Genomic DNA, 112,875 nt, shown 5'->3' on the forward strand with positions numbered 1-112,875 from the left:
TCCGTGAGATGTCGACGATCACCACGCCCCCCGAGGAGCGCCACCCGGTGCTGACGGCCGGATCCACCCGAGGGTGGATCCGGCCCCTTCGCGCTCTCCCGTCGCGGTCCAACCGTCCGGCCTTCCCGAACGTCTCTCCTCTGCCCCGGCCGGCGCCGATCAGAGGAGGTACTTCCGTGCACAGACGGCTCCGTGCCGCTCTCGCCACCTCGGCAGCCGCCGCTCTCACCGGCGGACTGCTGATCGTCACGGCGAGCAGCGCCGCCGCCACGTCCTCCGGCGCGTGGGGCGATTTCAACGGCGACGGCAAGGCCGGTCTGACGGTCGGCTCCACCGCACGAGGACAACTCCGACGGCTTCACCGCCACCTTCGGTCCGAACGGCGGCAAGCCGGCCCCCACCGGCGCGGGCTACGGCCTCACCGCCACCAAGGTCTCCGCGACCGGCACCCCGCTGCTGGGCGCCGACATGACCGGCCGACACCACCTCCGAGCCCGGGGCCCTTCACCCAAGAGGGCTCCGGCCTTGCCCCCACGGCCGAGGCACGACGTCCTGAACGACGACGTCGCCCGCTCTGCCGGCTCAAGAGGTGGTTTCTGCTTTCGTGGAGAGGATCTCGCGGGCCTGCTCCGCGGCGCGGGCGAGGCTCTCGCTCACGAAGTCGAGGAAGCGGGCGACGTTCTCCAGGCGGACGGCGGCCGGAGTGCCGGGGCCGAGGACACCGACACCCTGCCGTGCGATTTCGACCTGCTGGGTGAGGGACCGGACGCTGGCGATCATGGACTGGTACCAGAGGTCGTCGTCGACGACGTAGCGCTCCCGGCGGCGTTCGTCGCGTTCCCTGCGGACCAGGGTCTGGCCCTCCAGGAAGGCGATCGATTTGGAGATGGTCGCCGGACTGACCTGAAGGCGCTGGGCGAGTTCGGACGCCGTCAGGCTGCCGGCATCGGTGGTGAGGAGGCAGACCATCACCCGCGCCATCGTCTTGGGCAGGCCCGATTGCATCATGACGGTGGTGAACAGCTCCTCGTACTCACGGACGGCCTCGGCGTCGCGTCCGTGCGGCTGGGGAGCGGGCTCCGGCCCTCGGGGCGAGGCGGACCTGCGCCGGTGGGCGCGCCGTTCCGTGGCGCGGTGGGCCAGGTCCGCGCGGTATCCGGTGGGCCCCCCGTTGCGCATGACCTCACGGGTGACCGTGGAGGTCGGACGCTCGAGAGCTCTGGCGATCTCCGCGTAAGCGAGGCCGTCGGCCAGCCCCAGCGCGATCTGCCGGCGGTCCTGCTGGGTGAGTCTGCCTCCGGGCATTGCCGTCTCCTTCGTGCTCCTCGGTGCCGTCAGTATAGCGTTCACTTTCATTCCATTGCAACGCTCACGGAGCTGGCGTTGCATTAAACATCACGACGATCGCAATGATATTGCGGCTCTCACCTGCTACTTTGCCATGCACTTGCAACGGAGCCATTGCCGTCTCTGCGAACGCAACGTAGCGTTTCCTTCATTGGAAACACAGAGTCGAAGGAGCGCACGATGCAGAAGTTCGACACCCCCGCCCCGATCTCCGCCGTCCTCGACATCCCCGCAGGGCGCGTCCAGATCATCGCCGCCGACCGGTCCGACACCGCGGTCGATGTGCGGCCCGCCCACGCCTCGAAGAGCCGCGACGCGAAGGCGGCGGAACAGACCAGGGTCGAATACGCGGACGGAGTCCTGCGGATCGAGGTCCCGGCGAAGAACCAGTACCTCGGCCCCTCCGGAGCCATCGAGGTGACGGTCCAGCTGCCCGCCGGTTCCCGCGTCGAGACCAAGGCGTCCAGCGCCGAATTCCGGGCGGTCGGCCGGCTCGGCGACATCGCCTTCGAAGGCGCGTACCAGCAGATCAAGATCGACGAGGCCGCGAGCATCCGGCTCACTGCGATCGACGGCGATGTCGAGGTCGGCCGGCTGGGCGGCTCCGCGGAGATCAGCACCGCGCGGGGAAACATCCGGATCGCCGAGGCCGTGCGCGGCAAGGTCGTGCTCCGTACCCGGTCCGGCGACGTTTCGGTCGGTGCCGCCGCCGGAGTCTCGGCCTCCCTGGACGCCGGCACCTCCCACGGCCGCATCAGCAACAACCTCAGGAACGACGGCACCGCCGAGCTCGACATCCACGCGACCACCTCCCAGGGCGACATCACCGCCCGCAGCCTCTGATCACCAGCCGCTGATCCGCAGCCTCCAGAAGGAGCAACCTCCATGACCAGCTTGGCCATCGCGGCGAACGGGCTGCGCAAGTCCTACGGCGACAAGGTCGTGCTCGACGGCATCGACCTGGCGGTTCCGTCCGGCACGGTCTTCTCCCTGCTCGGCCCGAACGGCGCCGGCAAGACCACCGTCGTCAAGATCCTCTCCACCCTCATCACCGCCGACGCCGGCGACCTGCACGTCGGTGGCCACGACCTGGCCGCCGACCGGCAGGCCGTGCGGGCCGCGATCGGCGTCACCGGACAGTTCTCCGCCGTCGACGGTCTGATCACCGGCGAGGAGAACATGCTCCTGATGGCGGACCTGCACCACCTGCCCAAGCGCCAGGGGCGGCAGGTAGCCGCCGAGCTGCTGGAGCGCTTCGACCTCACCGATGCCGCGAAGAAGCCCGCCGCCACCTACTCCGGCGGCATGAAGCGCCGCCTCGACATCGCCATGACGCTGGTCGGCAGCCCGCGGATCATCTTCCTCGACGAGCCGACCACCGGCCTCGACCCGCGCAGCCGGCACAACATGTGGGGGATCATCCGTGAGTTGGTCGCCGGCGGCACCACCGTCTTCCTCACCACTCAGTACCTGGACGAGGCCGACGAACTCGCCGACCGCATCGCGGTCCTGAGCGACGGAAGGATCGCCGCCGAGGGGACCGCCGACGAGCTGAAGCGGCTCATCCCCGGCGGGCACGTGCGGCTGCGCTTCACCGACCCGGCCGCCTACCAGTCCGCCGCCGTCGCCCTGCGTGACGTCACCCTCCCCCGAGCAGGCGGCGCCCCCAGCGACGAGGCGCTGGTACTGCAGATCCCCAGCGACGGCAGCCAGCGCGCGCTGCGCGCCGTCCTCGACCGGCTGGACTCGGCGGGCATCGAGGCGGACGAGCTGACCGTGCACACCCCCGACCTCGACGACGTGTTCTTCGCCCTGACCGGCGGAACCAACGTGCCCGCCCAGAACAACCCGCCCAAGGAGACAGTCCGATGAGCGCCCTCTCCCTCGCCGTACGCGACGCGAACACCATGCTGCGCCGTAACCTCCTGCATGCCCGGCGCTATCCGTCGCTGACCCTGAACCTGCTGCTCACGCCGGTCATGCTGCTGCTGCTCTTCGTCTACATCTTCGGTGACGTGATGAGCGCCGGCATCACCGGCGGCGGCGCCGACCGCTCCGACTACATCGCCTACGTCGTCCCCGGCGTCCTGCTGATGACCATCGGCAGCACCGTCATCGGAGCCGCGGTGTCCGTCGCCACCGACATGTCCGAGGGCATCATCGCCCGCTTCCGCACCATGGCCATCCACCGCGGGTCCGTACTCATCGGACACGTCGTCGGCAGTGTGCTGCAGTCGGTCGCCAGCGTGGTCCTCGTCGGCATCGTCGCCGTGGCCATCGGTTTCCGCTCCACGAACGCCTCGCCCCTGGAGTGGCTGGCGGCGTTCGGGCTGCTGGTGCTCTTCGCCCTGGCGGTCACCTGGATCGCCGTCGGGATGGGCATGGCAAGCCCGAACGCCGAGGCGGCCGGTAACAGCGCGATGCCACTGATCCTCCTCCCGCTCATCTCCAGCGCGTTCACCCCGATCGACGCGATGCCGGGCTGGTTCCAGCCCATCGCCGAGTACCAGCCCTTCACGCCGGCCATCGAGACCCTGCGCGGTCTGCTGCTCGGCACCGGGATCGGCCACAACGGGTGGCTCGCGGTCGCCTGGTGCCTGGTGCTCGCGGCGCTCGGTTACCGCTGGTCGACCGCCTCGTTCAAGCACGATCCGAAGTAATCGGCTATGCAGCCGCGGCCGCGTCCTGCAACGTAAGAGGGCCGGCTCAAGGAACTTGTGGCCGATGGTGACGCCCAGCAGGATGGTGACGGGCGGTGCCGCGCGCAGTGACTCAACTGGTGAGCGAATGGAGTGCCCTCTGTGTCGAACCTCGAGCCATCCGCTGTCCGCACCCCTCGCGAGGTGCTGGCCTGCTACTACCAGGCCATGCTCGACATGTCCGCCGACGATCTCGCCGATCTGTATGCCGTGGACGCGGTGCACGAGTTCCCGTTCACCTCTCCCGGTTTCCCCCCGCGTTACGAGGGACGTGAAGCCGTGCGTGCGGGATACCGGGCGGCTTGGGGCGCCGGCCCGGTCCAGGTGCAGGAGATCAGGAAGGTAGCGGCCTACGAGACCACCGATCCGGAAGTGATCATCGCCGAGCATGTCGTGGTGGGATCGCTGCCGAGCGGGAGTGCCCCCTTCACCGTCCCGGGTCTTCTGATACTCCACGTCCGCGACGGACTGCTCAGGCGGGTCCGCGACTACATGGACGGCTTCGGGGTCGCCGGCGTCAGAGAATGACGGCTGGGCCGGCGCACGTCAGGGGCGGTCCCTGGTGAACGCCCCTCGCCAGACTTGGAGGGAACCGTCGCCGAGCGCCGTGGCGTAGTTGATGGTCCGGGTGTAGCCGTCGTCGAGGAGCATCGGCAGGGCCGGTCCGGCGGGCAGGCCGTGGGCGAATGTCCGGGTGATCCAGTCCTGGGTCCAGGCCGTTTCGTCGGTCCATTCGGTGGCGGTGAAGCCGGCGTGCTCGATCGAGGCGTGCAGCTCCGCGGCGGTGACGACGAAGCTGTCGGTGCCGTCCAGCGACCAGGGCATCGGCCAGGGCAGACCGGCCTGCCGCGGCCGGCAGACTTCCCAGACGGCCAGGCGCGCGCCGGGGGCGAGACAGCGGGCGATGTGCGCGAACCAAGCGGTCTTGCCCCGAATGCTCATCTGGACGTGCATCGTGATCGCGGCCTGGAACAACGGGTCGGGCTCGAAATCGCTGATGTCGCCCACCCGGAATTCGACGAGGTCGCGCAAACCGGCCTTTGCGTTCAGGTCGCGAGCGGCGTCGACGTAGGCCGGGGTGATGTCGATGCCGGTGACGTGGTTCCCGGTACGGCCGGCGATCTGCCGCGCGGGTCCGCCGAAACCCGAGCCGATGTCCAGGACCCGGTCGCCTTCGGCGAGCGCGAGGCTGCTGATGAGCCGGTCGACCGCATCGGCGCCGCCGATGTGGAACTGGTCGAGTTGGTCCAGCGCGCCCTCGGCCGACGGGTCGAGGTCGGGATGCTCGGCCAGGAGCCGACTCACGGTCCGGCTGACGTCCGTCTCTCGGTAGGTCATCGCGCGACGCCCTTTCGGTGGCCGGCCGTGCGCCGGTGAGGCCCGGCACCACGAGACTACCGACTGTGCGGCTGCCCGTCCGGGACCGAGCCCCACTGATGCGGCCGGCAGGCGTACGGGACCGAGGCCCGTGCGCGCCTGATGAAGCTGACGCACGGCCTGATCGGACCCTGACGGGTCTCACCTAGGGGATGTCACAGCTCGGCAGCAAAGCCGGGCCCGTTCCCACCGGCCCGGCCCCCCGCCCCGCCGGACCGGGTACGTTCGATGGGTGGCTGGATTCAGGATCGGACGCGGCCGGGACAACCGCACGTCGCAACAACAACCGCAGCAGCAGCCGTACGGCAGGCAGGCACCGCCCCCGCCGTACCGCAGCGGACCTGCCCAACCGCGGCGTGCACCGCAGCAGCACCCGTGGCCGCCGCAGGCCCAGCAGCCGTACGGGGAGCCGGAGTACTTCGACGAGCCGTACCAGCAGGGCCGGCAGGGCCCGCCCGGCGGTTACGGCGGCCGACCGATATCCGACCCGTATGCCGGCAGCGCGAACAACCCGGGACACACCCAGGCCTTCCGCATCGACGAGGACCCGTACGGCGCGGGCAACACCTACCGCGCGGGGCAGACCAGCGGGCCGCCGGCGGGCCCGCGGCTGCCCTGGCGGGACCTGCTGCGCGGCATCGTGATGCGCCCGGGGCCGACCTTCTGGCAGATGCGCGACCACGCGGTCTGGGCTCCGGCGCTGACCGTCACCTTCCTCTACGGCATGCTCGCCCTCTTCGGCTTCGACCAGGCCCGCGCGGACACCGTCCACGCGACGATGTCCAGCGCCATCCCGTACGTCCTGACGACCGGTGTGGCCTTCGTCATCGGTGGTGTGCTGCTGGGCACGGTGACCCACACGCTGGCCCGGCAGCTCGGCGGTGACGGCGCCTGGCAGCCGACCGTGGGCCTGTCCATGCTGATCATGTCCATCACGGACGCCCCGCGGCTGCTCTTCGCGGTCTTCCTCGGCGGAGACAACGGCTTCGTCCAGATCCTCGGCTGGTTGACCTGGCTCGCCGCGGGCGCGCTCTTCACCTCGATGGTGAGCAAGTCGCACGACCTGGCCTGGCCCAGGGCGCTGGCGGCCTCGTCGATCCAGCTCATCGCGCTGCTCTCGCTGCTGAAGCTGGGCACGCTCTAGCTCAATACATCCAGCGCCGCTCCCGGCGCCGGCACGGGAGACGCCGTGACCGGTCGCCGGGCGTGTAGCCGGCGTGGCCGCTGACGCTCAGGCCGATCTTCCGGCCATCCTTCGCCGGCAGGGCCCTGAGCCCGTCGGTGTTCTGGTCGTCACCCGGGCGGCGTCCCGGCCGGGACGGTGAACACCCCGGAGGACCAGCCGGACTCGCCCGGTGCGCACGCGATATCGGACGCATCGCTCTCCTCAAGTGAAACCAGACACTTCTGAACGAACCGCGATATTCCGGATGTTGCTGGTATTGCAGTGGCGTCACATTGACAGAGCGACGGGCGGTAAAGGGATGATGTGCGCGGCGGGTTCGTGCCGCGACCGCTTTCCGCCACGACCGGGCGCCCGAGACCGCGGCAGGGTGGAGGGGGCCGGGGATGCTGGGAGCCATAGGCCTCGACGAGACGCAGGAGTCGGCGTACCGCGCACTCGTGGCGGTGGGAGCCGCGGAGGTGTCCGATCTCGCGCACCGGCTGGCCCTTCCCGAGTCGAACACCGAACGGGCGTTGCGCAGGCTGGAACAGCACGGGCTCGCCGCCCAGTCGTCGGCCCGCACCGGCCGTTGGGTGGCGGCGCCGCCGGGGGTGGCGTTGGGGGCGCTGCTGACGCAGCAGCGCCATGAGCTGGACCGGGCGGAGCTCGCGGCGGCGCTGCTCGCCGAGGAGTACCGGGCGGAGGCCACCGAGCCGGCGGTACACGACCTGGTCGAGGTGGTCACGGGCGCGAGCGCGGTGGCGCACCGCTTCCACCAGTTGCAGCTGGGGGCGGCCAGAGAGGTGTGCGCCCTGGTCACCGGGAAGCCGGTCGCGGTCAGTGGGCTGGAGAACGAGTCGGAGGAGCAGGCCGCATCACGCGGGGTCTCGTTCCGGGTGGTGATCGAGCGCGGGGCGCTCTCGCTGCCCTCCGGAATTCTCGAACTCTCGGCCGCACTGAGCCGCGACGAGCAGTGCCGGGTCGTCGACCGGGTGCCCACCAAGCTGGTCGTCGCCGACGCCACCCTGGCGATGGTGCCGCTGACCGGCCGCGGCGCCGAGCCCGCCGCCCTGGTGGTTCACGCCTCCGGGCTGCTGGAGTCGCTGATGGGGCTCTTCGAGGCGGTGTGGCGCGAGGCCATGCCCCTCAGGCTCGGCGAGAACGGCCGGGTGAAGGAGGAGACCACCGGGCCCGATCCGACGGACCTGGAGATCCTCTCTCTGCTGCTGGCCGGTCTGACCGATGCGAGCGCCGCGAAGCAACTGGAGCTGGGACTGCGGACGGTACAGCGGCGGGTGAAGGGTCTGATGGAGCTGACCGGGGCGACCACCCGGCTGCAACTGGGCTGGCACGCGTACGAACGGGGCTGGGTGTCCCGGGCGTCGCGCGGCTGACGTGGTGGTCGCACCCTCACCGGTCCGGCTTTCAGGAGTTCGACGCGTTGGAGCGTCCGAAGAGTTCGATCTCGGCGATGGAGACCTGGTTCTTCGACGACGCGCCGTAGGCGGAGCGGATGATGAAGCGCACCGAGGTGGCCGCGCCGACGCGGAAGGAGCGGGTCTGCGGGCCGCTGGCCTGGTCGAGGTTGAGATAGCGGGTGGTGGTGTGCCCGTCGGCGTTGGTGATCCGGGCCTCGATGCGGTGCGGGAGAGCGGCCTTGGAGAGGTCGCTGGGCTGGGTGGAGATGCCAGAGGTGATGATGACGTCCAGCAGCCGGGTGGGCTGCAGGAAGCGGGCCTCGACCCATTCGCCGTCGCCGGACTCGGTGACGCCGGGGCCCCACCAGGTGTTGTTGAGCTTGTCGAAGGCCTTGTCGGCGCCGTGTCCGCCGAAGGACCGGGACGCCCGTTCGGAGTCGGGCGCGACGGGGGCGCGCTTGGAGAAGTGGTCGCGGACGGCATGGCTCGCCGGGCCCACCTGGAACGCCGCGACGATGACGAGCGTGAGCGCGGCGGCGCCCGCCACCCAGGTGAGGACGCGGCCCAGGCCGCGGCGCAGCCGGGGCCGCTCACCGGCCCAGGGGACGTCCCGGTTGCCGATGCCGAGCCGTCGCCACCACGGGAGCCTCGCCGTGTCCTCCGGACGCCCGGCCATGGTCATAGCGCAGCGGCGGCAGAAGTGGCGGTCGGGCCGGTTGCCCGTACCGCACCAGGGGCAGGGGGCGCCGCCCTCGTCGGGTTCCTGGCCGGGCTGCTGGACCTGCGGACGCGCGGCGGCCGGGCGGCCCGGCAGCACGGGGGCGACCGACGGTGCTTCGGGGGCACGCCGCTCCGGGTCCGCGACCGGGACCAGCAGGGCTCTGGCCCTCTCCCGTTCCAGGTCAGGAGCCCGGTCCACCTCAGGAGTCCGGTCCATATCGGGAGCCCGGCCCGGGTCGGGAGCCCGACTCCCGTCGGTGACCGGAGGCAGCGGTTCCGTGTCGTCCTCCGCGCCGCTGTCGTGGTCGGCGGGCCCACCCGACCACTCGGGCCCGCCGGGCCCGTCCGTGGGCGCGGGCCCGGCGCCGCCCGGGACACCGGCGGCCGGGGCGTACGGCGTACCGGCCGGGGCGTCCGGCGCCCCGCCCGGGGCAGCGGCGCCTCGCGGAGCGACGGCATCGGCCGACGCCACGGCAGCGGCCGCCGCCGTACGTCCGCCCGGGCTCCATCGGAGCACCGCGCCGCAGCCGTCGCAGAAGGAGTGACCGGGAACGGCGGGGGTGCCGCACTCCGCGCAGGCCGAGGCCTGCGGGATCCTGCGGCCCGGCTCGGCGCCGGGGGTCTCGGTGGTCATCTGCCGGGTGTCCTTTCGGCCGCGGTCACCTGGACCGTGTAGGGCATGTGGGCGGGGCGGGCGGCCGCCACCAGGCTTTCCAGCCGGTGCTGGTCGGTGGGGCCGGGGTCGGGCAGGGCCAGGGAGACGTGCAGGTGCGGCCGCCGGTCACCGGGGACCGGGCCGAGCGGCCTGGCGTCCCAGCCGGCGGCGCCGCTCTCGGTGATCTCCGGATCCACGCCGAAGGCGAGCCGGATCGCTTCCTCGAGGCCGCGCCGGGTGCCGCGGATCCGGTGCAGATGCGCGGCCGCTGCCACCGCCGTACGGAGCACGGCGTCGCCGTCGTCGTCGAGGCCGGGCCGGTCCGCCACGTCGGTCTCCGCGCCGACCCAGTCACCGAGCCAGCGGGTGAAGTCGGCCGGTGCCAGTGACGGGGTGAAGTACGCGTCGAGGCAGTCCAGCACGTTGTGGATCGGGGCCAGGACCTCGTCGAGCCCCGCGACGAACCGCTGGGCCAGGTCGTCGTCGGCGAAGACGGCGGGCAGCATCATGCCGAGCGGCGCGGACGAGCCGAGGCCGTCGACCGAGCCCCTCATGAGCCGTCCCCGATGACCCGGACCCGGTGGTCGTAGGAGAACACCAGGGCCGGCGGTTCCAGGTCGATCCGTTCGGTCGGGTCGCCGCGTTTGCCGGTCAGCGGGTCGGCCGGGTGCAGCAGCACCTCGTCGACCAACTCCACCCCGGGCACCCGCTGCAGGACCGCGAAGACCTCACCGGACTGCACCGGCCGCCCGAACGGCCACCCCTTGCCGTGCACGCCCCCGGTCAGCGGGTCGAGGTGGCGGTAGAGGGCCTCATGGGCCTGCCGCCTGACCAGGTCGGTGTCGGCGCCGCGGAAGGCGTGCAGCGTCGCGACGACGGTGACGCCCTGATAGAACGGCGGCCCCACCGCGAGGCGGGTGCCGAGCAGCCGCCGGGCGTCGAGATACCGGGTGATCCGGTCCAGCAGGGCGTCACCGGGGACGAGTTGCTCGAAGCGCAGCCACCCGCCCGGGTCGGGCACCGCCTGCGGCACGACCAGCACCCGCACGGCGTGCGCGCCGTGCTGGTCGGGGTCGCCCTCGATGCAGGTGATGCGGGCGGTCTCCGGCGCGGCGCGGCGGGCCAGCTCCTCGTAGTCGCGCAGGGTCACCGCCCGGTCCTGGGCGCGCAGGGTGATGGGGGCGCGGGCCTTCGCCTCGGCGACCGTCTCACCGTCCACCCCGCCCCTGGCCGCCTCCCGGTTGACGACCTCCGCGACGTACGGGATCGAATTGCGCAGCACCTGGACGGCGCCCCGGGCGACGTTGCCGGCCCGGCCGCCGCCGGTGCGGTAGCGGCGGGCGCGGATGACCGCGCCCTTGGGCGGCACGGCCCCGTACTGGCGCAGGGCGCCGTCGGGTTCGCGTACGGCCGGTCCGAAGGCGATCTCGCCGGTGGCCGCGTCGAGGGTGACATGCCGGTCCTGCGGGCCGGAAGCGGCGAAGTGCGGGACGACGTCCCAGTCGGTCCAGCCGTCCCGCTCGGCGACCTGGAGGTGCAGCGGCGGCACGTCACCGACCACCGGGGCGACCGCGAGCCGCAGCCGCTGGCCGGGCAGCCCGGTCGACTCGCCGAGCGCCTCGTCGCGCACCGTTTCGGCGTGTACGACGCCGGTGGTGCCGCCGATGGTGAACGCCTCGGCCGACCGCACGGTGGGCGAGGTGGTGTAGAAGGGCTGACCGGTCTCCGGAGCGGTGACCCGGCAGCGCAGCCAGCCCGCCTCCCGGCGCCCGGTGCGCGAGCGGGTGTGGCCGCCGGGGACGTGCAGGACCACCTCGCCGGGGCGGTTGAGGCCGCCGGTGCCGTCCCGGTCGACCTCGCAGGCGCGCCAGCCGTCCTCGGTCCACGCCTCCCAGACCAGCGGCGGCTGCCTGGGGTCCACACCGACACCGTCGACCTGGCTGTCCAGGCCGAGGACGACCGCGCAGTGCGGGACGGCCGCGGTGAGCCCGAGCAGCATGCAGTCGCCCGGCTGGGGTGATTCGGCGAAGCAGAGCAGGTCCTTGCCCTCGCCGAGGTCCGCCGTCCGGTCGACGGCCGCCTCGCCGTCGCGCTGGACGACGAGATACGCCAACTCGCAGGAGACCACGGTCAGCTCCCGCTCGGTGGCGAAGACGACCGCCTCCTCGCTCTCGGTGCGCAGCGTGGAGACCTCGGTGCCGGTGGGCAGCAGCACCGCCTCGTCCATCGGCGCGGACAGCCAGAAGGTGACGTCGGTGCGTGCCGCGGACGGCGGGAAGAGGGTGATGCCGATCAGGTCGAGGAAGGCCAGGTGATTCTTCTCCGGCACCCGGTTCAGCCGGTACACGACCTGGTCGGCCATGTGCGCGACGGTCTCGACCAGGGTGACACCCGGGTCGGACACGTTGTGGTCCGTCCACTCCGGGGCGCGCTGCTGGATGTAGCGCTTGGCGTCGTCGACGAACTGCTGGAAGCGGCGGTCGTCGAGGTTGGGGGAGGGGAGTGCCATCAGTGGTCGCTTTCGGTGGCCGGCCCGGAGTTCGGGGACGGCTCGTCGTGGGAGGGGATGACGTAGAACGGGAAGACCAGGCTGCGCGGGTTGTTGGTGCCGCGGACGGAGTAGCGGACGTCGATGAAGAGCACGCCCTGCTGGTCCCCCGCGGTCACCTCCACGTCCTCCACCTCGATGCGCGGCTCCCAGCGGTCCAGGCTGACGTACACCTCGTGCTGGATCCGGCCGGCCGTCGCCTCGTTGACGGGGGCGAAGACCATGTCGTGGATGGCGCAGCCGAAGTCGGGGCGCATCGGCCGCTCCCCCGGCGCGGTGGCCAGGACAAGACGGATGGCTTCCTCGACCTCGCGCTCGCCGCTGACCATGGCGATACCGCCGGTGGGGCCGATCCGCAGCGGGAACGCCCAGCCGGTACCGACGAATTGCTCAGCCATCACACCACCGGCATTCCGTTGGCCTCGACCAGGCCGAGCAGGTCCACCTTCAGAGCCTTGATGCCGAGTTCGGCGGCGGCCTGGATCTGCGCGGTCGCGCCGGCCGAGATGCTCATGACGCCCACCGCGTTCAGCGCCATCGCACCCAGCGCGCTGAGGCTCATCGCGCCCTCGGCCTTCACCGACAGCAGGCCCATCGCGTTGATGTTGAACACGCCGCCGGTGGCTCTGGCGGTGATGGACCTGCCCTGGATGTCCAGGAGCCCGCCGCTTTTGATGGACACCTTGCCGCGGGCGCTGAGCGACAGGTCCCGGCCGGCGTCGACGGAGACCGACGTCGAACCGTGGATGCTGACACTGCCCCGGCTGTCGACCGTGATCTCGGTCTTGGCCCGGTCCATCGTGATGGTCAGCTTGTTGTCGCCGGTGCTGAGCCGCACCCCCCGCTTACCGACCCGCTGGTCGAGCAGGTCGAGCCGGTCGCCGCTGCGGTCCGCCAGCGTACGGCGCACGGTCGTCCCCCGGGTGGGGTCGGTCAGCGGGACATCCACCTTCCCGGGGACGTCCTTGCCGTTGTAGAGGCCGCCGATGACGAAGGGATGGTCCAGGGCGCCGCGGTCGAAGCCCACCAGCACCTCGTCCTTCACGTCGGGCGCGATCACCCCGCCGCCGCCCACCCCGCCGAACTGCACGGTACGGGTCCAGTCGCTGACGTACTGGTCGTCGAGCCAGGGAAACCGCAGCTTCACCCGGCCCTGCTTCTTCGGGTCGTTGATGTCCGTGACCACCGCGTTCGCCACCCCCGGCAGCCTGGCCGAGCTGCCGGCGCCGCCCGACGCCAGGCCGTACAGCGAACGCCACTGCCGTCCGCTGACGGTCAGGAACGTCTCGTAGTGCCGGCCGTCGCCGAAGGTGTGCCGGGCGGCGGTCACCGTGTACTTGCCCTCGAACGGCTCACCGACGTCCGAGAGGGCGACCGGAACGCCGGGCCGCAGCTTGGGGTTTCCGCGCACGGTCACCTCCAGCTCCGCGAAGGCCGCGGTCACGTCGTCGGCCAGCGCGGCGGCGGCCTTCTTCGCCTGCGGCGCGCTGTCGTAGGGGGTGTCGGTCTCGACGAGGGTGGCGGTGCCGAAGGCACTGACGGCCTTCGCCGGCGTGGTGCCGATCTCGAAGCCGGGGTTGTGCGCGGCCGGTGAACTCTCCTTCAGGTCCTGCTTCTTCGCCACGTCCCAGCCGCGCACATCGACCCTGCTCACCTGGTCGGCGGAGGTGACGGCGGCCCGGCAGCGCAGGATGTCGACGCCGGCCTCCAGGACCAGCGGGCTCTTCTCGCTCGGGGTGCTCACCGGCGGCGCGCCGGACGCCGGGTCGGCGGTGACGAACTGGAACTTGCCCTTCGAGTCGATGGACATCACCATCTCGTTCTCGTCGGCGAGCCGGCCGAGGAAGTCCCAGTCGGTGACGTTGGCCTGGGAGATGAAGTCGTAGACGGTCCGGGTCCGGTCGATGGTGCCGACCGGGACCTTGTCCCTGGCCGCGAGCTTCCTGGCGATGTCCGACGCGGTCACCTTGGTGTGCGCGAGGACCCGGCGCTGGCGCAGCATGCGATGCCCGAGGTCGTATCCCCGTACGACGGTGAAGGTGCCGGTGCCGTCGTAGTCGCTCTCCAGGCCGGTGACCTCACCGGTGATCAGCGGGGACTGGGCGCCCTTGCCGTCGGCGACCGGCGCCAGCACGACGTCGGCGCCGATCCTGGCGCCGGAATCGGCGAGCACCTTCCTCTTCGGGTCGCGGAAGGTCAGCTGGAACGCGCCGGGCACCCCGGCCCCGAAGTCGACCCAGCCGGCCACCAGCAGGGTGGCCAGGCTCGGCGTCAGCGGTTTGCCGGCGATGGTGACGTGCAGGACGTTGGAGTAGCCGATCTGGGTCATCAGTGGCCGACCTCTTCGGCGGCGGGAAGCATGAGTTCGGTGCCGGGGCTCAACTGGGCGGGGTCGTCGATGTCGTTGGCCTCGGCGATGCTGCGCCACACGGTGGCGTCGCCGTACTCCCGCCAGGCCAGGAACTGCAGCGAGTCACCGGCCACCACCCGGTGCACCCGGCGGGCGGTGAGCGCGCCGGACGTGGGGTTCTGCCCGGCGGTCTTGCTCGGGATCTCGTGCAGATGCACCTGGCAGGTGGCGCGGATCGGCACCCCGGTGGTCGAGAACAGGCTGTAGGTGGCGTCCACCGAGCTGACGTACGCGGTGAAGCGGGCCGTGGAGAACGCGCCCCACTGGAAGACCACCCAGGGGGTCGACGGCTGCTTGGCTGCGATGCTGGCGGAGGTCACCTCGCAGCAGGAGAAGAGCGCTTCGACGTTCTTCCGCACCACGTTGCTGTCCGGCTTGTCCGAGCAGTCGAGGAAGACCTCGACCGTCATCTCGCGGGGCTCGGGCCCCATGAACTCCGGCACCGCGCCGTCGCGCACCGCGGCGGTGGGGGTGGTCTTCCACTGGGCGCGACGGCTCAGCGCCAGCTGGGAGGGGTTGAAGTCGAAGTCGAAGGTGCGGATCAGCCCCCCGGGCGTGGTGCTGTAGCCGACCGGCGGCTGGTGGATGGCCAGCGTGGCACGCACCAGGCTCTTGCCCGCGCCCTTGCCGCCACCCTTGCCACCGCCGCCCTTTCCACCGCCCTTGATCGCCATTTACGCCGCCCCCGCGTCGGTGAAGCCGTGGTGGGTGATCTCCAGCGTCTCGACGGCCACCGCGGGGTTCTCCGGGTTCAGCGAAGGCCCGCGCCAGCTCACCGGCAGCACATCGATCAGCCCCCAGCGGGCGACCAGCGAACCGTCCGCGCGCAGCGCGGAGATCTGCGCGGTCGGCCGGGTCACTCCGGTGGTGACGGAGGAGATCCAGGCCGCGACCTTCGAGGTGTCCGGGGTGAGCGGGCGGGTCAGCGTGATGTTCGAGAAGGTGACCCGCGACGGCAGCTGCCACACGAAGCCGTTGTTGCCGCCCTCCTGGTGCTGCTCGACCTCCACCTGGGAGGAGAGCCCCTCGCAGCCGTTGAACGTGCCCAGGCTCTCGCCGTCGATGGACAGGCTGAAGAAGATGGTGGAACCGGGATCGAGGTCCTGGGGCATCGGGTGCGGCTTTCCTTCCTTGGCGGTTCGCGTGGTGCGGGTGGTGCGGGTGCTGCGGTGTGCCGTTGTCGCGGGGTTCGGCGGCGGGGTCAGCGGCGGGGGTCCCGGAGTCTGCCGATCCGTTCGCGGTCCATCCGCAGCTCGGTGCGCAGCAGCCGGGTGATCGGGCCGATCAGCCGGTGGGTCAGCTCGTCCACCTGCCCGTCGGAGAGCTCCCTCGCGTCGAACCGGCTGCCGGTGTCATCCGTCGAACCGTCGCAGCGCGGCCCGTTGTTGACGTTCGAAGCTGCCGGCCGGGCGGGCGGGGTGTACGGCGGGGGGCTCGCGGCGTACTCGGTGTACGGGGGCGGCGGCGCGCCCCCGCTCCCGCCTGCTCCCGCCGCGTGCACGGTGACCGGGGAGAGCTGCGGTGGCGCGGGCCGGGACGGTTTCGCCAGCGCGGGGGGCGGCGGCGTACCGGGTGCCCGCTGCACGGGCAGCGCGGCCGGGGCCGCGGCGGCCGGCGACCCGGCGGACCGGAGCGGCACCACCGGGGCGTCCTGGTGCCCTGCGCCACCCAGCGGCACGGCGGCGGGGGTGGTCACCGTGGCGGCTACGGCAGGGGCGGACCCGGACGCGGATGCGGATGCGGATGCGGCACGTTGCACGGGCAGCGCGGGAAATGCCTCGGCGACCCCCCGGAACCGTTGACCCTCGGTCCCGCGCCTGACCGGGTCGCCTCCGTGTGCGGCGGCGGGGGTCTGGCCGGGCACGGGCTGGGCGGCCCGCAGTTCCGGCGAAGCCTGCGGAGACAGCGGGGCCTGCGGAGACACCGGCAACGACGTCACGGCCGTACCGTGCCCAGACGTGGGCGCGGCGCGGCGCTGCACCACGGGGACGGCCGGGGCCGCCGACCGCTGCCCGTGCGGACTCGGTGGGGCCGACCGCACGTTGGCGGGGCGTGCGGGAGGACTGGCGGGCGCGACACGACGCGGCGTGACGCCCGTATCGAAGGCGGGCTCCCCCGCCCCGGACGCGACGGGGCGCAGGGCCACCGCGTCCACTGCACCCCGCGGCGGTACGGCGCCGGACGACGACGGCGGCGGCTGCACCGCTCGCGCCGAGGCCAACGGGCGTACCGGCGCCGAAGATACGGGCCCGGGCCTGCCGGGAGTGGCGGCCGTCCGCACCGCCGAGTCGACGCTCGTCGGAGCCCCCGCACCGGGCACGGCGGAGGCGGGCGCGCGTTGCACCACAGGCCCCGGCGCGGTGCCGGGAGCCGCACCGGGCACCGGAGGCCGGACCGGGACCGGGACCGGCGCGGGGGCGGGTGTGAGGGCGGGGGCGGGGGCCTCCGGCTTCGGATTCGGCTTCGGGGATCCGGCACCGGTTTCCTTGGCCGGCGCGGGCCTTGGGCCTCCCTGCTGCCCGTCAGGAGACCGCGCCCCCGGAGGTGGCTCGACCAGGGGCGCGCCGAGCAGCGGGCGTCGCCGGGAAGGGGCCGAGGGCGAGTCGGAAGTCGCCCGACGGGTCTGTACGGGGGCGGGCAGGGACGCACCGCCGGGCCGTTCGGACACGGGCCGCACGGTGCCACCGACCGCCGGACCACCGGGTACACCGGTTGCGGGGGCACGGCCCGCTGCCGGGACCGGCGGAGGCAGGCCCGGGCGAGCGGAAGCCGGCGGCACGGTGACGTCATCCGCCGCGCCGCCCGCTGCGGCGGCCGACTCCGGGGCGGAACCCTGGGCGGGCACACTCGGGCCAACGGGGCTCCCCAACCCGGAGGCAGCAGCACCAGGCCGCGCGGAGATTGGCTGCGTACTGCCGGTGGCCGCCGGACCGGCGGTTGCGGCGGCTCCGCCCGGGCCCGACGCGGCAGCACGCTGCACGGACACCGGCCGTGCGGAAGTCGGCTTCGCACTGCCACCGTCGGCCGAACCACCGGAGGCCGCCACCGCGGGTCCCAGCGCCGGTCCCCTTGCGGTCGTAGTGGTGGACGCCCCGGTTGCCGCCCCGATCGCCGTACCGTTGCCGACGGGCCGCCCCGCTCCCGTGGCAGTGCCCGGCGCGGGGTCGCTGCCGGTGCCGGTGGTCGGCCTGCCCCCGGGCAGCGGGGCGCCGAGCCCGGCCACCGACCTGCGTGGTCCCTGCGCCGCTCTCCGCTGCACCGGATCGGCACCCGGCGGTGTCACACGTCCCGGCGCACTGCTTGCGCGGGCCGCACGGCGGGGGGTGCTGTTACCCGTCGTCCCACCTGCCTGGACGCCACGTCCCGGTGCCGTGCTCATACTCGTACTCGCCGCGTCGGCTGGTGCCGCGCCGACGCTTTGCGGGCGCGGGGACGCGACCGGAAGGGATGCCGGCGTCGGGGCCGAACCGGCGGGCCCGGGCGGGTTATCGGGCAGCGGCACCGGACGCTGCGCCGGCGCGCTCTCCGGCGCGGCTCCGGGCTGCCGGTCGGCGCCGGCGGACGAGTCCGCACGGCCGGACGGCTCCGCCGTCACCGTCCGCTGGACCCGCAGGGAATCGGAACCCGTCTGCTGCCGCAGGGGCGCGGGCCGTTGGGCGGCCGGACGGCCCCCGTCGGCACTGCGTGACCCGTCAACGGCACGGGGACCGGCAGGAGGGCCGACAGGCGGACCGTCAGGTGTACCAGTGGAATCACCGGCACCACCGGAACCGGCAGCTCCACCGGAACCCGCAGCTCCACCGGGACCCGCAGAACCGGCGGCCACGGCCGCCCCCGCGGACGGCTCACCCGCCGGTGCGCGCCGTGGCGCGGCCGGCAGGAGCCGGCGCTGTACGGCGGCCGGTGCGGGCGACCTGGTCAGCGCGGGCCGGCGGGCCGAGTCCGGTCGTACGGGCGCCACCCGGGGCCCGGTCGGCCGCGCGGCAGCGACCGTCCGCTGGACCGAGAAGCCCGGCGCGCCCGACATCGAGGCGCCGGCCGGCCCCTCCGGGCTGTCCGGTTCCACGCCGTCGTCGACCACCGCGACCGGAAGCGACAGTCCGGGCAGCCCGAGCCCGCCGCCCGGAGGCGCGGCCGCCGGCGTCAGCGCGTCGCGCAGCAGGCCGGCCGGTGCGCCGTCCAGTACGGCATGCGACAGCGTCCTCCCGAAGGAGGGGTTCTGCCACGTCGCCAGCCGGGAGCCGAAGTCGGCGGTCGCCACCGCGTGCCCGGCGGCACCGGAGGCGGCGCGCTGGATCGGCGGCAGGTCCCGCCATCCGCTGTCGGACGGCCGCATCGCGGCCGGCTCGGCCGCAGCCGGAGCCGCGGAGGCGTGAGCCGGCGCCCCGGGACCCGAACCCGGAGCAGTACGCCCCCGCAAGCGATCGAGGAATCCCATGACCGTCGTCCCGCCCCTACCGATCGGCCGACGCGCGCGTCACGAGCGTGGCGATCTGGTCGGCGTACCGTCGGCGGTCGCGGTGTTCGAGGTCCAGGATGTCCTCCAGGCTCCAGTGGAAGTGGTAGGCGATGTACGCGATCTCCTCGTGGACACGGTCGGTCGCGTACGTCACGATTCCCCCAGGCGGCTCCCGCCGAGTTCGACCTCGAACGGCTGCTCGCAGTGCGGACAGGTCACCCCGGCCCTGGTGTGGCCCTCGGCATTGACCTGACGGTAGAAGTCCTGCAGGAACGCGAGGTCGGAGGCGAACATGTTCTCCACCACGCCGTCGTGCATATGCGGCACGCTGCCCAGCCGGGTGATCACCCGGCCCAGCAGCACCACCGACAGATAGGCCGGGTTCTCCTGCACCCGTACGTCCCGCAGCGGGATCAGCTCGTCCCGCGCGGTGGCCAGCCGCATCACACCGTCCCGGTGCACGGTCCCCGACTCGTCGACATAGCCGCGCGGCAGCTCGAAGGCGAACTCGGTGCGCAACTCCCGGCGTACCGGGGCCGGTTCGGCCGGGGCGGCGACCGGCGCCGGATCCGTACGATCGGCGGCGACGGCGGCGCTCCCGGCAGGCTGCTGGACAGCCGCTCCCCGGCGCATTACTCCATGATCATTTCTTCGTAGGTGATGGTGACGCTCTCGGTCAGCGCGGACGCCTCGCCGGCCTTCACCGTGCTGGCCGACACCTTGCTGCACCAGGCGTTGCGCAGGTGGTACCGCTTCACCGGGTTGTTCTGGTAGTCCATCACCAGGATGCTGGCGTTCTTGCGGGCCGAGCCCATGTCGCCGCGTACCGAGGCGTTGATCCAGTCGTTGAACGACGACGACTGGGTCATACCGCGGACGACGGTGGCCTCTCCCGCCTTCTTCACGCCGGGCAGTTTCTTGGTGACGGGCTGGCCGTTGGCGGAGACCTGCTGGAACTCGATGACGTCCTGCGTCATGTCCAGGCCGTTGACCTCCTGCAGGTACTCGACCATGACGCCGTCGATCTGCAGGCCGAAATTGTGTGAAGTGAGGGAATCGCCGGGCTGGAGACTCATGAGCTCTGTTCCTTCTGCTGAGACCGGTCGTTACGGGAAGGGCGCTGGAGCGGCACCGGCCGGACGGGCCGGTGCGGAGAAGCTGTTACTCCTCGAGCTCGCCGCCGCCGCTGGAGAACTGGGCCAGCCGGAAGATCACGAACTCGGCCGGCTTGACCGGTGAGACGCCGATCTCGCAGATGACTCGCCCGAGGTCCACCGACTCCGGCGGATTGGTCTCGGCGTCGCACTTCACGTAGTACGCGTCCTCCGGCGTGGCGCCGAAGAGCGCCCCGTTACGCCACTCGGTGACCATGAACGCGGAGATGTTCCGCCGGATCCGGGCCCACAGCGCCTGGTCGTTCGGCTCGAAGACGACCCACTGGGTGCCGGTGAGGATCGACTCCTCGAGGTAGTTGAAGTACCGGCGGACGTTGAGGTAGCGCCAGGCCGGGTCGGAGGAGAGGGTACGCGCACCCCAGACCCGGATGCCGCGGCCGGGGAAGGAGCGGATGCAGTTGATGCCCAGCGGGTTGAGCAGGTCCTGCTCGCCGCGGGTGATCTGCATCTCCAGGTCCACCGCACCGCGTACCACCTCGTTGGCCGGCGCCTTGTGCACGCCGCGCTCGAAGTCGTTGCGGGCCCAGATGCCGGAGACGTGACCGCTCGGCGGGACCAGCCTGGTCTGGCCGCCCGCCGGGTCGAAGACCTTGATCCACGGGTAGTACAGCGCCGCGTACTTCGAGTCGTAGCCCGCGGTCTCCTGGCGCCAGACCCGGATCTGCCGTGCGTTGAGACCGGGCGGCGGGTCGATGACGGCCAGCCGGTCGCCCATCAGCTCGCAGTGCGCGATCAGGCCGAGCTGGACCGCCTTGACGGCCTCCAGGTCGATCGCGCCGCGCTGGTAGGCGGCCATCAGGTCGGGGACGGCGACCATCGAGATCTCGTCCACCGCTTCGAGACCGCCGAAGCCGGTACGGTCCGCGGAGTCGCCCAGGTAGTCGCCGATGCGCACCTGCTCGCCCGGCGTCTCGACCGGCAGCGGAGCGGCGGTCGGTGCCGGCGGCGCGGCCAGCGCGACCGTCTGGTTGTCCGGCCTGGCGAGCTGCGCGGCAGCCGCCGCCTCCTGCAGGAGGATCAGCTTCGAGCGTTCCTTGACCTGGGTGACGACGTAGTTGCGGCTGCCCTTCTTGGCCGACACGTCGAAGGTCTCGGCCACCTTCTCGCCGTCCTTGACGACCAGCTTGAAGCGGTCGGCCGGGCCCTCGGTGTCGGCGACCTCGACGCTGATCGCACCGCTCTCGCCGGGGGCGACGGCCGACACCTCGAAGGTGCCGAGCTGCTTGGGCTCGCCGGGCGGCAGTGCGGCAGGCGCGGAGCCGGCGCCGACGGCCGCCGGGCCCTGCGCGGCCTCGTCCGCGACCCCGCCGGGTACTCCGCCGACCCGGACCACGTAGGCGGCCGAGCCACCGTTGTTGAAGAAGCCGTAGACCGAGTGCGCGAGGAAGTAGCCGTCGGTGAACTCACCGAACGAGGCCACGTACTGCGTCCAGTTGGTCACCAGCGTCGGCTCGTTGAGCGGGCCGACGGGCGCGAGGCCGACGAAGGCGGCCACCGAGGTGCCCACTCCCTCGATCGGACGCGAGCCGCTGGCCACCTCCTCCACGTACACGCCTGGTGACAGGTAAGACGGCATACTCAGCTCTCCTCGGGGTACAGGACAGGACTGGACCCCAGCTTTCCGGGCGAAGCCCGCCGGGGGAACGTCCCGGCGTACCTTTCCGAGGGCATGACGCCTGCCCCGAAGGGACATCGCGGTGCCCACCGCCCGGCGTCCGGTGTGCGTACCCGCACCATCCACCGGAGCAGAGCTGCCCGTTCGGGCAGCCGAGGAGGGCCCAGGTGTGCCCCTGGGCCACCTGCGGCAGTGGCGTCCACCGCCATAACGTCGTCGGGTGAGCATCTGGACCTCGCTGGAGCCCGCGTCCACCACGGTGGACCCCGGCAGCACAGCCACCGTGCGGCTCAGGCTGCGCAACACCGGTGACATCGTCGACGAGTACCGGTGCGTACCGGTCGGTGACATCGCCCCGTACGTGACCGTCGAGCCACCGAGTATCCGGCTCTTCCCGGGCACCACCGGCACGGTGGAACTCACCTTCGCGCCACCGCGCACCCCGGACGCGACCGCGGGCCCCAACCCGTACGGCGTCCAGATCATCCCCACCGAACACCCCGGGGCCACCACGGTCCCCGAGGGCAACGTCACCATCACGCCCTTCACCGAAGTACGGGCCGAACTCGTCCCGCACACCGTCAAGGGCCGCTTCCGGGGCCGCCCCCGGCTGGCCATCGACAACATCGGCAACACCAGGCTCACCGCCTCGGTCAACGGCAGCGAGAACGGCGACCAGCTCTCGTACGAGATCCACCCCGCCAACGTCCAGATCGAGCCGGGCCGCGCCGCCTTCGTCGACGCCACCGTGCGCCCCCGCCAGATCACCTGGTTCGGGCGCAAGGAGAGCCGTCCCTACCGCCTCGCCGTGCAGCGCTCGGGCGTCCAACCCCTCACGGTGGACGGGGTGTACGTGCAGAAGGGCTTCCTGCCGCGCTGGCTCGCCACCTTCCTCGCGATCGCCATGGCCCTTGCCGTGACGTTCGTGATCGCCTGGTTCGCCTACAAGCCCGCGGTCCACAGCCTCGCCGCCGAGAAGGCCGCAGACGTCGGCCACACACTGACCGACCCGACACCGACTCCGAGCGTGAGCCTGGGACCGCCGTCGCCGAGTGCGCCCACGGCGCCGGTGAGCGAATCGTCGGCCGGTGATCAGGGAGGGGCGGGCGGTGGGAAGCCCAAGACGAAGAAGAAGACGCCGCCGGATCCGTCGAACTCCAAACACGTCCTGGTCCAGAACACCGCGACCGGGCTGTGCATGGAACTGCCCGGCCGCGGCGCAGGCAAGATCGACGGCCCGATCGTGGAGAACGACTGCAACCCCACGGACCAGGACAACCAGATCTGGGACTTCGAGGTGCGTTACCCGCATGGCGGCCCGAACGGCGCCCCCCTCTTCCAGATGCGCAACGTCAAGGACCACCTCTGTGTCGACCTGGGGGAGCTCACAGGCAGGCCGAGCGGAACGCCGCTCGGCGAGTTCACCTGTGTCGGTACGACGGCCGACAATCAGCTCTGGTGGCTGGAGAAGCAGCCGAACGGCGGCTACTGGTTCCACAACTACGCCAGCAACCAGATGTGCCTGAACGTGGCGGGGTTCCTGCACCCCGGGCCCAACCAGCCCTCCGAGACCTCCCAGCTCACCATCTTCGACCCCTGCAGCAACACGGATGACCGCGAGTGGAGGATCCTCAAGGTCGAACCGAGTCAGTGACCGGACGGCAGGCTGGTGACCGGACGGTCACCAGCCTCCGCTGTCGTCGAGCACCAGGCGCCCGGCCTTGCGGTACTCGCGCCGGGCGCCGGCCAGCAGGTCCGCCGTGGTGACCGGTGACCCGCGGCCGGCCGCCGCATAGGCGGCGGTGACCACCGCGCTGCGGATGGAGCCGCCGGACAGTTCGAACTCCTTGGCGCAGCGGGCCGGTTCGACGTCATCGGCGCACGGCACATGGCTGAGGCTGTGCCGCCACAGCGCCAGCCGCTGATCGGCGTCCGGAAACGGGAAGTCGACGATCAGATCGAGCCGCCGGGTGAACGCCTCGTCGATGTTGGCCCGCAGGTTGGTGGTGAGCAGCACGATGCCGTCGAAGGACTCCAGCCGCTGCAGCAGGTAGGCGCTCTCCAGATTCGCGTAACGGTCGTTGGAGCTGGTGACCTCCGAGCGTTTGCCGAAGACGGCGTCCGCCTCGTCGAAGAGCAGCACCGCGTCGGTGCGGTCGGCCTCGGCGAAGATCCGTTCCAGATTCTTCTCGGTCTCACCGATGTACTTGTCGACGACCGACGAGAGCTGGACGACGTAGAGATCGAGGCCGAGTTCGGCCGCTACCACCTCGGCGGACAGCGTCTTGCCGGTGCCCGAATCACCCGCGAACAGCGCGAGCGCGCCCCGGCCCCGGCCGCCTCCCGCGCTCAGCCGCCAGTCCCCGAGCACCCGGTCCCGGTGCCTGGCCCGCAGGGCCAGTTCGTGCAGCTGTGCCAGCGGCTGCTCGGGCAGCACCAGGTCCTGCCAGCCGACCTCCGGTCTGATCCGCCGGGCATGCTGCTCCAAGCCCGAAGCGGACTGCTGCCGGGCGGCGAGCCGTAGGTGCCCGGCCGACAGCGGGGTCCCCTCGAACGCGGCGAGGTCCAGTGCGGCCCGTGCGGTACGGCGGATCCGCTCACCGCCCAGCCGGTAGGGAGCGACGACCCGTGCCAGGTCGAAACCGAGCGTCTCGGGTGCCTCCGGTACGCCGAGCGCCGCCGACCAGACGTCGAGATCCCCGGCCCGTTGCCGGGGGGCGTCGAGCACCAGCGGGTCGCTGTCGCACCACTGCGGATCGTACGGTCGGGCCCCGGCGAGCAGCACCGAGACGTCGTCCGCCGAGGCCAGCGCGCGCACCAGCGGCTCCGGGTGCTGCGGCAGCGGGGCCACCACCAGGGCGCAGCCGCGCAGCCGGGCCTCGCGGAGCAGCGCGGGCAGCGGGTCGGGCGCGGTGGAGCCGGCGCCGCTTCCGGCCGGCCCGCTTTCGCTGTCGCTTCCGGTGCCGGTTCCGGGCGCGAAGTGCAGCGCCTCGAGACCGGCCGCGTCCAGCGCGGCCACGGCGTACGCGAGCGCGTCCCCGTCCCGGTCCTCGCGCAGGTACGCCGTCAGCCGGCCGGCCGACAGCCGCTCGGCCAGCCGCGCCACCGGCGGCCCGGTCACCGGCAGCGCGGACCGCGCCGGGTCCGCCGGCAGCAGTCGGGTGTACGGGGCGATGCGGACGTCGGGGGTGTCGTCACCGAGCAGGTGCGCGACGACCCGGTCGGGAACGCGCAACGACCGACTGAGAAACGGGCGTTCGGCCTCCTCGACAGCCATCAGGCCCAGCACGGACAGCGGCGCGGAGGGGTGGAAGCGGGCGCGCGCCGACACGTCGTGCGGGGGCAGACCGCACAGCTCGACGGCCAGACCGACGGTGGCCCGGCGCCGGCCGACGTCGTCGTTGAGGTAGCCGTACAGCGGCTCGAAGTCACGGTCGATGTCCGGGGCGAGCGCGATCAGCAGGATCGCGAGGTCCAGCGTTCCCAGGCCGAGCCGCGCCGCGAGCAGCCCCGGCCGGTCGTCCTCGTCCCCGCTCGGCGGGTCGCTCGCGGGCGGGGCCGACCGGTCGTCATCGCGCCCGGTGCTCAGCAGATGCCGCACCGCCTCCTCGGACAGATACAGCCCGCGCAACGGGTCTCCGGCCGTCGGGTCGGTGGCGCTGCGCCGCCCGACCAGCTCGGTGACCCGGTCGCGCAGCAGCCCGAGCCGGACGAGCAGCGGATCGGCCGCGGCGGGGTCCGCGGTGCGGGGGTCGATGGCGTGAGGGTCGGCGGCGTGAGGGTCGGTGGTGTGGGGAGCCGCGGTCATTCGGGCTGCGCTCCGCTGCTCGTCGGTACGTCCCTGCCGCTCCGGCGGGCGAAGTGCCGTGGCTGGTGGTGGCGTTCCTGCGAACCGTCGAGAGTGCCGTCGGTGCCGCGCACCCGCACCCCGGCGCCCTCGGTGACCGGCGGCCCGGCCTCGTACTCGGGAAACGCCGGAAACGGCGCGGTGATCACGAGATCGAGCGACGGCTTGAGTTCGCCGCCCAGTGCGGACCAGATGTCGGCGAAGGACCGCGCGTCGGTCTGCAGCCCGGCGACCGTCATGGGCACCGTCAGCCCCAGTTCGGCCAGCGCGCCGGTCAGTTCCTCCGGCGGCAGCACCTCCCGGGGCAGCAGCGTGGCCAGTACCGCGGAAAGCATCCGGTGCTCGTCCTGCGGCTGCTTCGTCCAGGCGGTGACCAGATACGAAAGCCGGAACCAGCGCGGCGGCTGACGCCGCCTCAGCACCACACCGCGTTCGTCCTTGACCGCGATCGCGCCCCGCTCACGCCGTTTGACGTCCTCGCGGATGTCGTACAGATAGGCGTCGATCGTCGGCGCGTTGCGCCGCGCGGCCCAGTCGCGGGTCGGTGCGTCGAAGGCGATGTCGACGCCGGTCCCCGCCAGCGCACCGCCGGACAGCAGCCCCTTGAGGACCTCGTCCACCTCATGGATCACTGCCGCGCCCTTCCCCATTGCCGGTGTAACGGTTACGGAACCGGCAACCGCACGGGCCCGCACCGCCATCCTGCCTCGCCGGTCCGGACGGGCCGTAGCCGCCCGGGGACGCCGTGCGGGCAACTCCCATACAGCACAAGGACCCTACGGGATGCCCTCGGGGTACCCGGCGGCGGCCCGCAGGGTCAGATGTAGCCTTCCCGAAAGGCATAGGCGACGGCATGCGCCCGATTGCGAAGTTGCAAACGGGTGGTCAGGCCGTGCATCACGTTTTTTACGGTGCGTTCGGAGTAGGACAGTTTTCTGGCGATCTCCCCGGTGTCCATACCCTCGGCCACCAGGTGCAGGACATCGAGTTCGCGCGGTGACAGGCCCGCCGCGGGGGCGCCGGGCGGCCCGGCGGAGGCGTTCCGCTGCAGGGCGCCGACCTGGGATATCAACCGTCCCAGCAAATCGGACGGCAGGTCCCCGTCTCCCCGCGAGGCCGCGATGACGGCCTGCAGCAGCCGGTGCCCGGTCGCCTCGTGCCGCCAGACGATGGCCGCGACACCGCTCTCGATCACCTGCAGCAGCTCCGCCTCCCGGATCAGCCCTGCCACCAGCACCGCCCGGGTGCCGTCGACCCGTACGAGCCGCCGCAGCCGGGACAGCGTGGGCTCGTCCAGCGCATCAGCCAGTAGCACCGCCACGGTGCCCGGGCGCCCGTTCGCCTCGTCGACCAGTTCGATCGCCGGCTGCTGCCGCAGCTGGGTGGTGGCCCCCGCCAGGGAGAGCGGATCGGACGCATGGATGGCAACCGGGATCCTCGCGCGTATTTCTGTCGTCTCGAAAGACGTGTGCAAACCGATTCCCTACGTTCTCGTAAAACACATGTTCGCTTACAGGTGCTTCCAGAATCCTGTGATCGGCATCGCGCCCGCAATCGTGGACCACCACGAGATCACCGTGAGGGCACCACGAGAGCACTTTCGGACAGGCCGCGAAGCCACCCCCCACGCCGAACACGTACTCCGGAGGAACCGATGACAGCGCTCCGCGAGCGACGGGCGGCCCTGGAACTGCTGTCCGAGGAAGCCGCCGCGGCCCGAGCCGGATCCGGACGCCTGGTCCTGCTCAGAGGCGCCACCGGCACCGGCCGCACCGCGCTGCTCGACGCGGCGGCCGCGCTCGGCGCCGAGCAGGGGATGCGAGTCCTGCGGGCCCGCTGCGCCGCCGACGACCCGGGCACCGGCACCCCGTTCGCCGCGATACGGCAACTTCTCGATTCCCGGCCGGACGGCGGATCCGAGGACGACATACCGCGGACCACGCCGCTCCGGGAGCTGCCCGACCTGCTGTGGGAACGGCTGCTGTCGTACGCCGACGACTCCCCGCTGCTGGTGGCCGTGGACGACGCCCACCTCGCCGACGCCGACTCCCGGCGCTGGCTCACCTACGCGGCCCGCCGGCTCGACCCGTTACCGGTCCTGCTGGTGGTGACCGAACGCGGCCAGTACGACATCCGGCCCCCCGCACCCGGCCTCGCCCACGCCCTGTCCCCCTCCCTCGTCCGCGTACACGCGCTCGCCCCGTTGAGCCAGGAAGCCGCCGCCGACGTGGTGCGCGCGTCGGCCGGCCCCGACGCCCCGGACCCGTGGGTGCACGGCTGTGTGCGCGCGAGCGCCGGCAGCCCCCTGCTGCTGAGGGCACTGCTGGATGACCTCCGGGCAGTCTTCCCGGACGGCCCGGCCCCGGCCGGACTTCCGGACAGCTGCGCCGAGTTGTATCCGGGCGCGTTCGTCGCCGCGGTCACCTGGTGGCTGGAGAGCGCCGGCCCCGGCAGCATCGCCGTCGCCCGCACCCTCGCCGAACTCGAGGACCTGGCCGAGAGCCGCAAGCAGCAGGACGACGACAGCGACGGCATCGACGGCCTGCTCGGCGAGGTGACCGGCACCGACCCGGCCCGGGTGACCGGCTGGATCACCGCCATGGTCCGGCTCGGGCTGCTGCTCCGCGACCCGGCCCACGGCCGGCCCCGCTTCGCGCACCCCCTGCTGCGGGAAGCCGTACTGGACGGCTGGCCCCGCCCTGACCGGCAGGCGATGCACCGCGCCGCCGCCGAAGTACGCCGGCGCCGGGGCCACCGCGTCGAAGCGGTGGCCGCCCACCTGTTGCGGGCGCCCGCGGTCGGCGCGCAGTGGGCCACCGACGCCCTGGCGGACGCGGCCCGGAACGCGGCGCGCGACGACCGCCCCGGGGACGCCGCGGACTTCCTGCGGCGCGCCCTCGACGAACCACTGACCCGCGCGCACCGGGCGGCCGTGCTCACCGAGCTCGGCTCCGTGGAACTGTGCACCGTACGGTCGGCCGGCATCCCCCGGCTCACCGAGGCGCTGCGCCTGCAGGACCTGCCGCGGAACAAGGTCAAGGCCGCGGTGCTGCTGGGGACCGCGCTGGCCCACCGCGGCGAGGCCCACGCCGCGTTCGCCATGCTCCGCGACATCGACGACGGCCTGCCGGACGACCCGGTGCTGACCCGCAGCGTGCGGGCCGCCGCACTGCTGCTCTCCGACCACGACCGGGAGACCCGTCAACTCGCCTACACCCGCCTGCGGCAGACTACCGAGAGGTCACCCCACCTGCTCGGCCCCGCCGAGAAATCCCTGCTCCTTCGGTACGAGGTGACCGCAGGTCTGCTCTCGGCCGACCGGGCCATGCAGCGGCTCGGCGCACTGCTCGCGGCCCCCGAGGATCCGGTAATGCTGTCGTACCTGCTGCTGACCGCGGCAGCCGTCGCCCAGTGGGCCGACCGGCTGGACGAAGCGGACCGGCTCATCCAGCGCGGCCTGGACCAGCAGCGCACCTCGCACTCCCACCTCATGCGCCGGGCCCTGGTCAACACCCGGATGGACACCCTCGCCGCCCGCGGTCGGCACGCGCCGGTCCTCGCCTATCTCGACGGCCAGGGCCTGCCCGGCGACCAGCCCGGCCGCCGGGGGCCCAGCAACTTCCACGCCCATGCCCTGATGGCCCTGGTCGAAGCGGGCCACACCGCCGAGGCCCACCGCCTGGCCGCGAGCGTCTCCCTGCACGACGCCCATGACCACTGGGAGGTGAACCGCTTCCTCTACGCCCGGGGCGTGCTGCGCGCGGCGACCGGAGACCCGGCAGCGGCGCTCGACGACTTCCTGGAATGCGGGCGCCGCCAGAGTGCCCGCGAGGTCATGAGCCCCGTCGTCACCCCCTGGCGTTCAGCGGCCGCCGAATGCCGGCTGGCGCTCGGCCGACCGCAAGCGGCCCTGGCACTCGCCGAGGAGGAACACCGGCTCGCCACCGTCTGGGGCACCCCCCGGGTGCTCGGCCGCGCCCTGCGCACCCTGGGCGAGGCCACCGGCGGCCGCCGCGGACTCGAACTCACCGGCCAGGCCGTCCGAACGCTGCGCGACGGCTCCCGCGACGCTACGGGGGCCCGCGAGGGTATCGGGGCCCGCGACGGATCCTTCGACCACGAGGGCTCCGGCTCCGGCGCCACCTTCCACGGCCCCGACAGCTCGGGCGACGGACCGGGCGGCGCAGCCCTGGCCGCCGAACTCGTCCCCGCCCTGCTGGCACACGGCCGCCAGCTCATCGCCGCCGGCCGCCGCGCCCACGCCCGCCCGCTCTTCCGGGAAGCCGCCGCGACCGCCGAACGCCTGGGCGCCGTACGGTTGCGCGCCGCGGCCGACCGGGCCCTGCGCGACAGCGGCGCCCGCCCCCGCGACACCCGGCACACCGGCGCATCCGCCCTCACCGGCAGCGAGGCACGGATCGCCGCGCTGGCAGCGGACGGCAGCACCAACGCCCAGATCGCCGAGCTGCTCCACCTGGCCCGACGCACCGTCGAGACCCACCTCACCAGCGCCTACCGCAAACTCGACATCCGGCGCCGCGCCGAACTCCCCGCCGCCCTGAGCGCCGACGGCGGCCGACACGGCGAGGGGGAGTGAGACCGGGCGGACCTCAGGCGTCCAGCACCTGTCCCTCACGCCGCACCACAGGCGGCTGGACACTCCACGGGAAGTTGACCCAGGCGTCTGTGCGCTTCCACACGTACTCGCACTTCACCAGCGACTGCGCCTTCTCGTAGATCACCGCGCTGCGCACCTCGGCGACCGCCCCGACACAGAAGTCGTGCACCAGCTTCAGGGTCTTCCCGGTGTCGGCGACATCATCGGTGATGAGCACCTTCTTGTCCGAGAAGTCGATGGCGTTGGGCACCGGAGCCAGCATGACCGGCATCTCCAGCGTGGTCCCGATCCCGGTGTAGAACTCGACGTTCACCAGGTGAATATTCTTGCAGTCCAACGCATAAGCAAGCCCACCGGCGACGAAGACCCCGCCGCGCGCGATGCTGAGCACGATGTCCGGCTCATACCCGTCGTCGGCAACGGCCTGCGCCAGCTCGCGCACCGCGGTGCCGAATCCCTCGTACGTCAGGTTCTCGCGTTCGTCACTCATGCCGCATCACACCTGGGTCCGATGGAAATTCAGATACGACCGGGAGGCCGTCGGCCCCCGCTGGCCCTGGTAACGCGAGCCGTACCGTTCACTCCCGTACGGGTGCTCGGCGGGCGAGGACAGCCGGAACATGCACAGCTGCCCGATCTTCATCCCCGGCCACAGCTTTATCGGCAGCGTCGCCACATTCGACAGTTCGAGCGTCACATGCCCCGAGAACCCGGGGTCGATGAACCCGGCCGTGGAGTGCGTCACCAGACCGAGCCGCCCGAGGCTGGACTTGCCCTCCAGCCGCGAAGCGAGATCGTCGGGCAGCGAGATGACCTCGTACGTCGAAGCGAGCACGAACTCCCCGGGGTGCAGGATGAATGCCTCGTCCCCGGCCGGCTCCACCTTGCGCGTGAGGTCCACCTGCTCGACGGCGGGATCGATGTGCGGGTACCGGTGATTCTCGAACACCCGGAAGTAACGGTCGAGCCGCACATCGACGCTGGAAGGCTGCACCATGTATTCGTCGTAGGGCTCGATGCGCACGCGTCCGCTGTCGATCTCGGCCCGGATGTCCTTGTCTGAGAGAAGCACGCCCCGAGGATACGGGGAGCGCACGGCCCCGCCCCAATCGGCGGCCCGTACGCTCCGTGCTGCCGGCGACTCCCGCCGCCGCTCCGACTACGTCTGCCGCCTACTTCTGCTCGGCCCCCACCGGCACCGCATGCCGCAACCGGGCACAACGCGGACACCGGATGAGCCGCCCCGGCCCGATCCGATCAGTCCCCAGCTGCTGCATCGGGAACGAAGCGGTACTGAACACATGCCCTTCGGCACAACGGACGACGGTGTTTTCCATCGGGTGCATCAAGTCCCTTCCCCATCAAGCGTGGACGAGAGAAAACACCACATTAGGGGATATACAGAACCCGGCCTCACCCGGCACTCCGGGCCTCCACGCTACGCCCCAACTCCCACACCTCATACTCCGATCCCCGCCCCCGGACAGCACGACGGCCCCATGGCGCAGACGCCTGGGGCCGGATATGAGGTAGAGTGAACGCCGATGCGAACCCCTCGGGGGCCGCTGCGCGAGTGTAGTTTAATGGTAGAACATGAGCTTCCCAAGCTCAGAGCGCGGGTTCGATTCCCGTCACTCGCTCCAACACTTAGCCCCAGGTCAGCGGCCTGGGGCTTCCTTGTTGTCTAGACCACTTAGGCGACGTCGTGCCCTCTGCGTGCCCCAACTGCGGGAAATGCGCTGGCCAATGGCGCCCCATCGAGCTCCTCGGGCGATTTGACGACATCGCGTCTCGCATATTGATACGCATCTTCTGTGACTCGCATCACTCGACGCCAGCGAAGCCGTTCCGTTCCATCCGCAAATCGCAGCGTCGGCCGAGCCGTCGGGCCAGCACCGCAGAAGGCGGGTCGGACACATACCCGACCCGCCTTCGAGGGATCCACTACGCGTCGTGGGCGGCCTTCTCCTCGTCCGCACGTCGGCGCTGCTCACGCACCCTGACGTCGATGCCGTCGGCCACCTCCTGCTGACGTTCGTCGTCGGAGTGCTGGTAGATCATGGCGGCCTTCTCCGAGGACTGCCCCGCGCGGACCATCGTGTCCTTCAGGGTGGCTCCGGACTGCGTCGACAGGGTGTGCCCGGTGTGGCGCAGGTCGTAGAAGCGGAAGCCCTCCGGCAGACCGACCTTCGTGCGGGCCCTGGCCCACTTGCGGCCAAAGGTCGAGCGCCGGAACGGCGCTCCCTTCTCCCCGACGAACAGGAGCCCGGCGGGCTCCTTCTCCGCGAACCAGTCAAGGTGGTGCTTGACCTCGGCGTACAGGAACTCAGGGAGGTGGACGACGCGCATCCCGGCCGCCGACTTGGTGTCTCCCTCGGCCCGGCGGCCCGTGGTCAGCTCGGGTGCGGCTTCGGTGATCTTCACTGCCAGCGGGGCCAGCGAGACGGAGGTCCGGCGCAGAGCCGCCAGCTCCTCCGGGCGCATGGGTCCGTAGGCGCCGAAGTAGACCATCAGCCGCCAGCGCGGTCCCATAGCCTCCGCGAGCTCATCGACCTGGGCGACAGACGCCGTCGAGCGTTCCTTGGCCTGCTCGGTACCCGCGCCCTTGATCCTGCATGGGTTGCGGCGGATCAGCTCGTCATCGGTCGCCGTCCCCATAATGGCCTTGAGTAGCCGGTAGGACTTGGCGACCGTGGTAGCGCCCGTGGCCGACAGGCGTTCCGTCCGCCAGGTCCGCACCGCCGGCGCGGTGATCTCGTCCAGGTCCAGGCCGCCGAAGGTGGGAAGGACGTGCAGTCGCAGCAGGCGACGGTACAGCTCGTCGGTGGTGGCGGAGAGTCCGCGTTCGTCGATCCATTTCACGGCGTACGACTCGAAGTTGACCGCGCCCACGTCGGGGTCGACCCAGTGATTGCGCTGGATGTCAGCCTTGGTGAGGGTCAGCCAGTCCTGCGCGTCGGTCTTCGTCGCGAAGGTCTCCGGGGCGGTTCGGCGGCTGCCGTCCGGGGCCCAGTACCGCGCCTGCCAACGGCCCGAGGGAAGCTGGCGGGTGGTGCCGAACTCGCGCCGCCGCTGCGGCTTGCGGGCCGTCATCAGGCAGCCCGCCTGAAGTCGGAACGGACTTCGCGCAACGTGGGAACCGTGCGCTCGGCGATGTACGCGGCGATGGCACTCTCGGGGATACGAACGGGCTTGCCGAGCTTGACGTAGCGGATGCGGCGCTCGGAGATCAGGCGGCGGACGAAGCGGACGCCGGTGCCGAGGCGTTCGGCGGCCTGGTCCACGGTGAGGAGGGTGTCGGGGGTGGTCACCTCCTGTGCCGACCGGGGGCGTGAGGTGATGGCATGTGTTATCGCCGTGTGGCGCAAGTGGGGCTCCTGGTCCGGGCCAGCGAACGGGGCGGCAACCCCGGCCTGGCCGGTTGATCTCGGGATGAGTGCGGTGTTTCCCGGGCCTGGGGGTTTGCGGTCCCAGGCCGGGCGATAGGTACGACGAGCTATGCGTCAGGGGCGGCGTCCGAGTGATCGGCGTCGGCCGGCCCGCCGGGCGGGGGTCCGAAGATCGCCGCGTTCATCTGCGTAATGCTTTCGGCGATGGCGTTGGAGACCATCGCCTCCGCCTCTTCGCGGATGTCGGGGTGCTCTGCGATGTAGGCGTCGAAGCTGTCGCGAGCACGGGCGAAGGCGTGCTGAGCGCGCTGAGTCGCTTGCTGGGCTGCGACGACCTCGTCGATGAGTTCCATGGCCCGGCCCTTCGCTGCGAGCTGCGGGGGGCCGGCGAAGTTCCGGAGGCCGACGCCGCAGCCGCCCGCGCCGGCGACCGAAACGCCGTACGCGACATCCTGAGCCGGGCCGATCAGGCCGCTCAGCGTCTCGGCACGGACAGCAATGAACTCTGGACCGCGTTCGGCCCCACCAATGTCGCCATCCACACGGGTGGCAGCCGCCGGCGAGTTGGGTGACCACCAAATCGCAGCCGACCTCGGACAGCGCGTGGACACCAGCGGCCTCCCGGTCGAGCGACAGGTGCGCCACAATCTTGAAGTCGCCCGAGCCCTGGCTGCCCGCAACCGAGGTGACGAAGCTCTGGAGATCCTGCTCCAAGCGGAATCCATCGCACCCGAGCAAATCCGGCACCACACCATGAGCCGGGAACTGGTTCTCCGCTGGATACGCAACTCCCGAGGCCGGCCTCACAGCAATCTCACCGCGCTCGCCCATCGGCTCCACGTCGTGGCCTGAAGGGGACCGGAGGCGGCCGGGGACGTAATCGATAGGGTGCCCAGCATGGACCGCAGCGAATTCCTGGTCGACAAGGCCACACCCCTCATGGCGGCCGGAGCCCTGTTCTTCGACGAGGCCGGACACGTACTGCTGGTCGAGCCGACCTACAAGGACTATCGCGACATCCCCGGCGGATACGTCGAGCAAGGCGAGTCACCTCTCCAGGCGTGTGTCCGCGAACTACGCGAAGAGCTCGACATCACCCCGCCGATAGGCCGACTCCTCGCGATGGACTGGGCCCTCGGACACGGAAGGCGACAAGATCCTCTACCTGTTCGACGGCGGAGTATTGGACCAGGCCACCTTGGACCGCATCGCGTTCAGCGACGGTGAGATCCGCGCGACCGCCTTCCACCCGGTCTCCGAGATCTCAAACTTGACCATCCCGCGCCTGGCCCGCCGGATCGAGCAGGCCGTCCAAGCGAGGCAGCACGGCGAGACGGTTTACCTGGAGCATGGGCATATTCCCGGCCGGCGGTAGCACCCAGGGGGCGGCCGTCGACCACGCGACTCCAACGTCCTGTGGCAGGTCAACGTCGAGAGCAAGACGAACGGGATCACGTACTTCCAGACTCAGTTGGTCCGCAACACCGTGCGATGGCTCACCAGAACGGCATGACGACAGAGGCGTTTCACTTCACACGATGCCATGGCGAGATTTAGCCAACTTGGCAATCCACCTCATGAGCGAGGCAGATGTTTCCGCCACGCAGCGGCCCGGCCAGCCATATTACGAAACGGCTACCCGCACACACAGGCGCGCCTCCACGCATGTACGAACCCCAAAGATGATGTATGCCCCATCTGCACCGTACCGAAGTCAGTCTCACCAACTCCGGATGATCTTCACACTGGCGTGATGACGACATCAACTGGCTGCAGGCCATTGACCTGCACATGACGATCACGAAACATGCCTGCGTGTGAATCTTGCTTCACCAAACGCACACGGAGGGGTAATGTCGAGAACTTCCATAACGGCGGCAGCACTGGCGATCGCAGCACTCACAGGCGGACTCTTAAGCGCTTCGGCGCATGCCGAAGGAATTTCGCTGGACAGCGTTTCAATCAGCGACTCTGCCATACCAGGAATCCACTCCTTCGTACGTAGTCACCCGCAGTCATTCGGGGGTTCGTACCAGGACGAGAAGACACACACGGTGCATGTCCTGACTGTTCCGGGTGCGGACGCAGCAAGAGATTGGGAAGCACTCGCCGCCAACACCCGCGCACGTACGCTCGCCACCGGCGATCCGACGTGGAAGGTAGTGACCGACTCGGCACATTACCCTCTCAACACACTCAACGGCGTGCGGGACAAGATAACAACCGCCTCGTCCTCATTCGCCGTTGAGGCCGGGAGGAACCTCACGGCCTGGTACTCCGACCCTCTGACAGACAGCGTGCATGTAGGCGTCACAAAAGTGACGCCCGCCCTAAAGCGCGCCGCTGAGGCAGAATTTGGCGACAAGGTCACCCTGTTCCGAGAACCACGTCACCACTCGATGGACAAGATCACCCGGGTCGACCAGCGGCCGAGCCTCCAACACGCCACAGCTGGGGAGAAGAACAGCAAGGTCGCACGGTCTGCAGCAACGGCCCCCACCCGCCTGCTGGATTCGACGCCATACGCGGGAGGCGACCGCATTGTCTCCCAACAAGTGATCGACGGGGCCAACTACGTGGTGCAATGCACCACGAACTTCCATCTCATCATGGATAGCGGCTCATCCACCATGGGAACAGCTGGGCACTGCGGAGCCACCGGAATATCCTGGCTCCAGGGATACCTGGATTCTGCATCCAACACCGTCCACTACACGGGCACTATGGGCAAGGCGTACACCAGGTTGTGGGGCAGCGGTAAATCGGATGCGGAACTGCTCAACAGCACGGGTAATCCCAACGGATTCTGGACGCAGGTATACATCGACAGCACCACGCTGAACAACGTAGGCGGTGTAGATGCCGTGTCCGTAGGTGAACGTTCCTGTTCCGACGGGTCCTTCACCGGTCAGAACTGCAGCGGGTCCATCTCTGCTGTAGACGTGTGCGAGAACATCGACGACGACGGGTCAATCGTCAAGGTCTGCCACCTCAACATCTCCAGGTCCGGCACCCGACTTGTGCAGGCAGGCGACAGTGGCGGTCCGGTCTACAAGGCGGACGGCCTGACCGTTCACCCGCAAGGGATCATCAGCGCCGGTACCAGTAACGGCTTGGAGATGGACTTCGCCGACATGGGCTGGGTAGATGTCACGCTCGGCGGTTACCCCGAAACCACCACCTGATCACTACCTGTTTCCGCGTCCCAGAGTTGGACACCCGCCCCCCGGGACGCGGAACCGGGGCGACCGCGGCTACGTCAGAACCGTGCTGGCAGGACTTACACGGGGAGGGCAGAACAATGAGACTTCGGGCAATCGGCGTGTCCCTGGCCGTAGGGGCTTTCCTGTTCGCTGCCGGAGGTTGCAGCAACGTCACAGCACCGAGCGGGAAATCTCCATCCGGCGAGGGGAACCCCACCGTGCACACGATGCCTATCGCGCCCGTGGGTACCCAGCGCCTGCCTGTCTTGTCGGATACGGCGATACAAGGTCTCACCAGCCTGGTCTGGCGTTCCCTGCACGCTCCCGATGCGGGTCAACCGCTGAAGATGGCCGTGCACGTACCCCCCTGCGTGACCGTCCGTGGCATTCATCTGAACCGTCAAGCAGACAGCGAGCAGATCGCGGCTCTCGGAACTCCAGTCGCCCGCGGTGCACGATGCACACAGAGTGACAAGTGGCTAACAGCCACCGTTCCCTGGTCGCCTTCGCTACCAGACAAGGTGGTCCACGCTCCTGTGCCAGATACCTCGAAGTAACGAGTGGGGCCTCCCCCTTGATCACACTCCAACAGGTTGTGTTGGCCGCCGCATGCCCCAGCCGTGCCCTACCGACCGGAAAACCCCGGTCAACAGCGGTGCAATAAGACCGGATCCACTCAAGCCCATGTCTCCGCAGGTCAAGCAGCATCTCAACTCCACAGGACCCGGTGATTCCCAAGCTCAGAGCGCGGGTTCGATTCCCGTCACTCGCTCCACGACAAAGCCCCAGGCCAGCGGCCCGGGGCTTGTTTGTTGTCCAGACCACCTGCAGGTCGGCGCGCCCCTGACCTCCGGCACCTCGCGGGCCGACAACGGCGAGCTTGGCGCATACTCCAGTATGCTCGTTCCATGTCCTCAACGACTCGCATCACCGTCACGCTGCCCAGCGACCAGCTTGCGGAGCTCCGCAAGCTCACGGACAACGTCTCCGGATACGTGGCGGAAGCCGTAGCTCGCCAGATTCGGCACCAGCTGCTGGGCGAGGACCTTCGACGCCACGAGGAAGAGCACGGACGCTTCAACGATGAGGAACTCGCCGAAGCCCACTCGAAGATCTTCGGCGCCGCCGGCTCCTCCAAGGACGCGGACGCCGCATGAGCGAGCGAATCGAGACCGTTGTCCTGGACTCGGAAGGGCTCTCCGCCTGGATCGCGCAGGACCGCAAGTTCCTCGCGATGTTGCAGGTGTTCCACGACATGGGAGCCGACCTTGTCATCGGGGCGAACACCATCGTGGAAGTCACCCACTCCCCCACCAACATCCCACGCCTGAACTGGGCCCTGTCCCGCATCAAGGTGGAGCCGGTCACCGAACAGGCGGCGAAGGCTGCGGCGGAACTCGTCAAAGGCGCCGGACTGCACGGGCATAAGTACGCCATCGACGCCACTGTGGCCGAAGTCGCGCTGCGCCAGCCCAAACCGGTCGCCCTGCTGACATCCGACAGCGATGACATGACCAAGCTCTGCGGCAACCAGGTCCGCATCGTCCCTCTCTGACCTACCAGCCCGCCCAGAGCACGCATGGCGGCTTCCGTTGCGGTATCCACCCCCATGCCCCATCCGTGCCCGTCAGGGCGGACAACAGCGGTCTGATGCGACACTCCCAGAGACCGTGGTCGTACACGCCGTCCATGGGAAAAGCGCCGGCCAGGAGCTTGAGTAGGCAATCCGTCGCCGATCGCCCCCAAGGAGGAGTCCATGCACACGAAGCACCGTGCCGGCCTGCTGCTGGCACCCCCTCCTGAGCGCTTGCCTTGTCACCGGCTGCGGCGACCATCAGCGCGCCGACGACCGTCAGGCGGGTCAGCAGTCCACGCGGCAGCAGGAAGAGCGCGCCCGCCAAGTGGCCGACGCCTGGGCGGAATCCGCGACCGCCAATGCCTGGAGCCGGGGCTACTACCCGATGGCCGACGTACTCCAGAAACCGGCTTCCGGCTGGCACAACAAGGCAGACGACCGAGCCTTCGACACAAAGAACTTCGTACTGAGTGGCGATCTGCCGGCCACCGCGCCTGCACACGCGAAGGTGACCTGGGGAAACGGCAATCACCTTACCCGCCCCTTCATAGGCGCGAAGAAGGCGTACCAGTCGTTCGCTCTCGACCGCAGTGCCGGACCTCGGCTGACCGTAACGGCGGCGAAGCTCGGCACGACAACGATCGAGACGAGCCAAGGCCCGGCGACAGTCCCCGCCTGGCTGTTCACGGTGGAGGGCTACGACACCCCGCTGAAGCGAGTTGGTGTCACCCCCTCAAAGCTTCCCGACCCGCCCATCGGACCGGCTCGCCAAGGGTCTGCCGGCGGTCTCAGGAGTGTTCTGTTGGCCGGTGCGGCGATGGACCGTCGAGTCATCACGGTGAAGGCCACACACGGAGCTTGCGACGATGGCCCCACCGTCAAGGCACTGGAAACGAACGAAAACGTAGTGCTGCACGCCTCCATCGCTGGGCCGCGAAGCGGGCCCTGTTCCGCTGAGATGATCGAGCAGAGGCTGAAGGTGGAACTTCGGAAGCCGCTCGGGGACCGCGCTCTCCTGGACGCCCTCACTGGCCAACCCGTGCCCTACGGAGAGCCCAACGGGCAGTCTCCGAGCTGGGCTTAGGGCGTGAAACAGCGCCAGGATGAAGGCGGCCGGCGCAGCCGCGAGGGCGTCGGCGGGCGCCAGCGGACGTGGGTCACCGGGCGCGCGCCAGGCCGAGCGGAGGTGCTCCACGCACGCGGCGATCAGGTCATAGTGCCGGCGTCACGAACACGGAACCGGTGAAGCCGGACTAAGTGCCGGCCGCGGCTGCCCGGCGAGCCTGGGCCTGGCCCCGCCACCGCTCGCCGCCGTGTGGTTGCGCCCGGCCTGACGTGTACGCGGCGTTCTATAGTCGCCCGGGTCGACCGTGTTCATGGGGGGTTAGGAACGCATGCAGTCCAGGAGATCACTGGCCGCCGTCCTGCTGAGCGCCGTCGCCGTGCTGCTGCTCGGAGCCTGCGGGACACAGCGGGTCGGGGCGGGGGCGCCGACGACGACGGAAGCGCCGCACTGGCAGACGTTCGCGCCGTTCGGCGTGACCGCCGCCCGGCTCTCCGACGACGGGCGCGCGCTCAGCGTCGACGCAGAGGTGCCCGGCAAGGGGAAGACCTGCGCGCGCGAGCTGAAGGCGTTCGTGACCTCCGCCTCGGAGCGCACCGTGTGGGTGCAGGTCACCTTCTCCGCCCTGACCGGCGACCCGCAGGCCGACTGCTCGAAGACCGCGACCGGCACGGCGAAGGTGCGGCTGCCGTCCGCGCTCGGCCAGCGCGAACTGTCCGTGGACAACGACACGACGTTCACCGCGGACGACGCCGACCTGCCCGACCTGCGCCTGTGCGGCGACCTCGGCTGCCACCCGGCACCCACCGGCTGCACCCCCGCCTCCTACGACCAGGCGGTGGCGGCGCTCGACGTGCCGAACCACACCTCCCGCGGCGAGGAGCACTGCGACGGGAAGTGGCTGGTGTTCGACGTGTCCTCGCGCATGGGCCCGGCCTGCGCCGAGGGCGAGGCTCCGGGCTGCGGGGCAAGCCTCGGAGACCGGTGGTTCTTCCGGGCCGAGAAGTCGGGCTGGGTGCCCCTCGCACGCGGCACGAAGGCGGGTTGCGCCGACGTGCACCGCATCGAGCCCGCCTTCCCGGCCGCCCTGTGCGCCGACCTGCCCACCCTGCGGCGCTCGAACTGAGCACCGCGCCGGGCCTGTTGCGCTACCCGGCCCGCAGCCCGGGCACCCGCGGTGCCTCGTTCCGGACCCCGAACTCCAGGTAGACCGGCCTTCGCGAGTCGGGCGATGGCGAGTAGAGGAGCTGCGGCCGTCACGAGCCTGTCGGCGTTCCTCACCGAGCGGGCTCAGCAGGTCAGCACCGGCCTGCTGGTCGATGGGGACATCGACCACCCGGACACCAAGCCTGCCCTCGCTGACGCGACCGTCACGTGCTCGTCGGGCCCGGCCCGGGCATAGTCGGCGGGCAGCACCTCGCCGGCGGTCGGAGCGGCCCGGTCACCGCGGTCCTGGTCGGCTTCGGTCCGCTTCGCGGCGTTGTCCTCTCGCTCGGGGCGGCATGTCTTCCCGCGCCGCGTTGTCGTGGCCGCGGTGAGGCTGTCCCCTGCACGTCAGGGCTTCGAAGCCGCCCCTCAGGTCATTCTTCAGGTCATCCAGGCCCTCGAAGCCGACGTGTACCCGGACCAGTGGCCCGCGTCCGTCCCACGTGCGCGGCAAGCGGTGGGTGACCGGGTCGGTCGGCACGATCAGGCTCTCGTAGCCGCCGTAGCTGTGGCCGATGCCGAAGATGCGCAGCCGGTTGAGCATCGCATCGACGTCCGGCTTGCCGAAGCCCGGCTCCAGTTCCACGCCGAACAGCCCCGCCGCTCCGGTGAAGTCGCGGCGCCACAGGTCGTGGCCGGGGTCCTCGGGCAGCCCCGGATGCAGGACGGCTGCCACGCCGTCCTGATCGGCGGTCCAGCGGGCCAGTTCCAGCCCATGGTCATGGTGCCGGCGCATGCGTACGCTCAGGGTACGCAGCCCGCGCAGGCCCAGGTAGGCGTCGTCGGCACTCGCGCACTGGCCGAGCCGGATGGCCGTCCCCCGGACGACCGGGTAGCTCTCCTGCGTGCAAACGATCGTTCCGAGGATGCTGTCCGCGTGCCCTGTCAGGTATTTGGTCGCGGAGTGGACCACCGCGTCCACGCCCAGCGCCAGCGGTCGGCAGAAGGCGGGCGTGGCCCACGTGTTGTCCGCGATGGTGGCCACCCCCCGGGCCCGGCAGACGGCGGTGATCGCCGGGATGTCCTGCACTTCGAAGGTGGTGGAGCCCGGGGACTCCAGGTAGAGCAACCGGGTCCGGGGGCGGATCAGTTCCTCGATCGCGGCGCGGCCCGCAATCGGGGGGTAGTACTCGGTCTCCACTCCCAGAGCGGCGAGCGAGTCGCAGAACTTCCGGGTCGGCAGGTAGGCGGAGTCGCTGACGAGAATGTGGTCCCCGGCCCGGACGTACGCGAGGAGCGCCGTGGTGATCGCCGAGAGCCCGGAGCAGGTCGCCACCGCCGCGTGGCCGCCCTCCAGTTCAGTCAGTGCCTCCTCGAAAGCGCGGCTGGTGGGGGTGCCGAATCGGCCGTAGACCGGGTGACCGCGCTTGAGCGGATCCGCCTGGGAGGCGTCCATCTCGGCCGTGTCCCGGTAGAGGGCGGTGGAAGCGCGGTAGACGGGCGGGTTGACGTAACCGCCCTGCCGACGGGGATCGGAACCGGCGTGCACGAACCGCGTCTCCTGCGAAGAGGTGGACTCGTTCACCGGACCACCGTCGTTTCGACCACCGCAGGTTCGGTGACGGTGGGCCGCCGGCGGCCACCGAGCAACAAGGCGAGCAGAGCCGCAGCCGCGCACTGGGCCGCCACCACCAGCCAGAACATACCCAGGTCACCGGCAGCCTTGTAGTGGGCGAAGACGAATCCGCCGACGACGCCGGCAAGAAGGCCGCCGACGCCGGCGGCCAGCCGCTGCACGCCGAAGGCGAAGGCCGGGTTGCCGGGCACGCGGTGGACGAGTTCCAGGTCGCAGCGCAGGAAGAGGAAGATCTCGCCGAGGGTGAAGAGAGCGGTGCCGGCCAGCAGGGCCGGGATGCTGCCGAGTGCCATGCTCGCCATGCCGAGCGTCATCAGGCCGAATGAACCGGCCACCAACAGGCGGTAGTCGGCAGACCCGATGCGGTGGGCGAGCGGAGGCTGGAGCAGCACCACCATGGCGCAGTTGAGGAGCATCACCCAGCCGAGAACCTGAATGTTGGACACCCCGGCGGCGTACAGGCCCATGAAGCTCTGAAAGAAGAAGTAGAGGTAGAAGGCGAGGGCTGTGAAGAGCACCGGGCGCAGCGCACCGCGCAGCGCCGCCCGCTTCCCGGTGGCCGTCTCGGTTCCGGGCGCCGCCGGGGACTCGGCCGACCGACGCACGACCGGTTTCAGGGCGGCCTGGTGGGCGGCGGTGATCAGAGCGAAGAGCCCGGCGAGACCGATGAGCAGCAGCACCGGGTCGGCGTCGATGAGCAGCGCGGCGAGCAGCGGCCCGATCCCCATGCCCGCGTTGAGGGCGGCGCTGCTCACCCCGAGGAAGAGCGGGCGAAGTTCGTCGGAGACGCTGGTGACGATGTATGCCTTGTTCGCCGGGAGGTACAGCGCCGGACCGGCGGCGACGAGGACGACGGCCGGGTACGCGACCCAGTCCACCGTGACGGCCAACCCGAAGAGAACCAGGCCGACCGTGCGCAGGGCGAGCGCGAGCACCATGGTCCGCTTGAGACCGATCCGGTCCACGACCGGGCTCCCAAGGATGCTGCCGCCGAACTGGATGAAGGTGGCCACGGCCACCAGAGTCCCGGCCACCCTGATGTCCAGGCCGACCGCCTCGACCATGAGCACCCCGAGGAACGGCGTGACCATGTAGCTGCCGAGGGCGACGACGAAGGAGAGGCCGATCAGGGACTTGAGGGCGGGGGGAAGACCTTTGAAAGTCTGCCATTTCGCGGTGAGCTGCCTGCCGCGACGTCCTTCGGTCACCGCAGGCTACTCCCGTCGGGGGTCTCGCCGGTGGCCACCGGCCGGTCGGAGGGCAGGCCCCACTCGCTCCACGAGCCGTCGTACACGGCGAGGTCGCGGTAGCCGGCCAGGGTGGCACCGAGTGCGAGAACACAGGCGGTGACCCCGGAGCCGCAGCTGAAGTACAGCTGCTCACGATCCCGGGCCGCCGCCTCGAACGCCGTGCGCAGCTCGTGCGCCGGCCGCATCACGCCGCCGTCCCGCTGAAGGTCACCGAAGGGGAGGCTGACGGAACCCGGCATGTGGCCACCCCGCAGGCCCGGGCGCGGCTCGGGCGCGGTGCCTGCGAACCGCCCACTGGTGCGTGCGTCGAGAACGGCGGCGGCCGGGTCGGCGAGGGCAGCGGCGACAGCATCGGCGTCCACGATCAGTCCTGGGCGGGGCCGGGCGGTGAAGGTGCCGCGCGGGCCGTCGTAAGCGGCGGGCGACGGCTCGACCGGATGGCCCCCCGCGATCCAGGCGGGCAGGCCGCCGTCGAGGACGGCCGCCCTACCGAAGCCCATGGCGCGCAGCATCCACCACGCGCGGGCGCTGGAGTAGATCCCCTGTGCGTCGTAGACGACGACCGTGTCGGCATCGTGCACCCCGAGCGAGCGCAGGGCCTCGGTGAACTCCCGGGCACCGGGCAGGGTGTGCGGCACAGTGGAGGAGTGGTCGGACAACTCCCCGTCGAGGTCGAAGGGGCGGGCCCCGGGGATGCGTAGGGCCGCGCCCCGGTGGGCGCCGACCGAGGCGTCGAAGAGAACCACGCCCTCCCCGCGCCGGGCGGCCAGCCAGTCAGCCCCGACGAGCGGGCCGGCAAGCGCGGCGGCAGCGGTGTCGGGGGGTGTCGTCGCGCTCATGTGGTACCTCCGGAAGAATCGGCAGGCCGCCACCGGGTGTTGTCGGAGAACCAGCCCGCCACACGTTCGAGATTGGCTGCCACATCCTCCTCCGTGTCCCCGTCGACCACGTAGCCGGCCAGGAACAACCCGGATTTCACCCCGCCGTTGAACTGCTGGCCGGTCGTCCCCGTCAGGGCCACCTCGCGGACGCACTCCGGCTGTTCGGCTCCAGGCCCCGCCGTCGGCAGGCGTTCGAGCACTCCGTTCCGCGGCGGGATGCACAGTGCCCCGGCAGGTCGGTACGTGGGGGTGCCCAGCGTCGAGGGGAGGCCGCACTCGGCGTACAGCCACTCCTTGTCCAGATCGAGCCCGAACGCCTGCCGGACCATCGCACTGATCATGCCGCCGCCGGTCCGGCTGGCGATCTCGCAGAAGACCAGCCGGTCGTCGGGCGTGATCCAGAACTCGGCGTGGAAGGCGGTCTGCGAGGGGGTCGGCAGCTCGGCCAGGACCGCACGCGCCGCTTTGACCAACCGGTCGTACGACGGGTCCTGCGGGGTGAGCGGGAGGTTGGCCACCCAGTCGTTGTCCCGGAATGACAGGCAGTCGTTGAGGTAGCGGAAGGGGTGTACGAAGACCACTTCACCGCCGGCCACCAGCCCGTCCACGTGGTACATCTGACCGGGTACGAACACCTCGATCTCGCTGACCCCCCGCCACGGGTCTGCCAGGTACGCGTCCAACTCCGTCTCCTCGCGTACGATCACCGCGCCCAGAGAGCCCGACTCGGACACCGGCTTGATCACGACCGGGTAGCGGTGCTCGGCCACGAAGTCGAGGGCGCTGTAAGCCGAGTCGAGCCGCCGGTAGGCGGGCACTTCGACGGCCCCGCCCACGAGATGGTCCTTCATGACCACCTTGTCGCGGAAGGCGAGCGCGCTCGCGGCGTGCTGGCCGGGCAGTCCGAGGAGCTCACGCAGCTGGGCGGCCCGCACGATGTCGGCCTCGGCGCGGGCGAAGACGGCCTCGACCGCGAACTCGCGGGCCAGGCGCAGCGCGGTCTTCTCGACCAGTTGGTTGGTGTCGTACGCGTCGAAGGCACGGACGTGCGGGAGGTGGGAGTAGCCCGCAGCGTACTCGGACGCGGTCACGATGACCGGAACGATTCCCGTGCCGGCCAGCCACTGGTCGTACGGGGTCTTGGCGTAGGGCGTCTTGGCGAAGACGAGGATGTGGCGCATCGTGGTGGCGTCCTCTCGTGTCAGGACCGGGAGTCGGCGACGAGGAGCGGCAGCCGGTGCCGTGCAGGAACCCGGGAGATCAGGCCGAGCTCCTCGGACAGCTCGGTGGCGAAGCAGCCGTCCTTGTACGTGCCGGAGAGCCGCTTGGCGGTGAAAGCCTCAATCGCCTCGTGGTCGAACTCCGCGTCGTACGCGGCGTTCTCACCCGATTCTCCGGGAGCGACCGTGCGGACCAGGATCCCCAGGTGCGGCTCGAAGGTGTTGACGCAGCCGACGATGTCGCCGATCTTCTCGCGACGGCCTTCGGGTCCGTCCGAGAGGACCTCCTCCTGGGCGGGGATGGCGGCGAACAACTGACGGCCGGCCCGGCACCAGCCGACGTGCCCCGGGAAGCCCATGGCCTTGATGCCGAAAGTGCCGAAGTCCTCGCTGACACCGAGTTGGAAGCCGAGCGGCATCGTCTCGTGGATCCCCTTGAAGTCCCGGTATACCTGCTCCGTCTCCTCGCGGGAGAGGCGGAGCTCGGGGTGGCGGCCGCCGTGATCGGTGAAGTTGTTGAAGCGGACGGTGGCAACGCCCAGCGCATTGAAGTAGTGGACGTAGCGCTCCAGGGAGGTGCGGCCGTGGTTGTGGCGGCCGATGGTGACGCCGATGTTGACGCGGAAGGCGTCCTCGGCGTCGACGCTCTTGTTGTACTCGTCGATGCGGCGCAGCACTTCCTCGGTTTCCACGCCGGAGAAGACGCCCTTGATGGGGTACGTCCTGTGGTCGACGACGTTGAGATTCTCGTCGATCACGCCGTGGTAGGTGATGGAAATGGTGCCGTAGCCGTTCTCCACTGCCAGGTCGAGGAGCTCGGTCCAGTTGTCGGCCAGCAGCGGGCGACCGCTGGTCCAGGCGTCGCCCTTTTCCATCGTCTCGGTGGGCTTGTGGTCGGATTCCTGCCGGAATTCGCGGTTGTTCGCCGGCCCGTAGATCCGCATGAACGCACCGTCGTACGCGAAGCTGTCCACGTAGCGGGGGTAGACGTGGTAACCGCGCGACTGGAGGCCATGGAGGATACGGGGCCCTTCCTCCATGGCGAAGGACTTGTCGTAGACCTTCTCGTAGTTGACGAACCAGCAGTGGGTGCACTTCTGGCCGCAGGTGTTCTTCCCGACCTTCGTGTCGAGGTCGAGGTAGATGTGAATATCCTCGGGATTGATGTCTTTGAAGGGCGTCGAGAACGGAGCATCCCCGTGGAAGTCATAGGAAATTGGATTGTTCTGAACAGACATGTGTCCCCCGGTGTAGTGACATGCTCGATGAAAGAGTGAAGAAGTAGAGGTGTGCGGTACGGCGGTCCGCCCGGTGCTCTCGTCAGAGGGCAGGAGCGGGCACGGTGGTAACCACCCGGTGGGCCATCAGCTCCGCGACGACCGCCACACAGGCGTTGGTGTCGGCCGCGGTCAGGAGGGCCATGCCGAGGCGGTCCGAGGAGGAGCGCAGCGGGTGGACCTGGTCGCCGGGGCGGACGGCGAGGTCCCAGGCGTGGATGTGCCCGTGGGTGAGGGCGGGCGGTGGCGCGACGGCCGTCACGCGCCCTGGCGGGGCGGTGAGAAAGACGGTGGCGGCCGCGGACGCCGAGACGGGGCTCCGGCGGATCCCCGCGCCGACCGCCCAGCCGAGAGCGGCACGCCGCCATTCGACTCCGGTGGTGAGGTGGACCAGGTCAGCGAGGCCGTCGCCGCCGAGCCGGGCATGGGTCTCGATCACGACGACCTTGTCGCCGTCGACCATGACCTCGGTGTGACTGGGGCCGTCGGTCAGACCGATGGCGTCGAGCAGCTCGCTGACCGCCCGGGTGACCAGCTCCTGCCTGCGCTCGTCCAGCGAGGGCGGCGGCATCATGTGGCTGATCTCGATGAACCCGTCCGTGACGCCCTTCTCGGCGATGCCGAGGACCGTGTGGCTGCCGTCTGCCGAGAGCGCCTCGACACTGAACTCGTGCCCCTCGGCGAACTGTTCGAGCAAGTGCGCGGACGTGCGGCGGTCCGCAGGAAGTTCATCGATGCTCTCCACCAAGGCGATGGAGGTGCTGCCGACCCCGTCGACCGGTTTGGCCACCGCCCGCCCGTGGTCGGCGAAAAGGCGCGCCACCGCTTCCGGGTCGCCGCCCGCCGCAAAGGCCGGATTGAGGTGCGGAGCCTCACGCTCCAGTATCCGTCGCATCTCCAACTTGTCGCGGGTGGCCCGAACCACGGCCGGCTCGACGCCGGCAACACCGAGGTGGCGGGCGGCCAGCGCAGCCGGCTCCACGCCGAGTTCGGTCAGGGAGACGACAGCGGTGGGTGCCAGCGGCCGCAGAACCTCGTCGGTGAAGGCGAGGAAGGCCGGCAGGTCCAAGAAGTCAACGGTGAGGACCCGGTCGTCGGGGTCGAGGGCCGGCGCACCGGGCAGTTGTACGTGAATCAGCTCACCGGGCAGGGTCGCAGCCTCCCGGGCCACGGTCGGATTGGCACCGACGACCACGAGGGTCGTCACCCCATCCACACCCCGTCGGTCTCCCTGCAATGCTTGTGCCGCCCCCACCGCGTACATCTCTCCCCCTGCCCCCCACGCTGACGGATCGTTCGACCGGCGTGGTAGCCAAATATCACCAAGTGGGATCGTCGCCTGTCAATAGGTTGACAAACGGCTGGGAATCATGCCGACGAACGGCCTTGACCTGGATTCGCCCCGTTCTATCAAGGGCCCGCTCACGGAGGTGCGCGCTCGGGAAAGCACTCACGCCCGGAGGACGCACAGGCGCGTCGGGGAAAGACTTTTCAGCGGATTGCCAGCCCCGCGTCGCACTCCGTGCACAAACCGGAGCAATAGCCACTGCCCAGTGGTCGGTTTCGGCCAATCTTCTCCTTCAGGGCGGCCTGACGAGCGACGCCGGCGCGGGCGAAGAGCGGTGCTTTCGATGGCTGACGACAATGAACCACGCCCGGGGCTGGAGAAGCGCGGCGGCTTCTCGGTGCTCACGGCATGGAGGGACCGGCTTCGCCTCGGTCAGCGCCACCAGGGCACGTACGCGATGGGGGGGAGATCGTGAACGTGAGTCGCTACCGAACCCGGATCGGTTCAGATCGGCTCCTCACGTCAGTGCCTCTCTGCGACGGCTACGCGGCCCGACTGCAAGGATGCCCGTCTCCGTGCCGGGCTACCGAGGCTGTGCGCGAGGGCGAGGAGGGTGTCGTCCGACACCACCCGCAGGCCGTGCTCCGCGAGCAGTGCGGCCATCTGTTGCGGCCTCCACAACGACCGCCACGGCTCGCCCGACGTGACGGAACCGCCCAGCACGCGTGTCAGTAGCATCCCTGCGGCTGCTTTCACCGACGGCGCCTGGTAGTTGACGACGAGTGCGCTGCCCGGGACCGTCCGGGCAGCGAGCGCGGCCACCGTGGCGCGCACCTCGTCGCGCGTGAGGTAGGGGACGACGCCCTCCCACAACCATGTCGTCGGCGCGGAGGGATCGTGCCGTGCGGCGTCCAACGCCATCCCGAGATCATCGACGGCGAAATCGACCGGCGTGAAGCGTACGGAACGGGCGATGGTAGGCAGTTCGCCGACTGGGAGATCGCCCTCATCGGGCCCTCGGACCGCTTCCACGGCCTCGCCGAGGCGGGCGCGCTTGTCCTGCTGGGAGGCAGGATGGTCGACCTCCCACACATCTGTCTGCGCGAGCCCGGGCAGACGCCACGCGCGCGTATCCAGACCTGCGCCGAGGATCACGAGCTGGCCGGTCACGCGGGCGCCCAGGGCATCGTCGATCGCGACTGTCCGCGGAACGACCACCTCGGCGCACGCCCGCACACGCTCGTACGCGGTACGCGCCTGCCAACCCTCCGGCGGAGTACTCCCGCGCACCTCGTCCACGGACGTGCGCTCCGCGATGCGCAGCAACCGCACCGCCACCGGATCGGCGAACCGCCCTGGAGCAGCCTTCCCATCGGCGACTGCCCGCCCCTGGCAGACCAGCACCGCTGTCCGGCTCGCCGCACGCCCACTCTCGCTCATGAAGCCGTATTCAACACTCCTGCCTGCCCCGACCTCAGGGAGGAACGGACATCAGCCAAGGATCAGCGGCATCCCGGTACCTGATCCCGACGCAGGCCGGCGAGTACGAGACGGCCGCCAAGAAGCTCAGCTGATCACGGACCTGGTGTGCGCCGCTTGGCCCCAACGGGCGAGCGGCGCACCGTCCGGGATGCACTGAGGGACAGCGGACGACGGTTGCCGTAGCTCGTCTTCTCACCTCTCACAGGAAGCCCCCGCTCCCAGTCCTTCTTTCCGAGGCGCCCAACGGAGCAGTGGCGGCAGAGGTGAGGCGATACGTCCGGTGGCCCACCGGGCAGGGATCGGGGCATGCCCATGCTCGTCGGAACCTCGGGATGGCAGTACAAGGACTGGCGCGGTGTTTCTCTACCCGCCGCGGGAGCCGCAGCGGCTGTGGCTGGAGGAGTACGCCCGGAACTTCGCCACGGTGGAGAACAACAACGCCTTCTACCGCCTGCCCACCACGGACGTCTTCGCCTCCTGGCGGGAGCGGACGCCGGACGGCTTCGTCATGGCGGTCAAGGCCAGCCGCTACCTGACCCATATGAAGCGGCTCCGTGATCCCGAGGAACCGGTGCAGCGGCTGATGGGCCGGGCCGCCGGTCTCGGCGACCGGCTGGGGCCGGTTCTGCTGCAACTGCCGTCGCACTTCCGGGAGGACGTCCGCGCTCTGGACGCCTGCCTGAGCTGCTTTCCCGACCCGGTCCGGGTGGCCTTCGAGCCCCGCCACCCCTCATGGTGGGCGGCAGATCGGGAGCTGCGGGCGGTGCTGGAGCGGCACGGGAGCGCTCTGTGCTGGGCGGATCGGGGTTCCCGGCCGGTGACGCCGCTGTGGCGGACCGCGCCGTGGGGGTACGTCCGGTTTCACGGCGGCACGGCGGAGCCGCCACCGCGCTACGGACGCCAGGCGTTGAAGTCCTGGGCCCGCCGCATCACCGACGCCTGGTCCGATGAGGAAGACGTGTATGTGTACTTCAACAACGATCCGGGCGGCGCGGCCGTCGTGGACGCGGCGAAGTTCGCTCGGGTGGCCGCCGCGCTGGGCCGGACGGTGAGCCGTACGCCCACGACATCCGGCCCTGGTGGCACGATCCACGCTCCTTGACCGACACGGTGGGCGGGCCGCCACCCGTCACCCTTCTCGCTTACGCCGGCACCAGCTCCGGGTGCAGCACCACCTTCGTGTAGCCCTCGATCCGCTTGTCGAACTTCTGGTACGCCATCGGCGCGTCCGCGAGCGGGAGTTCGTGGGAGACCACGAAGCTGGGCTGGGCCCTGCCCGCGGTGATCAGGTCGCGCAGCTGGCGGTTGTACCGCTTGACGTTGCACTGCCCGGTGCCCATCCGCTGACCCTTTTCGAACATCCTGCCGATGGAGACCAGCAGCTGGCCGTGTTTGGCGTGCTCGTCCGGGCCGCCCGGGTCGGACGGTACGTACAGACCGGGGATGCCGAGCATGCCCGTCGGCCGGACCGTTTCGACGAGCGTGTTGAGGACGACCGCGGGCTCTTCGTGGCTGGCATCGTGGGCCTGGGCCTGGTAGCCGACCGCGTCCACGCCCTTGTCGGTGCCCTCACCGGCCGTCTGCTCCTTGATCTGCTCGGCCGGGTCGCCCTTGGTGAAGTCGATCGGGATGGCCCCGATCTGCTCCGCCTTGGCCAGCCGCTCGGGTACCCGGTCCACGGAGAACACCTTCGACGCGCCGCGCAGCAGCGCCGAGTAGGCGGCCATCAGGCCCACCGGGCCGGCGCCGTAGACGGCCACGGTCTCACCGGGGCTGACCTGCGCCAGTTCGCAGCCGTGGTAGCCGGTCGGGAAGATGTCGGCGAGGAGCACGAAGTCGGTCTCGAACTGCTCGCCCGGTGGCAGCTTCAGGCAGTTGAAGTCGGCGAACGGCACGCGCAGCCGTTCGGCCTGCCCTCCGGTGTACGGGCCCATGGCCACGTAGCCGTAGGCGCCGCCGGCGAAGCCGGGGTTCACCGTCAGGCAGAAGCCGGTGTTCTCCGCGAGGCAGTTCTTGCAGAAGCCGCACGCCACGTTGAACGGCATGACGACGCGGTCGCCCACCTTGAGGGAGGCCACACCCATGCCGACCTCCTCGATCACTCCGAGGTTCTCGTGCCCGAACACGATGCCCGCCTCGGCCGCCGTGCGGCCCTCGTACATGTGCAGGTCGGACCCGCAGATCGCCGACGACGTGACGCGCACCAGCACGTCGTTCGGGTGCTGGATCCGGGGGTCCTCCACCTCCTTGATCCCTACGGTGAAGGGCTTCTCGTAGACGACGGCCTTCATCTCCACCACCTCCGGGAGGACAGCGCTCCGGGCCGGCGGCACTCGGCCGGCTACCGCGCGTTTCCGGACACTTCCAGCGAACACCTACCCGGGACCTCGTTCAAGTGCGGACGTGTGCTCGTGATCCGCCGCGCCCGCCGGCGTGTGCTGGTCGCCCATGTGCAGCAGCGCGAGCGTGATGTTGTCGGGGCCGCCGGCCTCGATGGCGGCCTTCCACAACTCGAAGACGGCCCTGCCGTCGTCGTGGGACCGGAGCAGGTCGCCGAGTTCGTCCTCGGGTACCGGGTCGGTCAGGCCGTCGGTGCAGACGAGGTAGCGGTCGCCCGCGGCCAGCGGTGACGTGGTCACGTGCGGCGTGATGCCGACGAACCGCGGGGCGCCGCCCAGCGCCTGGGTGAGGATCGGCGTGATGCGCTGCCCGGGCGGCAGCGGCGGATTGTCGTCTCTGCTGAGCAGCCGAAGCCCGCCGTGTCGAGGACCGCCGTCGCGCTCCCCGCCCTGCGTCGCGTCGAGCACCCTGCTGTCGCCGACATTGAACACCAGCAGTGACTCCGCCAGCACGACGACACCGGCGACCGTGGTGCCCATGCCTGCCAGCGCCGGATCACGCTCGGCGGCCGCGTACACCTCGCGGTTGCACCGGTTCAGTGCGTCACTGACGGCTTCCTCGCTGTCCAGCGTGGGGCCGATGGCCGCGAGTCTGCGGGCCACCAGCGCACTGGCCACCTCGCCGGCCGGAGCGCCGCCCATGCCGTCGGCGACCGCGACGACGAGCGGATTGCCGTGCGGGAACACCAGCGTCTGCGGGTTCTCGGTCACCGTGCCGCACAGTGTCCACGGCCCAACGACGAGGGTGTCCTCGTTGTGCTCGCGGATCAGTCCGGTGTGGGTCAGTGCGGTGACCGCAATGTACGGCGTCATAGCGTCCCGCCTCTCTGGAGGGACGTGCGCTTGCAGGTGCGTTACCTGCCCCATTGTCGCGCTTCGAAAGCGCCCAGGGAACGAGGGCGCACGCTTCCGGGAGCGTGCGTGGAAAGCCGACGTCCGCCCCGGGGTGGGGTCGGGCTCGGGCTGGGTGACGGGGAGCCATGGCCGGCCGGTCGCTCACGTGGCCGCTGGGTGCGGGCGTCTGCGGCGGGTGAGGGGTTTCTCGAGGAGATAGTGGGAGGCCGTGGCCGCTGCGAAGCTGGCGGCCACCGTGGCGGGCAGGAGTCCGTTGTCCACGCCGATGTCGGACAGCAGTCGACCCAGGGGGTAGTGCCACAGGTAGAGGCCGTAGCTGAGGTTGCGTCCGATCCAGACCAGCGGGGCCAGGGACAGGGCGCGGGACAGCCAGGTGCCGGGCTGGAGATCCAGCGCCGCCAGGACCGTTGCCGACAGCAGGGCCGATACGAGAAACCCGATCGTGTACCAGGGTTTGGTCCAGGCGCTCGCGCCGGTCATCGGCACCTGCCAGACGATCACGGCCAGCAGTGCCAGCGCCGGCCAGGCCAGCCGCCCCGACCACAGGCGCAGCGCGATAAGCCTGCTGTCCTGCGCGTGCAATCCGGCTACGACCACGGCCAGCAGGGCGCCGATCAGCAACTGGTCGGCGCGGGTATCGGTGCCATTGTAGATCCGGTGCGCCGAGGTCGGACTCCACAGCTCGTACCGCCAGAGCACCGGCAGCACACACAGCACCGCCGTGCAGAGCACCACCGCACGTCGTCCGACCCGGCGCAGGAGCAGGAGGAGCAGCGGCGGCCAGAGGAGGTAGAACTGTTCCTCCACCCCCAGTGACCAGGTGTGGCCCAGCAGAGCGGTGTCACTCGAGTACAGGCCGGGCTGGGCCGCCCGGACGATGTTGACCAGGAACACGGCGGTCAGCGTGATGGAGGGCCAGGCGCCGTCGAAGCCGGGCAGTGGGGTGGCGAAGGCCAGCACGGCACACAGCACGCAGACCGTCAGCAGGGCCGGGACCAGTCGCAGCCAGCGCCGCCAGTAGAAGGCGCGCATCGCGATGTCGCCGGTGCGGGCGAACTCGGCCAGCAGAAGCCGGGTGATCACGAAGCCGCTGATGGTGAAGAAGACGTCCACACCGAGGGCGCCGCCGGGCAAGAGGCCGGGTTTCAGGTGGTAGACCATGACGAGTCCCACGGCCAGCGTCCGCAGCCCGTCGATGCCCTGCACCCGCCCGCCGATGCGCAGAGCGGAGGGGAAGCCACGCCCGGCCCGTACGGCCGGGCCCGCCTCCGGTGCGGAGGCGGGTCCCGGTGGCGCGTGGCGCACGACGTCGGGTGGAGCGCGTTCGGCCAGCCCCACGGCGTCCCGGGCCGAGTGTGTCGCTGGGGAACTGTCTGCGCTGTCCACGGAGTGCACCTGCCCGTGAAGGGGCAGAGCACGCGGGCGTTAACCGAATACTCATGAAGAACGGCGCGTCAGTGGTAGGCGTGCACGACGGCGTGGCCCTTGCCGCGAACGATCATCCACCGGTTGACCGGCGTCGTGACGACGAAGGCGAGGGCGAGCGAGCCGGCGAGGGAGGTCCAGAAGAGGACGTCGGCCAGTCCGGCGTTCATCGCACCGGGGACACCGACCATGACGGTGTTGTCGATGATCTCCATGACGGCGATCGATACGGTGTCGGCGGCCAGCGCGACCTTCAGGGCCCGCCGCACGGGTACGCCGGCGCGCAGGACACCGCGCATGGTGAGCGCGTAACCGAAGACGAAGGCCAGCAGGATCGACAGCGCCACGGTGGCCCCGTTGTGCAGGCCTGCTGCGGTTCCGATCGCCAAGCCCAGGATCTCCCCGATGGCGCAGCCGGTCAGGCAGTGCAGTGTCGCCTGCGCCGCGGCCCGCCAGGACGTGCCGCCGGCATGCCCTCCGTGTTCACCGTGATCACCTTGATCGGCGTGTTCACCGTGATCGGCGGGGTCGGCGTGGGGGCGGGCGGATGTGTGGGTGTGGGCGGGGTGTGCGGGGTGGTCCATGGCGTCTCTCCCTACGTCTGTCACACGGGGCAGCGGCCCGACACAGACGCCCAACTATGTACCCCCCGGGGGTATTCCCTCGGGGGGTACGTGGACCCGTAGCTCTACTTTTGAGCGCTCGCCAGCCGGTAATGGTTGGCGACCTGCGTTCCGGTGAGGACGCGAGGATAGACGGCGGTCTCGTCCAGTTGGCCCTTGAAGAAGGCACTGGTGGGTTTCGACGGCCAGTTGTTCAGGTTGTCGCCGCCGACGTGCCAGAAGCCGGTGTAATCCGCGTTGGTGGTCACGCTGTTGGTCTTCAGCAGGTGACCGTCGACGTAGAGGGCCATGCCGCTCGAGCCCTGGGTCGCGACGACCTGATGCCACTTCCCGTCGTTGTACGCGTTCGTGCTGACCAGGGTCTTGAGTCCGCCACTGCTCACGCCGTAGATCAGCTTGCCCGCATTTGTCATGTACACATGCTTGTCGTACTTCCCGCTGTTGGCAGTGGTGTTGTCACCGAATCCGATCAGTTTGCCGCCCGCGGAGCTGGTCGTCCTGAACCAGGTCTCCAGGCTGTACGTGGTCGGGTGCGCCGCACGGACGTCGGTGGAGACCTGCTGGTTCGTGCCGTTGAAGCCGATCGCGGTGGAGGTGCCGTGGACGGCGGCGGGCGTCTGCCGGAGCGAGGGACCGTTGGCCTGGACGCCGGCGGTGTTGCCGGTGGAGGAGTCCGCGACGAAGGGGGACGACGGGTCGTCATAACGCCAGTACAGCTTCGCGCCGTCACCGAGTACCGCGGCCGGATAGGGCTCCGAGCCGGCCGACGCGGTGGTGGTGGCCGTCGCCGACAGCGCGCTGGTGTTGCCCGCCGCGTCGGTCGCGGTGACCCGGTAGCTGTAGCTCTTGCCCGCGGTGACCGAGGTGTCCTTGACGGTGACCTGGGGCCGGTCCCACAGCAGCGAGTCGGCCTGCACGGTCGCCAACGGCGTGCCGGAGCCGTTGCGGTACACCTTGTACGTCAGCTTCGAGTCGTCGGTGTCCATACTGGCGCGCCAGCGCACTTCCACCTCGCCGGCCTTCTCGCTCGCCGCACGGACCACCGGGACGGTCGGCCTGCCGGTGTCACCGGTGGAGGCGAACCGGGTCAGGCTCTGCGCGGGTGCGCCGTTGACGGTGGTGAACTCGCCGCCCGACCAGAGGTACTGGGTGGTGCCCGAGGCGGCGACGGTCAGCGCACGGGGGCCGATCTGCTCGCCCGTACCGTCATTGGTGTCCGGGAACCACCCCAGCTTGCCGGTGCCCGTGGTGGGTTCGGCCAGGAAGTGGTGGCGGCGGCCGTTGGGGAATTCCCCGACGCTGGAGCAGTCGTGCGCGTGCGAGGCGATGTAGAGCACGCCCTTGTAGGACTTCAGAGCCTGGGTGGCGCCGAGGCAGGTGTCCCGCCAGCGCTGGCTGAGGTCCGCGGTGTTGAGTGCGATGCGCCCGTCGAACACGCCCCCGCCGGTGCCCTCGTTGCCGGTGTAGATACCGGTGGCGTCGGTTTCGATGGACTTGACCACCGAGTTGGTCTCGATGAACCCGGGGTACGACTTGGTTACCGCGCCGGACTTGGCGTTCACGACGGCCAGTGCGTGCGAGTTCGACCCGTTGACGGTGAAGAAGTCGCCGCCGAGCACGGCTTGGGTGCCGTCGGGCGTCAACTGGATGGCACGGCCCGGCTCGTCCGCGTTGGCCGTGAAGGGCAGCACCGAGCCGTCGGTCGCCTTGACAGCCGCGAAGCGCTGGTGTTTCTGGCCGCCGACGGTGGAGAAGTCACCGCCCGCGTAAACGGTGTCGCCGGTGACCGCCAGCGCCCGCACGGTAGCGGGGAAGCTCGCTCGGAACGACGGCTTGGGCTTGCAGGTGGCGATGTCGATGGCGGCCAGCGAGGACACCGGGGTGCCGTTGACCGCGCCGAAGTAACCACCGGCGTACAGCGTCTTCCTGTCCGGTGACACCGCGAGGGCTCGCACGGTGGCGTTGCCGCCGCTCTTGACCGTGAAGGACAGTTGGCAGCCGTTCGGGGAACCGGTAGCGGCGTTGAACGCCGCGAAGTTCACCGCGGTCCGCGCGCTACCGGTGGCGCCCTGCGGCGGCCGAATGGCGGAGAAGGTGCCACCCGCGAAGACGACACCATCGGCCTGGGCGAGGGCCCAGACGATGCCGTTCGTCTGCCAGGTGGGCAGATCATCGGCCGTGAACGCCACCGGCGGCGTGATGGCCGAGGCCTTCGGTGCGGTGGCGATCACCCCGAGACCGGCCGTGGAAATCGTCAGGACAAGGGCAGCTGACAGCCCTCTTGATCGGTGCATGGACCCCCCAGGTCTTGCAGACCACCGGCTCTCCCCCGGAAATACGGGAGGAACGGTAGGGCGCAAGAGTAACCGTGCACAAGACATTCACACATCGGACTGACGACCCGGCGGAAGCAGCTCACTGCGGTGGAGCCCCGCGAGGTGCTCTGCGGGTCCGGGTCAGCAGGAGAAAACCGGCGGCGACGATGGTGACGGCCTGGGCGACCACGGTGATTTTCTTGTCCCTGAACCAGACGGGTTCGTACATGTCCGGCATGGGTCCCAGCTTGCCGACGTCGATGTACCGGTAGATCAGCAGGAGTGCGAGACCGCCTGCCGCGACGAGCCAGGCGAAGGCGTCGGCCGGTACGCGGCGCCAGACGAGGACGAGCAGCGCCGCGAGTGCGGCTACCGCGGCCTCGATACGGAACAGGGTGCCCTGGCTGATGCTTGCCGCGACCGCGTCGTACTGATCGGCCAGCTGGGCGTGGATGTAGGCATCCACGCCCAGGCCGGCGGCGGCCAGCAGCCTTGCGACACCTCGCACAGCCCTGCGGGCCGGCCCCGGGACATCAGACTGCATGGCTCTTCTCCAGGCGCTGTCGCGCTCGCGTCGATGGACGGCGAACGGGCCCTGCATGAACGGGTGGACCGGGCAGGGCTGCTCAGTAGCCGTTGCCGGTCTTCGACGGAGAACCGGTCATCGTCGGCGAGCCCGTGGCCATCCGGGTGACTTCCTTGCCGGTGGGGTCGAGGACGTACCACTTGGCGCCGAACTGAGTGAGCCCCTGGCCGTTCATGTCACCGGCCGCATGGTCACCCTTGTACAGGTAGAGGGGCTGGTCCTTGTAGGTCACCTGCTTGCTGCCGTCGCTGCGGGTGATGGTCCCGAGCAGGTTGCTCTTCACGCCACTGCCCGCGGTCGGCTTGCCCTTGGCGGTCAGCGGCGGCCAGGCCTCCGCACAGGCGCCGGTACAGGTCGACTTCTTGGGTTTGTCCGCCTTGAACAGGTAGAGAGTCCGGCCCTTGTCGTTGACCAGGACCTTTCCCAGCGAGCCGGAGCGGGTGTCCACGGTCTTGCCCGTACCCGCAGTCGCGGTGGGGCTGGCGCTGGCAGCGGCCGGGCTCGCCGGCGCGGCGTTCTCCGCGCTCGCCGCTGCGGACTTGGAGGGAGACGATCCCCCGCCGCTGCTGCTGGAACACCCACTGACAGCCACAGCGCAAAGACCGGCTACCACCCATGCGGCTGCGGTCCTGGTGTCATTCCTCATCAAGAGCTCCTCCGGTAACGGCTGCCTCGGGCAGCACGGCCCGCCCGAGCGGGGCCGCCTCATCCACTCGACAGCAGGCGCCCGCAACGGGCCACTCGGCAGACCCATCCGGGGAGTTCGTACCGCGTGATCGGTGTACGCGAGTTCGGAATGTGCGGTGCGTAGCGTCCGTCATCCTGCAAACGGCCGAAAGTGGGGGTGTGATCGCCCCGCGGCAGAAGGTAACGTAACGGCAAAGAGGGGCCCGACGAGGGGAGGTGAGCCGGTGGTAAGGCGCGCACTGGCCGCACTGCTTCTGCTCGTCACCGTCGTCTTCGTACACGCGGCCACCGCGCATCATGCGTCGGCCCCCGCGCCCTCCGTTGCGGTGGCAAAGCTCCAGGTGTACGAGAAGTCACCCGTCGAGCGTGACGCCATGGCCGCGCAGGCGCCCCCGGCTCATCCGCACGGCGACCACTGCACTCCGGCCACCCCACCGCGCCGCGCGCAGAACAGCGTCATCACCGCCCCGGACGGCGGCGGCCGGCAGAGCGCCGCCGTCTGCGCCGCGACCGGCGGCAGCGCCGCCCCGCTCCTGACGACCGTCCGGGACCGGCGCAATCCCACCGGCAGAACAGCGCCGACCCCCAGCACACTGCAGACCTTCCGCTGCTGACAGGCCCCGCGTTTCACCGGGAGCCCCGCGGCAGCCTGTCCGACCTGCCCACGACGCCACCGGCGTCGTCGCAGGCGTGTGCGCCGCTGCCCCTGAACGCCTCCTGAGCCCCCACGCACGCTGACGTCAAACGAGCACGAGGCCGACATGCAATCGCTCATCGACCATGCCCGGAACTTCCCCACAGAGATCAGTGGCCGGCGGCAGGACTTCGCCGAACCGGCCCGCGGTCAACGACCTCTCGCTTTGTTCATCTCCTGCTCCGATTCCCGCGTGGTGCCTTCTCTGATCACCGGTTCGCGGCCCGGCGAGCTGTTCGAACTGCGGACCGCCGGCCACATCGTTCCGCCCTGCCGGCCGCAGGCGGAGTGCGGCGTCGCCGCCGACATCGAGTTCGCCGTCAGGGCGCTCGAGGTCCCGGACATCGTGGTGTGCGGCCACTCGCGCTGCGGGGCCGCGAAGGGGCTGATGCACCGCCAGAGCGTGCAGGCGCTCCCCGCTGGTCCGGCAATGGCTCACCCGGGCCGGACATCACCCGGTCCCGGACGGGGACTCCGTCCACGTCACCCAGCACCACCCGGTGACCCAACTGCAGCACCCGCGGACCCACCCGGACATCGCGCATCGGCTGGCCACCGGCCGCCTGCGCCTGCACGGCTGGTACTGCACCGTGGAGACCGGTGAAGTGCCGGCCCGGACGGCCGACTCCGGCGAATTCAGGTCGCTGTGACGCGCCCGCCCCGCCGCGACACCGGTGCTGCGACGCCCCCCGGCTCCGACTCGTCCACGCCCGATCAGAGGGATCACCACATGGCCCACCGTATGGCCGCTCTCCGCCAAGCCCTGCGCACCGATGCGAGCTCTTCCCTGGTCGTCTTCCTCGTCGCGCTGCCGCTGTGTGTCGGGGTCGCCGTGGCTTCGGGGGTACCGGCGGAGCTCGGTCTGATCACCGGGATCGTCGGTGGCCTGGTCACCGGGCTGCTACCGGGCAGCAGCCTGCAGGTCAGCGGCCCGGCCGCCGGACTCACGGTGCTGGTCGCCGAAGCCGTCGACACGTACGGCCTGGCGGCCCTTGGACTGATCGTCCTCTCCACCGGGTTGCTCCAGATTCTCCTGGGCGCACTCAGGCTGGGCGGCTGGTTCCGCGCGATCTCGGTATCCGTCGTCGAAGGCATGCTCGCCGGGATCGGGCTGGTGCTCATCCTCGGACAGCTCTACACCCTCGCCGACACGGCTGCCCCGCCGTCCGGCATAGGCAAGATCACGGGACTGCCGGCCGCCGTCGGCACGCTGTTCTCCTCGACCACCGTGCTGACGGCGTTCGTCCTCGGCACCGGATCCATCGCGGTCATCGTCCTCTGGCGCCGGATGCCCGCCCGGCTCCGTACCCTTCCCGGCGCCCTGGTCGCCGTGGTCCTGGCGTCCGCCGTCACCGCCGTGTTCGACCTGCCCGTGGCCACGGTCAAGGTGAGCGGCCTCCTGGACGCCATCAACCTTCCCGGCCCGGGAGCCGGAGAGCTGATCGAGCCCGGCGTCATCGCCACCGTCCTGGCGTTCACCCTGATCGCTTCCGCGGAGAGCCTGTTCAGCGCCTCGGCGGTGGACCGGCTGCACGACGGTCCCCGCACCCGGTTCGACAAGGAGCTGATGGCTCAGGGGGTGGGCAACACGGTGTGCGGAGTGTTCGGCGCACTGCCCATGACGGCGGTGATCGTACGCAGCGCCACCAATGTGCAGGCCGGCGCCCGGACCAAGGCGTCCCGCGTGCTGCACGGCCTGTGGCTACTGCTGTTCGCGGCGCTGTTCCCCTCGGTGCTCGGGCTCATCCCGGTCGCGGCGCTGGCCGGCGTCCTGATCCATGCGGGGTGCAAACTGCTGCCGGCCAAGCAGGTCGTACCGCTGTGGCGCGAACACCGAGGTGAGGCAGTGATCCTGCTCATCACCGCGACGGCCATCGTCACGGTCAGCATGTTCGAGGGCGTCCTGATCGGCCTGGCCCTGTCCGTCGTCAAAAGCGCCTGGGAGACCTCACACATCCAACTGCACACCGACGAGCGGCCCGACGGACGCCTCGTGATACGGATAACCGGAAACGCGACGTTCCTCCGGCTGCCGAAGATCCTGGACGCGCTGGACGCGCTGCCTGACGACCGGCCCGTCGAACTGGACCTGACCGGTCTGCGCCATCAGGATCACGCCTGCACCGTGAGCCTGCTGTCCTGGTCCGAACAGCACAACGCCCAGGAGCCGGGGCGCGTCCTGCTCACTTCCACCGCCTGACCGAGGAGCCCCTCCGGGGATGCGACCGGGTGGCAGGTCGCGCTCGACGGCCTGCCCCCGGCAGCCCGGCCGCTCTTCCGTACATCCCGGTGACTAGCGGTCGATTCCCCGGTAGCACCCAGGTATGACCCACGACCAGCACGCAGGCGGATTCGGGGAACCTCCGTTGCCTCATACCGTCTTGACCGGAGACGAAAAGCCGGAAGACAGGCGCGACAGTGGGCAGGTGGGCACGGGTGACGCGGGCTACGCAGCAGGAAACAGTGCGGAGGAACGCCGGGCACGGCACAGCCGTACGGGGCGGGGCGGTACCGGCAGGCACCGTGCAGGGCAAGGCGTTCGCCCCCGAATACCAGGGCGCGCTCGGCTCCCTGTCGGTGAACTCCTCGCTGAGCGATGTGCTGGCCAAGGGCATCGAGGAACTGCGGGCCGCTGAAGCGGCCGGGGAGCGGAGGGAGACCGCACGCTGTGGGCTCGCCGTCGCGGAGGCGTACCGCCGGCTGGGCCGGGTGAGCGAGGCGGACGCCGCGTGGAAGGCGAGTTACCGCGCGGCGCGCTCGGCGGAGGATGTCGGGGCGATGGCGTGGGCGCTGTGGAGCGGCGGCACGCTCGCCCGGCAGCGGGGCGCGCTGCCACTGGCGTACCGGCTGCTCGGGCTCGCCGCCGAGCTCGGCAAACGCGGGGGCGACGTGGTCGTGCGTGGTTATTCGCTGGCGGGGCTCGCCGAGACCGGACGCATACAGGGCGACTACCAGGCGGTGGGTGAACTGCACGAACAGCTACTGGCGGAGGCCCGCAGGCGCGGTGAGGCACGGCATACCGTGTGGGCGCTGGAGGGCATAGCGCAGATGCACCGCAACACAGGCTCGTACGACAGGGCGCTGGCCCTCTTCGAGGAGGCGGCCGAGACGGCCGGCCGGGCCGATGACCGGCGGGGGCGGGCCTGGGCCCTGCGGGGAATAGCTGATGTGGTGTCCGTACGCGACGGTGACGTGGACCGTGCGCTGGCGCTGCTGTCCGAGGCCGAATCCGCTTGCCGGGACATGAAGTTGTCGAGCGCCCTGGCGTACAACCACAAGATGCGCGGCAACGTGTACTACCGGGCCGGACTGTATGCGGAGGCCCGTGACATCTACACGCAGGCGCTCGCGGAGTTCCGCGCGATGAACGAGCCGCGCGGGACGGCACTCGCCCGTCTCGGACTGGCCAAATCGCTGGCCCGGCTCGGGCGGAACCCGGCGGAGACCGCCGCGGAACTGGCCGGGCTGCGCCGCACCCTGGACCGGATCGGCCTGCGGCACGCACGGGACATGGTCGACAAGGCGACGGCCGAACTGGAGGTGGGGCCGCTGCCGGACCTGGCCGGGCCCGCCGAGCCGGCCGCGCCCACCGACCTGCCCGGACCCACCGACCTGGCCCGGCCCTCGGACGAGGCCCGCCCGTCCGAGGTGGTGGCGCTGCGATGACTTCCTCCGCCACCGCACCTCCGGCATCCGCACCGGCCGCCGGCACCGCACCCATAGCCGCAGACAGCACCGCAGACGGGAGCACGGAGACCGCGGCCCGCATACTCGCCCGCTGCCGTGAGCTGGTACGTCCCTCGCTGGCGGCCGCCATCAGCCGGCTCCACCCGTGGCCGGGCGAGATGGCCGCCTTCTCCCTCGGCTGGTGCGGCGTCGGCGGTGCGCCGGATTCCGGCGCGTCCGAAGGCAAGGGTGTACGCCAGGCCCTCGCCGTACTCGGCGCGGAGGCCGCCGGGGCACCCGGCGAGAGCGCTGTCGCCGGTGCGGTCGCCGTGGAGCTGATCCACGCCTTCTCACTGCTGCACGACGACATCATGGACGGCGACGGGACCCGCCGGCAGCGGAAGACCGTGTGGAAGGCCTACGGCACCGGACCGGCCGTGCTGGCCGGTGACGCGCTCTTCGCGCTCGCCGTGCAGACCCTCGCCGAGGCGCCCGGCCCACACACCACCGCCGCCCTGCGGTGCCTGTCCGGGACGCTGAGCGACCTGATGCGGGGCCAGGCGGAGGACCTGCTCTTCGCGGCCCGCCCCTGGACCGGCCCCGACGCCGTCCGGCCGGACGAGTACCGGTCCATGGCGGAGCTCAAGACCGGCACCCTCCTCGGCTGCGCCGCGGCGCTCGGTGGTCTGCAGGGCGGCGCGCCCGAGGCGACGGTGGCCGCCCTGGACCGGGCCGGGCGTCACCTCGGCGTTGCCTTCCAGGCCGTCGACGACCTGCTCGGCATCTGGGGCGACCCGGCGGTGACCGGCAAGCCCGTATACAGCGACCTGCGCCGGCAGAAGAAGACCTACCCGGTGCTCGCCGCCCTCGCGGGTGACGGCGCCGCCTCGCGCGAACTCGCGGCGCTGCTGCGCGCCCCGCTGCCGCTCGACGACTCCGCCGCGGTCCGCGCGGCCGGACTCATCGAAGCGGCCGGTGGCCGCACCGCCACGCTGGCCGAGGCCGGCCACCACCTCGGCGCCGCCCGCGACTGCCTGGGCAGCGTCTCGCTCGCCCCGCGCGCGGTGCGGGAGATCGAGGTGCTGCTCGCCTTCCTGCTGCACCGCAGGATGTGAACTCCGCCGCCCGTCCGTGCGGACGCGGTGCCCTCACCGTCCGGCGATGTACACCGTGTTGGACGCCGTGCCGCCCTGCAGGGGGTTGTCGAAGTCGACGACGTGGGCCTGCACCCGGCTGAACACCTCGCCGAGTACCGAGGTGAACGCCTCGTCGGGCGGGTCGTTCGACCAGAGCGCGAACACGCCGTCCGGCCGGAGCCGGTCGGCGAGCGCGCGCAGCCCGTCGGGCCGGTAGAGCGACGCGTGGCTGGGGTGCAGGACGTGGCGCGGCGAGTGGTCGACGTCCAGGAGTACGGCGTCGAAGCGGCGACCCGGCGCATCGGGATCCAGGCCGTCGGCAACGGCACCGGCTTCGGCAACGACATCGACACCGGCTTCGGATTCGACATCGACATCGGCAACGGCTTCGGCATGGGCGACCATCGCGAAGAAGTCGCCGTGCACGAGTCGGCAGCGGGGGTCCCCGGCGAGCTGCGACCCCAGCGGGACCAGGCCGCGCCGGTGCCAGTCGATCACTTCGGCCAGGGCATCGACCACGATCAGCGAGTCGACGCGCGGGTCGTCGAGCGCCGCCTTGGCGGTGTAGCCGAGGCCGAGGCCGCCCACGGCGACGTCGAGCCGGCGATCGGGCAGCTCGGCCAGGCCGAGAACGGTGAGGGCGATCTCCCCGGCGGTGAAGAGGCTGGACATGAGGAACTCGTCACCCAGCTTGACCTCGTACACGTCGTCACCCGACGACGGGTCCCGGCGACGGCGCAGACTGATGTCGCCCATGGGCGTCGGCTGCCAGTCGATTTCCTCGAAACGTGCGCTCATTCACTGCCTTTTCCGCGACCGGGGCCGGCGCGCTTTCGTGTTCCGTCGGCGCCCAGGTTGTCCTGCGGCCTCTACGGCCGGCACCTTACGCGTCCGGCACAGTCGGCACCCGCGCTCCGCTCCGCTCGCGGCTACTCGGCGTGCTGCCCGGCGCCGTGCCGGCGGCGCGGTCCGCGTTCGGCGGCCTCGCGGTCTGCCTCTCCCGCCAGTTCGCCCTGCAGGAAGGCGTCGGTGTCCGGGTCGTACGGGCCCGCCTGGTCGGCGAGCAGCCGAGCGATGCGGCGCCACTCCTCCAGCTCCGCCCGGGCGCGGGCGGCCCCGTCCGTCTCCTCGTCGTCCGCCGGGTCCTCCGGGAGCCGGGACTGGGCCTCCTTGAACGGACCTTGACCTGGTGGTGGGTCAGTCCACGCGCCCGGGTGCGGACCTCGGCCCGGCCCGCCTTCTCCTCGTCCCGCAACCGGTCCGACTCGTCCGCGGTGCTGTCCGGCACCTCGGGGCGCTGATTTCTCATGGCGGTCATCGTTCGCCTCACCGACTGGTCGTTTCTCCACTGAGGTTGCACTCCAGGACCCGAAGTGAAACCCCACCGCACCCCACAGCTCTCGGTCTGCTCAGCTCCCTCCCCGGTAAACGTCACCGCCGGCCCGGGCATGCCCGCCCAGCCGGTGGGCGGCGCCGTCAGCCGGGCGCGAAGAGCCGCTGGGCCGCCACCGCCGCCCCGCCCCTGGCCCAGGCCTCGAACGGCAGCGGACGGACCACCAGATCGCAGTCGGCGGCGGCGCCGAACGCCTGGGCCGTGAACGTCTCCTGTATCCGCTCGGCGAAGAGGTCGTACGAGGCGACACCCTCACCCGAGATGATGACGCGCTGCGGGCCGAACAGGTTCACCACCGAGGCGATCGCCAACCCCAGTGCACGGCCTGCCGCGGTGAAGGCTCCGGTGGCCGCCGCGTCGCCCCGGCGGCCGAGACGGACCGCGTCCTGCAGGGTGAGCGTGCTGTCACCGGTGTTCTGCCGTACTTGGTCGACGATGGCCCGGGCCGAGGCGACCGCCTCGACACAGCCGGTGTTGCCGCAGGTGCAGACCCGGTCGGAGCCGCCGACCGGGAGGTGGCCGATCTCGCCCGCCACGCCGTGGGCGCCGGTGACCACCCGGCCGTCGAGCGAGATCCCGCAGCCGATCCCGGCCCCCACCGTGACCAGGGCGAACGAGGAGAGACCGGCCCCCGATCCGAACCACTGCTCGGCGACGGTCAGGGCCCGCACATCGTTGTCGATCACCGTCGGGATACCGGTCGCGGTCTCGACCAGCCGACCGAGCTCCACACCGTGCCAGTCCAGGAACGGTGAGTAACGCACCGTCCCGGTAAGCCCGTCGACGTCTCCGGCGACCGTCACCCCCACCCCGTGCACCCGGTCCGCGCCCGCCGTGAGCCGGCCCACCAGCCCGGAGATCGCCCGGACGACCGCGCCGACGTCGCGGGAGTGCAGGGCGGCGCGGTCGGAGGCGAGCTCGGTCGCGGTCAGGTCGGCCCGTACGCCGATGAGTTCGTCGGCGGTGACCTTCACCCCGACGAAGTGCGCGCGCTCCGCCCGTACCGCGACCAGGGTGGCGGGTCGGCCCGGCTGCCGGTCGCCGGTGGGACGGCCGATCTCGGAGATCCAGCCGTCGGCGAGCAGCGGGGTGGAGACCTTGGTGACGGCCCCGGACGACAGCCCGGTGCGCCGTCCGAGCTCGGCCCGGGTCAGCGGGCCCTGGGTCAGCAGGGTCTGGAAGACCAGGGATGCGGCGGGTGGCTGCTCGTGGGGTGCACTCACAGAAAGGCAGATTACCTTCGCTCCGAAACCAACCGGGGCCCGCGCATGCTCGCGCTTTCCCCTCGGGCCCGAGCCGGTCTCCCCACCACGGCAGGAATAGATTGACCACGGAAGGAAACCCTGCCTACAGTCGCGGTGCTTCCCACCTTCTCCCTGGCCCTGCGGTCCTCTGGCCCTCCGGCCGGACTGTGATCCGAGAGGATGCCGCATGCCCCGCACCACCGCGCGGACCGCCCATCTGCGCGCGGCCGGAGTGAGCTTCGTCGTGGAGCTCAGCGGTCCGCTGCCCCGGATCCTGCACTGGGGTGCGGACCTCGGCGACCTGACGGACGAGGACGCGGACGCGCTGAGCCTGACGGCCGACGGCGCCGTGCTGAACAGCGCGCTGGACACCCCCCGGCAGTGCACCGTCTGGCCGACGGAAGCGGACGGCTGGTCCGGCACCCCGGCGCACCAGGGCCACCGCGGCGGCACCGCGACCACCCCCCGGGTACGGCTGACCGGCGCCGAGGAACGCCCCGGCGAGCTGGTCCTGCGACTTGCCGACGAGGTCGGCGAGCTCGACATCACGCTGACCTACCGGCTCGACCCCTCCGGGGTGCTGGGCGTGGTCACGGAGCTCACGCGGCCGGCCACCGGGCCCGGCCAGGACCCCACGCCGTACGACCTGACCGGGGTGACCGCCCTGCTCCCGGTGCCGCACCGGGCCGACGAGGTGCTCGACTTCACCGGGAAGTGGTGCAGGGAGGTGTCCCCGCAGCGCGGCGGTCTCCGCTTCGGCAGCCACGTCAGGGAGGTGCGGCGCGGCAGGCCCGGCGCCGACTCGCCGTATCTGCTCACCGTGGGCGTGCCCGGCTTCGGCTTCCGTACCGGCGAGGTGTGGGGCCTGCATGTCGGCTGGAGCGGCAACCAGCGCTGGGTGGCCGAGCAACTGCCGGAGGGCGCCGGAGTGCACGGCTCGGTGCTCGGTGGTGGCGAGTTGCTCGCCCCCGGCGAGATCCGGCTGGCGCCCGGCGACCGGTACACCTCGCCGGTCTGCCACTTCGTCTGGTCGGACGCCGGCCTCGACGGTCTCGCGGACCGTTTCCACACCCTGCTCAGGGCCCGCCCCACGCATCCCGCATCGCCGCGCCCGCTGACGCTGAACACCTGGGAGGCGGTGTACTTCGACCACCGTATCGAACGGCTGCTCGAACTGGCCGACCTGGCCGCGGAGACCGGCGTGGAGCGGCTCGTGCTGGACGACGGCTGGTTCACCGGACGCCGCGACGACACCGCGGGCCTCGGCGACTGGACGGTGGACCCGACCGTGTGGCCGCAGGGGCTGACGCCGCTCTCCGAGCGGGTGCACGGCCACGGGATGCAGTTCGGGCTCTGGGTCGAGCCGGAGATGGTGAACCCGGACTCGGACATGGCCAGGGAACACCCCGAGTGGCTGCTCGCCCCCTCGCAGGGGCTGGGCCCGAGCTGGCGCCATCAGTACGTGGTGAACGTCGCCCACCAGGACGCCTGGGATTACCTGCTGAGGTCGCTGGACCACATCGTCACGCGTTACTCCGTCGACTACCTCAAGTGGGACCACAACCGGGAACTGCACGAGGCGGTCGCCAGAGGGGCGGACGGCGCCGACCGGCCGGGCGTGCACGCCCAGGTCGAGGCGGTGTACCGGCTCATCGACGCGCTGAAGGCCCGCCACCCGGGCCTGGAGATCGAGAGCTGCGCCAGCGGTGGCGCCCGCGTCGACCTCGGCATCCTCGCCCGCACGGACAGGGTGTGGGCGTCCGACTGCAACGACCCGCTGGAGCGCCAGGCCATCCAGCGCTGGACGGGTCAGCTGCTGCCGCCCGAGCTGGTCGGTACCCACGTCGGCGGCCCGCACAGCCACACATCGGGGCGCGTCACCGCCGGGTCCTTCCGCTACCTCACCGCGCTGTTCGGCCACGCGGGCATCGAGGACGACCTGACCGCGCGCACCCCGCAGGAACTGGCCGGGCTGAAGCGCTGGGCCGCGCTCTACAAGGAGCTCCGCCCGCTGCTGCACAGCGGGCGGATGGTCCGCGCCGACCTCACCGACGACGCCACCCTGCTGCACGGAGTGGTCGCCGACGACGCGAGCCACGCGGTCTACTGCTGGGTCAGGACGGCGACCTCCACGAAGGCCCAGTCGGGCCGCGTACAACTGCCCGGTCTCCCCACCCGGGGCCGCTACCGGGTCCGGGTCCGCACCGAGGCGGGCCTGCCCGCCCTGCACCAGACCTCGGGCCCTGCCTGGTTCACGGCAGCGCTCGACGGGTGGGTGCCACTGCCGGGCTCCGTACTCGGCGGTGCGGGCCTGCCGCTGCCGACGCTGGAACCGGGGCAGGCGCTGCTGATCGAGGTCACAGCGGCCTGACCATCGTGGGCTCGGCAGCCGATGACTCACCCAGCAGCGACGGGTGTTCGTTCCCGCGGGCTCGCTGTCCTCGGCTGCTCCCCCACGTTGCTCTCCGGCGCGCCCAACGCCCTGCGGTCCTCGTGGTCGGCGTTCAACAGGGTGTCCGCACGCGGCACATTCTCCCGCACCGCGCTCTCGAGCGTGTCGACGGTCAGCGACGGGACTGCGCCGATCCCCGCGCGGCGCGGGGGATTAGCGTGGCCGTATGTCCCCATCCTCCGTGCCGGGCCAGCAGCCTGCCCCCGACGACCCGCTGTTCCCCGCCCACCGGGCGTCCCGCTGCGCCGATCTCGGTGCGCTGGACGCGCAGGTGGTCCAGTGCCGTGCCTGCCCCCGGCTGGTGACCTGGCGGGAGCAGGTGGCCGTGCGGAAGCGGGCGGCGTACCTGGGCTGGGACTACTGGGCGCGCCCGGTGCCCGGCTTCGGCCCGGCGGACGCGGCGCTGGCCGTCGTGGGGCTCGCGCCCGCCGCGCACGGCGGCAACCGGACCGGCCGGATGTTCACCGGGGATCCCTCGGGGGACTTCCTGGTCAAGGGGCTGTATGCGGTCGGCCTCGCCTCGCAGCCGACCGCCACCAGCGCCGACGACGGCCTCACCCTGCGGGGCGTACGGATGGCCGCACCGGTGCACTGCGCGCCACCGGACAACAAGCCCACCCCCGGCGAACGCGACACCTGCCGCCCCTGGCTGGCGGCCGAGCTGGCGTTGCTCGGCCCCGGGCTGCGGGCGGTGGTCGTACTGGGCGGCTTCGGCTGGCAGGCGCTGCTTCCGGTCCTGGCCGACGCGGGCTGGCAGCTGCCGCAGCCCCGGCCCAGGTTCGGCCACGGCGCCCGGGTGACGCTCACCGGCGAGGGTGGCCTCGGGGAGCTGCGGCTGTTCGGCTGCTACCACCCCAGTCAGCGCAATGTGAACACCGGGCTGCTGACCCTCCCGATGCTCGAGGCGGTGTTCCGGGACGCCGCCGCGGCGGCCGGGCTCCAGGAGCCGGGCCGCACCGGGCCGACCGGTTAGCCCGCGCTTCCCGCGTGCTCGATGTTCCGGCCCCACGCCTCGAGAAGCGGACCGTCCTGGTCCGGCTGCACCTCACCCAGGAGATGCCAGCCCCAGGCCTGGAACGCGCTGGTGACCGGCGTGTTGGCCGGCTCGGCCAGGGCGGCGACCAGCGCGGACCGCGAACGGATCAGCAGCTGCTCCACGAGCCTGGAGGCGACCCGGCGGCGACGGAATTCGGGAAGCACCATCAACTCCGCCAGCACCATGACCTGTCCCGAAGCGGTCAGCTCCTCAAGATCCTTCGGGACGCCGCCCCGGAAGCCCCGCCACAGGGCGCCCTCGCGCTCCAGCCGGTAGCCGTACGCACACCCGGCCAGGGACGGCCCGTCGCCCACCATCATGTCGAAGCCGGGCCGCTGCATGTCCTCGACGAAGCGCTCCAGGAACCGCTGCCGGTCGTGGAACTCCTCCCCGGGCGCGCGCAGATACGCCTCGACATAGGTGTCCGCGATGGCCTCCCGCTGCTGTTCGGCCTGCCATCGGGTCAGCCGGCGCATGAAGACCTCAGTCATGGGTTCCTCCCCGTTCCGGTACATCGTCTCAGCGGTTCGCGACCAAGGAAGCGGAAACGACAAGATCCAGTCTCCTCTTGACGCGAACCGGAACTCAACCCGACCGGAGGACCGAATTGGCCGAATGGCGCCGTCCGGCGTGCGAGGCACTGCCCGGTGTCCTCCCCTGGAGAGGTGACGGACGATCCTCAGCGCCACCGGGTGCGCGCGTGCTTCGCCGTACTGCTGATCGTGCTCGCCGCACTCCTCACCCCGGTCTCCGTCGTCGCCGTCTGGGCGCACGACGAGATCGGTGACGCCGACCGCTATGTCGACACCATGCAGCCGCTGGCCGCCAACCGTGCCGTGCAGGGCACCGTCACCGACCGGGTCACCGACGCGGTCATGCGGCACATCAATGTGGACGCCCTGCTCGGCGCGGTGGCACCGGCCGACCGGCAGGAACTGCGCGAGGCCATCGGACCGCCGGGCGAGCCGCTCACCACGGGGCTCAGGAACGTCGTGCACAGCGCGGTGGGCAGCCTGGTCGCCGGCCCCGCCTTCCGGACCGTCTGGAGCCGGCTGAACCGGACCACGCACGCCTCCGTGGTGCACGCGCTGGCCGGCAGCAAGGGCAAGAAGGTCACCGTCGATCTGGCGCCGGTGGTCGAGTCCGCCAAGGAGCGGCTCGACGACAGCGGCGTGACCGCCGCGACGAAGATCCCCGAGGTGCACGCCCGGTTCACCGTCCTGGAGCCCGACGCCGTCGGCCCGGCCAGGACCGGTTTCCGGCTGGTGCGGATCGCCGGGGTCTGGCTGCCGGTGGTGACCCTGCTGCTCGCCGCGGGCGGGGTGCTCCTCGCGACCCGCAGACGGCGGGCCCTGATCGCCGCGGCGCTCGCCCTCGCGGGCGGTGCGTTGCTGCTGGACTTCGGCTTGATGGCCTTCCGCGCCCTGTATCCGGACCGGCTGCCGGACGTGGTCCCGCGGCCGGCCGCCCTCGCGGTGTTCGACGCCTTGGTGGCCCTGGTGCGGACCGGCATCCGGATGGTCGTCGTGGCCGGCGGGGTGGTGGCGCTCGGCGGCTGGCTCGGCGGACCCGGGTCATGGCCGACCAGGGCGCGGGCCGTGTGGACCGGCGGCATCGGCGCCGCACGCGCCGCGGCGGGTCTGCGCCCCGGGCCGCGGTGGGTGTGGGTGAGCCGTGCCACGACCTGGCTGAACTGGCTCGTGCTGATCGGGGCACTCGCCGTCTACCTGCTGTGGGACAGTCCCGCGCCCCTCGTGACCGCCGTCATCGCCCTGTGCGCGCCGGCCGTCATGGCGGTCGTCGAACTGCTCGCCGGCGACGGCACGGAGCCGGAGCGCCGTCGGCCCGCTGAGGAGCCTCGGTCCGTGTGACGGGGTGGGCGAGTGTCAGTCCTCGTGTGTGTAGATGAGGTAGAACGCCGCGAGCAGCATGCCCGCTCCCAGGAAGAAGCCGATGAACGACGACAGCAGCACGCTGTGTCCGGTCAGCGAGTACGTGAAGCCGATGATCCCGCCGAACAGCACCCCGTACCCCGCCGCCCGCAACTCGCGCGGCAGCGCGTACTGGACCCGGCCGAAGACGAACGTCAGCACCGCGACGGCGACACCGAAGACGACGCTCAGGACGATCTCCCCGGTGCTGAGACTTCCGAAGTTCTCGATGTACGCGCTGTAGAGGCCGAAGAACAGCCCGAAGATGAGCGGCAGCACCCAGGACAGCCTCGAGAGGGGACGCCCTGCCGTCGGTTGCCGTTGTCGCCGGGGCGCGTGGTGATGCTTCCGCGCCGGGGCCGCAGCATGTGTGGTCATCGCAGAACTCCTTCCGCCGGTCCCACTCCCAGAGCACACCCACGGCGGCTCGTCGGCAACTCATACGGCCCAGTAATTCATCCGCGTTTGCGCCTGTCACACCCATGCTGGAGGTAAATGCCCGTATCCCGTCACCAGCGGACCCGGTCACCGACGGGCCCCTCACAGGAGGCCTCCATGAGCCACCACGCAGCACACCAGGCGCCCGGCGCCGGCGGCACCTCCCCCGGTGCCCGGCCCGTCTCGGGCTGGGCCGTGGGCGGTGCCCTGTTCGCCGGCGTGCTCCTGGTGGTCGAGGGGATGACCGGCATCCTGCAGGGCATCGTCGCCATCTCGAAGGACCACGTCTACGGCCGGGTCGGCGACTACACCTATGCCTTCAGCCTCACCGCCTGGGGCTGGATCCACCTGATCCTCGGCATCCTGATCGCCTTCACCGGCTACGGCATCCTCTCGGGCGCCCAGTGGGCCAGGATCGCCGGTATCGTGCTGGCCTCGCTGAGCGTCGTGCTGCAGTTCATGTTCCTGCCGTACCAGCCGATCTGGGGCGTGGTGTCGATCGGGATCGGCCTCTTCGTGATCTGGGCGCTCGCCACCTACTCGGGGAAGCGGTCGACCGCGAACGAGGCCTTCTGACCCGGGGGCCGTACTTTTGATGCCGTGACACCCGTGGACGTGACCCCCATGGATCGGACGGCATGACCGAGAAGACCCGGGCAGCCCACCGACAGCCGCTGCTGTCACCGCCGGAGTGGCTGATCAGAGGAGTGCGCCCGCAGCCCGCACCGATCCGCTGGGCCGCGGTCGTCCGCGCGAGCGTCGCCATGGCCGCCCCGATCGCGGCCGGGCTCGCGGCGGGCCGGCCGGCCTACGGGGCGCTGGTGTCGATGGGCGCCCTGCTGGGCGTCATCAGCGACACCGCCGACGCCTACCGGATGCGGGTCCTCAATATCGCCGTACCGCAGTGCTTCGGCGCGATCGGCATCATGCTCGGGACGCTGGTGCACGGCTCGGGCTGGCCGGCCGTCGCGGTACTGACCCTGGTCGCGCTGATCTCCGGAATGATCTCCACGATCGGCGCGGTGGCCTCCGTGTCGGGGTTGCTGCTGCTGGTCGACACGGTGATCGGGGCTGGGCTCCCGATGCCTGACCCCTGGTGGAAGGCGCCGCTGCTGCTCTCGCTCGGCGGTCTGCTGGTGCTGGCCCTCACGCTGCTCGGCTGGCCGCTGCGGGCCCGGGCACCCGAGCGGGCAGCCGTCGCCGGCACCTACCGCGCGCTGGCCGAACTGCTGGCCGCGGCCGGCACACCGGCGTACGACGGCCGACGCCAGGACGTCACCGCGGCGCTCAACACCGCCTACGACCTGATCCTCACCCGGCGTGCCCGCGACCACGGCCGCAGCGGACCGCTGGTGCGGCTGCTCGCCCAACTCAATGTGGTGATCCCGCTGGTGGAGGCGGCCGCCGCCGCCCACCTGCACGGCCGCGCCGCACGCCGCCCGGAGATAGCCGCCGCCGTCCGGGACCTGGCCGATGTCATCGCGTCGGGACGGGCGGGAGCCACCCCCGATCTCGTGCTCCCCGAACCGGAGGGACCCGCCGACCGTGCCGTGAACGCGGCGCTGCGCCACGCTTCGGCCGTCGTGCACCACCCCGACCCCGACACTTCCGCCGACCGGACGGCGGCGAACGCCGGTGACCGGCTCGGCCGTCCCGCTCCGCTCGGTGTGCGGGCCCGCCGGGCCGTCCGCAACGTCCTGCTCACCGCCGCCTCCTGGCGCTACGGGCTGCGGATCGCGCTCTGCATCGGCCTCGCCCAGCTCCTGACCTCGGTGGTGGCGGTGAACCGCTCCTACTGGGTCGCGCTCACCGTCACCTTTGTGCTGAAACCCGACTTCGGTTCGGTCTTCTCCCGGGCCGTGCTGCGCGCCCTCGGCACCACGGCCGGGCTGCTCACCGCCATGCTGGTGCTGGGTCTCGTGCCGCGCGGCTGGTGGGACGTACCGGCGACGTTGGTGCTCGGGGCGCTCATCCCGGCCTTCTCCGCCAAGGGGTACGCGTTCCAGACCGCGGCCATCACCCCGGTGATCCTGCTGATCTCCGACCAGCTCAACCACCTCGGCTTCCAGCTGATCCTGCCGAGACTGGTCGACAGTCTCATCGGCTGCGGCATCGCGCTGGTGGCCGGCTACCTGCTCTGGCCGGAGAGCTGGCACGCCCGGATCGGCGACCGCCTCGCGGACGCGGTCGCCGATACCGCGCGCTATGTGGAGTGCGCCTTCGGCGGCGACGGCCGGGGCGGGGACCAGTCGGACCGGATCAGACTGCGGCGCCGGCTGTACCGGGATCTGTCCGCCGTGCGGTCGGAGTTCCAGCGGGCCCTCACCGAGCCGCCGCCGACGGGTGCCCGGGCCGCCGCCTGGTGGCCGGTGGTCGTCGCCGTCGAGCGGATCGTGGACGCCACGACCGCCGCCCGGGTCCGGGCCGACCACGGCGCCGGTCCGCCCGACCCAGCAGAAGTCGCCGATGTGGCACGCCAGTTGAACGAACTGGCGGAGGGTCTGCGGTCCAGCGCCACGCTGGTGGCGGTACGGACCGCGCTTGCCGGCGACGACCGGGGTGTCCTCGCCCCGCTGCGCCAGGAGGTCATCGCCGCACGGGGCATCACCTCGCAGCAGTAGCCGCAGTCGTGGCCGTGGCCCGAACGCAGGACACCCGCACCCGGCGTCGTCAGCGACACCGGGTGCGGGGGGTGGGGGGTGGGGGGTGGGGCGCGCCGCCGGGGTCCGGCGTCAGTGGACCCGGTTCACCTTGGCCAGTGCCTTCGCGAAACCGTTGGCCCAGAGCGCGTCGACCTGGGCACGTTCCTGGGCGTCCGGCTGCCGGTTGGTGCAGGAGGGGCCGGGGCCACCGCCGGACATCAGCTCGCTGCACGGCCCGCTGTACGTGTCCGGCAGGCCGAGGACATGGCCCGTCTCGTGCGCGGTGACCCGGATCGAGTCGTACTCCTGGGTCTGTGCGTGATCCAGGAAGACATAACCTCTGCCATGACCGTCGGTCGACGCGTACGACCCCTGCGGATCGTCGCCCTCGCGGTAGGAGAAGTCGGCGTTGGAGCCCGCCTGGAGCTTGACGTTGGTTTCGGCCGCGTTCCATATCTGCGCGCTGGCCGCTATCTGGCTCTGGTAGCTGGGGGCGGCCGACGCGTCGTAGACGACGGTCACGGACCGCAGGCCCGGGTGCTCGGCCTGCTTCTTGGCCACCGACTTCAGGACGGCCTGGAAGAAGGCCGTGTTGTCCGATTCCTGCTGGGTTCCCGCGTAGTGCTGGGTGGCCGCCCGCAGATGCGGGGTGGGGGTGGCTGCCTGCACGGGGGCCGCGGTGCCGAGCGCTGCGGCGATGCCCAGGCCGAGGATGGCGGACAGGGCGGTATGACGGTGCTTCATGTGGGGGGCTCCTACTCGTCCGGTGTGGGGGTGAACGGGTGGTTACCGGAGAGTGTGCTGGGCGTGCGGCCCCCGGGGATGATGGCAACTGGCGATAACTTCGGTGTATCGGGGCTGTTTTGCGGGTCTGGTGCGGCCCGCAGCACCGCCTTACTCTCGGGTACATGGACCTCGAGGTGAGGCACCTCCGGGCGCTGTGCGCCATCGCCGACCGCGGCAGCCTGCACCGGGCAGCCCGTGAACTCGGCATGAGCCAGCCCTCGCTCACCACCCAGCTCCGCCGGATCGAGAACTCGCTGGGTGGTCAGCTCTTCACCCGGGAACGCACCGGCTGCCGCCCCACTCCGCTCGGACGCACCGTGCTCAGCCGGGCCCGTCCGCTGATCGCCGGGATGCAGGATCTGGTGACCGACGCCAAGGCGGCGGCCGCCCTCGCCGCGGGGCCGCGGCTGCGGATCGGCTCGACCGCGAGCCGCGCCCTGCCCGGCTGGCTGCGCCGGCTGCGGGCCCGGTTGCCCGGCACCGAAACCTCACTGCACATGGACGTCTCCGCCAACGCACTGCTGCGTCTGGTGGCCGCGGGCCAACTGGACGTGGCCTTCGTGCACGAGGTCGAAGGGTGCCCGCTGCGGGTGCCCGAGGGTCTGTCCGTACGCGTCCTGGTCGAGCGGGAGCCGCAGTCCGTGACGCTGGCGGCAGACCATCCGGCGGCCGGCAACCCGGTGGTGAAACTCGCCGACCTGGCGGACGACCGGTGGATGGTCGACCCCACGGTCGACGGCGAGTGGGACGGGATGCGCCGCATGTTGCAGTCCGCCGGTCTCAACCCCCCGGTCCTGCACGGTGATTACCTCACGGCGTTCTCCCTGGTGGCCTCCGGGGAAGTCGTCACGGTATGCCAGCCGACCAGCCGGCCGCGGCCCGACACGGTGATACGGCCGTTGGCGGGGGATCCGTTGGGGGTGCGGCTGTTCCTGGCGGGGCGGGCGGGAGTCGACGAGTCGGATCTGGATGTGGCGTACGAGGAGTTGGCAGTCGCGTACGCGGAGTTGGCGTAGGGGCATTTCCGCTGCCCTCCGCCGGGCCCCGCTTTGTGAGGGTGACCCTCCCAAAGATCGCGCAGCGCGGTCGCTAACCTTACGTGTCCGCCCTGGCCAGGGATCAATTTCCGGCGGCGCGGACATAACTCGCACTCGACTCATGCGAAAGGTCTCGCCCATGGGCATTCGGAGCTTGCTGCGCAAAGTGTTTGGACGCGACCGCGTGGAGTACGGCGAGCCGTCGGCAGCCGCGTCCGTGCCGCCGCAGGGCGAGCGCACGACGCCGTCCGACGAGCCGGCGGAGAACGCGTCAACAACGACATCGTCGTCGGCCACGGCGGGTACAGCGGGTACGGCGTCCGTACCCGCCCAGGCCGACAAGAAGACCTCGGTCAAGAGGTCCGGCAGGACGGGCCCCGGGATCGCGTCCGACCTGGTGGCCGAAGCCTTCGACCGCCCGAAGCGGGGGGCGACGGAGCCGAAGGTACCGGCGCAGGCGTCGTCGTCCGGGCACCCCGTTGCCGATACGGAGGCGAAGGCCGCCACCGAGCCGGTCACGCCGGAGCCCGTCACCCCGGAGGACGTTGCCGCCGAGCCCGCCGCGGCGGAGCCCGTCGCGCCCGAGGCGGAGCCGGTCGCCCCGGAGCCCGTCACCCCGGAGGCCGTCGTCGCCGAGCCCGTCGCGGTGGAGCCCGAGGCTCCGACCGCTCCCGAGACCGTCGAGCCGACACCCCGGGCCGAGGTCGAGACCGTGCCGGTGGCCGCGGACGCCGAGCCGGTGGCCGTCAAGGCCGAGCCGGCCGAGGCCGAGGCCGAACCCGCCGCCGAGGAGGCCGGGTCCGGCCCCGCCGCCGCGGTGAAGCCCGGAGCGGCCAAGCGCAGGACCGGCGCCGCGAAGGCGAAGGCGGAGCCGGTCGCGGACAAGCCGGAGAAGAAGGCGAAGCCGGTCGCCGAGGTCGTGGAGCCGGCAGCCGCCCCGGCCGGCAAGGTGAAGGCCGCCCCGGCCGACCTGAAGGCCCGCGCCCCGCAGCTCGTCGCGCCGCACCAGGCGGCCGGCGCCGAGCTGGCGAAGGCCGGGCTCGACGGGACCAGGGCGGCGGTCTACCTGGTACTGGACCGGTCGGGGTCCATGCGGCCGTACTACAAGGACGGCAGCGCCCAGGCGCTCGGCGAGCAGACACTCGCCCTCGCCGCACACCTCGACGAGCGGGCCACCGTCCGGGTCGTCTTCTTCTCGACGGACATCGACGGCACCGGCGAGCTGACCCTCGACTCGTACGAGGGAAAGGTCGACGAGCTGCACGCCGGTCTGGGACGGCTCGGACGTACCAGCTACCACCGGGCCGTCGAGGAGGTCGTCGCGCTGCACGAGAAGTCCGCCGACCCGGCGGCCCCGGCGCTGGTGATCTTCCAGACGGACGGTGCGCCCGATGTGAAGACCGTCGCGAAGCAGGCGCTGACCGAGGTCGCCGGCAAGCCGCTGTTCTGGCAGTTCGTCGCCTTCGGCGAGCACGATTCCAAGGCCTTCGACTTCCTGCGGAAGCTCGACCTCCCGCACACCGCCTTCTTCCACGCGGGCCCCGCCCCGCGCGAGCTCGCGGACTCCGAGGTGTACGAGCAGCTGCTCGCCGCCTTCCCGGCCTGGCTGGCGGCCCGTACCGGCTGAAACCGAGGACGACCGACCGGAGCCCCGTTCCGCCGGGGCTCCGGTCATCGATGTGAGTGGATCATCGGCGGGCCGTTAGGATTTCGGCCATGGCGGCCACTGGATCCGAGAAGCAAGGGGGCGACGGCGTGAAGAGTTTCTACGTATCGACCCCCATTTACTACGTCAACGACGCTCCTCACCTGGGCCACGCCTACACGACCGTTGCAGGGGACGTGCTCGCACGCTGGCACCGTCAGCGCGGCGAGAAGGTGTGGTACCTCACCGGCACGGACGAGCACGGTCAGAAGATCATGCGCACGGCCGAGGCGAACAACGTCACGCCCCAGGCGTGGTGCGACAAGCTCGTCGAGGAGTCCTGGAAACCCCTGTGGGAGCATCTGAACATCCGGAACGACGACTTCATCCGGACGACGGAGAAGCGGCACACCGACCGTGTGCAGGAGTTCGTGCAGGACCTGTACGACAAGGACGAGATCTACAAGGGCGGGTACGAAGGCCCGTACTGCGTCGGCTGCGAGGAGTACAAGCTCCCCGGAGACCTGATCGAGTCGGAGGACGGCACCAAGCTGTGCCCCATCCACAAGCGTCCGGTGGAGCTCCTCAAGGAGGAGAACTACTTCTTCAAGCTGAGCGCGTACGGCCCTAAGCTGCTGGAGTTCTACGAGGCGAACCCCGGCTTCATCCAGCCCGAGTCGGCCCGCAACGAGGTGCTGAACTTCGTCCGGCAGGGCCTGCAGGACCTGTCGATCTCGCGCTCGACCTTCGACTGGGGCGTCCCGGTGCCCTGGGACGAGAAGCACGTCATCTACGTCTGGGTGGACGCGCTCCTCAACTACGCCACGGCCGTCGGATACAACGAGAACCCGGAGAAGTTCGAGCAGACCTTCCCGGCCGATGTTCACCTGGTCGGCAAGGACATCCTCCGTTTCCACGCGGTGATCTGGCCCGCGATGCTGATGGCGCAGGGGTTGCCGCTGCCGGGCCGGGTGGTCGCCAACGGCTGGCTGATGGTCGGCGGCGAGAAGATGTCCAAGTCCAACCTGACCGGCATCAAGCCGCAGGACCTGACCTCGCACTTCGGCGTGGACGCGTACCGCTGGTACTTCCTGCGGGCGATCACCTTCGGCAGCGACGGCTCGTTCTCCTGGGAGGACTTCTCCGCCCGCTACACCTCCGAGCTGGCCAACGACTACGGCAACCTCGCCTCCCGGGTGGCCGCCATGATCGGCAAGTACTACGGCGCCACGCTCCCGGCGGCGGAAGCCGACGGTGACGCGGAGCAGGCGGTCAAGGACGGCCTGGCCAGGGCGGTCGCCGAGGCGGACCGGCTGATCGGCGACGAGCTGGACTTCCAGGGCGGCATCCTGGCGATCTTCGACTTCGTGAAGCAGGTCAACGGCTATATCACGGAGCAGGAGCCCTGGAAGGTCGCCAAGGACGACAGCCCGGAGGGCAGGGCGCGGCTCGCCACCATCCTGTACACGGCGGCCGAGTCGCTGCGCGGTGTCGCGGTCCTGCTGAATGCCGTGATGCCGGTGACCTCGCAGAGTCTGTGGGACTCGCTGGGCGCGGAGGCGGGTCTCGGCGAGCTCGAGGCCCAGCGAGTACAGGACGCCGGCCGCTGGGGGCAGCTGCCGGCAGGCGCCACGGTGACGAAGGGCGCGGTGCTCTTTCCGCGGCTGGAGGAGAAGGCGGCGTAGCCGGCCTGCGTACGGCAGGGCCCCGGAACCCGGTCGGTTCCGGGGCCCCGTGCTTCCTCACCGTCGCAGCGTCGCGGCGTCCCCCATCACCACCACCGGCTTCTTCGCCGGGTCCAGCCAGCGCAGCAGTTGCTTCATCCGGGACTCGGACAGCGACACACAACCGTGCGTCGGACCACCGTGGTCCACGTGGAACCAGATGCCGCCGCCCCGGCCCGCGCCCAGCGGACGGGTCCAGTCGAGCGGGGTGGTGCCGGGCTTCCGGTTGTAGTTGATCGCCACCACGTAGTCGAAGGCGCCGGCCAGCGACTCACCCTTGAAGCCGGTGCCGTGGGCGACGAAACCGGGCCCCCTGTCGTACGGGAGCCGGGTGCCCGGATCGGCCCTGCGGCCGCCGGCGTCGGTCAGCCCGAAGACGCCCTCCGGCGAACGGAGGTCGCCGACCCGGTGGTGCTCGCTCCAGCCGTTCAGGGCGTTGTGCGCCGACCAGGGGTCGCCGGCCTGCTGCCAGCCCCTGTCGGGATCACGGGTGTAGCGCACGACGGTGGAGCGACTGGCGTCGTGGCCGTCGCCGGTGACGACGACGGCCTGGTCCGCCGAGTCCGGGATCTGTCCGCGGGTATGTGGCCCCAGCGCGGGGATCTCCTGCGGGGTCGCGGGCACCTCGGCCCGCGCGGCCAACGGGCGGGGCGCGGACCTCCCGGCGTGGCTGCCGTCGTCCGCTGCCGTCCGGCCCGCTCCGTCGGCGGCAGGTGACGGGGCTCCCGCGCAGCCGGACAGCAGCATCCCGGTGGAGAGCAGGGCGGCAGCCACGAGTGAGCCTCTGCGCGACGGCACAGGCAGGGACACAGACATCGACGGGCCTTTCATTTCACTTCTCGGTGTGGTGCGTGGTGGGGGATTCGGTGTCGGACAGGGCCTGACGGACCTCGCTGACCAGGCCGGGGGCGCCCCTCACGCAGAGGACGGCAAGGACCAGTGACCCTGTCCGGTCGCGGGGCGAGCAGCGCGTCGTACCGACGGGTGCCGTGGATCGTCCGGCAGGGCTGGGGCTCCGGGACCGAGCCCGCGTCTCCCGCCGCCGAGTTCTTCTCCGGCGGATCGTCGGCCACCGTGACCGCGTGCCGGTTCACGGGCAGCGGCACGGGGAGCCTGTGGAGTGCGGGGAAGCGGGCGAGAACCGGCGCCGTCGTCCCGCTCACGGTCGGTGACCCGGACGGCAGCTGAGCGGCCGGCTCCACCGGATGGGGGCCACCCGGCACCGAGGACTCCGTGGGTTCGTCGCGCAGCGCGCCCGGCAGCAGCATCACGGCCGACGCCACCCCGGCCGCCGCGAAACCGGCGGCACGAACGCCTCGATACCACCGCCGTGCATCGTCCTCCCGCCGTCCTGTTCCCGCTTCCACGCCTGTCTAACGCGCCGGGAAGCCGATCAGGTTGCCCGTGACACGAAAGAGGCCCGGAAGACGGGGGCTGCCGCCCATCATGCGAACGGGACCCCGGTATCCGGGGCCCCGTTCGCTTCGCTGGTCCGCTACTTGTCCGCGACAGGCTTGCGCAGCTGGATGTTGAGCTCCCGCAGCCGGGTCTCGTCGAGCACCGTGGGCGCGCCCATCATCAGGTCCTGCGCGTTTCCGTTGAGCGGGAACGCGATCGTCTCGCGGATGTTCGGCTCGTCGGCGAGCAGCATCACGATCCGGTCCACGCCCGGGGCGATGCCACCGTGCGGCGGGGCGCCGAGACGGAAGGCGCGGAGCATACCGGCGAACTCGTGCTCGACGGTCGCACGGTCATAACCGGCGATCTCGAAGGCCTTCAGCATCAGCTCGGGCTCGTGGTTGCGGATCGCGCCGGAGGACAGCTCGATGCCGTTGCAGACGATGTCGTACTGCCAGGCGAGGATGTCCAGCGGGTCCTGCGTCTCCAGCGCCTCCAGGCCGCCCTGGGGCATCGAGAAGGGGTTGTGCGAGAAGTCGGTCTTGCCGGTCTCCTCGTCCTTCTCGTACATCGGGAAGTCGACGATCCAGCAGAACCGGAAGACGCCCTCCTCGAAGTGCCCGGCGCGCTTGGCGGCCTCGACGCGGACCGCCGACATGATCTTCGAGACCTCGTCGAACTCGCCCGCGCCGAAGAAGACCGCATGGCCCGGCTTGAGCTCCAGGCGCTCGGTGAGGGCGGCAATGTCGTCCTCGGTGAGGAACTTGGCGATCGGTCCGGCCAGTGCCCCGTCGTCGCCGACCCGCACCCAGGCCAGGCCCTTGGCGCCCTGCTCGACCGCGTACGCACCGAGCCCGTCGAAGAACTTGCGGGACTGGCCGGCGGTGTCCGGGACCGGCAGCGCCCGGACGTGCTTGCCGGCGAAGGCCTTGAAGCCGGAGTCCGCGAAGACGTCCGAGACGTCGACGAGCTCGAGCTTGGCGCGCAGGTCCGGCTTGTCGTTGCCGTACTTCAGCATCGACTCGCGGAACGGGATGCGCGGGAACGGCGAGGTGACGTGCCGGCCGTTGCCGAACTCCTCGAAGAGCTCGGTCATCAGCTTCTCGATCGGCCGGAAGACGTCCTCCTGCTCGACGAAGCTCATCTCGACGTCGAGCTGGTAGAACTCACCGGGCGAGCGGTCCGCCCGCGCGTCCTCGTCACGGAAGCACGGCGCGATCTGGAAGTACCGGTCGAAGCCGGAGATCATCAGCAGCTGCTTGAACTGCTGCGGCGCCTGCGGCAGGGCGTAGAACTTGCCCGGGTGCAGCCGGGAGGGGACCACGAAGTCACGGGCGCCCTCGGGGGAGGTCGCGGTGAGGATCGGGGTCGCCATCTCGTTGAAGCCCAGCGCCGTCATCTTGTTCCGCATGGCGGAGATGACCGCGGTGCGCAGCATGATGTTGCGGTGCATCCGCTCGCGGCGCAGGTCGAGGAAGCGGTACTCCAGACGCCGCTCCTCGTTGACGCCGTCCTCGGCGTTGATCGTGAAGGGCAGCGGAGCGGCGGCGCCCAGCAGCTCGACCTCGGACACCTCGACCTCGACCTCGCCCGTGGGCAGGTCCGGGTTGATGTTCTCGGTTCCACGTGAAACAACCTGGCCGTCGACCCGGACGGTGGACTCCTTGGAGAGCTTGTCCAGGGCCGCGTACGCCGGGGTGCCGGGGCGGGCGACGAGCTGCGTGATGCCGTGGTGGTCGCGCAGGTCGATGAAGAGGATGCCGCCCAGGTCTCGGCGATTGTGCAGCCAGCCGCTCAGCCGGACGTCGGAGCCGACGTCGGAGGCACGGAGCTCACCGCACGTGTGGGACCTGTACCGATGCATCATTCATCCAGTTCTTCGCGAGACAGGCGGGAAAGGGTGTAGCGCAGACCAGGGTACCGCCGGGCACCGGGTGCCCCTTCGGTGGCGGTCGGTCCGGCAACCTTCTTAAATGAGGGCAATGCACACCGAGGATGTCCTGGCCGCCCTCGCCACCGGGGTCTGGCACTGGGACACCGCGTCCGGGATGGTCCGTGTCGACGCCGAAGCCGCCCGGCTCCTCGGAATGCCCCCCGAGCCGCTCACCCTCAGCGAGGCGGCCGCCCGCTCCCGCTTCCACCCGGTCGACTGGAACGAGATCAACGGAATCGTCACGCTGGCGGTCTCCGAGGGGACCCTGGCGGAGGCCAGGCTGCGCATCGTGGACGAATCCGGCCAGGTGCTGCGTACCGTTCGCAGCCGTTCCAAGCCCACCGCCAACGGTGACGACTACGTCCTGGTCGGCACCCTCCAGGAAGTCGCCGAGCCGCCGCCGGGCACCGCGGCGAACACCCCGGTCACCGGCGACTGGCGGCGCTCCCGGGAGGCCTTCCTGCTGGACGCCGGGCGGGCGCTGGCCGAGGCCAGGTCCACCGAGGCGGTGATGCGGGTGGCCGCTTCGCTGTCCATGCCCGGCTTCGAACCGGACGGTCTCGCGGTCTTCGGCATCACCGGTGACTGGCTGACCCTGATCGGCCACCACGGACAGTCCTCCGCCACGGTGGGGCCGCTCGCGGAGTTTCCGATGAGCACAACCGCCGACTACCCGGCCGCCGAGGTGGCCAGGACCGGCCAGGCCATCTATCTGCCGACCCCCGACTCGTACCGCGAGCGTTATCCCGCCGTCTGGCCGGCGGTGGAGGCCTACCGCCGGCAGTCCTGGGCCTTCATCCCGCTGCTCGACGGGGGAGTGACCATCGGCGCCTGGATGGCCGCCTTCGCCTATCCGGTCAGTTTCTCGCCCGAGGAACGCTCGGTGCTGACCACGGTCGCCCGGATGCTGGCCCAGGCGCTGGCCCGCGCCGGGGTCGCGGACAACGAACGGGAGCTGTCGCTCGGGCTGCAGCGTTCGATGATGCCGGCGCTGGGCCCCGGCATCCCGGGGGTGAAGGTCGCCGCCCGCTATGTGCCGACCGGCGGCGGGCTGCAGGTCGGCGGCGACTGGTACGACATGATCCCGCTGCCGGGCGGCGCCGCCGGGTCCGGTGGCAAGGGCGGCGGCCGGGTCGCGCTGGTGATCGGTGACGTACAGGGCCACGACGTACGGGCCGCGGGGTTGATGGGACAACTGCGGATCGCGCTGCGCGCCTACGCCTCCGAGGGCCACCCGCCCGATGCGGTGCTCTCCCGGGCGTCCCGCTTTCTCTACGGCATCACCGACACGGGTGACACCTCCAGTCAGCGCTTCGCGACCTGCCTCTACGTCGAGGTCGACCCGGCGACGGGCACCCTGGACATCGCCCGGGCCGGCCACCCCGATCCGACGGTCCGGACGGCCGACGGCACAGTGCTGGCGCGGCCGGTGGACGGCGGGCTGCCGCTGGGCATCGAACCGGACACCGACTATCCGACGAGCCGGCTGGTACTGCAGCCGGGCGAGACCCTGATGATCTGCACCGACGGGCTGATCGAGACCGGCGGCCACGACCTCGAGACGGGCTGGGCCCGGATCCACAAAACGCTTGAGCAGCACGCCGACGACAATCTGGAGTCGCTCGTCGAAGCGCTGGTGCAGACGGTCCACGGGCCACCCGAACGCCACCACACGGGTCCGCTCTCCGACCGCCGGGAGGACGACATCGCGGTCCTGCTGATGCAGCGCACCGGGGGGCCGGTACGCGGCGGCACTCCGCGCCGCACCGTCCTGACCGTCGCCCAGGCGCAGCCCGAGCGGGTCTCGACGGCCCGGCGTCAGCTGCGGGAGCTGCTGCACGACTGGGCGGATCCCGAACAGGCCGACTCGGCCGCGCTGATGGTCTCCGAGATGATGACCAACGTCCTCGTCCACACGGACGGGGACGCGGTGCTGACGGCCGAGGTGTCCGGCGAGCCCGGCGTCCGGCGCCTGCGGGTCGAGGTGGCGGACGCCAGCGACGAACTGCCGCACAAGCGGCGGCCCGGCGAGCTGGCTTCGTCGGGGCGGGGTCTGATGCTGATGGAGGTACTGGCGGACCGGTGGGGGGTGGACCCCCGGGGCTCGGGGAAGTCGACGTGGTTCGAGCTCTACGAGCCGCCGGGGTAGTTGCTATGCCATCCCGTGGACGGCCGGGACCGTGCCGAGCCGCCCCCGCTGGAAGTCCTCGAAGGCCTGCCTCAGCTCGGCCTCACTGTTCATCACGAACGGACCGTAGTGCGCCATCGGCTCCCGGATGGGCCGACCGCCCAACAGCACGACCTCCAGGTCCGGCGCCTTGGCATCCTGCGTCTCGTCCGCCCGGACGGTGAGCGAGGACCCGTCCCCGAACACCGCCGTCTGCCCGGTACGGACCGGCCGCCGGTCGGCGCCCACCGCCCCGCGCCCCGCCATGACGTACGCCAGGCCGTTGAAGTCCTCGCGCCACGGCAGCGTGACCTCGGCCCCCGGCCGCACCGTCGCGTGGATCATCGTGATCGGGGTGTGGGTGATGCCCGGCCCCTGGTGCCCGTCCAGCTCGCCCGCGATGACCCGCAGCAGCGCGCCGCCGTCCGGGGAGGTGAGCAGCTGCACCTGGCCGCCGCCGATGTCCTGGTAGCGGGGGGCCATCATCTTGTCGGCGGCCGGGAGATTCACCCACAGCTGGAGGCCGTGGAAGAGTCCGCCGCTCATGACCAGCGTCTCCGGCGGCGCCTCGATGTGCAGCAGGCCGGCGCCCGCGGTCATCCACTGGGTGTCACCGTCGTTGATCGTGCCGCCACCGCCGTTGGAGTCCTGGTGGACGAAGGTTCCGTCAATCAGGTACGTCACGGTCTCGAAGCCGCGGTGCGGGTGCCACGGGGTCCCCTTCGGCTCGCCAGGTGCGTACTCCACCTCACCCATCTGGTCCATCATGATGAACGGGTCGAGGTACCGGTAGTTGATCCCGGCGAAGGCACGGCGCACCGGGAAGCCCTCACCCTCGAAGCCCGCCGGCGCGGTGGAAACCGTCAGCACGGGGCGCGGTACGGCGTCGGCCGGCGAGACGACGCGCGGCAGGGTCAACGGATTCTCGACGGTCACGGCAGGCATGGCGGCCCTCCTAGCAGGGATGCTCGTCGTTCAAAGTAGTTGAATGGTGAACATCTAGCAAGCCGCAGTCATTCCCCGGGCGGCCCGTCCGGGGGAGTCCTCAGCAGTCCGCGCAGGAAGGACGGCTAGCCGTACATGCGGCGCATCGCGAAGTCGACCATCTGCTCCACGGCCTTCGCGTCGAACACCATCCGGTGCTCGCCCTCCATATCGAGGACGAAGCCGTACCCGGTGGGCAGCAGGTCGATGACCTCGGCGCCGGTGATCACAAAGTACTTGGACTCCTTGCCCGCGTACTTACGCAGTTCTTTCAGCGAGGTGAACATCGGGATCACCGGCTGCTGCGTGTTGTGCAGCGCGAGGAACCCGGGGTTGTCCCCACGCGGGCAGTAGACCTTCGAGGTGGCGAAGATCTGCTGGAAGTCCTCGGCGGCCAGCGACCCGGTGGTGAAGGCCCGCACCCCGTCGGCGAGCGAGGGCGGTGACGGCTCGGGGTACAGCGGCTGATCGCCGTAGCCGGACTGCGGGGCGGCGTACTGCTGCTGGGCGCCCTGGTTCTGGTCGTAGCCGTACATGCGCGCAAGAGTACTGAGAAAAAGGCAACCGCCGCAGAGCCGGTCTCGTCACACTTGCCCGATAGGGCTTGCATTTTGTTACTGACGGGTAGCATCATCGTGGCTACTTGCTGGTAATTCACTACGGGTACGCGTTACGAGAGGGCCGTCGCCATGGGGCACTACAAGTCGAATCTCCGCGACATCGAGTTCAACCTCTTCGAGGTCCTCGGCCGCGACAAGCTGTACGGCACCGGCCCGTTCGCGGAGATGGACGTCGAGACCGCGAAGAGCATCCTCGACGAGGTCGCACGTCTCGCCGAGAACGAGCTCGCCGAGTCCTACGCGGACGCGGACCGCAACCCGCCAGTCTTCGACCCGGAGACCAACACGGCCCCCGTACCCGACACCTTCAAGAAGTCGTACCAGGCCTTCATGGACTCCGAGTACTGGCGTCTGGGCCTGCCCGAGGAGATCGGCGGCACCACCTCGCCGCGCTCGCTGATCTGGGCGTACGCGGAGCTGCTGCTCGGCGCCAACCCGGCGGTGTGGATGTACTCCTCGGGTCCGGCATTCGCGGGCATCCTTTTCGAGGAGGGCACCGACGAGCAGAAGAAGATCGCCGAGATAGCGGTCGAGAAGCAGTGGGGCTCCACCATGGTCCTCACCGAGCCGGACGCCGGCTCGGACGTCGGCGCCGGCCGGACGAAGGCCGTGCAGCAGGACGACGGCTCCTGGCACATCGAGGGCGTCAAGCGCTTCATCACCTCGGGCGAGCACGACATGTCCGAGAACATCATTCACTACGTACTGGCGCGTCCCGAGGGCGCGGGCCCCGGTACCAAGGGCCTCTCCCTCTTCATGGTCCCGAAGTTCGAGTTCGACTGGACCACCGGCGAGCTGGGCGAGCGCAACGGCGTCTACGCGACCAACGTCGAGCACAAGATGGGCCTCAAGGCCTCCAACACCTGCGAGATGACCTTCGGCGACCAGCACCCCGCCAAGGGCTGGCTGATCGGTGACAAGCACGAGGGCATCCGCCAGATGTTCCGCATCATCGAGTTCGCCCGGATGATGGTCGGCACCAAGGCCATCGCCACCCTGTCGACCGGCTACCTGAACGCGCTGGAGTACGCCAAGGAGCGCGTCCAGGGCCCCGACCTCGCGCAGTTCATGGACAAGTCCGCGCCGAAGGTGACCATCACGCACCACCCGGACGTGCGCCGCTCGCTGATGACGCAGAAGGCGTACGCCGAGGGCATGCGCACCCTGGTGCTCTACACTGCCTCGGTCCAGGACGCGATCCAGGAGCAGGAGGCAGCCGGCGAGGACGCCAAGGCGCTGCACGGCCTCAACGACCTGCTGCTGCCGATCGTCAAGGGCTACGGTTCCGAGAAGTCCTACGAGCAGCTCGCCCAGTCGCTGCAGACCTTCGGCGGCTCCGGCTACCTGCAGGAGTACCCGGTCGAGCAGTACATCCGGGACGCCAAGATCGACACCCTCTACGAGGGCACCACGGCGATCCAGGGCCAGGACTTCTTCTTCCGGAAGATCGTCCGCGACCAGGGCGCGGCGCTGAACACGCTGTCCGAGGAGATCAAGAAGTTCCTGGCGGTCGGCCCCGGCGGCGAGGAGCTGGACGCCGCCCGCGAGCAGCTGGCCAAGGCCGCGGTGGACCTGGAGGCGATCGTCTCCGCGATGATCACCGACCTCACCGCGACCGGCGAGGACGTCAAGAACATCTACAAGGTGGGCCTCAACACCACCCGCCTGCTGATGGCCTCCGGTGACGTGGTAGTCGGCTACCTGCTGCTGAAGAGCGCCGCGGTGGCCGCCGAGAAGCTGCCGACCGCCGCCGCCAAGGACAAAGCCTTCTACCAGGGCAAGATCGCGGCCGCGAAGTTCTTCGCCGCCGACATCCTGCCGGGCGTGGGCGTGCAGCGCGCGCTGGCCGAGACCGTCGACAACTCCCTGATGGAGCTCGACGAGGCCGCGTTCTGAGCCGTCGCTGCTGACACCTTCCGGACACGGGCCGGGACGCCTTCCTCACCGAGGCGTCCCGGCCCGTTCGCGTAGCCCGTGTCTCACCCGGTGAGACATGACCGACCGGATATTGCCATAGTCGGCGCAAAGCCATGCCGTCGGCAGGCACTTTCACCGGGAATTATTCCGGAATATGCCATTCCGTCCCCCGGCCACCTGGGCCGACCCGCGGAACGCAACCGTCCGCCCGACGGGGCCCGCAGAGTTCGGTTTTGCGCCAGCCGAAAATACCCACTCGTCGAAGCCGCATACCCGATCTAGGGTCACCGACGGACCAAAAAAAGGTCCCAACTCGACCCCGGAAACAGGGAGGGCAGCCGCCGGCGCGGTCGCCCTCGCGACCACGACGGGGAGCCTAGTCCTCGCTTCACCGGCGGACGCCGCCGTCGGATGCAGCGTCAGCCACGCCTGTCTGCACTACAACTCGAATCTGCAGGGTGCGCTGCTGATTCAGTACGTCGACATCCCGGACTACGCCGGCTACAAGTTCTCCGCCAGCACCAGTCCCAACGGCGGTAACGGTGCGGGCCAGGCCGTCAAGAACAACGCCGCTTCGATCGACAACTGGGACCCGAACTTCGATTTCCGCGTCTACTACAACTCCGACTACAGCGCCCGGTACGCCTCGCAGACGATCCCCGTCTACGGCGAAGCGAACCTGAACTCGCAGATGAAGAACCAGAACGCGTCGGGCAACTTCATCTTCCCGTAAGCCTCCCGCCCGTCGTGAGGCACATCTCTGGGGCAGCGCGCCATCTGAGAACCGCGTGACATGAACCGTGCCCCGAAGCGTCTGTAAGGACGTGGAAGAAGCTCCTGCACGGTGAACGGGCACTCCGCTCGCCGGAATCGGGCGGAGTGCCCTTCTTCCTGCACCGGTCCGGCTCCGCCCGCCACTGCGGGCCCCGCCGACTCACCAAGGAAGTAACGCTCGTGACTCAGTCCCGCTCCCGCGCTCTTCAGGCAGCAGCTGTCTCGACCGTCCTGGCCGCGGCCGTGGTCACCGGTTGCTCGGACTCCTCGGCGGACAGGAGCGGAAGCCCCGCCGCCGCGGGGGACCTGAAGATCGGCACCGTTCCGAAGATCACCACCCGGGTGGACCAGCCCGTGCCGGTCGAGGCGTACCTCCTCAGCGACGACCAGTGGGAACAACTGGGCAAGGCGGAGAACACCTTGCGGGAGCGCTGCATGAAGCGCTTCGGTATCCAGTACACCGTGCCCTCGCTGCCGGTGCAGACCACCCACCACTCCATCACGCAGTACCGGTACGGGACGCTGGACCCGGCGGCCAATGCCCGAAACGGCAAGCTCGCCGGGGTGTACTGGACCGTGCGGACCGGCACCAAAACACTGGTGCGGTCCTCCCTGGCCCCCGGCTCCGCCGAAGGATCCTCGGGCGAGGACGCCATCCTGGTCGCCGCCTCACCCGGTGTGCTGCTCGCCGCGGCACCGCACATGGCCGAGGGCCGGGTATTCGACGCCTACCACGAGAAGCACGCGGCCGCCGTCGCCGTCATCGGTGCCGGACTGGCCGACCGTCTTGGCATCACCACCCTGGAGACCCACCCCGCGATCTTCATCGGTGAGGAGCCCTTCACCGTCATCGGCATCGTCGACGACGTGCAGCGCAAGGCCGAACTGCTGCTCTCCGTCGTCATTCCGCGCTCCACCGGACTCGCACTCTGGGGTGAGCCCACGGACGTACCGGCCAAGATGCTGATCTCGACGAGGATCGGTGCGGCCCAGCAGGTGGCCGCCGAGGCGCCCACCGCGCTGCGCCCCGACCATCCCTCCTACCTCAAGGCCGTACCCCCGCCGGACCCGAAGTCACTGCGAACGGATGTGACCGGCGACCTCAGCCAGCTGTTCCTGCTGCTGGCCTCGATCTGTCTGGTCATCGGTGCGGTCGGCATCGCGAACACCACCCTGGTCGCCGTCCTGGAACGCACCGGGGAGATCGGTCTGCGCCGGGCGCTGGGCGCCCGCGGCCGGCACATCAGCGTGCAGTTCCTCGCCGAGTCCGCGGCCCTCGGTGCACTCGGCGGTCTCATCGGGACCAGCCTCGGCACCATCACCGTGGTGATCGTGGCCGCGATCCGTGACTGGACCCCCGTGGTGCACCCGGCGACTGTCGCGGCGGCCCCGGCGATCGGCCTGGTCACCGGCCTGGTGGCCGGGCTCTACCCGGCGCTGCGGGCCTCCCGCATCCAGCCGGCCGAAGCACTGCGCCGCTGAGCTGTGACAAAACGCGGGTCTCGAAGCGTCATTGAGGATGTGGAAGAACTCCGATCGGCTGAAGGGCTGGGGCACAGTGGCGTCTTCGGAGGAGCTCGGGCAGTTCGAAGAGTTCGCCCGGGCCGGCAGTCCCCGCCTGTTCCGTACCGCCCTGCTGCTCTGCGGAGACTGGCACCTCGCCGAAGACCTCGTACAGACGGCCCTCGGCAAGGCATACGCCTCCTGGTCCAAGGTGCGCAGGGCCGACCACCCGGACGCTTACGTGCGTACCGTCCTGATGCGCACCTACATCTCGCACACCCGGTTACGCCGCTCCGCCGAACGTCCGGTGTCCGCCGTACCGGAAGGTGCGGTCGCTGAGGCGGACACCGCGCTGCGGGTGACCCTGCTGGCCGCGCTCAGGGAACTCCCGGTACGGGAGCGAGCCGTGGTCGTCCTGCGGTACTGGGAGGACCGGAGCGTCGCCGAAACCGCGAACGAACTCGGCCTGAGCCAGGGGTCCGTACGCAATCAGAGCGCGCGCGGCCTCTCCCGGCTGCGCGAACTCATCGACGGCGAGCACAGCTCGTTCGCCCCCCGATGACCCTCCGGCCTCACCCACGTGCCCGCCCCACCCACGTGCCCGCCACCGAGAAGGACGGTGCTCCGATGCCGCTCCATGAACAAGACAACCCAGCCGCTGACCTCTTCGGCCCCGAGCTGTCCCGGACCATGAACTCGGCACTCGGTGGTCTTCCGGTACCCACCGATCTGCTGGTCAGCGGGGCGGTCGTCCGGGGCCGTCGTACCCGGCGCAGGCGCCGGGCCGCAGCGTGGGGCACGGCGGGCACCGCCCTCACCGCCCTCACCGCCTTCGCGGTCATCACGGCGCTGCCGGGCACCGGTGCCGGCAGCGGCACGGCGTCCGGCGTGCGTATCCCGGACTTCGCTCCGGCGGCGGCCCAGGCGTCACCGCCTCCCGGCAAGGAGGCTCTGACCGGCGCCGCGACCAGCACCGTCCTGCGGGACCTGCTGCCGTCCGGCCTCGGCAGGTACGCGGCCGGCTGGCAGGACAGCGACCCCCGCTACCGCTCCGTCCAGACGTCCGCCAGGCTCACCTTCCTGCCGGACAAGAGCGGCGTCGGGGTCCGCGTCATGGGGGGTTTCGCCTACCCGCCCGGATCCTCGGAGCCGGGCCCCGGCAAGGACACGGGCCCGCCGGACAGCACGTCCGGCAAGCCCGCGAGCCACAGCAAGAAGGACGCGCTGCGCACCGACGCGGGAGGACCCGCCAAGCAGGTGCACATCACCAGCAGCAACGAACTGCGCCAGATCTACACCTGCGACCCGCACGCGTCGGGACAGCAGCACTCCGACTGCCGGCTGACCACCCTCAAGGACGGCGCCGTCCTGCTCGTCCGTTACGACACCTCGCCCACCGCACCCACCAGGACCGCCGACCTGCTCCGCCCCGACGGCACCCGGGTCGTGGTCACCGCCGTCGGCGGCTCGCTCACCGAGGCCCAGTTGCGTACCATCGCGGCCAGCCCGCGCTGGCAGCAGTGGGTCGCGCCGGCCGTGAACGACAAAGCGGCCGGGAAGACCCCATAGGCGGACCAGCGGATCCAACGGCCCCGTGGCCCCGCCCTATTCCGGAGGGCGGGGCCACGGTTTTGGTCGTTAGGCTGGCAGCCATGAGCACACCCGCCCGCTTCGACCGCGGCCACACCGACGACTTGATGACCTTCCTGGCGGCCGGCCCGTCGCCGTACCACGCTGTGGCGAACGCCGCCGAGCGCCTGGAGAAGGCGGGCTTCCGGCAGGTCGCGGAGACCGATGCCTGGGACGCCTCCACCGGTGGGAAGTACGTGCTGCGCGGGGGCGCGATCATCGCCTGGTACGTGCCGGAGAACGCCCGGCCGCACACCCCGTTCCGTATCGTCGGGGCGCACACCGACTCACCCAACCTCCGGGTGAAGCCGCTGCCGGACTCCGGCAGTGACGGCTGGCGCCAAGTGGCCGTCGAGGTGTACGGCGGGACGCTGCTCAACACCTGGCTGGACCGCGATCTGGGCCTGGCCGGCCGGCTCACCCTGCGCGACGGCAGCCACCGGCTGGTCAACATCGACCGGCCGCTGCTGCGCGTTCCGCAGCTCGCCATCCACCTGGACCGCTCCGTCCACACCGACGGCCTCAAGCTCGACAAGCAGCGTCATATGCAGCCGATCTGGGGGCTGGGCGACGTCCAGGAGGGCGACCTGATCCGCTTCGTCGCCGAGGAGGCCGGAGTCACCGCCGACGAGGTCACCGGCTGGGACCTGATGGTGCACGCCATCGAGGCACCCGCCTACCTGGGCCGCGATCAGGAGTTGCTCGCGGGCCCCCGGATGGACAACCTGCTCTCGGTGCACGCCGCCACCGCCGCGCTCGCCGCGGTGGCCACCGCGGACTCCGCCGGCTCCGGCGACTCCGGCGGTGAACTCCCGTACATCCCCGTGCTGGCCGCCTTCGACCACGAGGAGAACGGCTCGCAGTCCGACACCGGCGCGGACGGCCCGCTGCTCGGCACCGTGCTGGAGCGTTCGGTCTTCGCCCGCGGCGGCACCTACGAGGACAAGGCCCGCGCCTTCGCGGGCGCCGTCTGTCTCTCCTCCGACACCGGCCACGCGGTGCACCCCAACTACAGCGAGCGGCACGACCCGACGCACCACCCGCGCGCCAACGGCGGACCGATTCTCAAGGTCAACGTCAACATGCGGTACGCGACGGACGGCAGTGGCCGTGCGGTCTTCGCCGAGGCCTGCGAGAAGTCCGGCGTCCCCATGCAGAACTTCGTCTCCAACAACTCGATGCCCTGCGGCACCACCATCGGCCCGATCACCGCCGCCCGGCACGGCATCCGGACGGTGGACATCGGCGTCGCGATCCTCTCGATGCACAGCGCCCGCGAACTCTGCGGGGCCGATGACCCGTACCACCTGGCCAACGCGCTGACCGCGTTCCTGGAAGGCTGAACGCGGGCGTCCTGATTGGCTGTTCCGACCCGGGGTACGCGCTCTTCAGGAACGGAAGAGCCAATTCGACGCCGGAGGCGATTACTGATGGGCCTGGGCGGCTGCATCATCCTTCTCGTGGTGGGGGCCATCCTCACCTTCGCGACCGACTGGCACGTGAGCAGCGTCAACCTCGACCTGGTCGGCGTGATCATGATGCTGGTCGGCATCATCGGCATCGCGGTCTACACCAGCGTCCTGCGCCGTCGCCGGCCGACGATGCCGACGTCGACCACCGTGGTCGAGGACGACCACCACCACCTGGGCTGACACCCGGGCGGGTGCGAATCAGTCGTCCATCCCGGCAAGCACCAGCGGCAGCCGGGGCGTTCCCTCCTCCGTGACACGGACCGGAACGCCCCAGTCCTGCTGGTGCACATGGCAGGCCGGGTACTCATTGGCCGGGTCGTCGTCGCAGGACGCCGCCATCGCCGACACATGCAGCACACCTTCGGTGACCGCCGGGTCGAGTTCCAGGTCCCGGAAGAGATCCGTACCGGCGCCGCCCCCGGCCGCCAGCAGCTCGGGCGGGGTCGACGAGACCAGCAACCGGGTCGACGGCCCGTACCGCAGATCCAGCTTCTGCCCGGCGGGCGCCTGGAAGATCACATCGACCCGGAGCTTCCCCGGGGCCACATCGGTGGCAGCCCGCCGGGTCCGGTGCGCGACGCTCTCCACCCGTACGGCCTCCTCGGGCAGCCGCAGCCGGGTCAGCCGGTGCCGCGCCGACTCCACGACCACGATGTCGTCCCCGACCAGCACCGCGTCGCTCGGCTCCCGCAAGTCGGTGGCCAGCGTGGTCACTTCACCGGTGGCCGGGTCGTACCGGCGCAGCGCGTGGTTGTACGTGTCGGACACGGCGACCGAACCGTCCGGCAACGCGGTCACCCCCAAGGGGTGCTGCAGCAACGCCTGTCCGGCGTCGCCGTCCCGGTGCCCGAAGTCGAAAAGCCCGGTGCCGACGGCGGTGTGCACCGCGCCTTCCAGGTCGATCCAGCGCAGCGCGGACGTCTCCGAATCCGCGATCCACAGCCGGTCCCCGGCAGCCGAAAGCCCCGACGGCTGGGCGAACCACGCCTCGGCGGCCGGCCCGTCCACCAGTCCCTCGTTGGTGGTCCCGGCCCCGACCTCGACGATCCGTGTCTCCGGGTCGTACGTCCACAGCTGGTGGACACCGGCCATCGCGATCCACAACCGCCCGCCGAACCAGGCCACATCCCACGGTGACGACAGATCCACTTCCCGGGCCGGCCCACTGGTCGGGGACCCCTGCCACCACTGCTTCCCGGTCCCCGCGATCAGCGCGATCTCGCCGCTCTCCGGGTCATACGTCCGGATCGCGTGGTTGACCGTATCGGCGATCGCGACCTTCCCGTCCGGCAGCAGTGCCAGCCCCTGCGGCTCGTTGAACACCCCCTCGCCGCCGATCCGCCGCACGACCCTCTCGCCGTCCGGCTCCAGCTCGACCAGCTGATGCCGGGTGGTGTCCGACACCAGCAGATTCCCGCTCGGCAGCGTGATCACCTTCCCCGGGAACCGCAGATCGGTGGCCACCGGCTCGGGCGCGACGTACGGCGCGTCCCCGCGCCGGAGCGTGCCCTTGGCCGCGTGTGCGGCCTCCAGCTCCTCCACCAGCTTCTCGATGGCGTGCGCATGTCCCTCACCGGCGTGCTGCGCGACGACGTACCCCTCGGGGTCGATGACGACGAGCGTCGGCCAGGCGCGGACCGCGTACTGCTTCCAGGTGGCCAGGTCCGGGTCGTCCAGCACCGGGTGATGCACTCCGTACCGCTCGACCGCGTCGACAACGGCCTGGTGCTCGGCCTCGTGCACGAACTTCGGGGAGTGCACACCGATGATCACGACGGTGTCGCTGTGCTGCTGCTCCAGCTCGCGCAGTTCGTCGAGGACGTGCAGGCAGTTGATGCAGCAAAACGTCCAAAAATCGAGAATGACGATGCGTCCCCGCAGGTCAGCGAGGGTGAGGTCGTTGCCTCCTGTATGGAGCCAGCCACCCTTGCCGATCAGCTCGGGGGCACGGACACGGGCACGGCGGGGCGCGGGGGTGTGCGCCGGGGCGGCATCGTTCATGGTTCAAGGGTGCCACCCCACGGGGTGTGGCCTGTGGCACGTCGTCTCCGGCGGACTCAGAGGTGTGAGCACGTCGCCGGGGCATCGCACTCGCGGCGGCGGACCGTGCCATGCACAGCGTTGGTGCGAACCGGCCGCCTCCTGATGTGGCGCGAGCGTCAGCGGTAACGTCGGCCGCATGAAATTCCTCGTGCGCGAACGCATCTTCGACATCGGCGACGACTTCTGGATCGAGGACGAGAACGGCGACAAGGCGTACCTCGTCGACGGCAAGGTCCTCCGCATCCGCGACACCATGGAGCTCAAGGACCTGGACGGTCGGGTGCTGATCACGATCAAGGAGAAGTTGATCTCCGTCCGGGACACCATGACCCTGGAGCGGGAAGGGGAACCGCTCGCGACCATCCGGAAGAAGCAGCTCACCCTGCTGCACCATCACTACCTGGTGAAGATGGCCGACGGCACCGAGCTGGACGTCAGCGGGAACATCCTGGACCGCGAATTCGCCATCGAGTACCAGAACGAGCTGTTGGCCGACATCTCCAAGAAGTGGTTCACGATGCGCGACGCCTACGCGGTGAACGTGGTCCGCGAGGACTCGGATCCGGCCCTGCTGATCGCCGTTGCCGTGTCGGTGATCCACATGCTGGAGAAGGACCAGGAGAAGGAGGGCCGGCACGACGGGTAGTGCGCCGCCCGCTCCCGCCCGCCGCGCACCGGGCACCCCCCGCAGAATCCGTGAGCATCCAGGGCCCACGTGTCATCGCGGCTCTCATCTGAGCGCCTCGTGAACAGAACGGCCCGATGTGTTCACGGATTTCGCAGGGGGTGCTGCGTCAGAGCGGCTTATGGCCCAGGAGATAGGCCTGGGGGCTCTTCTCGTATCCGATGGGCTCACGCACCAGGCGGGCGTCCACGACAAGGCCTGCCTCCCGGAGCAGCTCGGCCACCCGGTCCGGCGGCAGCCAGTAGACGTCGAGCGACAGGTCGTGGCCGTACGCCTGGTCCAGGTGCACCCGTTCGTCGCCGGCCTTGAAGGCGAGCAGCAGGTGGGAGCCGGGGGCCAGCACCCGGTGGAACTCGGCGAAGAGGACCGGCAGCTGTTCCGGTGGGGTGTGGATGACGGAGTACCAGGCCACGACGCCGCCGAGTCCGGCGTCCGGCAGGTCCAGTTCACGCATCGACCCCACGGTGAACCGCAGTTCGGGGTACGCCTTGCGGGCCTCGGCGATCATCCCGGGTGACAGGTCGATGCCGAACGCGGGCAGCCCGAGGGCGGACAGATGGCCCGTCACCCGACCGGGCCCGCAGCCGAGATCGGCGACCGGGCCCGCGTCGGTGGTCCGCACGAGTTCGGCGAACAGGGCGAGCATCGCGCGGTCGTACGGCTGGTCGTCCAGCGCGGTGCGCAGCAGGTCGGCGTAAGCGGTGGCCGCGATGTCGTAGGAGGCCCGGGTGGTGCGCTGGTGGGCAGGTTCGGTCATGGGCGAGGAGCGTAGCCCGCGCAGGTACGCCCGGTCAGCGTCCGGGCAGTGCGAGGCCGAGCCTGCGGTCCTTGAGGGCGGGGAACTGGTCCCGGGTCCTGGCCACCAGGGCCGGGTCGAGGTCCACCGTCAGGACCTCCTCGTCGGCGCCCGCCTCGGCCAGCACCTCGCCCCAGGGGTCGACCACGATGCTGTGGCCCGCCTGCTGGACCCCCGCATGGGTACCGGCCGAGCCGCAGGCCAGTACGTACGACTGGTTCTCCACCGCGCGGGCCTGGGCCAGCAGCGTCCAGTGCGCGCGGCGCCGCTCGGGCCAGCCGGCCGGGACGACGAGCAACTGGGCTCCGGCGTCGACCAGGGCGCGGAAGAGCTCCGGGAAGCGGAGGTCGTAACAGGTGGCAAGACCGAGGGTCGCGGCCGGCAGGGCCACGGTCACCAGTTCGGCGCCGGCCGCCATCAGGGTCGCCTCGCCCTTGTCGAAGCCGAAGCGGTGGATCTTGCGGTAGACGGCGGCGGCCTCGCCGTCCGGGGAGAAGACCAGGGAGGTGTTGTAGAGGAGACCGTCGGGGTCCCGCTCCACGATCGAGCCGGCGTGCAGCCAGACCCCCGCCGCGCGGGCGGCCTCGGACATCGCCCGGTACGTCGGGCCCTCCAGTGGCTCCGCCTCGTCCACGAAGGACGCGTAGGCGAAGGCGCCCACCGGCCAGAGTTCGGGGAGCACCACCAGATCGGCGTCCGACTGTTCCCGCACCAGAGCGGCGGCTCGCAGTCGGCGCGCGTCGGGGCTTTCCCCCGGGTTTACGGCGATCTGGATGAGAGAGGCGCGCACACTACCACCGTCCTGGCGTTCGAGCCGTCAACGCGGGCCTACGATCGTCACACGAAAGCACTGCAGGGGTGCCACTGGGCAGCGTACTGTGCCTTTTCGGGGGACGCCCCCAGGACCCCCCAGCAGCACACCAGCCCGCCGCCGTACCGCAGAACACCGCTCCGAGGGGTCCCGTGACTGTCCATCCCACACTTCAGACCTACGCCGATGCCTGGACCCACTCCGTAGAAGCCATATCCGAACTGGTGGGACCGCTCGTCGAGGGCGAGTGGAATCGCGGTACGCCCTGCCCCAACTGGTCCGTGCGCGACATCGTCTCGCACATCATCGGCATGGAGAGCGAGCAGTTGGGTGACCCCCGCCCCATTCACTCGCTGCCCCGCGACCTCTTCCACGTGAAGACCGAGCACCAGCGGTACATGGAGATGCAGGTCGACGTGCGGCGTCACCACACCGCGCCGGAGATGACCGCGGACCTGGAGTACACGATCATCCGGCGCTCGCGGCAGCTGCGGGACGAGAGCCGGGCCCCGGACACCCTGGTGCGTGCGCCGCTCGGCACCGAGCACACCCTGGAAAAGGCGCTGCGGATGCGGGCGTTCGACGTCTGGGTGCACGAACAGGACCTGCGCACCACGCTGCGCATGCCCGGCCATCTGGACTCGCCGGGTGCCCAGGTGGCCCGCGACTTCCTGGTGGAGGCGCTGCCGAAGGTGGTCGCCAAGGACGCCGGAGCACCGGCGAATTCGGCGATCGTCCTCGATGTCACCGGTGCCGTCGAGTTCATGCGTACGGTCCGGGTGGACGCGGACGGCCGCGGCACGGTCGACGGCACGCCGTCGCTGGGCCCCGTGGTGACGATCACGATGGACTGGGAAACGTACTTCAGGCTGGCCTGCGGACGGGTCGCGCTCGCGGCGGTCGCGGACGAGATCAAGGCCGAGGGCGACCAGGAGCTGGCAGCGGCGATCCTCCAGTCCTTCGCCGTCACCCCCTGACCCTGCTGCCACACACGGTCAGACGGGCACGTGCACCGCTTCCACCCGGCTGGTCACCAGCCGCTCGGACTCCCGGCGCGCGGTGCGGCGGCGCAGCCGGAGGATCTGCGTGACGCCCAGCGCCTCCAGCACGAAGACGGAGCAGAAGGCGATCCGGTAGTTGTCGCCGGTGGCGTCCAGCAGGACACCGACCGCGAGCAGCGTCGTCATGGAGGCGGTGAAGCCGCCCATGTTGACGATGCCGGATGCGGTGCCCTGCCGCTCCGGCGGGTTCGCGGGCCGGGCGAAGTCGAAGCCGATCATCGAGGCGGGACCGCAGGCACCGAGCACCGCGCACAGGGTGAGCAGCAGCCATATCGGGGCGTGGTCGCCGGGGTAGGCGAGGGTGCAGGCCCAGAGCAGGGCGGTGGCGCCCACCGTGGACAGCGCGATGGGGGCGCGGGCCCCCTGGTGCCGGGCGATGGTCTGCCCGTACGCCAGGCCGACCACCATGTTGGAGACCACGATCAGGGTGAGCAGCTCCCCCGCGGTGGCCCGGGAGAGCCCCTCGGCCTGGACGAGGAAAGGCATCCCCCAGAGCAGCAGGAAGAACATCGCCGGGAACTGCGTGGTGAAGTGCACCCACATCCCGAGCCGGGTGCCGGGCTCGCGCCAGGACGCGGCGATCTGCCGGCGGACGAAGGCCGCCCCGGCGTGCTGGGCGGGCGGTGGATCGTACCCCTCGGGGTGGTCCTTGAGGAGCAGCAGCATCAACACCAGGATGAACACGCCGGCCAGCGAGCTGCCGGCGAAGGTGGTGGTCCAGCCGAGGGTGTGCAGCGTCCGGGAGATGACAACGGTCGAGACCAGATTGCCCGCCATTCCGACCAGACCGGCCAGCTGGGCGATCATGGGCCCGCGCCGGACGGGGAACCAGCGGGTGCCGAGGCGCAGCACGCTGATGAAGGTCATGGCGTCGCCGCAGCCGAGCAGGGCGCGGGAGGCGAGGGCCGTTCCGTACGTGGGGGAGAGTGCGAAACCGAGTTGCCCGAGGGTGAACAGCACCACACCGATGGTCAGCACCTTCTTGGTGCCGAGCCGGTCGACGAGCAGCCCGACCGGTATCTGCATCCCGGCGTAGACCAGCAACTGAAGTATCGAGAAGGTGGACAGGGCCGACGCGTTGACATGGAACCGGTCGGCGGCGTCCAGGCCCGCCACGCCCAGACTGGTACGGAAGACGATCGCCACGAAGTAGACGGCGACGCCGATCCCCCACACGACGACGGCACGCCGGCCCCCGGGCGGATCACCGGGCAGCACCGCGCTCATCGGACCTCCCCCCGGGCCAGGTTCCGCACCCGGGAGACGTGCCGGCGGACGACGCCGACGGCGCCGTCGGCGTCCCCGCCGCGCAGCGCTTCCAGGATCTCGCCGTGCTCGGCCAGCGTCGTGGCGGTCCGGTCCGGGTGCGCGTGGAGGACGGCGACTCCCATCCGGAGCTGCCGGTCACGCAACTGGTCATAGAGGCGCGACAGGATCTCGTTCCCGGCGCTGCGGACGATTTCCGCGTGGAAGCACCGGTCGGTGACCGCGGCCCCGGCCAGATCGCCGGACTCCACCTGCGCGATCTGCTCGGCCAGCAGCTCTGCCAGCCGCTCGATCAGCTGCGGGCTCGCCGGTACGGCCTTGCGCGCGGCGAACTCCTCGACGAGCAGCCGGGTCTCGACCACGTCGTGGATCTCCTGCGCGGAGACGGCGCGGACCAGCGCGCCCTTCTTCGGGTACAGCTTGATGAGCCCCTCGACCTCCAGCTTGAGCAGCGCCTCCCGCACCGGGGTGCGGGACACCCCGACGGCCTCGGCGAGCTCGCCCTCGGTGAGGAGGGTCCCGCCCTCGTAGCGGCGGTCGAGCACGGCCTGCTTGATGTGGGCGTAGACACGCTCGGCGGCGGGCGGCTGCTTCAGTGGGGCCATGGACATGCGCACAGCATAGATACAACAGGTACGCAACAGACAGCCCCGTCCACATCGCGGGACGGGGCTGTCTGTGACGACCTGCTCTGCGGCGTCTACGCCCAGGTGATCAGGCGCTTCGGCTGCTCGAGGATCGCCGCCACATCGGCGAGCACCTTGGAGCCCAGCTCGCCGTCGACGAGCCGGTGGTCGAAGGAGAGCGCCAGGGTGGTGACCTGCCGGGGCTTGACCTTGCCCTTGTGGACCCACGGCTGGAGCTTGATCGCACCGACCGCGAGGATCGCGGACTCGCCGGGATTGAGGATCGGCGTACCGGTGTCGACGCCGAAGACGCCCACATTGGTGATGGTCACCGTGCCGCCCTGCATCGCCGCCGGGGAGGTCTTGCCCTCGCGGGCCGTGGAGACCAACTCGCCCAGTGCCCCGGCCAGCTCGGGCAGGGTCTTGGCGTGCGCGTCCTTGATGTTCGGGACGAGCAGACCCCGCGGGGTGGCCGCGGCGATACCCAGGTTGACGTAGTGCTTCTGCACGATCTCCTGGTTCGCCTCGTCCCACGCGGCGTTGACCTCGGGGTTGCGCTTGATCGCGACCAGCAGCGCCTTGGCGATCAGCAGCAGCGGGTTCACCCGCAGGCCCTCGAAGGCCCGGTCGCCCTTGAGCTCGGCGACGAGCTTCATGGTGCGGGTGACGTCGAGCGTGACGAACTCGGTGACATGCGGGGCGCTGAAGGCGCTGCCGACCATCGCCTGCGCGGTGGCCTTCCGTACGCCCTTGACCGGGATACGGGTCTCCCGGGCTTCGCCGCCGACCGTGGGGGCGACTGTCGGGGCGGCTGCGGGTTCCGCCGCCTGCACCGGCTCGGGCGCCTGCACCGCGGGCTCCGCCGCCGCGTGGACGTCCTCACGGGTGATGATGCCGTCCGGGCCGGTGGGCCTGACGGTCGTCAGGTCGATGCCCAGGTCCTTGGCCAGCTTGCGGACCGGGGGCTTGGCGAGCGGACGTGCCGTGCTGTGCCCGTTCACCGGCTCCGGTGGCGCCGCCTCGGCGGGCGGCGCGTAGTAGGTGCCGGCCGGGGGTGCCTCCGGGGCGGCGGTGGCCGCGCCCTTGCGGGGGCGGCGCTTGGTCGAGGACTCGGCGACCCCGTACCCCACCAGCACCGGCTGGCGGGCGGGCGGCGCGGCCGGCTCCCCGGCCTGCGGCGCCGGCTGTTGCTCGGGCTGTTGCTCGGCCTGGGACGGAACCGCAGCGGCCTCGGCGGGCGCCGAGCCCGGTGCCACGTCCACCGTGATGATCACCTGGCCGACGTCGACCGTGGTGCCCTCGGGGAAACGCAGTTCGTGCACCACGCCGTCGAAGGGGATGGGCAGTTCGACGGCGGCCTTGGCCGTCTCGACCTCGCACACCACCTGGCCGTCCGCCACCGTGTCGCCGGGGGCGACGTACCACTTGAGGATCTCCGCCTCGGTGAGTCCCTCGCCCACGTCGGGCATCTTGAACTCGCGGACGGGGGCCCCGCCGGACGGAGTCCGGGCGGACGTCGCTGTATCAGTCATGGTCACGGCGCTCCTCAGTACGCAAGCGAGCGGTCGACGGCGTCGAGCACGCGGTCCAGGCCCGGCAGGTACTCGTCCTCCAGGCGGGCCGGCGGGTACGGCGCGTGGAACCCGCCGACCCTCAGTACCGGTGCTTCCAGGTGGTAGAAACTCCGCTCGGTGATCCGGGCGGCGATTTCCGAACCGGTACCCAGGAATACCGGAGCCTCATGCACCACGACCAGCCTTCCGGTCTTCTCGACCGAGGCCTGCACGGTGTCGAAGTCGATCGGTGACATCGAGCGCAGATCGACGACCTCCAGCGACTTGCCCTCCTCGGCGGCCGCTGCCGCGGCCTCCAGACAGACCTTCACCATCGGACCGTAGGCGGCGAGCGTCAGATCCGAGCCCTGCTGGACGACCCGCGCCTTGTGCAGCGGGTGGGGGATCGCCTCGACGTCGAGCTCGCCCTTGTCCCAGTAACGCCGCTTCGGCTCGAAGAAGATGATCGGGTCGTCGCTCTGGATGGCCTGCTGCATCATCCAGTACGCGTCCGAAGCGTTGGACGGCGAGACCACCTTCAACCCCGCGACATGCGCGAAGAGCGCCTCGGGCGACTCACTGTGGTGCTCCACCGCGCCGATGCCGCCGCCGTACGGGATCCGGACGACGACCGGCATTTTGACCTTGCCGAGGGCGCGGGCGTGCATCTTCGCGAGCTGGGTGACGATCTGGTCGTACGCGGGAAAGACGAAGCCGTCGAACTGGATCTCCACGACCGGCCGGTAGCCGCGCAGGGCCAGACCGATCGCCGTACCGACGATGCCGGACTCGGCGAGCGGGGTGTCGATGACCCGGTCCTCACCGAAGTCCTTCTGCAGGCCGTCCGTGATCCGGAAGACGCCGCCGAGTTTGCCGACGTCCTCACCCATGATGAGGACCTTGGGGTCGGTGTCGAGCGCCTTGCGCAGCGACTCGTTGAGCGCCTTGGCGATGCTCGTGCTGGTTGCGGCCATGATCAGTTGCCCTCCTCTGCGAAGGACGCCTGGTAGGCGGCGAACTGCGCGCGCTCCTCGTCGACCAGCGCATGGCCGTCGGCGTGGGTGTTCTCGAACATGGCCATCGGGTCCGGGTCCGGCATGGCCCGTACCGCCTCACGCACCCGCTTGCCGAGCGCCTCACTCTCGCTGTCGAGCTCGGCGAAGAACGCCTCGTCGGCCAGCTTCTGCTTCTCCAGGTAGGTCCGGAGCCGCTGGATCGGGTCCTTGGCCTTCCAGGCCTCGTACTCGTCCTGCGAGCGGTACTTCGTCGGGTCGTCCGAGGTGGTGTGCGCACCCATCCGGTAGGTGAAGGCCTCGACCAGCGTGGGCCCCTCGCCCCGGCGCGCCCGCTCCAGCGCCACCTTGGTGACCGCCAGACAGGCGAGTACGTCATTGCCGTCGACCCGGACGCCGGGGAAGCCGAAGCCCTGGGCCCGCTGGTAGAGCGGCACCCGCATCTGCTTCTCGGTGGGCTCGGAGATCGCCCACTGGTTGTTCTGGCAGAAGAAGACCACCGGCGCGTTGTAGACCGCGGAGAAGGTGAACGCCTCGGCGACGTCGCCCTGGCTGGACGCGCCGTCACCGAAATAGGCGATGACCGCGGAGTCCGCGCCGTCCTTGGCGACACCCATCGCATAGCCGGTCGCGTGCAGCGTCTGCGAACCGATCACGATGGTGTACAGGTGGAAATTGTTGCTGTTGGGGTCCCAGCCGCCGTGGTTCACGCCACGGAACATGCCCAGCAGATTGGTGGGATCGACCCCCCGGCACCAGGCGACACCGTGCTCACGGTAGGTCGGGAAGACGTAGTCGTCGTCCCTCAGCGCCCGGCCGGAGCCGATCTGAGCGGCCTCCTGGCCGAGCAGCGACGCCCACAGCCCCAGTTCGCCCTGGCGTTGCAGGGAGGTGGCCTCGGCATCGAAGCGGCGTGTCAGGACCATGTCCCGATACAGACCGCGCAGCTCCTCCGGGGTGAGATCCACTTCGTACTCGGGGTGCTCGATGCGCTCGCCCTCGGGCGTCAGCAGCTGTACGAGCTGCGGCTCGGCACTCTCTGGCGTCCTCGCGGCGCCGGCTCGCTTGCTGCTGCGTCGCGGCTTGCGCGCGGCAGTGCTCTCCACGGTCACGTGCGTGCTCCTCCGTCGGTCCGGCCCCCGGGGTTGCCGGTAAGGCCAGTGCGGCTCGCCTGAAATCCCATGACCCCGCACGGGGTGGGTGCGACGTGGCCGGGGACAGGCGTGACAGGTGCCCCGGCGAGCACCCTGTCAAAGGCACGTTACCCAGTGCGTCGCAGAACTGCGAAACCCCATTTGACCTGCGATTTTGCTTGGATTTCCAAGTAAATCGAAGAATGGGCCAACAACCACTGGTCACAGCCTTGCAGGCCGCCGGAACAGAGGCACGTTATAACGGCCACCCCAGGCACGGGAAGAGTTGGTATGTGAGACTGATTCCGTGCCTGAATCCGCAAAAGTCAGTGTATTCCTCCTTGATGACCATGAAGTGGTACGCCGTGGTGTTCATGAACTTCTGTCACTCGAGGACGGCATCGAGGTCGTCGGTGAGGCCGGCACCGCGGCGGACGCCCTGGCCCGGATTCCGGCCACCCGACCGGACGTCGCGGTCCTCGACGTCCGGCTGCCGGACGGCAGCGGGGTCGAGGTGTGCCGGGAGATCCGTTCGGCGGACGAGAACATCAAATGCCTGATGCTCACTTCGTACTCCGACGACGAGGCGCTCTTCGACGCGATCATGGCCGGCGCTTCCGGATACGTGCTGAAGGCGATCCGCGGCAACGAACTGCTCTCCGCCGTCCGGGACGTGGCGGCCGGAAAGTCGCTGCTGGACCCGGTGGCCACCGCACGCGTCCTGGAACGGCTGCGTGACGGCGGCGGGGACAAGGGCGACGAGCGGCTGGCCGGCCTCACCGAGCAGGAGCGCAAGATCCTGGACCTGATCGGGGAGGGACTGACGAACCGGGTGATCGGGGAGCGGCTGCATCTCGCCGAGAAGACCATCAAGAACTACGTGTCCAGCCTGCTGTCCAAGCTCGGCATGGAACGGCGCTCGCAGGCCGCCGCCTATGTGGCCAGGCTGCAGGCCGAGCGGCGATAACGCTACGTGATCTCTCGTCCTTCATTCGGGACTAACGTCCCGAATCCTCGGGCAGCTGGCCTCTTATCCGGAAGCGTTCGGACACGGACAGTAGAAGTCATGCCGATCGAGAAACTCCGCGCCCTCGACCTGCTCGGCCTGGTGCCGTACGGCCGGGTGGCGACCAGCATGCGCGCGCTGCCCTTCCTGGCCATTGCCCGGCACATCGTTTCGGAGGGCTGCGTCATCCTGCGCATGCACGCCGGAACGGGCCATCACGAGGCGTGCCGCGGCAGCGTCGTCGCCTACGCCGCGGACAATCTCGGCTCGGGAGCGACCGACATCTGGTCGGTGCAGTTCACCGGCACCGCGGAAGCCGTCACCCCCACACCGGAGGAGATCGAGCGCTTCGCCGGGGACCCGTCCGAGGTGAACGGCGAACCGTACGATCCGGTCTATCTGCGCATCAGGCCACGGTTCAGCACGGTCGACCGGATGCGGTACCCGGCTCCCCGGACAGCCGGCCACGCGCAGTGATCTAACATCTGGCGAGTGCTGCGCTCATCTGTAACCCCGCCGGTGGCAGATCTGCTGCTCCGCTACGACTCGGCGGGCACCGCCCTGTCCTGTGAGCCCGTCGCCCAGGGCCTGCTCAACCGCGGTTACCGGCTCGCCACCACACACGGCGACTTCTTCCTCAAACACCATCTCGACGGCGACCCGACCGCGATCAGCCGCCAGCACCGCGCCACCCGGCGCCTGGAGGAGCTCGGCGTCCCGGTCGCCCCGCCGCTGGCCGGCGCCGACGGCGACACCGTCACCGTGATCGGCGGCCGGTGCTACGCGCTGCACCCCTGGATCGACGGCCGGCACCGGGACGGCGCCCAGCTCAGTACGGCCGGGTCCCGGCGGCTCGGGGCGCTGCTGGGCCTGGTGCACACCGGTCTTGAGCAGGTCATGGAGAACGAGTCCGCCCCGCCACCGCACGCGAGCGCCGACCCCGTCCACACCCTCTCGGTCATCGAGGACCTGCTCGCCCGGCTGGCGAGTCGTCCCGAACCCCGGGACGCCTTCGACGAACTCGCCGAACACCGGCTGCGGGAACGCCGCCGACTGCTGGAGCGGCACGCCCACCGGCGCCCGCCGGCGGGGGCCCCGGGTGGCTGGGTGCACGGTGACTTCCACCCGTTCAATCTGCTCTACAGGGGCGCGGAGCCAGCCGCGATCATCGACTGGGACCGGCTGGGCGTGCAGCCGCGCGCCGAGGAGGCGGTCCGGGCCGCGGCAATCTTCTTCGTAGGGCCCACCGGGGAACTCGAACTGCCGAAGGTGCGCGCCTATGCGCGCGCCTACCGGCGGGCGGCGGCCGCCCAACCGGCCGAACTCGCCGCCGCGGTGCACCGGGTGTGGTGGGAGCGGCTCAACGACTTCTGGGTACTGCGCTGGCGTTACCGGCTCGACGACCGCCGGGCCGACGCGCTGTTCCCGGCGGCGTCGGCCCTGGTGGTCTGGTGGACCCGGGAGTACGACGCGGTGCGCGAGGCGTTCACGGGGTGAGGCGGTGGCCGGGTGATCAGTGGCCGGGTGATCAGTGGCCGATGCCTCCGGTGGTGGGCAGGCCGGTGGTCGTACCGCCGTCGGTGGTGTTGCCGCTGGTCGTCGAGCCGCTGCCGTTCGTGGTACCGCCGTCGGTGGTGTTGCCGCTGGTCGTCGAGCCGCTGCCGTTCGTGGTACCGCCGTCAGTGGTGTTACCGCTCGTCGTCGAGCCGCTGCCGTTCGTCGTACCGCCGTCAGTGGTATTGCCACCATCCGTCGTCGTACCACCGTCGGTGGTGCTGCCGCCGTCCGTCTTCCCGCCGTCCGTCGTCGTACCGCCGCTGTCCGAAGGCGAGGGCGACGACGGCGACGACGAATTCGACGGCCTGCCCGACGGGGTGTACGAGGGCTTGTCGCTCCCCCCGCCGCCGGTGCCGTTCGACGTACCGGGCTGCGTGGTGTCGTCGGTGGACTCGTCCGACGGCGTGTCACTCGGCTTGCTGGTGTCCGACCGGGTCGGGCTCGGCGATTTGGTGGTGTGCGAACCTTCTCCGCCGGTGCCGCCCATGCCGTGCAGCGCGTAGACGATTCCTCCGGCGATCGCGATCATCGCGAGAGCGGCCACCACCCACATCCAGCCGCGGCCGCCGCGGTGGCCGCCGTTGCCGTCGTACGAACCGTCGTCCGGGTTCATCGGCGGCAGGATCGGGGCCTGCGAGGTGTCACCGTGGTGGGGGTAGGCGGTGGTCGCCGCGGCGCCCATGGCCGGGGTGGGACCGGCCTCGTTCATCACCACGGGGCCAGTGTTCCAGGCCCCGGTGTGGCCGCCCTGCTGCTGGAGCATCTGCAGCGAGTATGCGACCAGCGAGCGCATCTCCTCGGCGCTCTGGAAGCGGTCGTCAGGCTCCTTGGCGAGCGAACGCATCACCAGCCCGTCCAGCTCCGGCGGCACCGCGTCCGACACCTGTGACGGCGGCACCGGCATGTCCTGAACATGCTGGTAGACCACCGAGAGCGGGGTCTCACCGGTGAAGGGAGGACGCATCGCGAGCAGCTCGTAGAGCAGGCAGCCGGTGGCGTACAGATCGGACCGGTGGTCGACGGCCTTGCCGAGCGCCTGCTCGGGGGAGAGGTACTGCGGGGTGCCCATGACCATGCCGGTCTGGGTCATCGTCGACGCGGCGCCGTGCAGCGCGCGGGCGATGCCGAAGTCCATCACCTTGACCGCGCCGCCGTCCGTGATGATCACGTTGGCGGGCTTGATGTCCCGGTGCACGATGCCGTGCTGGTGGGAGTACGCGAGCGCTTCGAGCACCCCGGACACGATGATCAGCGCCTGCTCGGGCGGCGGCGCCTCGGCGTTCAGCAGCAGATCGCGGATGGTCCGGCCCTCGACCAGCTCCATCACGATGTAGGGGACGGTGTTCCCGCCCCAGTAGTCCTCGCCGGAGTCGTACACGGCGACCACCGCATGGTGGTTGAGGCCGGCGACCGACTGTGCCTCGCGGGTGAACCTGGCCTTGGACACCGGGTCCTCGGCCAGGTCGGCGCGGAGCAGCTTCACGGCGACGGTGCGTCCCAGCCGTACGTCCTCGGCTGCGAACACCTCGGCCATGCCGCCACGGCCCAGCCGGTGCGTCAGCCGGTACCGGCCGTCACCGACGAGGCCGTCGACACCCCATGCCTCCGGCACGTCCGACACGCCTCCGCCGCCTGCCTCGGAATCGGGTGCCATCAGTCCTCGCCGTCGTGTCGGTCCGCGTCAGCGGTGGTGCGCGGTGGTCCAGTGGTGCGTCGGCCCCGTTGAGCGCGGGGTCCGGTGATGCATTGCCACGTCTTTTTTTCTGCATCGCGACGTCACGCTACAGGCTCTGTGTGAAGGCCCGGTCCGGCAATGACCGGCTATCCAACCGGTAATCGCGTCACCGATGCAAATTCCATGCGGTTCCTGTAACGCTTGCGAGACGCTTGGTGCGCGTACGGTCACGGAACGGGCACCCGGCTTGACGTGCCGGTGGCCTGGGGCAGACTTTCCCCGTACGCCAGGATCTCGTATGCCCGGATTCCCTACGTCCGGATCCCGAGCCCGGGTTTCGTACGCCAGCCGCAACATCGGGCCACGTTTCCGTGCGCCGAGGGGGAGCCAGAGTCATGAGCCAGGACGGCGCGCAGGGCCGCTACGCGGGAGATTCGGTCGCCGGGGGGCGCTATCAGCTCCGTGACCTGCTCGGCGAGGGCGGCATGGCGTCCGTGTACCTGGCGTACGACTCGGCGCTCGACCGTCAGGTCGCCATCAAGACCCTCCATACCGAACTGGGGCGCGAGCAGTCCTTCCGCGAGCGGTTCCGGCGCGAGGCGCAGGCCGTCGCGAAGCTCTCGCACACCAACATCGTCTCGGTGTTCGACACCGGCGAGGACACTCTCGGCGAAGCGCTGATGCCGTACATCGTCATGGAGTACGTCGAGGGACAGCCACTCGGGTCCGTGCTGCAGGCCGACATCGCGCAGTACGGCGCGATGCCCGCCGACAAGGCGCTGAAGATCACCGCCGACGTGCTGGCCGCGCTGGAGGCCAGCCACGACATGGGGCTGGTGCACCGGGACATCAAGCCCGGCAACGTCATGATGACCAAGCGCAACGTCGTCAAGGTCATGGACTTCGGCATCGCCCGCGCCATGCAGTCCGGTGTCACCTCGATGACGCAGACCGGCATGGTGGTCGGCACTCCGCAGTATCTGTCGCCCGAGCAGGCGCTCGGCCGCGGCGTGGACGCCCGGTCCGACCTCTACTCGGTCGGCATCATGCTCTTCCAGCTGCTCACCGGTCGGCTGCCGTTCGACGCGGACTCTCCGCTGGCGATCGCTTACGCGCATGTGCAGGAGGAGCCGGTCGCTCCGTCGTCGATCAACCGCTCGGTCCCGCCGGCGGTTGACGCGCTGGTGGCCCGGGCGCTGAAGAAGAACCCGAACGAGCGGTTCCCCACGGCGGACGCGATGCGCGACGAGTGCCTGCGCGTGATGTCCTCGGGCCGGACGGGCGCGGCCCCGATGGTCATCGGTGGCGCACCGGCGAACAGCGGGGCGGGGGTCGGCTCCGCGGTCTTCCCGCCGGTGGACTCCTCGCTGCCGCAGAGCGGTCAGGTCCAGACCCCGTACCAGCCGGGCCCCTACGGCACGCCCGCACCGGCCCCTTCGTACGGCTACCCGCAACAGGGCGGCTACCCGACGCCTACGCCCGCGCCCGCGCCGCAGCCGTACGCCGCGCAGCCGCAGTACGGCGCGCAGACCCCACCGCCGTACTCCCTCTCGCCCTCCACCGCCCCGGCCCGGGGCGGTTCCGGTGGCGGCAAGCGGAAGACCCCGGTGATCGTGGGTGCCGCGGTGGTGGCGCTGCTGGTCATCGGGGGTGTGATCGCGGCGATACAACTCAGCGGGAACGGCGACAACGAGGGCGGTGCCACGGGCGGCAGTAACGGCAGCTCCAGCGCATCGGCGAAGGCGGGGCACCGGGCGCCGGAGCGGAACCGGACGATGGAGACGACGGAGTGCTCGGACCCCCAGGCGGGCGTCACCGACCCGAACAAGATCCAGGTTCCCGACTTCGGGTACAAGGACCTTCTGTCGGTGAAGGCCTGTGCCCAGGCGGCGAACTGGCACATCACCGTTCGCCGGGAGCCCAGTGGCCAGTGGGCTCAGGATGTCGTCCTCGACCAGTACCCGCTGGCGGGCACGAACGTCGACCCGAAGAACCTCACCATCACGGTGGGGGTCTCCACGGGTGACGCCCCGTAGCAGCGGTCAGCTCCAGCGAGGCCCGGCACGTGCATCACGCGCTGGGCCTTTTGCGGTGCCCGAGATGCCGGATTTGTCAGCTGATGTGACTCTGGATCCTGTTGTCGCTTTCTGCTTCTTCCGGGAAAGAGGGACACCTCGTGATCGGTGTCGTGGTGTGTGCAGTGCTGATGTGTCCGGTGGGGGTGTATCCCGTTCTGCCCTCGCCGCTTTTGAGCGCTGCCGTGGACTCGGTGCTCCCGGCACCGAGCCGCCACGCGAGTGCCGGCGCCGGTGCCGGCGCCGGTGCTGGTGCTGGTGCGGAAGCGGGTGGAGTGACGCCCACCGCTTCGGCCCGTCCGGCGGCAGGCCTCCCCGCGGAGGGCCACGGCCCGGGTCCGCACGGCGACCACCACCGCCCTGACCACGGTCGTCAGCACGGCCGGAGCCATGGACATCACACCGACCACCCGGGGCATCCGGGCCACCCGGCCCGCCCCGGCCGGGACCACGGCCCGGCGGCCGTACCGCCACCCACCCCGAGCGCCTCACTGGGCGGTGGAGCCGCCGGCCAAGGACACACCCGGCCCGGCCACCCCGTGAAGCCCTCGCCGCGCCCGTCCGGTACGACGAGCAGCGCCCCGAGCCACAGCGCGTCAGCCGCCGAGCGGAACCCGGCAGACGCGTCGGCCCCGGCCGAGCAGCCCTCGTACCGAGCACCGGAGGCGACGCGAGCCCCGTCCCGGCAGCCGGCGGCGAGTCCTGCCCGTCCCGCAGGCGATGCGATCGCGCAGCAGTCCGCAGAAAAGACGGTCTCGCAGTCCGACCCGCTCCCGATCCATGTCGGCGCACTGGGAGCCGGGCTTGCGCTGGTCGGAGTGGGTCTGGGCTTCCTGGGGCTGCGGTTGCGGCGTTCCTAGGGACTTGCCTCGCAGTCCGGTGCCGGCCCGGCCACCCCGGATGACACCGGCAAAGGGTGGATCACCCGGGATAGGGGGCACCACACTCCCGTGGAGTATGTGTGCGAGACAATGGCGGTATGGATATGCCGAGGAGTGAA

102 protein-coding genes, 1 tRNA gene and 3 pseudogenes (1 of these 106 only partly in view) are annotated in these 112,875 nt (G+C 70.6%); 51 read left to right on the plus strand and 55 right to left on the minus strand.

From position 1 onward, the window contains the following. Positions 1 to 582: 582 nt before the first annotated feature. The gene (locus AB0M87_RS16755) at positions 583 to 1,305 is read right to left on the minus strand and encodes a helix-turn-helix domain-containing protein (protein ID WP_365853451.1); all 723 of its coding nucleotides are present in this window, start codon (positions 1,303 to 1,305) and stop codon (positions 583 to 585) included. 222 nt (positions 1,306 to 1,527) lie between these two features. Between AB0M87_RS16755 and AB0M87_RS16760 the strand changes: the two genes are divergently transcribed. The 4 genes from AB0M87_RS16760 to AB0M87_RS16775 all read left to right on the plus strand — a co-directional run bounded on the left by AB0M87_RS16760 (position 1,528) and on the right by AB0M87_RS16775 (position 4,574). After that, positions 1,528 to 2,190, plus strand: a complete 663-nt coding sequence (locus AB0M87_RS16760; RefSeq protein WP_365853453.1) for a DUF4097 family beta strand repeat-containing protein — start codon at positions 1,528 to 1,530, stop codon at positions 2,188 to 2,190. Positions 2,191 to 2,232: 42 nt separating this feature from the next. After that, a complete protein-coding gene (locus AB0M87_RS16765; protein ID WP_365853455.1) occupies positions 2,233 to 3,219 on the plus strand; it encodes an ATP-binding cassette domain-containing protein in 987 nt (328 codons plus the stop codon). Beyond that, positions 3,216 to 4,007: an ABC transporter permease gene (locus tag AB0M87_RS16770; RefSeq protein WP_365853457.1), complete on the plus strand. Its 792-nt coding sequence runs from the start codon at positions 3,216 to 3,218 to the stop codon at positions 4,005 to 4,007. The genes AB0M87_RS16765 and AB0M87_RS16770 overlap by 4 nt, the downstream gene beginning before the upstream one ends. 141 nt (positions 4,008 to 4,148) lie before the next feature. Continuing rightward, entirely contained in the window at positions 4,149 to 4,574 is a 426-nt protein-coding gene (locus tag AB0M87_RS16775) for a nuclear transport factor 2 family protein (RefSeq protein ID WP_365853459.1), read from the plus strand. Between the two features lie 18 nt (positions 4,575 to 4,592). Here AB0M87_RS16775 and AB0M87_RS16780 read toward each other — a convergent pair whose 3' ends face one another. Beyond that, on the minus strand, positions 4,593 to 5,384 hold the full coding sequence (locus AB0M87_RS16780; protein WP_365853461.1) for a methyltransferase domain-containing protein: 792 nt from the start codon (positions 5,382 to 5,384) through the stop codon (positions 4,593 to 4,595). Positions 5,385 to 5,655: 271 nt separating this feature from the next. Here AB0M87_RS16780 and AB0M87_RS16785 point away from each other — a divergent pair, with 271 nt between their 5' ends. Further along, the gene (locus AB0M87_RS16785; RefSeq protein WP_365853463.1) at positions 5,656 to 6,567 is read left to right on the plus strand and encodes a YIP1 family protein; all 912 of its coding nucleotides are present in this window, start codon (positions 5,656 to 5,658) and stop codon (positions 6,565 to 6,567) included. A 425-nt stretch (positions 6,568 to 6,992) separates the two neighbouring features. After that, on the plus strand, positions 6,993 to 7,982 hold the full coding sequence (locus tag AB0M87_RS16790) for a helix-turn-helix domain-containing protein (RefSeq protein ID WP_365853465.1): 990 nt from the start codon (positions 6,993 to 6,995) through the stop codon (positions 7,980 to 7,982). A 31-nt stretch (positions 7,983 to 8,013) separates the two neighbouring features. Here AB0M87_RS16790 and AB0M87_RS16795 read toward each other — a convergent pair whose 3' ends face one another. From AB0M87_RS16795 to AB0M87_RS16830, 8 genes are all read right to left on the minus strand, one after another. Next, complete coding sequence (locus AB0M87_RS16795; protein WP_365853467.1) at positions 8,014 to 9,360, minus strand: zinc ribbon domain-containing protein; 1,347 nt, start codon at positions 9,358 to 9,360, stop codon at positions 8,014 to 8,016. Beyond that, complete coding sequence (locus AB0M87_RS16800) at positions 9,357 to 9,935, minus strand: phage tail protein (protein WP_365853469.1); 579 nt, start codon at positions 9,933 to 9,935, stop codon at positions 9,357 to 9,359. Before AB0M87_RS16800 ends, AB0M87_RS16795 begins: the two co-directional genes overlap by 4 nt. Beyond that, positions 9,932 to 11,890: a putative baseplate assembly protein gene (locus AB0M87_RS16805; RefSeq protein WP_365853471.1), complete on the minus strand. Its 1,959-nt coding sequence runs from the start codon at positions 11,888 to 11,890 to the stop codon at positions 9,932 to 9,934. Before AB0M87_RS16805 ends, AB0M87_RS16800 begins: the two co-directional genes overlap by 4 nt. Next, the gene (locus AB0M87_RS16810) at positions 11,890 to 12,327 is read right to left on the minus strand and encodes a GPW/gp25 family protein (RefSeq protein ID WP_365853473.1); all 438 of its coding nucleotides are present in this window, start codon (positions 12,325 to 12,327) and stop codon (positions 11,890 to 11,892) included. Before AB0M87_RS16810 ends, AB0M87_RS16805 begins: the two co-directional genes overlap by 1 nt. Further along, positions 12,327 to 14,258 (minus strand): VgrG-related protein, encoded by a 1,932-nt coding sequence (locus AB0M87_RS16815; protein ID WP_365853475.1) that lies wholly within the window; start codon positions 14,256 to 14,258, stop codon positions 12,327 to 12,329. Before AB0M87_RS16815 ends, AB0M87_RS16810 begins: the two co-directional genes overlap by 1 nt. Continuing rightward, complete coding sequence (locus AB0M87_RS16820) at positions 14,258 to 15,013, minus strand: LysM peptidoglycan-binding domain-containing protein (protein WP_365853477.1); 756 nt, start codon at positions 15,011 to 15,013, stop codon at positions 14,258 to 14,260. The genes AB0M87_RS16815 and AB0M87_RS16820 overlap by 1 nt, the downstream gene beginning before the upstream one ends. Further along, complete coding sequence (locus AB0M87_RS16825) at positions 15,014 to 15,451, minus strand: phage tail protein (RefSeq protein WP_365853479.1); 438 nt, start codon at positions 15,449 to 15,451, stop codon at positions 15,014 to 15,016. An 89-nt stretch (positions 15,452 to 15,540) separates the two neighbouring features. After that, the gene (locus AB0M87_RS16830) at positions 15,541 to 16,278 is read right to left on the minus strand and encodes an extensin (RefSeq protein ID WP_365853481.1); all 738 of its coding nucleotides are present in this window, start codon (positions 16,276 to 16,278) and stop codon (positions 15,541 to 15,543) included. 1,807 nt (positions 16,279 to 18,085) lie between these two features. Between AB0M87_RS16830 and AB0M87_RS16835 the strand changes: the two genes are divergently transcribed. Next, positions 18,086 to 18,715, plus strand: coding sequence for a hypothetical protein (locus tag AB0M87_RS16835; protein WP_365853483.1), 630 nt, complete (start codon positions 18,086 to 18,088; stop codon positions 18,713 to 18,715). Between the two features lie 78 nt (positions 18,716 to 18,793). Here AB0M87_RS16835 and AB0M87_RS16840 read toward each other — a convergent pair whose 3' ends face one another. The 4 genes from AB0M87_RS16840 to AB0M87_RS16855 all read right to left on the minus strand — a co-directional run bounded on the left by AB0M87_RS16840 (position 18,794) and on the right by AB0M87_RS16855 (position 21,549). Next, entirely contained in the window at positions 18,794 to 18,952 is a 159-nt protein-coding gene (locus tag AB0M87_RS16840; protein ID WP_365853485.1) for a DUF6760 family protein, read from the minus strand. Further along, on the minus strand, positions 18,949 to 19,431 hold the full coding sequence (locus AB0M87_RS16845) for a hypothetical protein (RefSeq protein WP_365853487.1): 483 nt from the start codon (positions 19,429 to 19,431) through the stop codon (positions 18,949 to 18,951). Before AB0M87_RS16845 ends, AB0M87_RS16840 begins: the two co-directional genes overlap by 4 nt. Then, positions 19,431 to 19,874, minus strand: coding sequence for a phage tail protein (locus AB0M87_RS16850; protein WP_365853489.1), 444 nt, complete (start codon positions 19,872 to 19,874; stop codon positions 19,431 to 19,433). Before AB0M87_RS16850 ends, AB0M87_RS16845 begins: the two co-directional genes overlap by 1 nt. A gap of 85 nt (positions 19,875 to 19,959) precedes the next feature. Continuing rightward, positions 19,960 to 21,549 (minus strand): phage tail sheath subtilisin-like domain-containing protein, encoded by a 1,590-nt coding sequence (locus tag AB0M87_RS16855; protein ID WP_365853491.1) that lies wholly within the window; start codon positions 21,547 to 21,549, stop codon positions 19,960 to 19,962. Positions 21,550 to 21,808: 259 nt separating this feature from the next. Between AB0M87_RS16855 and AB0M87_RS16860 the strand changes: the two genes are divergently transcribed. Continuing rightward, complete coding sequence (locus AB0M87_RS16860; protein ID WP_365853493.1) at positions 21,809 to 23,242, plus strand: RICIN domain-containing protein; 1,434 nt, start codon at positions 21,809 to 21,811, stop codon at positions 23,240 to 23,242. 27 nt (positions 23,243 to 23,269) lie between these two features. Here AB0M87_RS16860 and AB0M87_RS16865 read toward each other — a convergent pair whose 3' ends face one another. The 3 genes from AB0M87_RS16865 to AB0M87_RS16875 all read right to left on the minus strand — a co-directional run bounded on the left by AB0M87_RS16865 (position 23,270) and on the right by AB0M87_RS16875 (position 26,909). Beyond that, positions 23,270 to 25,396 (minus strand): ATP-binding protein, encoded by a 2,127-nt coding sequence (locus tag AB0M87_RS16865; RefSeq protein WP_365853495.1) that lies wholly within the window; start codon positions 25,394 to 25,396, stop codon positions 23,270 to 23,272. Further along, entirely contained in the window at positions 25,393 to 26,067 is a 675-nt protein-coding gene (locus AB0M87_RS16870) for a DUF4255 domain-containing protein (protein WP_365853497.1), read from the minus strand. Before AB0M87_RS16870 ends, AB0M87_RS16865 begins: the two co-directional genes overlap by 4 nt. 185 nt (positions 26,068 to 26,252) lie before the next feature. Continuing rightward, positions 26,253 to 26,909 (minus strand): response regulator transcription factor, encoded by a 657-nt coding sequence (locus AB0M87_RS16875; RefSeq protein WP_365853498.1) that lies wholly within the window; start codon positions 26,907 to 26,909, stop codon positions 26,253 to 26,255. 180 nt (positions 26,910 to 27,089) lie between these two features. On the opposite strand from AB0M87_RS16875, the gene AB0M87_RS16880 reads away from it, so the two are divergent. After that, positions 27,090 to 30,032, plus strand: coding sequence for an AAA family ATPase (locus AB0M87_RS16880; RefSeq protein ID WP_365853499.1), 2,943 nt, complete (start codon positions 27,090 to 27,092; stop codon positions 30,030 to 30,032). A 13-nt stretch (positions 30,033 to 30,045) separates the two neighbouring features. On the opposite strand, the gene AB0M87_RS16885 is transcribed toward AB0M87_RS16880, so the two are convergent. Further along, a complete protein-coding gene (locus tag AB0M87_RS16885; RefSeq protein WP_365853500.1) occupies positions 30,046 to 30,543 on the minus strand; it encodes a phosphoribosyltransferase in 498 nt (165 codons plus the stop codon). 6 nt (positions 30,544 to 30,549) lie between these two features. Continuing rightward, the gene (gene dcd, locus AB0M87_RS16890) at positions 30,550 to 31,125 is read right to left on the minus strand and encodes a dCTP deaminase (protein ID WP_365853501.1); all 576 of its coding nucleotides are present in this window, start codon (positions 31,123 to 31,125) and stop codon (positions 30,550 to 30,552) included. A 497-nt stretch (positions 31,126 to 31,622) separates the two neighbouring features. Between dcd and AB0M87_RS16895 the strand changes: the two genes are divergently transcribed. Then, positions 31,623 to 31,696: transfer RNA gene (locus tag AB0M87_RS16895), tRNA-Gly, on the plus strand. Between the two features lie 301 nt (positions 31,697 to 31,997). On the opposite strand, the gene AB0M87_RS16900 is transcribed toward AB0M87_RS16895, so the two are convergent. The 3 genes from AB0M87_RS16900 to AB0M87_RS16910 all read right to left on the minus strand — a co-directional run bounded on the left by AB0M87_RS16900 (position 31,998) and on the right by AB0M87_RS16910 (position 33,984). Then, the gene (locus tag AB0M87_RS16900) at positions 31,998 to 33,146 is read right to left on the minus strand and encodes a tyrosine-type recombinase/integrase (protein ID WP_365853502.1); all 1,149 of its coding nucleotides are present in this window, start codon (positions 33,144 to 33,146) and stop codon (positions 31,998 to 32,000) included. Then, entirely contained in the window at positions 33,146 to 33,364 is a 219-nt protein-coding gene (locus AB0M87_RS16905; RefSeq protein ID WP_365853503.1) for a helix-turn-helix domain-containing protein, read from the minus strand. Before AB0M87_RS16905 ends, AB0M87_RS16900 begins: the two co-directional genes overlap by 1 nt. A 185-nt stretch (positions 33,365 to 33,549) precedes the next feature. Then, positions 33,550 to 33,984, minus strand: coding sequence for a hypothetical protein (locus tag AB0M87_RS16910; RefSeq protein WP_365853505.1), 435 nt, complete (start codon positions 33,982 to 33,984; stop codon positions 33,550 to 33,552). Between AB0M87_RS16910 and AB0M87_RS16915 the strand changes: the two genes are divergently transcribed. From AB0M87_RS16915 to AB0M87_RS16940, 6 genes are all read left to right on the plus strand, one after another. After that, positions 33,971 to 34,294: a hypothetical protein gene (locus AB0M87_RS16915; RefSeq protein ID WP_365853507.1), complete on the plus strand. Its 324-nt coding sequence runs from the start codon at positions 33,971 to 33,973 to the stop codon at positions 34,292 to 34,294. The genes AB0M87_RS16910 and AB0M87_RS16915 overlap by 14 nt on opposite strands. Positions 34,295 to 34,339: 45 nt before the next feature. Beyond that, positions 34,340 to 34,669: an NUDIX hydrolase gene (locus AB0M87_RS16920; RefSeq protein ID WP_365853509.1), complete on the plus strand. Its 330-nt coding sequence runs from the start codon at positions 34,340 to 34,342 to the stop codon at positions 34,667 to 34,669. A gap of 626 nt (positions 34,670 to 35,295) precedes the next feature. After that, positions 35,296 to 36,627 (plus strand): hypothetical protein, encoded by a 1,332-nt coding sequence (locus tag AB0M87_RS16925; RefSeq protein WP_365853511.1) that lies wholly within the window; start codon positions 35,296 to 35,298, stop codon positions 36,625 to 36,627. Positions 36,628 to 37,553: 926 nt separating this feature from the next. Continuing rightward, positions 37,554 to 37,802, plus strand: a complete 249-nt coding sequence (locus AB0M87_RS16930) for a type II toxin-antitoxin system CcdA family antitoxin (protein ID WP_365853513.1) — start codon at positions 37,554 to 37,556, stop codon at positions 37,800 to 37,802. Next, entirely contained in the window at positions 37,799 to 38,200 is a 402-nt protein-coding gene (locus tag AB0M87_RS16935; protein WP_365853515.1) for a PIN domain-containing protein, read from the plus strand. Before AB0M87_RS16930 ends, AB0M87_RS16935 begins: the two co-directional genes overlap by 4 nt. A gap of 346 nt (positions 38,201 to 38,546) precedes the next feature. Continuing rightward, entirely contained in the window at positions 38,547 to 39,305 is a 759-nt protein-coding gene (locus AB0M87_RS16940; RefSeq protein WP_365853517.1) for a hypothetical protein, read from the plus strand. A 21-nt stretch (positions 39,306 to 39,326) separates the two neighbouring features. Here AB0M87_RS16940 and AB0M87_RS16945 read toward each other — a convergent pair. Then, positions 39,327 to 39,407, minus strand: a pseudogene (locus AB0M87_RS16945) (flavoprotein); the annotation flags it as partial. Positions 39,408 to 39,615: 208 nt separating this feature from the next. On the opposite strand from AB0M87_RS16945, the gene AB0M87_RS16950 reads away from it, so the two are divergent. Beyond that, positions 39,616 to 40,410: a hypothetical protein gene (locus tag AB0M87_RS16950; protein ID WP_365853519.1), complete on the plus strand. Its 795-nt coding sequence runs from the start codon at positions 39,616 to 39,618 to the stop codon at positions 40,408 to 40,410. A 105-nt stretch (positions 40,411 to 40,515) separates the two neighbouring features. After that, on the plus strand, positions 40,516 to 40,686 hold the full coding sequence (locus AB0M87_RS16955) for a hypothetical protein (RefSeq protein WP_365853521.1): 171 nt from the start codon (positions 40,516 to 40,518) through the stop codon (positions 40,684 to 40,686). A gap of 39 nt (positions 40,687 to 40,725) precedes the next feature. On the opposite strand, the gene metC is transcribed toward AB0M87_RS16955, so the two are convergent. The 7 genes from metC to AB0M87_RS16990 form a co-directional block, all read right to left on the minus strand. Then, on the minus strand, positions 40,726 to 42,015 hold the full coding sequence (gene metC, locus AB0M87_RS16960) for a cystathionine beta-lyase (RefSeq protein ID WP_365853523.1): 1,290 nt from the start codon (positions 42,013 to 42,015) through the stop codon (positions 40,726 to 40,728). Next, entirely contained in the window at positions 42,012 to 43,274 is a 1,263-nt protein-coding gene (locus tag AB0M87_RS16965; protein ID WP_365853525.1) for an MFS transporter, read from the minus strand. Before AB0M87_RS16965 ends, metC begins: the two co-directional genes overlap by 4 nt. Beyond that, positions 43,271 to 44,155 (minus strand): sulfurtransferase, encoded by an 885-nt coding sequence (locus AB0M87_RS16970; RefSeq protein WP_365853527.1) that lies wholly within the window; start codon positions 44,153 to 44,155, stop codon positions 43,271 to 43,273. Before AB0M87_RS16970 ends, AB0M87_RS16965 begins: the two co-directional genes overlap by 4 nt. Beyond that, a complete protein-coding gene (locus tag AB0M87_RS16975) occupies positions 44,152 to 45,378 on the minus strand; it encodes an ATP-dependent carboxylate-amine ligase (RefSeq protein WP_365853529.1) in 1,227 nt (408 codons plus the stop codon). Before AB0M87_RS16975 ends, AB0M87_RS16970 begins: the two co-directional genes overlap by 4 nt. 20 nt (positions 45,379 to 45,398) lie before the next feature. Continuing rightward, positions 45,399 to 46,655, minus strand: a complete 1,257-nt coding sequence (locus AB0M87_RS16980; RefSeq protein WP_365853531.1) for a radical SAM protein — start codon at positions 46,653 to 46,655, stop codon at positions 45,399 to 45,401. Between the two features lie 82 nt (positions 46,656 to 46,737). Next, a complete protein-coding gene (locus AB0M87_RS16985; protein WP_365853533.1) occupies positions 46,738 to 47,901 on the minus strand; it encodes an ATP-grasp domain-containing protein in 1,164 nt (387 codons plus the stop codon). A gap of 603 nt (positions 47,902 to 48,504) precedes the next feature. Further along, positions 48,505 to 49,422 carry a class I SAM-dependent methyltransferase gene (locus tag AB0M87_RS16990; RefSeq protein ID WP_365853535.1) on the minus strand — a complete coding sequence of 306 codons (918 nt, stop codon included), beginning with the start codon at positions 49,420 to 49,422 and terminating at the stop codon, positions 48,505 to 48,507. 348 nt (positions 49,423 to 49,770) lie between these two features. On the opposite strand from AB0M87_RS16990, the pseudogene AB0M87_RS16995 reads away from it, so the two are divergent. Beyond that, a pseudogene (locus AB0M87_RS16995) lies at positions 49,771 to 50,566 on the plus strand (DUF72 domain-containing protein). A 40-nt stretch (positions 50,567 to 50,606) separates the two neighbouring features. Here AB0M87_RS16995 and AB0M87_RS17000 read toward each other — a convergent pair. The 7 genes from AB0M87_RS17000 to AB0M87_RS17030 form a co-directional block, all read right to left on the minus strand. Further along, positions 50,607 to 51,755 (minus strand): glutathione-independent formaldehyde dehydrogenase, encoded by a 1,149-nt coding sequence (locus AB0M87_RS17000; protein ID WP_365853537.1) that lies wholly within the window; start codon positions 51,753 to 51,755, stop codon positions 50,607 to 50,609. A gap of 84 nt (positions 51,756 to 51,839) precedes the next feature. Beyond that, positions 51,840 to 52,676, minus strand: a complete 837-nt coding sequence (locus AB0M87_RS17005; RefSeq protein WP_365853539.1) for a protein phosphatase 2C domain-containing protein — start codon at positions 52,674 to 52,676, stop codon at positions 51,840 to 51,842. A gap of 183 nt (positions 52,677 to 52,859) precedes the next feature. After that, the gene (locus AB0M87_RS17010) at positions 52,860 to 54,104 is read right to left on the minus strand and encodes an acyltransferase (RefSeq protein ID WP_365853541.1); all 1,245 of its coding nucleotides are present in this window, start codon (positions 54,102 to 54,104) and stop codon (positions 52,860 to 52,862) included. 68 nt (positions 54,105 to 54,172) lie between these two features. Further along, positions 54,173 to 54,727: a DUF4396 domain-containing protein gene (locus AB0M87_RS17015; RefSeq protein WP_365853543.1), complete on the minus strand. Its 555-nt coding sequence runs from the start codon at positions 54,725 to 54,727 to the stop codon at positions 54,173 to 54,175. A 104-nt stretch (positions 54,728 to 54,831) separates the two neighbouring features. Beyond that, positions 54,832 to 57,060, minus strand: coding sequence for a LamG domain-containing protein (locus AB0M87_RS17020; protein WP_365853545.1), 2,229 nt, complete (start codon positions 57,058 to 57,060; stop codon positions 54,832 to 54,834). Positions 57,061 to 57,181: 121 nt separating this feature from the next. Beyond that, complete coding sequence (locus tag AB0M87_RS17025; protein WP_365853547.1) at positions 57,182 to 57,625, minus strand: hypothetical protein; 444 nt, start codon at positions 57,623 to 57,625, stop codon at positions 57,182 to 57,184. Positions 57,626 to 57,707: 82 nt separating this feature from the next. Next, positions 57,708 to 58,115: a hypothetical protein gene (locus tag AB0M87_RS17030; protein WP_365853549.1), complete on the minus strand. Its 408-nt coding sequence runs from the start codon at positions 58,113 to 58,115 to the stop codon at positions 57,708 to 57,710. 4 nt (positions 58,116 to 58,119) lie between these two features. On the opposite strand from AB0M87_RS17030, the gene AB0M87_RS17035 reads away from it, so the two are divergent. The 6 genes and pseudogenes from AB0M87_RS17035 to AB0M87_RS17060 all read left to right on the plus strand — a co-directional run bounded on the left by AB0M87_RS17035 (position 58,120) and on the right by AB0M87_RS17060 (position 63,829). Continuing rightward, positions 58,120 to 58,443 carry a hypothetical protein gene (locus AB0M87_RS17035; RefSeq protein WP_365853551.1) on the plus strand — a complete coding sequence of 108 codons (324 nt, stop codon included), beginning with the start codon at positions 58,120 to 58,122 and terminating at the stop codon, positions 58,441 to 58,443. A gap of 135 nt (positions 58,444 to 58,578) precedes the next feature. Further along, a complete protein-coding gene (locus AB0M87_RS17040; RefSeq protein ID WP_365853553.1) occupies positions 58,579 to 58,968 on the plus strand; it encodes a hypothetical protein in 390 nt (129 codons plus the stop codon). A 147-nt stretch (positions 58,969 to 59,115) separates the two neighbouring features. After that, positions 59,116 to 59,698: pseudogene (locus AB0M87_RS17045) on the plus strand (carbonic anhydrase). Positions 59,699 to 59,778: 80 nt separating this feature from the next. Then, a complete protein-coding gene (locus AB0M87_RS17050) occupies positions 59,779 to 61,248 on the plus strand; it encodes a SulP family inorganic anion transporter (protein ID WP_365853555.1) in 1,470 nt (489 codons plus the stop codon). A gap of 323 nt (positions 61,249 to 61,571) precedes the next feature. Further along, a complete protein-coding gene (locus AB0M87_RS17055; protein ID WP_365854110.1) occupies positions 61,572 to 62,714 on the plus strand; it encodes a tetratricopeptide repeat protein in 1,143 nt (380 codons plus the stop codon). Beyond that, the gene (locus tag AB0M87_RS17060; RefSeq protein ID WP_365853557.1) at positions 62,711 to 63,829 is read left to right on the plus strand and encodes a polyprenyl synthetase family protein; all 1,119 of its coding nucleotides are present in this window, start codon (positions 62,711 to 62,713) and stop codon (positions 63,827 to 63,829) included. Before AB0M87_RS17055 ends, AB0M87_RS17060 begins: the two co-directional genes overlap by 4 nt. 33 nt (positions 63,830 to 63,862) lie before the next feature. On the opposite strand, the gene AB0M87_RS17065 is transcribed toward AB0M87_RS17060, so the two are convergent. Then, complete coding sequence (locus tag AB0M87_RS17065) at positions 63,863 to 64,648, minus strand: spermidine synthase (protein ID WP_365853559.1); 786 nt, start codon at positions 64,646 to 64,648, stop codon at positions 63,863 to 63,865. 140 nt (positions 64,649 to 64,788) lie between these two features. Here AB0M87_RS17065 and AB0M87_RS17070 point away from each other — a divergent pair, with 140 nt between their 5' ends. Further along, positions 64,789 to 65,151, plus strand: a complete 363-nt coding sequence (locus AB0M87_RS17070; protein ID WP_365853561.1) for a hypothetical protein — start codon at positions 64,789 to 64,791, stop codon at positions 65,149 to 65,151. 175 nt (positions 65,152 to 65,326) lie between these two features. On the opposite strand, the gene AB0M87_RS17075 is transcribed toward AB0M87_RS17070, so the two are convergent. After that, positions 65,327 to 66,466 (minus strand): ROK family transcriptional regulator, encoded by a 1,140-nt coding sequence (locus AB0M87_RS17075; RefSeq protein WP_365853563.1) that lies wholly within the window; start codon positions 66,464 to 66,466, stop codon positions 65,327 to 65,329. A 208-nt stretch (positions 66,467 to 66,674) separates the two neighbouring features. Between AB0M87_RS17075 and AB0M87_RS17080 the strand changes: the two genes are divergently transcribed. Further along, positions 66,675 to 68,858: an alpha-galactosidase gene (locus AB0M87_RS17080; protein WP_365853565.1), complete on the plus strand. Its 2,184-nt coding sequence runs from the start codon at positions 66,675 to 66,677 to the stop codon at positions 68,856 to 68,858. 247 nt (positions 68,859 to 69,105) lie between these two features. Beyond that, positions 69,106 to 69,912 carry a uracil-DNA glycosylase gene (locus tag AB0M87_RS17085; protein WP_365853567.1) on the plus strand — a complete coding sequence of 269 codons (807 nt, stop codon included), beginning with the start codon at positions 69,106 to 69,108 and terminating at the stop codon, positions 69,910 to 69,912. On the opposite strand, the gene AB0M87_RS17090 is transcribed toward AB0M87_RS17085, so the two are convergent. Next, positions 69,909 to 70,466 (minus strand): GNAT family N-acetyltransferase, encoded by a 558-nt coding sequence (locus AB0M87_RS17090; RefSeq protein ID WP_365853569.1) that lies wholly within the window; start codon positions 70,464 to 70,466, stop codon positions 69,909 to 69,911. The genes AB0M87_RS17085 and AB0M87_RS17090 overlap by 4 nt on opposite strands. 174 nt (positions 70,467 to 70,640) lie before the next feature. Here AB0M87_RS17090 and AB0M87_RS17095 point away from each other — a divergent pair, with 174 nt between their 5' ends. After that, positions 70,641 to 71,846 (plus strand): hypothetical protein, encoded by a 1,206-nt coding sequence (locus AB0M87_RS17095; protein ID WP_365853571.1) that lies wholly within the window; start codon positions 70,641 to 70,643, stop codon positions 71,844 to 71,846. A 15-nt stretch (positions 71,847 to 71,861) separates the two neighbouring features. Here AB0M87_RS17095 and AB0M87_RS17100 read toward each other — a convergent pair whose 3' ends face one another. Beyond that, positions 71,862 to 72,185, minus strand: a complete 324-nt coding sequence (locus AB0M87_RS17100; protein ID WP_365853573.1) for a hypothetical protein — start codon at positions 72,183 to 72,185, stop codon at positions 71,862 to 71,864. Positions 72,186 to 72,461: 276 nt separating this feature from the next. Between AB0M87_RS17100 and AB0M87_RS17105 the strand changes: the two genes are divergently transcribed. Next, a complete protein-coding gene (locus AB0M87_RS17105) occupies positions 72,462 to 72,920 on the plus strand; it encodes a hypothetical protein (protein WP_365853575.1) in 459 nt (152 codons plus the stop codon). A gap of 62 nt (positions 72,921 to 72,982) precedes the next feature. Continuing rightward, positions 72,983 to 74,965, plus strand: coding sequence for an FUSC family protein (locus AB0M87_RS17110; protein WP_365853577.1), 1,983 nt, complete (start codon positions 72,983 to 72,985; stop codon positions 74,963 to 74,965). 111 nt (positions 74,966 to 75,076) lie between these two features. Here the strand turns inward: AB0M87_RS17110 and snpA are convergent, their stop codons facing one another. After that, positions 75,077 to 75,730, minus strand: coding sequence for a snapalysin (gene snpA, locus AB0M87_RS17115; protein WP_365853579.1), 654 nt, complete (start codon positions 75,728 to 75,730; stop codon positions 75,077 to 75,079). A 164-nt stretch (positions 75,731 to 75,894) separates the two neighbouring features. Between snpA and AB0M87_RS17120 the strand changes: the two genes are divergently transcribed. From AB0M87_RS17120 to metG, 3 genes are all read left to right on the plus strand, one after another. Beyond that, positions 75,895 to 76,788 carry a LysR family transcriptional regulator gene (locus tag AB0M87_RS17120; protein WP_365853581.1) on the plus strand — a complete coding sequence of 298 codons (894 nt, stop codon included), beginning with the start codon at positions 75,895 to 75,897 and terminating at the stop codon, positions 76,786 to 76,788. Positions 76,789 to 76,948: 160 nt separating this feature from the next. Then, positions 76,949 to 78,436: a VWA domain-containing protein gene (locus AB0M87_RS17125; protein WP_365853583.1), complete on the plus strand. Its 1,488-nt coding sequence runs from the start codon at positions 76,949 to 76,951 to the stop codon at positions 78,434 to 78,436. 89 nt (positions 78,437 to 78,525) lie between these two features. Continuing rightward, positions 78,526 to 80,139: a methionine--tRNA ligase gene (gene metG / locus AB0M87_RS17130; protein WP_365853585.1), complete on the plus strand. Its 1,614-nt coding sequence runs from the start codon at positions 78,526 to 78,528 to the stop codon at positions 80,137 to 80,139. 57 nt (positions 80,140 to 80,196) lie between these two features. Here the strand turns inward: metG and AB0M87_RS17135 are convergent, their stop codons facing one another. Further along, positions 80,197 to 80,994, minus strand: a complete 798-nt coding sequence (locus tag AB0M87_RS17135; RefSeq protein ID WP_365853587.1) for a L,D-transpeptidase family protein — start codon at positions 80,992 to 80,994, stop codon at positions 80,197 to 80,199. Between the two features lie 123 nt (positions 80,995 to 81,117). Here AB0M87_RS17135 and AB0M87_RS17140 point away from each other — a divergent pair, with 123 nt between their 5' ends. Next, on the plus strand, positions 81,118 to 81,366 hold the full coding sequence (locus AB0M87_RS17140; RefSeq protein WP_365853589.1) for a hypothetical protein: 249 nt from the start codon (positions 81,118 to 81,120) through the stop codon (positions 81,364 to 81,366). A 307-nt stretch (positions 81,367 to 81,673) separates the two neighbouring features. On the opposite strand, the gene aspS is transcribed toward AB0M87_RS17140, so the two are convergent. Beyond that, the gene (gene aspS / locus AB0M87_RS17145; protein ID WP_365854112.1) at positions 81,674 to 83,440 is read right to left on the minus strand and encodes an aspartate--tRNA ligase; all 1,767 of its coding nucleotides are present in this window, start codon (positions 83,438 to 83,440) and stop codon (positions 81,674 to 81,676) included. Positions 83,441 to 83,558: 118 nt separating this feature from the next. Here aspS and AB0M87_RS17150 point away from each other — a divergent pair, with 118 nt between their 5' ends. After that, positions 83,559 to 85,658 carry a SpoIIE family protein phosphatase gene (locus AB0M87_RS17150; RefSeq protein WP_365854114.1) on the plus strand — a complete coding sequence of 700 codons (2,100 nt, stop codon included), beginning with the start codon at positions 83,559 to 83,561 and terminating at the stop codon, positions 85,656 to 85,658. Between the two features lie 3 nt (positions 85,659 to 85,661). Here the strand turns inward: AB0M87_RS17150 and AB0M87_RS17155 are convergent, their stop codons facing one another. Beyond that, positions 85,662 to 86,621, minus strand: coding sequence for a pirin family protein (locus AB0M87_RS17155; protein ID WP_365853591.1), 960 nt, complete (start codon positions 86,619 to 86,621; stop codon positions 85,662 to 85,664). 125 nt (positions 86,622 to 86,746) lie between these two features. Further along, positions 86,747 to 87,196 (minus strand): SseB family protein, encoded by a 450-nt coding sequence (locus tag AB0M87_RS17160; RefSeq protein WP_365853593.1) that lies wholly within the window; start codon positions 87,194 to 87,196, stop codon positions 86,747 to 86,749. A 153-nt stretch (positions 87,197 to 87,349) separates the two neighbouring features. Here AB0M87_RS17160 and AB0M87_RS17165 point away from each other — a divergent pair, with 153 nt between their 5' ends. The 7 genes from AB0M87_RS17165 to AB0M87_RS17195 all read left to right on the plus strand — a co-directional run bounded on the left by AB0M87_RS17165 (position 87,350) and on the right by AB0M87_RS17195 (position 94,755). Then, positions 87,350 to 89,176 (plus strand): acyl-CoA dehydrogenase, encoded by a 1,827-nt coding sequence (locus AB0M87_RS17165; protein WP_365853595.1) that lies wholly within the window; start codon positions 87,350 to 87,352, stop codon positions 89,174 to 89,176. Between the two features lie 175 nt (positions 89,177 to 89,351). After that, the gene (locus AB0M87_RS17170) at positions 89,352 to 89,930 is read left to right on the plus strand and encodes a hypothetical protein (RefSeq protein WP_365853597.1); all 579 of its coding nucleotides are present in this window, start codon (positions 89,352 to 89,354) and stop codon (positions 89,928 to 89,930) included. Between the two features lie 221 nt (positions 89,931 to 90,151). Further along, on the plus strand, positions 90,152 to 91,453 hold the full coding sequence (locus tag AB0M87_RS17175) for an ABC transporter permease (RefSeq protein WP_365853599.1): 1,302 nt from the start codon (positions 90,152 to 90,154) through the stop codon (positions 91,451 to 91,453). Positions 91,454 to 91,490: 37 nt separating this feature from the next. Then, positions 91,491 to 92,036 (plus strand): SigE family RNA polymerase sigma factor, encoded by a 546-nt coding sequence (locus tag AB0M87_RS17180; protein ID WP_365853601.1) that lies wholly within the window; start codon positions 91,491 to 91,493, stop codon positions 92,034 to 92,036. A 65-nt stretch (positions 92,037 to 92,101) separates the two neighbouring features. Continuing rightward, complete coding sequence (locus tag AB0M87_RS17185) at positions 92,102 to 93,043, plus strand: hypothetical protein (RefSeq protein ID WP_365853603.1); 942 nt, start codon at positions 92,102 to 92,104, stop codon at positions 93,041 to 93,043. An 83-nt stretch (positions 93,044 to 93,126) separates the two neighbouring features. Further along, positions 93,127 to 94,446, plus strand: a complete 1,320-nt coding sequence (locus AB0M87_RS17190; protein WP_365853605.1) for a M18 family aminopeptidase — start codon at positions 93,127 to 93,129, stop codon at positions 94,444 to 94,446. A gap of 87 nt (positions 94,447 to 94,533) precedes the next feature. Further along, positions 94,534 to 94,755 (plus strand): DUF6458 family protein, encoded by a 222-nt coding sequence (locus AB0M87_RS17195; RefSeq protein WP_365853607.1) that lies wholly within the window; start codon positions 94,534 to 94,536, stop codon positions 94,753 to 94,755. Positions 94,756 to 94,773: 18 nt separating this feature from the next. Here AB0M87_RS17195 and AB0M87_RS17200 read toward each other — a convergent pair whose 3' ends face one another. Continuing rightward, on the minus strand, positions 94,774 to 96,576 hold the full coding sequence (locus AB0M87_RS17200) for an NHL domain-containing thioredoxin family protein (protein ID WP_365853609.1): 1,803 nt from the start codon (positions 96,574 to 96,576) through the stop codon (positions 94,774 to 94,776). Positions 96,577 to 96,754: 178 nt separating this feature from the next. Between AB0M87_RS17200 and AB0M87_RS17205 the strand changes: the two genes are divergently transcribed. Continuing rightward, positions 96,755 to 97,264: an LURP-one-related family protein gene (locus tag AB0M87_RS17205; protein WP_365853611.1), complete on the plus strand. Its 510-nt coding sequence runs from the start codon at positions 96,755 to 96,757 to the stop codon at positions 97,262 to 97,264. Between the two features lie 148 nt (positions 97,265 to 97,412). Here the strand turns inward: AB0M87_RS17205 and AB0M87_RS17210 are convergent, their stop codons facing one another. Beyond that, entirely contained in the window at positions 97,413 to 98,060 is a 648-nt protein-coding gene (locus tag AB0M87_RS17210) for a class I SAM-dependent methyltransferase (RefSeq protein ID WP_365853613.1), read from the minus strand. A 34-nt stretch (positions 98,061 to 98,094) separates the two neighbouring features. Further along, on the minus strand, positions 98,095 to 98,889 hold the full coding sequence (locus AB0M87_RS17215) for a carbon-nitrogen family hydrolase (protein WP_365853615.1): 795 nt from the start codon (positions 98,887 to 98,889) through the stop codon (positions 98,095 to 98,097). 173 nt (positions 98,890 to 99,062) lie between these two features. On the opposite strand from AB0M87_RS17215, the gene AB0M87_RS17220 reads away from it, so the two are divergent. Continuing rightward, the gene (locus AB0M87_RS17220) at positions 99,063 to 99,887 is read left to right on the plus strand and encodes a maleylpyruvate isomerase family mycothiol-dependent enzyme (protein ID WP_365853617.1); all 825 of its coding nucleotides are present in this window, start codon (positions 99,063 to 99,065) and stop codon (positions 99,885 to 99,887) included. A gap of 18 nt (positions 99,888 to 99,905) precedes the next feature. Here AB0M87_RS17220 and AB0M87_RS17225 read toward each other — a convergent pair whose 3' ends face one another. The 5 genes from AB0M87_RS17225 to pdhA all read right to left on the minus strand — a co-directional run bounded on the left by AB0M87_RS17225 (position 99,906) and on the right by pdhA (position 105,541). Beyond that, positions 99,906 to 101,198 carry an MFS transporter gene (locus AB0M87_RS17225; protein WP_365853619.1) on the minus strand — a complete coding sequence of 431 codons (1,293 nt, stop codon included), beginning with the start codon at positions 101,196 to 101,198 and terminating at the stop codon, positions 99,906 to 99,908. Beyond that, complete coding sequence (locus AB0M87_RS17230; protein ID WP_365853621.1) at positions 101,195 to 101,848, minus strand: GntR family transcriptional regulator; 654 nt, start codon at positions 101,846 to 101,848, stop codon at positions 101,195 to 101,197. Before AB0M87_RS17230 ends, AB0M87_RS17225 begins: the two co-directional genes overlap by 4 nt. Before the next feature lie 89 nt (positions 101,849 to 101,937). Beyond that, positions 101,938 to 103,395, minus strand: coding sequence for a dihydrolipoamide acetyltransferase family protein (locus AB0M87_RS17235; RefSeq protein WP_365853623.1), 1,458 nt, complete (start codon positions 103,393 to 103,395; stop codon positions 101,938 to 101,940). Between the two features lie 14 nt (positions 103,396 to 103,409). Next, positions 103,410 to 104,390: an alpha-ketoacid dehydrogenase subunit beta gene (locus AB0M87_RS17240; protein ID WP_365853625.1), complete on the minus strand. Its 981-nt coding sequence runs from the start codon at positions 104,388 to 104,390 to the stop codon at positions 103,410 to 103,412. Between the two features lie 2 nt (positions 104,391 to 104,392). Beyond that, a complete protein-coding gene (gene pdhA / locus AB0M87_RS17245; protein ID WP_365853627.1) occupies positions 104,393 to 105,541 on the minus strand; it encodes a pyruvate dehydrogenase (acetyl-transferring) E1 component subunit alpha in 1,149 nt (382 codons plus the stop codon). Positions 105,542 to 105,869: 328 nt separating this feature from the next. On the opposite strand from pdhA, the gene AB0M87_RS17250 reads away from it, so the two are divergent. The 3 genes from AB0M87_RS17250 to AB0M87_RS17260 all read left to right on the plus strand — a co-directional run bounded on the left by AB0M87_RS17250 (position 105,870) and on the right by AB0M87_RS17260 (position 108,065). Then, positions 105,870 to 106,529 carry a response regulator transcription factor gene (locus AB0M87_RS17250; protein ID WP_365853629.1) on the plus strand — a complete coding sequence of 220 codons (660 nt, stop codon included), beginning with the start codon at positions 105,870 to 105,872 and terminating at the stop codon, positions 106,527 to 106,529. Positions 106,530 to 106,628: 99 nt separating this feature from the next. Further along, a complete protein-coding gene (locus AB0M87_RS17255; protein ID WP_365853631.1) occupies positions 106,629 to 107,045 on the plus strand; it encodes a pyridoxamine 5'-phosphate oxidase family protein in 417 nt (138 codons plus the stop codon). A 15-nt stretch (positions 107,046 to 107,060) separates the two neighbouring features. Then, positions 107,061 to 108,065: a phosphotransferase gene (locus tag AB0M87_RS17260; RefSeq protein ID WP_365853633.1), complete on the plus strand. Its 1,005-nt coding sequence runs from the start codon at positions 107,061 to 107,063 to the stop codon at positions 108,063 to 108,065. Between the two features lie 31 nt (positions 108,066 to 108,096). Here the strand turns inward: AB0M87_RS17260 and AB0M87_RS17265 are convergent, their stop codons facing one another. Then, the gene (locus tag AB0M87_RS17265; RefSeq protein WP_365853635.1) at positions 108,097 to 109,779 is read right to left on the minus strand and encodes a protein kinase; all 1,683 of its coding nucleotides are present in this window, start codon (positions 109,777 to 109,779) and stop codon (positions 108,097 to 108,099) included. A 416-nt stretch (positions 109,780 to 110,195) separates the two neighbouring features. Between AB0M87_RS17265 and AB0M87_RS17270 the strand changes: the two genes are divergently transcribed. The 3 genes from AB0M87_RS17270 to AB0M87_RS17280 form a co-directional block, all read left to right on the plus strand. Next, positions 110,196 to 111,836, plus strand: coding sequence for a protein kinase (locus tag AB0M87_RS17270; protein WP_365853637.1), 1,641 nt, complete (start codon positions 110,196 to 110,198; stop codon positions 111,834 to 111,836). A 314-nt stretch (positions 111,837 to 112,150) separates the two neighbouring features. Continuing rightward, complete coding sequence (locus tag AB0M87_RS17275) at positions 112,151 to 112,735, plus strand: hypothetical protein (RefSeq protein ID WP_365853639.1); 585 nt, start codon at positions 112,151 to 112,153, stop codon at positions 112,733 to 112,735. A gap of 119 nt (positions 112,736 to 112,854) precedes the next feature. Further along, positions 112,855 to 112,875: the 5' end (the start) of a bacterial proteasome activator family protein gene (locus AB0M87_RS17280; RefSeq protein ID WP_365853641.1), read on the plus strand. 540 nt of this gene lie beyond the right edge of the window; the window shows 21 of its 561 coding nt (coding positions 1-21); the start codon lies at positions 112,855 to 112,857; the stop codon falls past the right edge of the window.

Origin of the sequence: Streptomyces sp. NPDC051320, assembly GCF_040682175.1 — a bacterium.
GTDB lineage: Bacteria > Actinomycetota > Actinomycetes > Streptomycetales > Streptomycetaceae > Streptomyces.

What these genes read in the sequence shown, in the direction of transcription:
- AB0M87_RS17270 (WP_365853637.1), top strand. Translation starts at nt 110,196, where the DNA reads ATGAGCCAGGACGGCGCGCAGGGCCGCTACGCGGGAGATTCGGTCGCC.
- AB0M87_RS17090 (WP_365853569.1), bottom strand. Translation starts at nt 70,466, where the DNA reads ATGACTGAGGTCTTCATGCGCCGGCTGACCCGATGGCAGGCCGAACAG.
- AB0M87_RS17160 (WP_365853593.1), bottom strand. Translation starts at nt 87,196, where the DNA reads ATGTACGGCTACGACCAGAACCAGGGCGCCCAGCAGCAGTACGCCGCC.
- AB0M87_RS17195 (WP_365853607.1), top strand. Translation starts at nt 94,534, where the DNA reads ATGGGCCTGGGCGGCTGCATCATCCTTCTCGTGGTGGGGGCCATCCTC.
- AB0M87_RS17060 (WP_365853557.1), top strand. Translation starts at nt 62,711, where the DNA reads ATGACTTCCTCCGCCACCGCACCTCCGGCATCCGCACCGGCCGCCGGC.
- AB0M87_RS16770 (WP_365853457.1), top strand. Translation starts at nt 3,216, where the DNA reads ATGAGCGCCCTCTCCCTCGCCGTACGCGACGCGAACACCATGCTGCGC.
- AB0M87_RS17235 (WP_365853623.1), bottom strand. Translation starts at nt 103,395, where the DNA reads ATGACTGATACAGCGACGTCCGCCCGGACTCCGTCCGGCGGGGCCCCC.
- AB0M87_RS16925 (WP_365853511.1), top strand. Translation starts at nt 35,296, where the DNA reads ATGTCGAGAACTTCCATAACGGCGGCAGCACTGGCGATCGCAGCACTC.
- AB0M87_RS16760 (WP_365853453.1), top strand. Translation starts at nt 1,528, where the DNA reads ATGCAGAAGTTCGACACCCCCGCCCCGATCTCCGCCGTCCTCGACATC.
- AB0M87_RS17080 (WP_365853565.1), top strand. Translation starts at nt 66,675, where the DNA reads ATGCCCCGCACCACCGCGCGGACCGCCCATCTGCGCGCGGCCGGAGTG.
- AB0M87_RS16990 (WP_365853535.1), bottom strand. Translation starts at nt 49,422, where the DNA reads ATGAGCGAGAGTGGGCGTGCGGCGAGCCGGACAGCGGTGCTGGTCTGC.
- AB0M87_RS17230 (WP_365853621.1), bottom strand. Translation starts at nt 101,848, where the DNA reads ATGTCCATGGCCCCACTGAAGCAGCCGCCCGCCGCCGAGCGTGTCTAC.
- AB0M87_RS17020 (WP_365853545.1), bottom strand. Translation starts at nt 57,060, where the DNA reads ATGCACCGATCAAGAGGGCTGTCAGCTGCCCTTGTCCTGACGATTTCC.
- AB0M87_RS17190 (WP_365853605.1), top strand. Translation starts at nt 93,127, where the DNA reads ATGAGCACACCCGCCCGCTTCGACCGCGGCCACACCGACGACTTGATG.
- AB0M87_RS16805 (WP_365853471.1), bottom strand. Translation starts at nt 11,890, where the DNA reads ATGGCACTCCCCTCCCCCAACCTCGACGACCGCCGCTTCCAGCAGTTC.
- AB0M87_RS17180 (WP_365853601.1), top strand. Translation starts at nt 91,491, where the DNA reads ATGTGGAAGAACTCCGATCGGCTGAAGGGCTGGGGCACAGTGGCGTCT.
- aspS (WP_365854112.1), bottom strand. Translation starts at nt 83,440, where the DNA reads ATGCATCGGTACAGGTCCCACACGTGCGGTGAGCTCCGTGCCTCCGAC.
- AB0M87_RS16880 (WP_365853499.1), top strand. Translation starts at nt 27,090, where the DNA reads ATGACAGCGCTCCGCGAGCGACGGGCGGCCCTGGAACTGCTGTCCGAG.
- AB0M87_RS17120 (WP_365853581.1), top strand. Translation starts at nt 75,895, where the DNA reads ATGGACCTCGAGGTGAGGCACCTCCGGGCGCTGTGCGCCATCGCCGAC.
- AB0M87_RS16920 (WP_365853509.1), top strand. Translation starts at nt 34,340, where the DNA reads ATGGACCGCAGCGAATTCCTGGTCGACAAGGCCACACCCCTCATGGCG.
- AB0M87_RS17150 (WP_365854114.1), top strand. Translation starts at nt 83,559, where the DNA reads ATGCACACCGAGGATGTCCTGGCCGCCCTCGCCACCGGGGTCTGGCAC.
- AB0M87_RS16825 (WP_365853479.1), bottom strand. Translation starts at nt 15,451, where the DNA reads ATGCCCCAGGACCTCGATCCCGGTTCCACCATCTTCTTCAGCCTGTCC.
- AB0M87_RS16935 (WP_365853515.1), top strand. Translation starts at nt 37,799, where the DNA reads ATGAGCGAGCGAATCGAGACCGTTGTCCTGGACTCGGAAGGGCTCTCC.
- AB0M87_RS17170 (WP_365853597.1), top strand. Translation starts at nt 89,352, where the DNA reads ATGCCATTCCGTCCCCCGGCCACCTGGGCCGACCCGCGGAACGCAACC.
- AB0M87_RS17200 (WP_365853609.1), bottom strand. Translation starts at nt 96,576, where the DNA reads ATGAACGATGCCGCCCCGGCGCACACCCCCGCGCCCCGCCGTGCCCGT.
- AB0M87_RS16865 (WP_365853495.1), bottom strand. Translation starts at nt 25,396, where the DNA reads ATGACCGCGGCTCCCCACACCACCGACCCTCACGCCGCCGACCCTCAC.
- AB0M87_RS16790 (WP_365853465.1), top strand. Translation starts at nt 6,993, where the DNA reads ATGCTGGGAGCCATAGGCCTCGACGAGACGCAGGAGTCGGCGTACCGC.
- AB0M87_RS17005 (WP_365853539.1), bottom strand. Translation starts at nt 52,676, where the DNA reads ATGACGCCGTACATTGCGGTCACCGCACTGACCCACACCGGACTGATC.
- AB0M87_RS16980 (WP_365853531.1), bottom strand. Translation starts at nt 46,655, where the DNA reads ATGTCTGTTCAGAACAATCCAATTTCCTATGACTTCCACGGGGATGCT.
- metG (WP_365853585.1), top strand. Translation starts at nt 78,526, where the DNA reads ATGGCGGCCACTGGATCCGAGAAGCAAGGGGGCGACGGCGTGAAGAGT.
- AB0M87_RS16810 (WP_365853473.1), bottom strand. Translation starts at nt 12,327, where the DNA reads ATGGCTGAGCAATTCGTCGGTACCGGCTGGGCGTTCCCGCTGCGGATC.
- AB0M87_RS16780 (WP_365853461.1), bottom strand. Translation starts at nt 5,384, where the DNA reads ATGACCTACCGAGAGACGGACGTCAGCCGGACCGTGAGTCGGCTCCTG.
- AB0M87_RS16765 (WP_365853455.1), top strand. Translation starts at nt 2,233, where the DNA reads ATGACCAGCTTGGCCATCGCGGCGAACGGGCTGCGCAAGTCCTACGGC.
- AB0M87_RS16820 (WP_365853477.1), bottom strand. Translation starts at nt 15,013, where the DNA reads ATGGCGATCAAGGGCGGTGGAAAGGGCGGCGGTGGCAAGGGTGGCGGC.
- AB0M87_RS16855 (WP_365853491.1), bottom strand. Translation starts at nt 21,549, where the DNA reads ATGCCGTCTTACCTGTCACCAGGCGTGTACGTGGAGGAGGTGGCCAGC.
- AB0M87_RS17105 (WP_365853575.1), top strand. Translation starts at nt 72,462, where the DNA reads ATGAGCCACCACGCAGCACACCAGGCGCCCGGCGCCGGCGGCACCTCC.
- AB0M87_RS16975 (WP_365853529.1), bottom strand. Translation starts at nt 45,378, where the DNA reads ATGCGCCACATCCTCGTCTTCGCCAAGACGCCCTACGCCAAGACCCCG.
- AB0M87_RS17210 (WP_365853613.1), bottom strand. Translation starts at nt 98,060, where the DNA reads ATGACCGAACCTGCCCACCAGCGCACCACCCGGGCCTCCTACGACATC.
- AB0M87_RS17165 (WP_365853595.1), top strand. Translation starts at nt 87,350, where the DNA reads ATGGGGCACTACAAGTCGAATCTCCGCGACATCGAGTTCAACCTCTTC.
- AB0M87_RS16850 (WP_365853489.1), bottom strand. Translation starts at nt 19,874, where the DNA reads ATGAGTCTCCAGCCCGGCGATTCCCTCACTTCACACAATTTCGGCCTG.
- AB0M87_RS17155 (WP_365853591.1), bottom strand. Translation starts at nt 86,621, where the DNA reads ATGCCTGCCGTGACCGTCGAGAATCCGTTGACCCTGCCGCGCGTCGTC.
- AB0M87_RS16915 (WP_365853507.1), top strand. Translation starts at nt 33,971, where the DNA reads ATGTCGCCATCCACACGGGTGGCAGCCGCCGGCGAGTTGGGTGACCAC.
- AB0M87_RS17085 (WP_365853567.1), top strand. Translation starts at nt 69,106, where the DNA reads ATGTCCCCATCCTCCGTGCCGGGCCAGCAGCCTGCCCCCGACGACCCG.
- AB0M87_RS17205 (WP_365853611.1), top strand. Translation starts at nt 96,755, where the DNA reads ATGAAATTCCTCGTGCGCGAACGCATCTTCGACATCGGCGACGACTTC.
- AB0M87_RS16955 (WP_365853521.1), top strand. Translation starts at nt 40,516, where the DNA reads ATGGCGAGTAGAGGAGCTGCGGCCGTCACGAGCCTGTCGGCGTTCCTC.
- AB0M87_RS17110 (WP_365853577.1), top strand. Translation starts at nt 72,983, where the DNA reads ATGACCGAGAAGACCCGGGCAGCCCACCGACAGCCGCTGCTGTCACCG.
- AB0M87_RS16930 (WP_365853513.1), top strand. Translation starts at nt 37,554, where the DNA reads ATGTCCTCAACGACTCGCATCACCGTCACGCTGCCCAGCGACCAGCTT.
- AB0M87_RS16900 (WP_365853502.1), bottom strand. Translation starts at nt 33,146, where the DNA reads ATGACGGCCCGCAAGCCGCAGCGGCGGCGCGAGTTCGGCACCACCCGC.
- AB0M87_RS16885 (WP_365853500.1), bottom strand. Translation starts at nt 30,543, where the DNA reads ATGAGTGACGAACGCGAGAACCTGACGTACGAGGGATTCGGCACCGCG.
- AB0M87_RS16795 (WP_365853467.1), bottom strand. Translation starts at nt 9,360, where the DNA reads ATGACCACCGAGACCCCCGGCGCCGAGCCGGGCCGCAGGATCCCGCAG.
- AB0M87_RS17025 (WP_365853547.1), bottom strand. Translation starts at nt 57,625, where the DNA reads ATGCAGTCTGATGTCCCGGGGCCGGCCCGCAGGGCTGTGCGAGGTGTC.
- AB0M87_RS17265 (WP_365853635.1), bottom strand. Translation starts at nt 109,779, where the DNA reads ATGGCACCCGATTCCGAGGCAGGCGGCGGAGGCGTGTCGGACGTGCCG.
- AB0M87_RS17125 (WP_365853583.1), top strand. Translation starts at nt 76,949, where the DNA reads ATGGGCATTCGGAGCTTGCTGCGCAAAGTGTTTGGACGCGACCGCGTG.
- AB0M87_RS17135 (WP_365853587.1), bottom strand. Translation starts at nt 80,994, where the DNA reads ATGTCTGTGTCCCTGCCTGTGCCGTCGCGCAGAGGCTCACTCGTGGCT.
- AB0M87_RS17225 (WP_365853619.1), bottom strand. Translation starts at nt 101,198, where the DNA reads ATGAGCGCGGTGCTGCCCGGTGATCCGCCCGGGGGCCGGCGTGCCGTC.
- snpA (WP_365853579.1), bottom strand. Translation starts at nt 75,730, where the DNA reads ATGAAGCACCGTCATACCGCCCTGTCCGCCATCCTCGGCCTGGGCATC.
- AB0M87_RS16755 (WP_365853451.1), bottom strand. Translation starts at nt 1,305, where the DNA reads ATGCCCGGAGGCAGACTCACCCAGCAGGACCGCCGGCAGATCGCGCTG.
- AB0M87_RS17015 (WP_365853543.1), bottom strand. Translation starts at nt 54,727, where the DNA reads ATGGACCACCCCGCACACCCCGCCCACACCCACACATCCGCCCGCCCC.
- AB0M87_RS16950 (WP_365853519.1), top strand. Translation starts at nt 39,616, where the DNA reads ATGCAGTCCAGGAGATCACTGGCCGCCGTCCTGCTGAGCGCCGTCGCC.
- AB0M87_RS17050 (WP_365853555.1), top strand. Translation starts at nt 59,779, where the DNA reads ATGGCCCACCGTATGGCCGCTCTCCGCCAAGCCCTGCGCACCGATGCG.
- AB0M87_RS17185 (WP_365853603.1), top strand. Translation starts at nt 92,102, where the DNA reads ATGCCGCTCCATGAACAAGACAACCCAGCCGCTGACCTCTTCGGCCCC.
- AB0M87_RS16845 (WP_365853487.1), bottom strand. Translation starts at nt 19,431, where the DNA reads ATGCGCCGGGGAGCGGCTGTCCAGCAGCCTGCCGGGAGCGCCGCCGTC.
- AB0M87_RS17000 (WP_365853537.1), bottom strand. Translation starts at nt 51,755, where the DNA reads ATGAAGGCCGTCGTCTACGAGAAGCCCTTCACCGTAGGGATCAAGGAG.
- AB0M87_RS17255 (WP_365853631.1), top strand. Translation starts at nt 106,629, where the DNA reads ATGCCGATCGAGAAACTCCGCGCCCTCGACCTGCTCGGCCTGGTGCCG.
- AB0M87_RS16970 (WP_365853527.1), bottom strand. Translation starts at nt 44,155, where the DNA reads ATGAGCGCGACGACACCCCCCGACACCGCTGCCGCCGCGCTTGCCGGC.
- AB0M87_RS16800 (WP_365853469.1), bottom strand. Translation starts at nt 9,935, where the DNA reads ATGAGGGGCTCGGTCGACGGCCTCGGCTCGTCCGCGCCGCTCGGCATG.
- AB0M87_RS16815 (WP_365853475.1), bottom strand. Translation starts at nt 14,258, where the DNA reads ATGACCCAGATCGGCTACTCCAACGTCCTGCACGTCACCATCGCCGGC.
- AB0M87_RS17065 (WP_365853559.1), bottom strand. Translation starts at nt 64,648, where the DNA reads ATGAGCGCACGTTTCGAGGAAATCGACTGGCAGCCGACGCCCATGGGC.
- AB0M87_RS17240 (WP_365853625.1), bottom strand. Translation starts at nt 104,390, where the DNA reads ATGGCCGCAACCAGCACGAGCATCGCCAAGGCGCTCAACGAGTCGCTG.